Genomic DNA, 107027 nt, shown 5'->3' on the forward strand with positions numbered 1-107027 from the left:
AGAACCGCAAATTACAATTCCTAAATCGGCATTTTTCATTTGAACATCATATGCTACTGCATGCCCAAAATCGGGATAATCAACACTGTCAAAAGTATCTGTTCCGTGATTAAGAATGGTATAACCTTTTTCTTTTAAAAATTGAACAATTGCTTTTTTATAATCTGGACCTGCGTGATCGTTTCCAATTGAAATTTTCATAATGTAGTTGTATGTTGGTTTTTTACAAAAAAAGGAATAAAAATTCGAGATAAAAGTTAATGATTTAATTAATGTAAATTGTTTTTAAAGTTCGATTCCAACTCAAAAATATCATCTTGAATGTGTACTTTATCATTTATTATTTCTGAAATATACATTGGGTTAACTGCGGTGTTTTTATTAATTTTTTTCACGCTGCCACTTGGTAATAATGTCAATAAATTATTTAATGAAGTTTCTAATAACAAAGCATCATTTTTAAAAACTAAAACTACATTTTCTTCATTTTTATACTTCACATATTTTAAATCAGATAAATTAATATTGAATTGTTTGTTATTAAGTATAAAAATAAAAGGTGTCTTATTGTTGAATTTTATATTATTACATACTATTTCAATAGTTGTTATAAGGTTAATGGAATTAATTGGTTTGGATAAATAAGCCATGGGTAAAGTCTCTTTTAAAAGCTTTAATGTTGCGTCATCTGAATAAGATGTTAAATACACAAAAGGAATTTTGTAGCTTTTGTTTAGCTCTTTTGCAATATCAATTCCTGTTTCGTTTCCAAAAAGGTTCACGTCTAATAAAATTAAATCTATTTCTTTTTCTTTTATAATTTTAAATGCTTCATTATAGCCAATAGCAATTCCTACACACTCAAAATTTTCTTTTTCTATAATTTGTTTAATATGATGTGCTATTAAAAGCTCATCTTCAACTATAAGAATTTTATACTTACTCATTTGCTATAGTTTTATATGAATAGTGTATTTAGAATTGATTCTTTCAAAAGTACCATTTATTTGTTTTATCATATTTTCTATAATAAAAAGCCCTAATGTACTTGCTTTTTTATCTATTAAAAAGCTGTTTCCGTTGTCTTCATATTCAATAATTAAGTTGTCATTAACTTTATTTATTAAAACATTTATTATCAAAAAATTACCTTTGTATTTTGCGTGTTTAATTGAGTTTGAAAGTAATTCATTTATTAAAATTCCTAATGGAACTGCAGAATTAACATTCATGAAAATATTTTGAATTTTTGAATTAAATTGAATTTCTCTAGTGTCTAAGTTTAATTGAGCTTTTGAAACAGCATTGATAAATTCATTAAGATTATATTCTTTTAAAAGTTTGTTGTTTTCAGTTATAAGTAAGCGTTCGTGAGCTAATGAAATTGCATAAATTCTGTTTTGTAAATCATTAAATTTTGTTTTCATTTTTTCATCTTCAATTGAGTTAGATTGAAAAGTAACTAAACTTGAAATTAATGACAGATTGTTTTTAACCCTGTGGTGTAATTCTTTAAATAATATTTGTTTTTCATTAACGCTTTTTGTCAACTCATTAATAGAGTCTAATATTATTATTTTTTGACTATTTACAAGTCTGTTTTGTTTCTTTATTTTTTGGAATTGGAAAACTAAAATTGAAATTAATATGAGAAGTAGAACTATTAAAAAAAGAAGTATTCTATAGTTTTTTTTAATTCTCTCATTTTCTTCTAAAACATGTTTCTTTTTATGTTTTTCTTGCTCTATTTGAAAGTTAATTTCTTGTTCATTAATTTTTAGTTGGCTTATAAAACCACTTTTTAATTCACTATGCTCATTGAATTTTTTATAATAAAAAAGAGCAGAATCACTATTTTTTAATAACTCAAAAGCATTGCTTTTACTTAAATAGGCGTGTGAAATTGTGTTTAAAAAATTTGTTTTTTTAGCAACATTTAAGGCTGAATCGCAATAAATAAAATTCAGTTGAAGGTTGTTTTTTTCTATATAAGTACTTCCTATTGAAATATAAGCGTTTGTAACTCCGTGCCTATCGTTTGTTTTTTTCCAGTATTTAAGTGCTTTTTTTAAATAACTTATTTTTTTTTCTTTCTCATTTGGTTTACATAAAAAACCTAACAACATATTAGAAACTGCTTCAACACTTTTATAGTTATTAGCCTGAGCAAATAAATTCGACCTTTTAGCATAAATTAATGCTAAGCTATCTTGGTTTTGAACTCTATAATACGATGATTTTCGATAGAGAAAAACACCATATTCTTCATTGTTTTTGATTTTTTTATTTTCAAAAAGACGAGCGCATTCATTTAAGGTTAATTCACAATTTTTAAAATCAGACAATAACTCATAAATTAATGCAAGTTGGTTTAATAGTCTTACTTTATTATCTATAGGAATGTTTTTCTCTCTAAGTGATTTTTTAATAATAAAAAAAGATTCATCGTATAATTCTGCTTGAATTAAAGCTAGAGATTTTGACTCTTGTAAAATAAAAAAATAGTTACTATTAGGAGAAATTTTATTTTTATTAAATATTGAATCAACTTTATAAATTACAATATCTGGCTCATAACAATCTAAATAAAAAGAGATTTTTTTTAACTCATTTTCTAAATTATTTTTTTGCGAAAAAAGTTCATTAGAAGTTAAGAAAACACCTAAATATAAAATGAAATATAAAAATGAAAATGATTTATTTTTCATTATATAAGTGTTAAAATAAGTATTTTAAAGATAAGTATTTTATTAATATATTTTACATTTATAAAAAATTATAAAAAGAACTATTGTTTTATATAAAGTACTTGCAAAAATATTTTGATAATAGAATTTTTAAGAGTTAGATTTCTATTTATCAATACTTTATATAGTTTTAAATACAGGTTATTTAACATTGTTAATTAAAAAAGCTAATTACTTGATATTCAGTTCACCTTAAACTGACTAAATATGTTGATAACTAAATATAGAAAATAAGAAGTATTTTTAGATTGTTATATAATTTTTTATAAGCAAAAAAAGGAATGAATAAATCACTAAAAGTTCTTGAAATTTATTTTAAAGTTATGAGTTCTTTTTAATAGTTTATCAACAAGAATTGAATTCTAAACTTTTCTACAAAAGGAATAGAAAACTAAAATTAACAGTTGTTAATAACTAAAAAAATAGAAAAGTTTAGAAGATAAAAATCAGCTATTTAACCTAAAAATGTGTTGTTAATAGTTTTGTATAACTAAGTTAAAGTTAAAAATTATACTAAAAAAGGAAAAGTTTTAACAGCTATTAACAAGCCATAATAACCATCATTTTTTTTAAATTTAATTAAATCTTTTTTTGTTGTATTTAATATATGTTGAAAACTTTCATTTTTCATTTTCGTTATATTTAGGTTAATTCTGAATTCTAATTTCTGAATTCTAATTTCTTATTCGTAACTTTCAACTTTAATTATAAAATAATACATGAGTAAACAACCAAAAAAATTTGGTAAAAAAACAAAAGATTTTACCGCACAAATATTTAAAATCCTTTCAAAAGATCCATCAAAGTCTTTTAACTATAAACAAATTGCAGCTTCATTAGAACTTAATGATACTAAAAGTAGAAACGAAATCATTCGCGATTTAAAACTTTTAAAAGCTCAAGATAAAATTCACGAAACAGAAATAGGTAAATACCAAGTAGTTTCTAAAGCAGAATATTACGAAGGTAAATTAGACATGACTTCTCGTAAAACAGGGTATTTTGTTTGCGATGAGTTAGAAGATGATGTTTTTGTACCAAAACAAAATTTAAACCACGCTTTAGATAAAGATAAAGTTCGTGTATATATTTACAACAGAAGAAGTTCTCGTAAACCAGAAGCAGAAGTTTTAGAAATATTAGAAAGAGCTAAAACAGAATTTGTTGGGGTAATAGATATTCAAAAGAATTTTGCTTTTGTAACCACTACAAATGCTAAAATGTATACCGATATTTTTATTCCAAAAAATAATTTAGGAGATGCACAAAATGGTGATGTAGTTTTAGTTGAAATGGAAGATTGGCCTAAAAAAGCCGATTCGCCTTTTGGAAGAGTTATAAAAGTACTTGGAAAACCAGGCGAACATGACACTGAAATTCATGCAATTTTAGCAGAATACGGTTTACCTTATGATTTTCCTATAGAAGTTGAAGCCTATGCAAATAAAATAGATACTTCAATTACAGCAGAAGAAATTGCAAAAAGGAGAGATATGAGAGATGTTTTAACATTTACCATAGATCCAAAAGATGCTAAAGATTTTGATGATGCTTTATCGTTTCAAGTTTTAGAAAATGGAAATTATGAAATAGGAATTCATATTGCTGATGTTTCTCATTATTTACAAGAAGGAACAATTTTAGATGATGAAGCATATAATAGAGCAACATCTGTTTATTTAGTTGATAGAGTGGTTCCAATGCTTCCTGAAGTACTTTCAAACTTTGCTTGTTCACTTCGTCCTAATGAAGAAAAATATACGTTTTCAGCTGTTTTTCAGTTGAATAATAAAGCAGAGATTCTAGATTCTTGGTTTGGAAGAACGGTAATTTATTCAGATCAGCGTTTTGCGTATGAAGAAGCACAAGTTATTATTGAAACAAAAAGTGATGTAATTCCAGCTGAAATTTCAATTACAGGAAAAGAATATAAAGCGCCACAAGTTATTGTAGATGCAACATTAAAATTAGATGAATTATCTAAAATTCTTCGTAAAAAACGAATGGCAAATGGTGCTATTTCTTTTGATAAAGTAGAAGTAAAATTCAATTTAAATGAAAATTCCGAACCTATCGGTGTGTATTTCAAACAAAGTAAAGATGCTAATCATCTTATTGAAGAATTCATGCTTTTAGCGAATAGAAAAGTAGCTGAATTTATTGGTAAACAAAAGAAAACCTTTATTTATAGAGTGCATGATGAACCTAATGATGATAAACTTTTTGGTTTACAAAATTTAATTTCAAAATTTGGTTACAAATTAGATTTACGAAATAAAAAAGATATTTCTAAATCGTTAAACCAATTAATGCAAGATGTTAACGGTAAAAAAGAGCAAAATTTAGTAGATACACTTGCAATTAGAACCATGAGTAAAGCAATTTATTCTACCGAAAACATTGGTCATTATGGATTAGCTTTCGATTACTATAGTCATTTTACATCACCTATTAGACGTTATCCAGATGTTATGGTACATCGATTACTTCAATATTATTTAGACGGTGGAAAAAGCGCTGATGAAGAAGTATATGAAGTAAAATGTAATCATTCTTCAAACATGGAAGGTTTAGCTACACATGCTGAAAGAGATTCTATCAAATATATGCAAGTTAAATACATGCAAGATCATAAAGATGAAGAATTTTTAGGTGTAATTTCTGGAGTTACCGAATGGGGAATTTATGTAGAAATCATAGAAAATAAATGTGAAGGAATGTGTCGTATTCGTGAAATTAGAGACGATTATTATACGTTTGATGACAAACAATATGCTTTAGTTGGTGAAGTTTCTAAAAATATTTTACAATTAGGAGACGAAGTGTATGTTAAAGTTAAAAACGCCGATTTAGTTAAAAAACAATTAGATTTTAGTTATTTAAGAAAAAAGGAATAGTTTTTGAAATTCAAAACTATTATAAATCTTAAAATTTAAAATAATGAAAAAAATACTTATTACTTTATTATTAATCAGTACAATAGCTTTTTCTCAGGTAGAAAGAAATTTAGGTGAATTCAATAAAGTAACTTCTTTTGATAAAATAGATGTTACTTTAATTCAAGGAAATGAAAATAAAATAATACTTCATGGTTCAAGTGCAAATGAAGTTGAAGTGGTAAATAAAAATGGCGAATTAAAAATAAAAATGCCATTAACTAAAATGTTAAGTGGCGATGCAATTTCTGCAACCGTTTATTTTACAAAATTAGATGCTGTAGAAGCAAATGAAGGTAGTAGAATTGCAACAAAAGATGTAATTTCAGTAATTAGTTTTGATATCATTTGTAAAGAAGGTTCAGAAGTAAAACTATTAAACTTACAAGCCGATAGATTACAAGTAAGAACTACTCAAGGAAGTATAGTAACTGTTCAAGGAAAAGTTAAAAATCAAGAGATTTTATCAAATTCAGGAGGAAAATATGATGGTCAAGATTGTATTACTCAACAAACAGTAGTTACAGTGAATGCTGGCGGAATTGCAAATGTATTTGCAACAGACTTAGTTGATGCTAAAACAAGAGCTGGTGGAGAAATTAAAATTTACGGTAAACCAAAACAAATCAATCAAAAAATAATTGCTGGAGGAAGCATAGAACAAGTTAAATAAATTATTTTTTTTAACTTCGTGTTTCAAACATTTTAAATCACAACTTTTAATGCTGCATGATATTTTAACAGCAATTCCATTAGGAATTTTATTAGCTTTTACTATTGGTCCTGTATTTTTTGTTTTACTTGAAACTAGTATTACAAAAGGATTTAGAGCTGCAATTATTTTTGATGTTGGTGTTATTTTTGCAGATTTAATTTTTATTTTAATTGCTTATTTTAGTACCAATCAGCTTTTAGAAAAATTAAAAGACGACCCTAGTTTGTTTTTTATAGGTGGAGTCATAATGTTAAGTTATGGTATTATCTCTTTTATAAAACAAAAGAAAACTTATAAAGGGCAAGTTGAAGAAGATGTAAAAGAAGATGTAAACCAACCTAATAATTACTTAAATCTTTTTTTTAAGGGTTTTTTATTAAATTTTATAAATATTGGTGTATTAGCATTTTGGATGATGATGATCATTTCATTTGGACCAAAATTAAACATGGATTCAGATAGAATTATTGTTTTTATAGCTACTATCTTATTAGTTTATTTAATAATAGACAGTATTAAAATTGTAATTGCTAAACAATTAAAAACCAAATTAACACCTTATATTATTTATAAAGTTAAAAGTGTTATAAGTGTTATTCTTATCATTTTTGGAGTCTTTTTAATGATACAATGCTTTTTCCCTGATGAGAAAAAAATGATTGAGAAGAAATTTGAATTACTTAACAAGTAAAATAAAAAAGAGCTACATATTGTAGCTCTTTTTATTTTGAGGCATCGTCCGGATTCGAACCGGAGTAGACGGTTTTGCAGACCGGTGCCTAGCCGCTCGGCCACGACGCCCTCTTAATTCGAAAGCAAATTTACATATATTTTATAGTAACACAAGAAATATTTAGTAAATTTTAAGTATTAAATAGAATTAGCTCTTTTTTTTTTAAGTAGTTTTGACACAAAATAGTAATATTCAACCTCATGAAAAAGCTTCAATATTTAAAACCTTTATTAAATTTTGTCTTAATTGCTTTAATAATCAACTCAATAAGTAGAATATTTCTGTTTTTCTGTTTTAAAGAACGTGTTGTTGAAACTGAACATTACTACCAAATATTTATTATTGGTTTACGTTTCGATTTAATAATGATTGCTTATTTATCTCTCTTACCCGCTGTCTTATTAACTTTATTACCAGATTCTGTTCTTCAAAAAATGAAAGGTTTCTTTAAAATATATTTCATTTTATTTTTATTTATTTTTCTATTGATGGAGTTATCTACTTTAGACTTCATACATCAATATGATACCAGACCTAATAGATTGTTTTTAGATTATTTAATTTACCCTAAAGAAGTAGTAGGAACATTACTTAAAAGTTATTTACCTTCTTTAATTATTTCTACAATTCTATTAGGATTAGCACTTTTTGTAGCATTTAAATATGCTAAAAAATTATTTTATCCAGTTTCAGGAACACCATATAAGGTTAAGTTAATTTTATTACCATTAGTTGCTTTTATAATTTTTTTAGGCGCACGTTCTAGTTTAACATCTAAACGCCCTATTAACGCTAGTAATGCTATATTTTGTTCTGATCAAATGACAAATTCATTAGGGTTAAACTCAACTTATACTGTAGCTTTTGCATTATATTCATTAAAAAATGAAGGTGATGTGAAAAAATACGGAAGAATGGATGAAATAGAAGCGTATACAAGAGTAAAAAAATACATGGACGCTACAGAATTTATTGATGATAAAATTCCATTTTTACACATTCAAAAGCCTGATTCAATTACTAAACAATACAATGTAGTTTTCTTTTTACAAGAAAGTTTAGGAGCTGAGTATGTAGGAAGCTTAGGTGGTTTACCATTAACTCCTGAGTTTGATAAACTTACAAAAGAAGGTTTATTATTTACTAATCTATATTGTACAGGTACACGAAGTGTAAGAGGTATTGAAGCCGTTGTTACAGGTTTTGTTCCTAATCCTTCTGAAAGTGTTGTAAAGTTAAGTAATGCTCAACAAGGCTTTTTTAGTTTAGCAGATGTTTATGGAAGATTAAACTATGATACTAGTTTTATTTATGGCGGAATGGCCAATTTTGACAATATGGCTTCTTTCTTTAACGGAAATGGTTTTAAGAATATTATTGATGAGACAGACTTTGATAATGACGGTAAAAAACACGCTTTTAAGGGAACTTGGGGTTATTCAGATGAAGATTTAGCAGTTAAAGCTAATGATTACTTTAAATCGCTTGGCAATAAGCCATTTTACTCTTTAATGTTTTCGACTTCTAATCATGAACCATTTGAGTTTCCTGACGGAAGAATTGAATTGTATGACAAAACAAAAAATACGGTAAATAATGCAATGAAATATGCCGATTTTTCAATTGGTAAATTCTTTGAATTAGCTAAAAAAGAAGCATACTTTAAGAATACTATTTTCATTGTAATTGCTGATCACAATACAAGAACATATGGAAAAAATTTAGTTCCTATTCATAAATTTCATATTCCAGGTTTGATTATTGCTCCAAATGTTGAAAAAGGAAGTGTTTACAGTAAGCTTTCAAGTCAAATGGATATTCCTTCAACGGTTTTAGCTTTATCTGGAGTGACTTCTCAAACAACTATGGTGGGAAGAGATTTATTAAAATTACCAGAATCTACTAAAGGAAGAACTATTATGTTATTTCACGAAACATACTCTTTTAGAGTTGGTGATGATGTCGTAATCATCAACCCAAATGCTGAACCATTACAATTCAAAATAAGTAATAAAGATCAAACTTTAACGCCAGTAACATTAGATAAAGAATTAGCTAAAGACGCATTAGCTCATATTATAACATCGAGTAATCTGTATAAAGGAAGAAAATATAAGCTAAAAGATTAAAAAAAAAGACCTGAATATTCAGGTCTTTTTTTTATCTATTTTCTTCCATTTCAATAGTAACCATTTCAACATCGCCACCTATAGGAGGGTTTATTTTTGAAACCGAAACTTTTACATTACTTACCGTTTTACTTTCTTTTAAAACTTTATCAATAATACGTTTTGCTACATGTTCTAGTAAATGAGAACGTACAGCCATTTCTGTTACAACAATCTTATTTAATAAAACATAATCAACAGTATCGTTTAAATCATCTGTTTTTGCAGATAGTTTTAAATCTGTTTTTATTTCTAAATCAACTCTATAATCACTACCTATTTTTCCTTCTTCAACCAAACAACCATGATAGGAAAAGGTACGAATGTTTTTTAATTTTATAGTTCCCATTTATTTCGTTTTATTAAATATTATATTTTCTATCTTTGTCAAAATTAATAATTCTTATGTCAACTGAAGAGAAATCATTGAATTTTATAGAGCAAATCATTGAAGAAGATTTAAAAAATGGTTTGTCAAAAGATAAATTACGTTTTCGTTTTCCACCAGAACCAAATGGTTATTTACATTTAGGTCACGCAAGTGCTATTTGTTTAAATTTTGGATTAGGAAACGATTATAATGCTCCGGTAAACTTACGTTTTGACGATACAAATCCATCAAAAGAAGAACAAGAATTTGTAGATGCAATTAAAAAAGATGTTGAATGGCTTGGTTTTTCTTGGGAAAAAGAGTGTTATGCGTCTGATTATTTCCAGCAATTATACGATTGGGCTGTAGAGCTAATTAAAAAAGATAAAGCTTATGTGGATAGTATTTCTTCTGAAGAAATGGCTATTCAAAAAGGAACTCCTACTCAAAAAGGAACAGATTCTCCTTATAGAAATCGTTCTATTGAAGAGAATTTAGATTTATTTGAACGCATGAAAAAAGGTGAATTCGAAAAAGGAACTCATGTTTTACGTGCTAAAATAAGTATGGGAGCAACCAATATGTTAATGCGCGATCCTATTATTTATAGAATTATGCATGCACACCATCATAGAACTGGTAATGATTGGTGTATTTATCCAATGTACGATTGGGCACATGGTGAAAGTGATTATTTAGAACAAATTTCGCATTCATTTTGTACACTAGAATTTTTGCCTCATAGAGAATTATACGATTGGTTTTTAAATCAAATTTATGATGAAACTAAAGTAAGACCAAAGCAACGTGAATTTGCTCGTAGAAACTTATCTCATACTGTTGTTTCTAAAAGAAAATTAGCACAATTAGTGGAAGAAAAACACGTTACAGGCTGGGATGATCCTCGTATGAGTACGATTTCTGGTATGCGTAGAAGAGGAATTACAGCAACTGCAATCCGTAATTTTGCGAACACTATTGGTATTGCAAAACGTGATAATTTAATTGATGTTTCCTTATTGGATTTCTGTATTCGTGAAGATTTAAATAAAGTTGCACCTCGTGTAATGGCTGTTTTAAATCCTGTGAAATTGGTAATTACTAATTATCCAGAAGGTCAAGAAGAATGGTTAGAAGCTGAGAATAATCCTGAAGATGAAGTAATGACGTATCGTCAATTACCATTTTCTAAAGAATTATATATTGAAAGAGAAGACTTTCAAGAAGAAGCACACAAGAAATTTTTCAGACTTACTTTAGGAACAGAAGTACGTTTAAAAAACGCTTATTTCATTAAAGGTGAGTCAGTTGTAAAGGATGCAGATGGTAATATTACGGAAATTCATTGTACATACGATGTAGATACAAAATCCGGAAGTGGTACTGAAGCAAGTCAAAGAAAAGTAAAAGGAACCATTCACTGGGTTTCTGTAAAACATGCTGTTGAAGCCGAAGTAAGAGTTTACGATAGATTATTTACAATTGAAAACCCTGATGGAAATAAAGAAGTAGATTTTAAAGAATATATTAATCCAAATTCATTGGAAGTAATTACTGGTTTTGTAGAACCAAGCTTACAATCTTCAAAGGAATTAGATCATTTTCAATTTCAACGTTTAGGTTATTTTTGTGTAGATAGAGATTCGTCTGCAGAAAAATTAGTTTTTAATAAAACAGTTGGATTAAGAGATACTTGGTCAAAAATTAGTGTTCGATAATTTTAATTAGTTTTAAAATAAATAATTTGTCACACTGAGCTTGTCGAAGCGTCAGCATCTAGATATTTAAAACCTGCAAGATATTTTTCTTGCAGGTTTTTTTATAAAGTCTAAACTTCATTGGAATATCTTATTGAATTTAGACTTTTGATCGGAATTTATAATTATTATCTAAATCTATTAAATTTACTTTTTTAATAAATTTTTCCTTTCAAAAACAACTTTCATATTTTAATTTTCTTCGCTTTTTAAAATTTGGTAATATGATTTTAAGCCCACTAGAATAATAGTGTCAGAAAAAGCTTTATTTTAAGTTTGGTTTAAAAAACACTTAACTCATGTAAAATTATTTAAGCATAAAAAAACCACCAATTAAAAATTGATGGTTTTCATTTTGTCTTACTGAACTTGTTTACTTCGTCAGTTCGCAAGCTCGGGTCAGTATCTAAATATTATTCTTCAGAATTTTCTTCATCCTGTTTCTTTCTTCTAGTACTGTTTGCTTTTTTCATTGATTCACCAACTTGATTACTTGCAGTAAAACTAGCTACCATGTTGTTTAACATTTCACTACCTGCTTGAGGTGAATTTGGCAATAAAATTAAGTTCGAGTTACTATCTGCACCAATTGCCTGAAGTGTATCATAATGTTGTGTAACTACAATTAAAGCTGAAGCTTCTTGTGAGTTAATTCCAACTCTATTCAATACATCTACCGACTCTACTAAACCACGAGCAATTTCTCTACGTTGGTCAGCAATACCTTGTCCTTGTAATCTTTTGCTTTCAGCTTCCGCTTTTGCTTTAGCTACAATTCTAATTCTTCCAGCTTCCGCTTCATATTCTGCAGCAGTTTTTTCACGGTCAGCGGCATTAATACGGTTCATTGCGTTTTTAACTTGAATATCTGGATCAATATCTGTAATCAGTGTATTAATAATATCATATCCATAACCAGACATTGCTCCGTTTAACTCACGTTTTACAGCAATAGCAACATCATCTTTACGTTCAAAAACGTCATCTAATTTTAATTTTGGAACTTCAGCACGTACAACATCAAACACATATGATGTAATTTGATCGTGCGGATATTCTAATTTGTAAAAAGCATCATAAACACTTTCTTGTAGTACTTTAAATTGAACAGAAACTTTCAACTTCACGAATACGTTATCCTTCGTTTTGGTTTCAATCATTACATCTAATTGTTGAATACGTAAGTTTACTCTTCCAGCAATTCTATCTACAATAGGAATTTTCAATTGTAAACCTGATGTTCTTGTACTTGCATATTTACCAAAACGCTCTATAACTGCAGCTGTTTGCTGTTTAACAGTAAAGAATGAACTTAATAAAATGAATAATCCTAATACTAGGAAAACAATAAAAAATGGACTCATAATTGTTTGTTTATAATTGGTTATACTTATTATACGCTTTTTTAAGAGAAATGTTACATTTTTTAAATAATAAACTTATTTTTGCCTCCCAAATAGGATAGTATGAATAAGGTTTTAGTAGTATTAGTGACTTTAGTTGCTTTTTCAGTAAATGCTCAAAGTGGTTATAGAGATAGTAATAGAATAGGTATTGGTGCGGGTTTAACCCAAATGGATATATATACTGACAATTTAACTGTTACACCTGGAAACGGTTGGATTGGTGGATTTAGTGTTAGAGGAAATTATTATAACAATTGGCAAATGAGTTTTGGTATGTTTTTTACCGATAGTAATTTTTCTGTTCCTACTTTAGGTACATCTGGAATTGAGGATTTAAACTTAAAACTTTCAGCTGTTCAAATATATATTGTGCCAAGTTATGTTTTGGTTGAAGACCATGTTAATTTAGAATTTGGGCCTGTTTTACAAGTAAACGGGAAACTTGGAGTAGATAAAAAGAAAGAAACAAACATATTATTAGACCAGCCATCCTTAATTGCTAAAGATATTTTAGACGTTTCTAAGTTTAATGCTAACTTTTATGTTGGTCTTAATGCAGGAGCTAAAAATTTTAGAGCAAGAATTGGTTACCAATATGGTTTAACAAATATGTTTGGAAACTTAAACAGTAAAGACAATATTAAAGCTTCTGGTGAAAATTTTAAAGGACACTTAGGTTTAATCAGCGGACAACTTACAATTTATTTGTAATAGCCTTATTATATAAAAAAACCCTCAACAATGTTGAGGGTTTTCTTTTTTATAATGTTGCTATCGCTTTTTCAATTCGCTTAACACTTTCTTCTTTTCCTATCATTTCTATGATATCAAATAAATGAGGACCTTTTAAAGCGCCTACTAAGCTCAATCGAAGCGGTTGCATTACTTTACCCATTCCTATTTCATTAGTAGTCATCCACTCTTTTAAAAGCGTTTCAATGTTTAGTGAAGTGAAATCTTCTATTTTATTGAATTCAGTAATTACTTGTTGCATTAAAGCTGGCGTTTCTTCTTTCCAGTTTTTAGACGCTTTTTCATCGTAGCTTGTTGGAGCCACAAAAAAGTAATCGGCTAAGTCATATAATTCAGTTACAAAATTAGCACGTTCTTTTACTAAAGAAACTATTCTTGTGATGTCTAATGAAGTTGAGATGCCTTTTTTATCCAATTCAACTTTAAATAATTCTGCCAATTCAGTATCTTCTTTTGTAATTAAATATTGGTGATTGAACCATTTATTCTTTTCAGGATCAAACTTCGCTCCTGATTTGTTTACTCTGTTCAAGTCAAATTTTGCAACCAATTCTTCTAGTGAAAATAATTCTTGCTCTGTTCCATCGTTCCAACCTAATAAAGCTAAAAAGTTCACAACAGCTTCAGGGAAAAATCCGTTTTCTCTATAACCCATTGAAGTTCCTTCCTCTGTTTTCCATTCTAGCGGAAATACTGGGAAACCTAATTTATCACCATCACGTTTAGAAAGTTTTCCGTTTCCAACTGGTTTTAATATTAAAGGTAAATGTGCAAATTCTGGTGCATTCCAACCAAAAGCCCTGTACATTGATATATGTAAAGGTAAAGATGGTAGCCATTCTTCACCACGAATAACATGTGAAGTTTCCATTAAATGGTCATCCACAATATTCGCTAAATGATAGGTTGGCATTCCATCACTTTTAAACAAAACTTTGTCGTCAAGTAACTCTTTTTTGAAAGAAACATGTCCTCTTATCAAATCAGTTGTTGAGATTGTTCCATGTGAACCTTCTGAAGGATCATGAATTTTAAATCTAATTACATAATCTTCTCCATTATTTATTTTATTTTCAACCTCTTCTTTTGACAAAGTAAGTGAGTTAGATAATTTTGTTCTAGTCTCCCAATTATAAATAAACGTTTCTTTGTTTGCTTCTTTCTCTTTTCGTAAAGCGTCTAAAGCTTCAGCAGTATCAAATGCATAATATGCCCAACCAGAATTGATTAGTTGATCTGCATATTGCTTGTATATTTCTTTACGTTCACTTTGTTTGTAAGGTCCAAATTTTTCATTCTTCCCTATAGTTTCATCAGGAGCAATTCCTAACCATTCTAAAGCTTCCATTATATAAGCTTCAGCTCCAGGAACAAAGCGCGTTTGATCGGTATCTTCTATTCGTAAATAAAAAGTTCCGTTATTTTTCTTAGCAAATAAGTAATTAAATAAGGCAGTTCTTACTCCACCTATATGTAAAGCTCCTGTAGGACTTGGAGCAAATCGTACTCTAACCGGTTTTGACATTTTTTTTGTAATTTGATGCAAAGATACAATTTGAAGTTAATGTTTTGCTAATCACTATTTACTTTTGACTAATTACTTTTTATATCGTAGCTTTATCAGTTATTAACAGGTTATCGACAATTGGAAGCAAAAAACGAAATTTACAACAAGCTAGAAGACTTTATTAAGAAGTTTTACTATAACGAACTTATAAAAGGAAGCATTCTTTTTCTAGGAATAGGTTTGTTATATTTCATTGCTACGCTTTTAATGGAACATTTTCTTTGGCTTTCTACTTTTGGAAGAAGTTTGCTTTTGGTAATTTTCATCATCTTTCAATTGTTTCTATTTTTCCGATTTATTCTTTTTCCCATCTTTAAATTGATAAAGCTTCAAAAAGGACTTAATTATTTAGAAGCTTCTCAAATCATTGGAACACATTTTACCGAAGTAAAGGACAAACTTTTAAACTTTCTACAATTAGCTAATCAAGATAACCCATCAGAATTATTATTGGCTTCTATAGATCAAAAAGCAAATACATTACAACCTGTTCCTTTTTCTAACGCTATTAATTATGCTAAAAACAAAAAGTTCTTACCTTATTTAATAGCTCCAATAGTTTTAGTTTTCCTTTTCCTTTTTTCTGGAAATCTAAATATTTTATCGAACAGTTTAGATAGAGTTGTTCACTTTACAAAACAATATGAAGCTCCTGCTCCATTTAAATTTGTGGTTGTCAATAAAGAGTTAAATGTAAAACAAAATCAGAATTATACTTTACAAGTTACGACTGTTGGAAATGTGGTTCCAGAAAACATTAGTGTTATAGTCAATGATGCCGCTTTTTTTTTAGAAGAAGTGAAACCGGGTTTGTTTCAATATACTTTTGAAAATGTAAATAAAAACATTTCTTTTTCTTTGGAAGCTAACGATGTAAATTCTCAAGCTTATATTTTAAATGTTGTGGATGTTCCAACCATTCAATCGTTTAAAATGCTTTTGAATTTCCCAAAGTATTTAAATCGCAAGCAAGAAGTTGTTAGTGGTTTAGGAAATGCAATTGTTCCAGAAGGAACTGTTGTAAATTGGCAAATTGAAACGATTGCTACAAATCGCATTGATTTTATTTCTCCAGAAGTAACTTCTTTTACTAAGAACGAAAACATTTTTTCTTTACAACGAAAAATCAATTCTAATTTAAATTACGCCATTATTACTTCAAATGAAAGCATTAAAAATTACGAAAAACTTGAATATCAAATTACAGTAAGTAAAGATCAATTTCCAACAATTACAACGCAATTCGCTCCCGATTCTTTGAAATTGAAAAGTAAAATAATTGTGGGTCAAGTTGCAGATGATTTTGGTTTGACCAAATTGTATGTTGTTTATTACCCTAAAGGAAATGCAACTAAAAATAAAAAAGGAGTTTTGCCTTTAAAAAACGGAACCGTTGACCAATTTATTTATAGTTTCCCAAATGGCTTAACTCTTGAGAAAGGTTTAGAGTATGAATATTATTTTGAAGTGTTTGATAATGACGCAGTTAATGGTTTAAAGAGTTCAAAATCAAGTGTTTATTTACATTATGAGCTTACAAATTCTCAAAAAGAAGATAAATTATTAAAAGACCAACAAGAAAACATTAATAGTCTTGAAAAATCACTCAAAAATCAAGACAAGCAATTCTCAGAATTAGATAAGTTAGAAAAATTAAATAAAGAGAAATCTCAACTTGATTTTAAAGACCAAAAGAAAATAGATCAGTTTTTGGAACGTCAAAAACAACAAGATCAAATGATGAAAGAGTTTACCAAAAACCTTTCTAAAAATTTGGAAGAATTTAAATCTACCGATAAAGAAAAAGAAGAGTTAATTCGTCGTTTAGAAGAAACACAAAAACAATCTGAAAAGAATGAAAAATTGCTGAAGGAATTGGAAGAGCTTTCTAAGAAGTTACAAAAAGACGAACTATTTGAGAAGGCAGATAAGTTAAAACAGAACAGTAAAAGTCAAACTAAAAACTTAGAACAATTGGTTGAACTTACCAAGCGTTTTTACGTAGAAAAGAAAGCAGAACAAATTGCGGATAAATTAAATGACTTAGCAAAAAAAGAAGATAAACTTTCGGAAGAAAAAGAAAAAAACACTTCTGAAAAGCAATCAGAAATTAATAAAGAGTTTAAAGAATTGTATAAAGAACTTGAAGAATTAAACAAACAAAACGATGAACTAAAAAGTCCTTTAGATATTCCAGATACAAAACCTGAAGAAAAATCTATTGAGGAAGATTTGAATAATGCCAAAGAGAAACTTGACAACAAGAATACAGAAGGTGCAAAGCCAAAACAAAAATCAGCTGCAAAAAAAATGGAGCAAATGAGTCAGTCAATGTCTTCTTCTATGCAAGTTGGTGAAATGGAGCAAATGGAAGAAGATGCAAAAGCACTTCGTCAAATCTTAGATAATTTATTAACCTTTTCGTTTGATGAAGAAACCTTAATTACAACTACCAAAGAAACTCAATCTCGTTCTTTACAGTTCAATAGAATCCTAAAAAAACAACAAGAATTAAAGAATCAGTTCAAACACATTGATGATAGTTTGTTCGCTGTCTCTTTACGTAATCCTATGATTAGCGAAATTGTTTTAAATGAAATAGGAGAAATCCATTATAATTTAGATAAAACACTTGAAACATTAGCGGATAATAATGTTTCAAAAGGCGCTTCTCATCAACAATATGTTTTATCTTCTGCAAATAAGTTGGCTGATTTTTTAAGCAATGTTCAAAACCAAATGCAAATGCAAATGTCGGGTCAAGGAAAAGGGAAGCCTAAAAAAGGTAAAGGCCAAGGAATGCAGCTACCAGATATTATAAAAAAACAAGATGGTTTGGGTGAGAAAATGAAAGACGGAATGAAGCCTGGTGACAAAGAAGGTCAGGGAAAAAAACCGGGTGAAAAAGGCAAAGAAGGTGAATCTGGAAAAGGTTCAGAAGAAGGTGAAGGGGAAACTGGCTCGGAAGGTAATGCAGGTAAAGTGCTTCAAATTTTAAAAGAGCAGCAACAACTTCGTGAATCATTACAAAATGAATTAAACAAGCAAGGAATGTCTGGTGTTGGTCAAAGTGCTTTAGATAAAATGAAAGAGATTGAAAAGCAATTGATCAATAAAGGTTTTAAAAACGAAACACTTCAAAAGATGTTGAATTTAAAACATGAATTATTGAAACTTGAGAAAGCTATTCAGCAACAAGGAGAAGATACAAAACGAAAATCTAACTCTAATAAAGACGATTTTAACGGAACCACTACTCCACTTTCTGAGGAGCTAAAAGAATATTTAAATAGTATTGAAATTTTAAATAGACAAAGCATACCTTTGCAGCCAAGTTTTAATAACAAAGTACAACACTATTTTAAGCAAAATGATTAGTTTTAATTACGAAACCGATTTTGAATTAGAGAACGAAGAAGCTTTCGAAAGTTGGATTATTGATATTGTAGATTCTGAAGCATCTGCTGTTGGTGAAATTAGTTATGTTTTTTGTGATGATGAATTTCTGCATAAAATTAACATGGAATATCTAAATCACGATACTTTAACCGATATTATTAGCTTCGATTACACGGTAGGAAATTTAATACAGGGCGATATTTTCATATCAATAGAACGTGTTAAGGATAATGCTGCTGATTTTAATGTTTCTTTTGAAGAAGAATTAAAGAGAGTTATGGCTCACGGTATTTTACATTACTGTGGTTATAAAGATAAGTCAGATGATGACGCTAAATTAATGCGCCAAAAAGAAGAAGAGAAAATTAAGCTGTTCCACGTGGAACAGTAATTCTCAAATATTAATCTAATGTTTCACGTGGAACAATGAGTTTATTTCAAGAAAAATACGATGTAATTGTAGTAGGTGGAGGTCATGCTGGTTCCGAAGCGGCAGCTTCGGCGGCTAATTTAGGCTGCTCTACTCTATTGGTTACAATGAATATACAAAATATCGCGCAAATGTCTTGTAATCCTGCCATGGGTGGTATTGCAAAAGGACAAATTGTGAGAGAGATTGATGCGCTTGGTGGTTATTCTGGAATTGTTTCAGATGCTTCAGCAATTCAATTCAAGATGCTGAATAAATCAAAAGGACCTGCAATGTGGTCTCCAAGAGTGCAAAGTGATCGAATGATGTTTGCGGAAGAATGGAGATTGATGTTGGAGGGAACTCCTAATTTAGACTTTTACCAAGAAATGGTTTCTGGTCTCTTAACTGAAGACGGAAAAATAGTTGGGGTAAAAACTTCACTGGGACAAATTATAAAGGCAAAGACGGTTGTTCTTACAAACGGAACTTTTTTGAACGGCTTAATTCATATTGGTGAAAAACAATTGGGTGGTGGACGTGCTGGAGAAGGAGCTGCATACGGTATAACGGAAGATTTAGTAAATCTTGGTTTTGAATCTGGAAGAATGAAAACAGGAACGCCTCCACGTGTGGATGGTCGCTCTTTAGATTATTCTAAAATGATTGAACAACCGGGTGATGTAATTCCTGAAAAGTTTTCTTATTTAGAAAGTTCAAAAGCTTTGACCGAACAACGTTCTTGTTGGATGACGTATACTTCTCCAGAAGTGCATGATTTATTACGTGAAGGTTTTGATCGTAGTCCAATGTTTAACGGAAGAATAAAAAGTGTCGGCCCAAGATATTGTCCGTCTATTGAGGATAAGATTAATCGTTTTGCAGATAAAGACAGGCATCAACTTTTTGTTGAGCCAGAAGGTTGGAAAACATGTGAAATGTATGTGAACGGATTTTCAACTTCTCTTCCAGAAGAAGTTCAGTTTAAAGCAATGCGTTCAGTCGCTGGTTTTGAAAAAGTAAAATTTTTTAGACCTGGTTATGCAATTGAATACGATTATTTTCCACCTACTCAATTAAAACATACTTTAGAGACTAAGTTAGTTGAAGGTTTGTTTTTTGCAGGACAAATTAATGGAACAACAGGATATGAAGAAGCAGCTTCTCAAGGTTTAATGGCCGGAATAAATGCGGCTTTAAAAGTTCAAGATAAAGAACCGTTTATATTAAAACGTAATGAGGCTTATATAGGTGTTCTCATAGATGATTTAATTACGAAAGGAACAGAAGAGCCTTATCGAATGTTTACTTCTCGTGCAGAATACAGAACATTATTACGCCAAGATAATGCTGATTTCAGATTAACACCAAAAGGTCATGCATTAGGTCTTGCTTCTGACGTGCGTTTAATTCGTATGGAAAAGAAACTATCTCAATCAAATGAGATGGTTAATTTTTTTAGAGAAACAAGTTTAAAACCAGAAGAAGCGAATCCTGTTTTGGAAGAAAAAGGATCTTCTCCAATGGCACAACCCGATAAAATGTTTAAAGTGCTTTCTCGTCCACAAATTGATTTAGAAGATTTCTTAAAGTTTAAAAAAGTGGCGGCTTATGTGTCAGAAAGAGATTTGGACAGAGAAGTAATTGAACAAGCAGAAATACAAGTAAAATATTCTGGTTATATTGAAAAAGAAAAAAACCACGCAGATAAATTGAATCGTTTAGAAGATGCAATTATTCCTGATAATTTCGATTTCGATAAAATTAAATCAATTTCAATTGAAGCAAAGCAAAAGCTAAATAAAATTAGACCTAAAACAATTGCACAAGCTTCAAGAATAAGCGGGGTTTCTCCAAGTGACATTTCGGTACTATTAATTTATATGGGTAGATAATGTTTCACGTGAAACAATTTCGTTAAGCACTACTCTACTTATACTTTTTAAAAATAGTTAACAGTGAATTTTACAAATAGTAATACATATATAAAAGTTTCAGATCATTCGGTTTCAAAAGAACCGTTTGATTTGCTTTTTAATGAGGAATACCAATTGTTAAAAACAAACCCTCAGCCTAGTTTAGAAAAACTTCCTTCTTATTACGAAAGTGAAGATTATATTTCACACACAGATGCTAAAAGAACGCTGTTTGAAAAAGCATATCATTTCGTAAAAAGCAACGCTTTAAAAAATAAAGTAAATTTAATTTCTAAATTGATTCCGCAAAAAGGAACTGTTTTAGACATTGGTTCTGGAACAGGAGATTTTTTAATCACAGCTAAAAATAACGGCTGGGAAATAAAAGGTTTAGAACCAAATCCAAAAGCTAAACAAATTGCAGTTTCAAAAGGAGTTGTTTTTGTAGATGCTTTAGAGAATATTGCTGATGATTCAATTGACGTAATTACAATGTGGCACGTTCTGGAACATGTGCCTAATTTAGAAGAACAGTTTACGCAATTGAAACGAATACTAAAACCAAATGGATATATTCTTATCGCAGTTCCAAACTATAAATCTTTCGACGCAAAGCATTATAAAGAATTTTGGGCAGCTTATGATGTGCCAAGACATTTATGGCATTTTTCAAAAACTGCGATTCAAAAGTTAGCATCAAATTATGGTTTAGAATTAAAAAACACAAAACCAATGTGGTTTGATAGTTTTTATGTGAGCTTACTTTCTGAAAAATACAAAACTGGCAAAATGAATTTTATCAAAGGGTTTTTAATCGGTTTTGCTTCAAATGTTGTTGGAATTTTCAAAAAAGAGTTTTCTTCGCACATTTATATCATAAAAAACGAGTAAAAATTATTTTAAGGCCGTTTTTTGGAACTTATTACAAACAATCTTTATGAAATATTGTCAATTTTTAGAAAGTTCTTTAAAACCACCTTTATTTAATTCAATTTTAATAGTTAAAAACAATCAAAAAATATTTTATCAATAAATTTTATCTATATGTGTAATTTTATTGAAAACTTTATAACTAATTACTATTTTTACCAAAATTTAAATTAAAAATGAAAAGAGCCTTATTGATTTTAGGAATTGCATTTGCAATGATTTCTTGTAACAAGAACGAACAAAAAACAGAAAACTTTAAAACAGCATATATTGATACTGCCGAATTATTGAAAGAGTATGAAAAGTTTAAAGTAGAAGACGAAAAATTCAAAGTAAAATCTGAAGAAATGAGTCGTCCTTTAGAATCTAAATTCAGAGCTTTTGAAAATGAAGCTAAAGGTTTTCAAACAAACGCCAGAGTTAAAGGTCAAGCTTGGGCTCAACAAAAAGGAGCTGAATTACAACAAAGAGAGCAGCAATTAGGCATTGAGCAAAATGCTTTAATCCAACAATTACAATTAGAAGGTGCTCAATTAAGAGACTCTATTATTAAAGAAGTAAGAGAATACATTAAAGATTACGGTAAAAAAGAAGGTTACGATTATATTTATGGTACAGGTGATGCTGCAACTGTTTTATATTCAAAGGATTCTTATAACATTACTAAAGAAGTTTTAGAGAAATTAAATAAAGATTATTCTTCTAAATCAGGTAATGAGTCTAAGAAAGCTGAAGCTACTAAAGAAGAAGAAGAGAAAAAATAATTTTCTTTTATAACATATAAAAATCCAGCTTTTTGCTGGATTTTTTTTTGAAACCAATTCTCTATATTTGCAGAGTAAACTATACGCCTTATGGAATTTTTATCTGCCGAAGCTAATTATACACTACGATTTATTAATCAAACCAATAAATCTATCTTTTTAACAGGTAAAGCCGGTACCGGAAAAACCACTTTACTTAAAGAAATTATTGCAACAACACACAAAAATACTGTAGTTGTTGCTCCTACAGGTATTGCCGCACTTAATGCTGGTGGTGTTACCATTCATTCTATGTTTCAGCTTCCTTTTGCTGCTTTTATTCCTGACAATAAACAAGTTGCACAGTTTTCTGGTGTTATAAAATTCGAAAATAGAGATACATTGGGTCGTCATTTTAAAATGAACGCTACCAAAAGATCCATTATTCGAAACATGGAACTGCTTATTATTGATGAAGTTTCAATGCTTCGAGCAGATGTTTTAGATGCAATTGATTTCATGTTGAAGAAAGTACGACGAAACGAACGTGCTTTTGGCGGCGTTCAAGTTTTATTTATAGGAGATTTACTACAATTACCACCTGTTGTTAAAAATGAAGAATGGCAAATGTTGCGTAATTATTACAACGGAATGTTCTTTTTTCATTCGCATATTGTTCAGCAATATCCGCCATTGTATATTGAATTAGATAAAATTTTTCGTCAAACAGATACTGAATTTATTGATGTATTAAATAATTTACGTCATAATAAAATTACGACTTCAGATATTGCAATACTAAATCAATTTGTACAGCCTAATTTCGATTTAAAAAAGAACAAAGGGTATATTACGCTAACCACTCACAATGCAAAAGCAGATGCAATAAATGCCCAATCATTAGAAGATTTAAAAGAAAAGAAATTCACCTATTTACCAGAAGTTGTGGGCGATTTCCCCGATAAAATTTTTCCGCTCGATGAAAAATTGCATTTAAAAGTCGGCGCTCAGGTTATGTTTGTCAAAAACGATCTTAATTTTGATAAGCAGTTTTACAACGGAAAAATGGGTGTAATTAAATCGCTTTCGAGCAACGAAATTAGGGTTCATTTTCCAGAAGAAAAGAAAACCATTGAGGTTGAACGTTACGAATGGCAAAACATCAAATACAAACTTAACGAGAATACCAAAGAAGTTGAAGAAGAAGTGGTGGGAACTTTTGTGCACTACCCTATTAAATTGGCTTGGGCAATTACGGTTCATAAAAGTCAAGGTTTAACCTTTGACAAAGCTGCGCTTGATGTTTCGCAGGTTTTCGCGCCCGGACAAGCATATGTTGCTCTTTCTCGTTTACGTTCCTTAAAAGGGCTTATTTTATTATCTCCGTTGAACATGAACGGTGTTTCTAGCGATGAAGATGTGTTGAGTTATGCTGAAAACAAAGCTTCTGAAGACATTCTACAAGATGCATTGGTACAAGAAACCAATACGTTCTTGCTTCACACCTTGCTTAAAACGTTCGATTTCAAAGAGTTAATACAAGAATGGCGCAACCATCAATTCAGTTTTAAGGCGGAAGCCGAAAAATCGCCAAAATCAAAGCACCTCAATTGGGCCAAACAGCAATATGAAACGATTTCAAAAATAGAAGCGCCTTCGAGTAAATTTATGTCGCAATTGCATAAAATTTTTCATGAAAAAGAATTGAATGCTCCTTTTTTGCAAGAACGATGTGAAGCCGCATATGACTATTTTTTCAAAACCTTAGATCAAGTTGCCGAAGAATTATTGTTAAAGATTGAAGAAATAAAACGCACCAAAAAAGTAAAAGCGTTTTACGACGAATTAATGGTTTTAGAAGAAATGCAAATCAAAGCCATTTTACAATTGAAAAAGGCCAGATTACTGACACAAATCATCACGGAAGGAAAAGAAATTTCGAAGAAGAATCTGGTTTCAGATGAAATGAATGTCTATAAAATTAATAAATTGGTTGCTGTTGCCGAACGCTTTAGAACCGAACATGCCACTTTAATGGAAGATGACGACGATGATGTTTCGTATTATGAAGATCCAAAAAAGAAAAAGAAAAAAGAACCCAAAAAAGCAACTATTGAAATTACGTTAGAACTTTGGATGCAAGGGAATTCTATTTATGACATTGCGAAACAACGAAAATTAACGCCATCTACAATTTTTAGTCATTTTACTAAACTAATTCAAATGGAAACAGTTGAATTATCCGACATTTTACCAGAAGATAAAATCCTAGCTCTAGCAGCTGCTTTTAAAGATTTTAATGGCGAAAGTTTAGGCGAATTAAAAGAAAAACACGGCGATGCATTTTCTTGGGACGAACTTCGTTTGTTTAAAGCGAGTTTGGGGAGTTAAGGTTTAATAAAATATTCATCAAACCATTTAGTAATTACTCCAAATTCATTTATCAGGAAATAGTAAATACGTTTCTCCTTTTTGCTGTTATCAATAATTGTTACAATATTTTTATCATAAAAACACGTAGCAAATGAGACGTAAACAAATGATTTGTTTTTTTTCCACTTTTTTAAAATATCGAAAGTATTAGAATCAATATTTTTAATCTCATTTATACCACAATTATGAATACTAGCAGCTGTATCGTTTAATTTAAAATTAAGTTCGCTTAATGCGTTTTTACTCCATAAAGAGTAATTATTTTCTTTTAATTTTTTTAAAATTAAAACTTTACCATCATGTTTTTCTAATTTTAAAATAGAATCTTTATAAAAGTCAAAAACAATTTGTTCGTGACAAGTTTTGTTTTGTCCAAATAAGGAAAAAGAAAGAATTAAAAGTAATATCTTCATTATTAACTCAACATATAAACTGCTAAAACAGCAGGTACAAAGTAAATTACAATAGTACGTGCACCATCGTAATCTTTCGCAATACGTTGTCCAAATAATAAAAAGATAAGTGTTAAACACGATAAGTTAGCACCATAAAGCGCCATAACTGTAGAGTCTTTAGTTACTAAATTTATAATTCCAGAAATACACAATACACCAGAAAGTATTTCTAAAACTAAAATAATTAATAGCGACATAGGCACTTGGTTGGCAAAAATAGTTCCTGCAAAATGTTCTTTAAGCCAAGAAATATTTCCTTTCCAGTCTTTTATTTTATCATATCCAGATTGTAAAAAAGTTACGGAAAGTAACAACAAAATTAAAATTGAAGCTGCGTGTGTCATAATTATTGTTTTTTGTGAATTAATCGGGTTAGTTTTATCGATAAATCGGTTAAAATAATTTTACTATTTCCATTTCTTTCAATATGGTAAATAGCGGTTTCAAGTTCTTTAAAGATATCATTTATATTGCTTCCATCTACAAAAGGAGCAAATTTTTCTAAATCAAAATTGGAAACGGTTGGTTCAAAAAACACCAACTCTTTCGCTTGGTAATTCGCCATTAAAGCTTGTCTGAAAAAGTAAATGCAATAATTTAAAAACTGTTTTTGCACTTCTCTACCTAGACCTGATATTTTTTCGCTCCATTTTATTAAATCTAAAATAGCAGCTGCATTTCCTTTGGCTTTAAACGCACTTCGTATCCATTCAATAAACCATTCTTCAAACGGGTATTCGTCGGCATCTTTTTTTAAGATGTGCAATGCTTTATTATAATTCCCTTCGCTTTGGTGTGCGATTTTCAACGCTAAATTTTGGTCGCAGTTTTCACGTGAAACTAAATTTTCAGCAATAACACTTTCACTTATTCCTATAAAATCTAATACTTGGCAACGCGAAATAATGGTTTGCAATAAATCGTCTAAATGTTCGGTAATTAAAATGAAAACCGTTTTGTTTGGCGGTTCTTCTAATAATTTCAGCAACTTGTTTGAAGCGGCAGTATTCATTTTATCAGCCATCCAAATGATCATTACTTTGTAACCGCCTTCGTATGCTTTTAAAGAAAGTGCTTTGTTAATTTCACTTGCTTCATCTACTCCTATTTGACCTTGCTTTTTTTCGACTCCAATTTTCTTGTACCAATCAAATAAACTTCCGTACGGATTTTCATGTAAAAACTCTCTCCAAGGTGTTAAGAAATAAGCACTAACCGGATGTTTTTTTACATCTTCATTAGTTGCAACTGGAAAAACAAAATGCAAATCAGGATGTGAAAAATGTTCGAACTTTATATTACAAGTTTCGTTTCCATTGGTGTTTTCAAGATCAATGTTTCCGCACAAAATATATTGCGCATAAGCAATTGCCATCGATAACGTTCCGCTACCTTCCGGACCTACAAAGAGTTGCGCATGCGGAATTCGTCCAGCAGTTGCACTTTTTGTCAAATGATTTTTTATATGGTCTTGTCCTAGAATGTCTTTAAAAAGCATAGCACAAACCTAATTGAAATAATTATTTTTCACTTCATAAAAGTAAAAAAATATTAATTTAAATAGAAACACATTCGGTAACTTCTGCAGAAAAAGAATTATAACATAATTTTATACCAATTTAAAACTCAAAATTTTATATTTGTCTACTTCAAAACGAAAATCAAATTATGAAAACACTAAACGATTTTAATTTTAATAATAAAAAAGCAATAATTAGAGTAGATTTTAATGTGCCTTTAGACGAAAATTTTAAGGTAACAGATAATACTAGAATTGAAGCGGCTAAGCCAACTATTGATAAAATTATTAACGAAGGCGGAAGTGTTATTTTAATGAGTCACCTGGGAAGACCAAAAGGTGTTGAAGGCAACTATTCGTTAAAGCACATTCTTGCAGAAACTGAAAAAGTTTTAGGAAGAAATGTAAAATTTGCAAATGATTGTATTGGAAATGAAGCGGTTGAATTAGCTGCAAATTTAAAAGCAGGTGAAATTTTATTGCTTGAAAACTTACGTTTCTATGCAGAAGAAGAAAAAGGAGATGTAGCATTTGCACAAAAATTAGCTAATTTAGGTGATATTTATGTAAACGATGCATTTGGAACAGCACATAGAGCGCATGCTTCAACAACCATTATTGCTCAGTTTTTTACAGGCAAAAAATGTTTTGGAAATTTATTAGCGAAGGAAATCTTAAGCATTGAAAAAGTACTTAAAGATTCTGAAAAACCAGTAACAGCAATTCTAGGAGGTTCTAAAGTATCTTCAAAAATCACGGTAATTGAAAACATATTAGACAAAGTAAACCACATGATTATTGGAGGTGGAATGACGTTTACGTTCATCAAAGCTTTAGGTGGAAAAATTGGAAATTCTATTTGTGAAGACGATAAATTAGAATTAGCAATTGAAATTCTTAAAAAAGCGAAAGAAAAAGGAGTTCAAATTCATTTACCAGTTGATGTTGTTGCTGCAGATGCTTTTTCAAACGATGCAAATACACAAATTGTCGATGTAAAACAAATTCCTGACGGTTGGCAAGGATTAGATTCTGGACCAAAATCGTTAGAAATCATAAAACGCATCATTTTAGATTCAAAAACAATTCTTTGGAACGGTCCATTAGGTGTTTTTGAAATGGAATCTTTTGCAAACGGAACAATCTCTTTAGGAGATTATATTGCTGAATCTACTCAAAACGGAGCTTTCTCGCTTGTAGGTGGAGGCGACAGCGTTGCAGCGGTTAAACAATTTGGTTTTGAATCAAAAATGAGTTACGTTTCAACTGGTGGTGGAGCTATGTTGGAAATGTTAGAAGGAAAAACTTTGCCTGGAATAGCGGCAATTTTAAATGATTAAATACTAAAAAAAGTATTCTGTTATGTTTAATGCCCCAAACCTAAAAAGAATAAAATGAAAAAAATTAAAATAGTTACGCTAACACTTTTACTTACTTTTATGGGTTTTGCCCAAGAAAGTGCACAAAGTGAAGTTTCTCTAGAATTACCCAAAGTATCTTATATAGATTCTCTAAAAGCAACTTTTATCAACCACAGCACAAGCAATTGTATTGATGAACGTTGGTTAGAAGAACTTTCAAATGACGATTTATACGAAACAATGTTTTCTGACATTAATGATGTAGATATTGATTTGGCTGTAGATTATGAATTATCAACAGATTTATTGAAGAAAAGACTGAAAAAACTTGACGCTAAAACACCTTTTGTTATCGATTATAATCCAGCATTAGAAAATGTAATTAAATCGTATTTAAAAAACAGAAAAGGAAGTTTTGAACGTTTAATGGCAATTTCAGAATATTATTTTCCAATGTTTGAAGAGCATTTGTCAAAATACGATGTTCCATTAGAAATTAAATATTTAGCCATTGTAGAATCGGCATTGAACCCAAAAGCAAAATCAAGAGTTGGAGCTTCAGGTTTATGGCAATTTATGTATCCTACAGGAAAACAATTTAATCTTGAGGTTACTTCTTATGTAGATGAGCGCTTCGATCCTTTACAAGCTACAGATGCAGCGTGTCAATATTTGTCAAGTTTGTATCAAATTTTTGGCGACTGGAGTTTGGTTTTAGCGTCTTATAATGCAGGACCAGGAAATGTTTCTAAAGCTATTCGTCGTTCGGGCGGAAGCCAAAACTATTGGAACATTAGAAGAAATCTTCCACGTGAAACAGCCAATTACGTTCCAGCATTTTTAGCAACACTTTACATTTACGAATTTCAAAAAGAACACGGTTTACAACCTAAAAAAGCACCTGTAACTTATTTTGAAACCGATACAATAAGAGTAAAAAAGCAACTTAATTTCCAACAAGTTTCTGATTTGTTAGATATTTCAGTAGAACAAATTAAATTTTTAAACCCTATTTATAAGTTAGATATTATTCCATATAACGAAGATAAACCACGTTTTTTAAGGCTTCCAAAAAATAAATTAGGCGTTTTTGTTTCTAATGAAGAGAAAATTTATGCATATGTAGATTATATCGACGCAAAGAAAGAACAACCTAGTTATGTTACTGCATCAAGAACATCTTCTAGTAGTTCAAATGATTCTAACACTAGTGTTCAATATCATAAAATAAGACGTGGTGAAAGCCTTGGACTTATTGCAGATAAATACAATGTTTCAATTAGTTCATTGAGAAAATGGAACCACATAAGAGGAAATAACATTCAAGCAGGAAAAAATTTAAAAATTTATTCTTCAACAAAAGCTACAAGTTCTTCATCAAGAAACACTAGTAATAGTGGGGCTTATACAGTTAAATCGGGAGACTCACTTTATACAATTGCTAAAAAATTTCCAGGTGTTTCTGCAGACAACTTAAAAGAATGGAACGATATTAGTGGTAATAGTATTCGACCAGGAATGAAATTAAAAATTAAAGGTTAAAAAACAATAAATATCTCCATATGAAAAAGATTTTATTATTAATTGTAAGTGTTGTGTTTTTTGGTTCTTGTAAAGAATCAGATGCAGATAAAAATGCGATTTTACCAGAATCAAACGCAAAAATTAATAACGTTTCTATTATTGTAGATGAAAGCTTATGGGCTGGAGAATTAGGCGATACCATTCGTAAAAAATTTGCAGCACCAGTTGATGGTTTACCTCAAGAAGAACCATTATTCACATTGAACCAATATCCTTCTAAAATTTTTGAAGGTTTTGTAAGAAAGAGCAGAAACATAGTAATTGTACAAAAATCTGATAAAACAGGATACAGCCATCAAGTAAATCAATTTGCAAAACCACAACAAGTATTTTATGTTTTTGGGAAAAGCAATGAAGATATTTTAAAAATTTTAGAACAAAAATCAGCTGAAATAATTTCAAAAATTAAAGCGGGAGACATTATTGAAAACCAAATTCGATTAAAGAAATCGATAGTTAGCGATAAGAAAGTTCGTAATAAATTTGGTGTTGGGCTAACTCTTGGTTATGGTTATAAATACGATATGATTGAAGAAAATTTTCTTTGGATAAGAAAACAATTCAATAATGGAGCTAGTTATAACAGTATTTTGGTTTATGAAGTTCCATTTGAAACTATTGAAAAAGACAATAACATTGTAAATAACATTGTCCAAATGCGCGATTCTATTGGAAAAGAATTCATCCACGGAGTATTGCCAAATACATGGATGATTACAGAACCGGCATATGCACCCTATTTGTTTGAAACGACAGTTGCAGGAAAAAAAGCATATTTAACAAAAGGAACTTGGGATTTGAAAAATGATTTCATGGCCGGACCATTTGTTAACTACGCAATAAAAGACGAAAAGAATAACCGTTATTTAATTCTAGAAGGCTTTACCTTTCACCCTTCAAAATCGAAAAGAGATTTAGTATTTGAATTGGAAGCAATCATACAATCGGTTAAGTTTTTAAAATAATTTAATTTCAATATGCTTCAATTTAAAATAAAGCGATTTAACAAACTTTCTACACAAGAGCTATATGAATTACTTCAGTTGCGCTCTGAGGTGTTTGTAGTAGAGCAAGATTGCGTATATCAAGATGTTGATGGTAAAGATCAGAAAGCTTTACATGTTTTAGGGTATTACCAAGATAACTTGGCAGCTTACACACGTATTTTTAACAAAGGCTATTATTTTGACGAAGCTTCTATAGGAAGAGTTGTAGTAAGTGGAAAATACCGTGATTTAAAATTTGGACACGATTTAATGCGTGTTTCAATTGAAGCCGTTAAAGAACACTATAATGAAACAGCAATCACCATTTCGGCACAAGAATATTTAAAGAAGTTTTATGAAAGCCATGGTTTTGTACAAACCAGCGAAATGTATTTAGAAGACGATATTCCGCATATTCAAATGAAGAGGAATTAAGGTTTTTTGGCTTGAATTCAAGACAATGGATGTGTAATTAGAACTCTTTATTAAGTTTTTAGAGTCTCGAGTACAAAGTGCGAACTTGGGGTATAAATTGAGGCTAAACTCTGTTGCAAGTAGTTATTTTTATCTTTTTCTATTTTTCAATTCTATATATTTTTCTCTGTTGAATTGATTATAATCTTCAATTTCTATATTCCCATTTTTTAAATAAAAATAAATTGAGTCAGAATTTTTTGATTTTGAAATAGAATCTCCAACTGTTATTTTTGTATATAGTTCATTTGATATAATTACTTTAAAATAATTTTTTAAAAACACATATCGAGATGCTCTTGGGTAATTCCCATCTTTTTTCTTTTCAATAACAAGACCTGTAATTTCTTTATTTCGTATTCTTTCGTATTCTTTTTTTACAATATTAATATCATTGTTTTGATGATTAACATAAAGAAAAGCAAAGACTAGTAATGGAAGTGTTATGATAAAAAAGATTTTATAAATTATATTACTTGTTTCTTTCAATTCTATTTTCTTAAATCTTAGTAATCACAAGCTCTACTCTACGGTCTAATAAAGGTCCTTTTCCAAGCGGCTGCACATTTCCATAGCCTTTATAAGTCATTCTTTTTTTGCTGATTTTTCTAAAACCTAAATAGGTATAAACCGAAAGCGCCCTGTTAGTAGATAGTTCTCTTTTTCTTGTTTCTCTATCTATTGCTTCTTTATGATATGTAGGCGTACAACACACATGTCCTTGAACTTCAAACTCAATGTTTTTATAACGGTACAGTAATTTAGCAACGCGTTCTAATTCTTTTTTAGCTTTATAAGTAAGTTTGCTGCTTCCTCTTTCAAATAATAACTTGTCTAAGTAAATTCTATCACCTACTACTGGGTTTTTAGGAACAGTACTGTAAACACCAGGAATTTTTAAATCTTCAATAATAACAGCTTTGTAGTTTACCACAACATCAACTCTTCTGTTTTTTGAACGGGCTTCAGGGATGTTGGTTTCTAAATCGTCGTCAATTAAAATTTTCCCTTTTCCTTCAAGGGTAATAATAATTTTACTTTTTATGCCTTTGCTTACTAATTTATCTTTAACTGTATTGGCTCTTTTTGTTGATAAATCAAAATTATAAGCGTCTTTTCCTCTGTCATCACAATATCCAAAAATTTCAATGGTTTCAACATTTGAAGTGTCAATTTTTTGGACAAACTTGATAACAGCATCCGCTTGTTCGTTTTTTAAATTGTATTTGTCAAATTGAAAATATATTGAGTGTACTTCTTCTTCTTGTGCAAATGCACCAAAGAAAAATAGACTAAATAATAGGGCTAAAATTCTATGCATGTTATTTTTTTAATATTTTTTTATATTCTAATTCGTTATTTAAAATGTTTTTTGCTTTATTAATTTCGGTGTTGTTTTGTGTGTAATTTAAGTACAAACCATCACGGTATTGAAAACGAATAATCAGCTCATCGTAAAGTAATTTAATAATTTCTTTTTTATGGGCAATAATTTCTTCGTTCATGCTTTTTTCTATTGCAGCCTGTAAAAGAGCGTATTCTTTACTTATTCCACTTTCTATTTTCTCTTTTATAGCTGTTTCTAACACCTTTTTCAAAGCCAAACTGGTTTCTGTAGCGAAATTATATTTGTCTTGTTTTAAAAACTGTTTAAATGCATTAAAATCGTTTTCGCTAATGCTATTTGGTAATCCAGTATTTGAATAATTATAATATAATTGGGTTGCAAAGTCAAAAACAGCATCGTTTTTAATCAAATCTTCTGTTATGGCACTAAGTTTTGTTTCTTCAATAATAACATCAGGTAAAATTCCTCCTCCATCGTAAACCGTTCTTCCGCCTTTGGTTTTAAACTCATTAAAATCGCCTTGCTTGATTTTTATAGCTTTTCCGTTGGCATCTTTTCTAGTATAATCTAACGCTTGAATGCATCTGCCAGAAGGAGTAAAATACCTTGAAATAGTTACTTTTACTTGCGTTCCGTATGAAAGATTTAGTGGTCGTTGCACTAATCCTTTTCCAAAGCTTCTATTTCCTACTACAACTGCTCTGTCTAGATCTTGCAAAGCGCCAGCAACAATTTCAGAAGCAGAAGCACTTTTTCCATCTACTAAAATAGTTAACGGAATTTCTAAATCTACAGGTTCGTAGTTGGTTTTATAAGTGTTATTGTGTTTTACGTTTTTAGACTTTGTAGTAACAATAACTTCATTTTTAGGCACAAAAAGGTTGCAAATGTTTACAGCTTCGTGTAACAATCCGCCCGGATTTGCTCTTAAATCTAAAATAATTTTAGTTGCTCCTTTACTTTTTAAATCTAAAAGAGCTGCTTTGGTTTCTTTACTAGCAGTTTCGGTAAACTTACTTAAAACAATATAACCCGTTGAGTTGTCAATTAATGAAAAATAAGGAACTGCTTTAATATCAACTTCATCTAAAATAATCGCAATCGCTTGTTTTTTATTTTGACGAATAATTTCTAAATTTACTTTTGTGTTTTTTGCTCCTCTTAAAAGTTGTGAAGCGTCTTCTTTATAATCTTTAAGGTTAATGTCGCCAATTTGTACAATTTCATCACCTGCTTTTAAGCCCGCTTTATCTGCCGGGAAACCTTTGTAAATTTCTTTTATAAAAACGCGACCTTCTTTTCGGTTAACCATTGCGCCAATTCCTGTGTATTCTCCCGTGGTGTTTATTTTAAACTTTAAAACATCTTGTTCATTAAAAAAAACAGTGTAAGGATCAAGCTCAATCAACATGTTTTTAATGGCATTATCCATTAATTCACCCGGATTGGTTTCGTCTACATAGTTTTGATTTACGGTTTTAAACAAATTGGTAAAAATTTCAATTTGTTTAGCAATTTCAAAAAAGTCGTTTCTAAAACTTACCCCTACAAATAGAAATGTTAAGGCAAAAATGGGAATCAATATTTTTTTATGAAGAATAGATTTCATTTCTTTTGGATAAGTTTAGTTCACGAATTTAATTATAAAACGTCAAAAATTAAACCAAAAATGATTATTCTTTTATTTTTTTAGTAAATTTTTCAAAAAGCTGAATGCTTTTCTCATTAATTTCTTGATACGAAAGCACTTCTTTTGATTGATAGAAAAACATAAAAGCCATTGGTTTATCTACACATTCCGAAATAATATTTTTGTTTAATCGATAACATTCTCTAAGCACTCTTTTTAAGCGATTTCTATCGACTGCATTTTTGAAATATTTTTTAGAAACGGAAACACCAAACTTTACAAGTTCTTCATTTTCTAATGAATTTTCAACATATACTAAACGCAATGGATATTTAGAAACAGATTGCCCTTCAGAAAAAAGAAGTTCAATCGATTTTTTGCTTTTTAATTTTTCGTTTTTAGGATAAGTATATGCCATAGGGCAAAGATATAGTAAAGTTTAACTTATCGAAACCTCATTTTCTCTTTCTTCGTCAGAAATCATGAATTTATAAAAAGTAAAATTTGAAATTCCAAACAGAATAATGGTTAGTGTTCTTAATTCTAGAGCTTCTAAATAATATTGATGCAAGAAGAATATTCCTATTTGAATAACAAATAAAATAGATGAAATTAACAACCAAAAATTTTTGTTTTCATCTTCAAAAAGGTAGTTGTAAAGAGCAATGCCACCTATAAATGAAGTTAACAGCCCATTTAATATCCAAAGATAAATTTCGGCATTTAAAAATTCGTTTATTAGTAAAATAAAATAAGAATATATGAACAAAAACGGGATTGATGCTAATGATAATGCAAACCAATTTTTATTTTTAACACTTTTATAAACGAGTAAGAAGATTAAAAACCTGTATATAAGTGAAACAATAGAGCCGTATAACGATCGTTCGGGCGTGCTTTCTAAAAACATGATATAAGCAAAAAAGAATAAAACTAGAGCGCTTAAATAAATAATGTTTTTCGTGTGTGAATGAAGCCAGTAAATAAATATTAATAGGGGTATTCTTGAACCTCCAACTATACGGTTTAATATAGGGTGTTCAGCAAAGTCGAAAATAGAAAATACTACAATTACTATGAAGTAAATAATAGTAAGAATTAAAACAGAGTTAGGGCTGTTTAATGTTTTCATTTATACTTGGTTAGCAGCAAAAATATTGTTCAAAAATAAAAAAACGAACCATATAATGATTCGTTTTTTTGTTTTATTTTAAAGAAGGTTATTTTTTTTCAAAAACATTGTTTGTTAAATCAACATCAGCCATTAAACCACTTGGGTCAATTACAATTGCTTTTATTGATGCTTTTGCTTTAGAAATATCAAAACTAAACGTTGGGCTTGACCAATCCCAACCTTTTAAAACCGTTCTGTTTATAGAATATGAATTTGGTTTTTCCCAACGCATTAAAGTATTAGGAATGTAAAATATTTCATTTGTTCCGTCTTCATAAACAACAAGAAGATCTATTGGCATTGGCATTCTTCCAATTCTTTCTAGTGTTACTTTTGTGTTTTTATCAGCTTCAGCAACATCTTTAACAGCATAGTCAATTGTGTTAGTGGTTTGGGTCCAATCTACTAAATACCAATCTAAATTTGCTCCAGATACTTTTTCTGCCGAACGCTTGATATCATTAGGCGTTGGATGCGTTAATTTATAATCTGAATAATAACGTTTTAACGTTTTCATTAAATTTTCAGTTCCAATAACATAGCCTAATTGTGCTAAAAATATTTCTCCTTTACTATAAGCAGAAATTCCATACGCCATGTTAATATCATATCTATCAGCATGTGTTGATAGCGGCTGCTCTTTCCCTGTTTTTACTAAATACCTATAATTGTTATAAGCACTTTCAAACGGATTGTCAACTTTTTCTTTTCCAGGTAAAACAGTTTCCATTGCTAAATCTGAAATGAATGAAGTAAATCCTTCGTCCATCCATTCGTGTTTAGATTCATTTGAGGCTAAAACAAACTGAAACCATGAATGTGCAAATTCATGAGCTGTAACACCTACTAAACTTCCGAAGCTCCTATTTCCAGTAATTAGCGTACACATTCCGTATTCCATTCCACCATCTCCTCCTTGAATAATTGAATATTGTTTGTATGGATATTCGCCAACATTTTTGTTGAAAAAATCTAATAATTCAGCTGTTTTAGGTTGAAGTTTCTTCCAATTTTCTAAGTTTTCAGCTTTATTTTTATATAAGAAATGAAGCTCAACATTGTTTGGGCCTATAATCATATCATGAATGTACTCGTTGTCTGCACCCCAAGTAAAATCGTGTACATTTGGAGCAACAAAATGCCAAGTTAGTGTTTTGGTTCTCCTATTATGTTTAACCTCAACACCTTTGTCTTCATAACCATGTCCAATTTCATTTTTGTTTTGTAAATATCCAGTTCCACCAACTGTATAATTTTTATCGATTGTTAGTTTTACGTCAAAATTTCCCCAAACACCATGAAATTCTCTTCCAATATAGGGATCAGCATGCCAACCTTCAAAATCATATTCAGCTAATTTTGGATACCATTGTGTCATTGAAAGTGCAACACCTTCTTCTGAATTTCTACCAGATCTTCTTACTTGTAATGGAACTTGCCCTTCAAAATCAAGCGTAAAAGTTGTTTTTTGTTGAGGTAAAATGGGTTCGTTTAAAGTTACCTCTAAAACGGTTCCAACTACTTTTGTCTTTGCTACTGCACCATTTTGTTTGAAGTTTTTAATTTTTAAAAAACCAATTTCATCAGGCTTTAAAGTACTAATTCTACTTTCTTTAACGTCTTTCCCCCCTTGTTTAAATGATCTTACCATTCGTTTATCTGGATCTGAAATTGTTTGTAAACGAACATCCATTTCACTACCAGGCTGAAAAGCGTTGTTGTAAAGGTGATAAAACACTTTGTTTAATGTGTCAGAAGAATTATTGGTGTAAACCAACTCTTGACTTCCGTTGTATTGATAATTTTTCACATCCATTTTCACATCCATTTTATAATCGACGTGTTGTTGCCAATAACCTGGATTAGGATTGTTTTGAGCAAACCCAATAAATGTAAAAAGAGATAAAATAAATATTTTTTTCATGTGTAGGTATTTGTTTAAAAAAACCACAAAGTCATTTTAAAAAACGGCTTTGTGGTTTAGAATATTAAATATTGAAAACTTTATTATTTCGACATTTTTTCTGCCATTAATAATGCATTATAAGCATTTACAATTTTACCGGTTTTAGAAGCATCAGCAAAGTTTACTTTGTGTTTGTCTTCTCCTACAGTAACTGTATTTTTTAACGGCGTTCCGCTTTCCATAATAATTTGTTTCACTTGTGAAGCACTTAATTTTGGATAGTAAGAACGAATTAATGCAGCAACACCTGCAACATTTGGCGAAGCCATTGATGTTCCTCCTAAGTATTCATAAGTTTGGTCTGGAGTTGTAGCATAAATTTGAACTCCTGGAGCATAAATATCTACATTTTTCTTACCGTAGTTAGAAAAACCTGCAACCATTTTAGTACCATATTCTGGAGCCAATGCACCAATGATTAATACGTTATTTGAAACTTCAGGAGCTCCATCATAAGAATCAGAAGGATATTTGTTTTCAACATCTAAATCTTTAGAGTCGTTTCCTGCAGCAAAAATTACCAAAACATCTTTTGATGCAGCATATTTTAATGCTTCTATAACCCATTCTTTATTTGGAGAATAATACTTTCCAAAAGAACCATTAATCACTTTTGCTCCATTATCTACAGCATAACGAATTCCTAAAGCAATATCTTTGTCGTATTCATCTCCGTTTGGAACAGCTCTTACAGCCATAATTTTTACATTAGTAGCAACACCGTCTCCACCTTTTCCATTTCCTCTTACTTGAGCAACAATACCTGCAACATGTGTTCCATGTTTAGCATCTTTCGCTACTGGACCAATTACGTTATTGTTTCCGTATTTTGTATCGTTAATATCATTTGGGTTATCTCCTACAATTTTACGACCGTCAAAATCAACATTTAAGTTGTAGTTTAATTGACCGTAAACATAATCAACCCCACCTTGAATTCTCTTGTCGAAAGCTTCTTTAGACTGCCCCGAAAGAATTTGAGTAAACATTCCTTTGTGTTGAAGTATTGTTTCGTCAGTTGTTTCAATTCCTTTAACATCGTCTAAATTGAAATTATCTTTTTTCAAATATGCTTTTAATGCTTTGTCCGCATTAACAATCATGTCAATTTGCTGTTTTGTTTGCATGATTCCAGCTAACTCTTCTTCTAATTGAGCTTTTGCTTTATCATAGTTTGGTGTTCCAGGACCTTTTTTAACAATACGAGTCATTTCTAACTGCTCATCATTACTATCTCCTAAGAAGTTCCAACCATTAATGTCGTCAATGTAACCATTGTTATCATCGTCTTTACCATTGTTAGCTATTTCTTTTGGGTTGCTCCAAATTACACCTTGTAAATCTTCATGTCTAATATCTACTCCAGAATCTACAATACCAACAACAACTGTTGATCCTTTTTTCCCCTTTAATAATTCAGTATAAGCTTTATCAACACTCATTCCAGGAACAGTGTCCTTAACTAAATCTAAATGACTCCATCTTTTAAGGTCATTCTCAACTAAAGGAGTTATTTTTAATGATAAATTGTCGATGTTTTCTACTGGTGTAGAAACCATGGTTTTAGCACCACCACAACTTGCTAAAGCGAACGCTAAAGCAGCAGTTAAGTACAAAGGTTTAAAAGTTCTCATTTGTATAATTTTATGGTTATAAATATTTATATATGTCAAAAATCTGCTTATTTTGTTACAAAATAGCTTTTCTTAACTTTATTTTAAGATTTCATTACAATGAAATACATCTTTTAATCGAACACCTTTTTCGGTATGTTGTACGGTTATTATTTGGTTGTGTGCATCGTGCTCTAACCATAAATAATAGTTATTGTCTGCAGCAGCTTTTAAAAAAATATCTTTTTCATCCATTGATAATAAAGGCCTAGTGTCGTATCCTGTCACATAAGGAATCGGTATATGGCCTGCAGTTGGCAACATGTCAGCACAAAAAACTATAGTCTTCCCATTATATTCAATATGAGGCAACATTTGTTTTTCGGTATGTCCATCTGCGTAAAAGATACTAAAGCCTAATTCTTTTAAAAAACCAAAATTCCCATTAGGTTTTTCAATAAAATTCAATTGGCCACTTTCTTGCATTGGAATAATGTTTTCGCGTAAAAAAGAAGCTTTTTCTCTTACGTTTGGTTTGGTTGCCCATTCCCAATGATTTTTATTGGTCCAAAATTTAGCATTTTTAAAAGCAACTTCGTATCCTGTTCTGTCCTTGTTCCAAATTACACTTCCTCCACAATGGTCAAAATGCAAATGCGTCATAAAAACATCGGTTATATCATCTCTATGAAAACCAGCATTTTTTAAAGATTGGTCTATATTAAAACCTCCAAATTGGTAATAATAGCCAAAAAACTTTTCAGATTGTTTATTCCCCATTCCATTATCGATTAATATTAATCGATTACCATCTTCAATAAGTAAACAGCGAGCAGCTATATCTATTAAGTTGTTATTGTCTGCCGGGTTAGTTCTATTCCAAATAGCTTTTGGTACAACACCAAACATTGCACCTCCGTCTAATTTAAAATTTCCCGCTTCAATAGAATGTAAGTTCATTTTACAAATTTGGATGCAAAATACAATTTTTTGATGATTTTCGAATGAAAAAAGGCATAAACTAAAACTATAGAGCCATAAGTTATAAAAATGTTATTCTTTGAGGAAAAAAGCATATTATACCTTATATTTGCAGTTAATTTAGACAAAATCAAAATAACAAATGATTAAAGTTTCTGATGATGCAAGTAAAAGAATCGTTGCAATGATGCAAGATGACGGTTTTGATGCAACTAAAGATTACGTTAGAGTTGGCGTAAAAAGTGGTGGTTGTTCAGGCTTGTCTTACGATTTAAAGTTTGACAAGGAGTTAGGGGAGAACGATAAGATTTTTGAAGATAATGGAGTTATAATTGCAGTTGAAAAGAAAAGTTTTCTTTATCTGGCAGGAACTATTTTAGAGTTTTCTGGAGGATTAAATGGAAAAGGATTTGTATTTAATAATCCAAACGCACAAAGAACTTGTGGTTGTGGAGAAAGTTTTTCACTTTAAAACAAAGAAATGTCAAAATATACCGAAGACGACTTAAAAGTCGAATTAGAAAATAAAGAATACGAATACGGATTTTATACTGAATTAGAGTCTGAGACTTTCCCTATTGGTTTAAATGAAGAAATAGTAAGAGCCATTTCATTGAAGAAAGAAGAACCAGAATGGATGACAGAATGGAGGCTTGAATCTTTTAAAATTTGGAAAGAAATGGTGGAGCCAGAATGGGCAAATGTTCATTATACAAAACCAGATTTTCAGGCAATATCTTATTATTCTGCGCCTAAGGCGGTTGACCCAAATAAAACGTTGGACGATGTTGACCCAGAGCTTTTAGAAATGTACAAAAAGTTAGGAATTTCTGTTGATGAACAAAAGAAAATGAATAATGTAGCAATGGATATTGTGGTCGATTCAGTTTCTGTAGCTACTACATTTAAAAAAACCTTAGGAGAAAAAGGAATTATTTTCATGAGTATTTCCGAAGCAATAAAAGAACATCCAGAGTTAGTTCGTAAATATTTAGGAACAATTGTCCCGCAAAAAGATAATTTTTACGCAGCTTTAAACTCTGCTGTTTTCTCTGATGGAAGTTTCTGTTATATTCCAAAAGGTGTTCGTTGCCCAATGGAACTTTCTACTTATTTTAGAATTAACCAAGGAGGAACGGGTCAGTTCGAAAGAACATTACTAATTGCTGATGAAGACAGTTATGTTTCTTATTTAGAAGGATGTACCGCTCCAAGTCGTGATGAAAATCAATTACACGCTGCTGTTGTAGAATTAATTGCATTAGACGGAGCTGAAATTAAATATTCAACTGTTCAAAACTGGTACCCTGGAAGTAAAGAAGGTAAAGGTGGTGTTTTTAACTTTGTAACAAAAAGAGGATTGTGCGAGAAAAACGCAAAAATTTCTTGGACACAAGTAGAAACAGGTTCAGCAGTAACTTGGAAATATCCATCTTGTATATTAAAAGGAGATAATTCAATTGGAGAATTTTATTCAATTGCAGTAACTAATAATTACCAACAAGCAGATACTGGAACAAAAATGATTCACTTAGGAAAAAACACTAGGTCAACCATTATTTCTAAAGGAATTTCTGCAGGTAAATCTCAAAACAGTTATAGAGGATTAGTGCAAATTTCTGCAAGAGCAGAAAATGCAAGAAACTTTTCACAATGTGATTCTTTGTTAATGGGTAACAATTGTGGAGCACATACTTTTCCATACATTGAAAGTAAAAACACATCCGCAATAATTGAACATGAAGCTACAACTTCAAAAATTGGTGAAGACCAAGTTTTTTATTGTAACCAACGTGGAATACCAACAGAGAAAGCAATTGCATTAATTGTAAATGGTTTCAGTAAAGAGGTATTGAATAAGTTACCAATGGAATTTGCAGTCGAAGCACAAAAATTATTAGAAATCTCATTAGAAGGTTCAGTAGGATAGTCAATTATAAAACAAATACATTCATAAAATGTTAAGCATTAAGAATTTACACGCATCAGTAGAAGATAAAGAAATATTAAAAGGAATCAACCTTGAAGTTAAAGCAGGAGAAGTACATGCGATTATGGGGCCAAACGGTGCCGGAAAATCAACATTAGCTTCTATTGTTGCAGGGAATGAATACTATGAAGTTTCAAAAGGAGAAATTTTATTAGAAGGAGAAGATTTATCTGAATTAGCTCCAGAAGAAAGAGCACATAAAGGTGTATTCTTGTCGTTTCAATATCCAGTTGAAATTCCAGGTGTTTCTGTAACTAACTTCATCAAAACAGCAATTAACGAAAGCAGAAAAGCTAAAGGTTTAGGCGATATGCCAGCTAATGAAATGCTGAAATTAATTCGTGAAAAAGCTGAATTGCTTGAAATTGATCGTAAATTTTTATCTCGTTCGTTAAACGAAGGTTTTTCGGGCGGAGAAAAAAAACGTAACGAAATCTTTCAAATGGCAATGTTAGAACCAAAACTTGCAATTTTAGACGAAACCGATTCTGGTTTAGATATCGATGCGCTTAGAATTGTTGCTAATGGAGTTAATAAATTAAAAAGTAAAGATAATGCAGTTGTAGTAATTACACATTATCAAAGACTTTTAGAATATATCGTTCCAGATTTTGTTCATGTATTAATGGATGGAAAAATTGTAAAATCAGGAGGAAAAGAATTAGCACTTGAGCTTGAAGAAAGAGGTTACGATTGGATAAAAGCAGAGATGAAGTAAACAAATTTGTCCTTTTGAAAAAGTTGGTATTTCACTCAGAAATTTACCGCTTATCAGAATGATAATAAGTCAAAAAAAATGGAATTAAAAGAAAAATTGATATCGTCTTTCATGGCATTTGAAGAAAAAATTGATACTTCTTCATCGCTACATGATGTGCGATCTGCAGCTATAAAAAACTTCGAAGACAAAGGTTTTCCTACTAAAAAAGAAGAAGCTTGGAAATACACTTCTTTAAATGCAATTTTAAAGAATGATTTTTCAGTTTTCCCCAAAAAAGAAAATGCAATTGAATTTGCAACAGTAAAAAAATACTTTTTACACGATGTAGACACTTATAAAGTAGTGTTTGTAGATGGTATTTTTTCATCTTTCTTATCTTCAACAACGCATGATGGATTAGATGTATGCTTAATGTCATCGGCATTGAATAAGCCAAAATATAAGATGGTTATTGATGAATATTTCAATAATATTGCAAGCAAAGACGAAAGCTTAACAACATTAAATACTGCTTTTGCAAAAGAAGGCGCTTACATAAACGTTCCTAAAAGTAAAGTGGTTGAAAAACCAATTGAAATTATTTATTTTTCAACAGGAAATGAAGCTGCTTTAATGGTTCAACCAAGAAATTTAGTTATTGTGGGTGAAAATGCACATGTACAAATTATTGAACGTCATCAAAGTTTAAATAGCAATCCAGTTTTAACCAATTCGGTAACTGAGATTTTTGCTCAAAAAAGAGCGATTGTAGATTACTATAAAATTCAAAATGATGCGCAAACTGCTAATTTAATAGACAATACTTACATTGCTCAAAAGCAAGAAAGTAGAGTAGCGGTACATACTTTTTCATTTGGTGGAAATATTACGCGTAATAATTTAAATTTCTACCATCAAGGTGAACGAATAGATTCTACATTAAAAGGAATTACTATTATTGGCGACAAGCAACATGTGGATCATCATACATTAGTGCAACACGCAACACCAAATTGCGAAAGTCACCAAAACTATAAAACTATTTTAAGCGACAGTTCTACAGGGGTTTTTAATGGAAAAATCTATGTAGAAAGAGAAGCGCAAAAAACAAACGCTTTTCAGCAAAACAACAATATTCTTTTAAGTGACAAAGCATCTATTAATGCAAAACCTCAATTGGAAATTTTTGCTGATGATGTTAAATGTTCGCACGGATGTACAATTGGTCAGTTAGATGAAAGCGCAATGTTTTATATGCAACAACGTGGAATTCCTAAAAAAGAAGCACGTGCATTACTAATGTACGCTTTTTCAAATGAAGTAATTGAAAGTATTAAAATACCGGAACTTAAACAACGTATTACAAAAATTATTGCAACCAAATTAGGCGTAAACCTTGGTTTCGATTTGTAATAGTTAAGTTACATAAAAATATAAAAACCGCTTTTTGAGCGGTTTTTTGTTTTTAAAAACATAATCCATAAACTTTTAGTATTTTTGAGCATAATACTTTCGTTTTATGATAGATAAACCCAGTTTCCTAACTTCAAAATTATTTGAGAAAGATTTTATTTCCAAAGAACAATTTGACGACTTTAAAGAATATAAAGCAAAGAATATTTTTTCTTTAAATACCGAGTTATTGTTCTTAATGTATGCTTCGGTTTTGCTTTTTACTTCTGGAATAGGGGTTTTAGTCTATCAAAATATTGATAGCATTGGCCACATTGCAATTTTAGCATTTGTTCTACTATTGACAGTTTTGTGCTTTTATTTCAGTTTTAAAAACGCACCATTATTTAGTAAACTAGAAACCAAATTTAAGAATCCGATTTACGACTATGTGATTTTAACCGGTAGTATTTTGACTTGTGTTTTTTTAGGTTATATCCAATTTCAATATGCTGTTTTTGGATTGGATTACAAATGGGTTTCTCTTTCTTCGGCTCTAATTTGCTTTGTAATTGCGTATTATTTTGACAGCAGAATGGTTTTGTCAATAGCTTTAACTGCACTTACTACTTTTATAGGCATTACATTAACCCCACAAAAGGTTTTTGAAAATGAGTTTATGTCAAATCCTATATTATTGTTTTCAGGAATTGCATTAGGTGTTTTACTTGTCGTTTGGACAATTTATTCAGAAAAAGACGGACTTAAAAAGCATTTTCATTTTGTGTTTTACACATTTGCCCAACACTTAATTGGTATATGCTGTTTATCTGGTTTGTTTCAAGAGCAATGGTATTTGTTCTTACCTGTATTTATAGGTTTTATTTACTATTTTTATAAACTCAGTTATACTTATTTTGCAACTTCATTTTTTGTTTTTACGTTTTTATACGGATTCATTGGGTTTAATACACTTTTGATAAAGTTCATCGATAATTCATCTCTATTTGAGTTTTTAATAATGTTTTCGCCTTTTTATATTATTGGAAGTATTGTATTGTTCATAAGTTTGGTTAAGAAATTTAATAAAGAGAAACATGCTAGCATATCATAAAGACTTATTAGAAAATGAAGCAATGGTTTCAAATGCAAAATCATTGTATGAGGAAAAGTTTATTTCTAAAGAACAATTTAACGAAATTACTTCTAAGTTGGTTTCTTTGGATACAAACTCTAATCTGTTAATTCGATTTGGTTTTTTCTTATTAGGTTGTTTTTTGTTTTCTTCAATTATAGGTTCTGTTTCATTACTGTTTATGCCTTTATTAAGTTCAAATTATGAAATTATGCCTTTTTTTTATTTTGGTGTTGGAATAATTGTACTTGAAATTTTAGTACGTAAAAACTACTTTAAACACGGATTAGACGATGCGTTTATTGTTTGTTCACAATTCGCTCTTTATTTAGGCGTTGGCTTGTCTTTCGAATCTTCATTAATGGTTTGCTTAACTATGTTTATTTTTGGAGCAATTTTTTGCTTAAGATATGTAAATGCACTTTCTATGTTTGTATGTTGTATTGGTTTAATGGCATTTACTTTCTTGGTAATTACAGAACATTCGGTTATCCCAAAAGCATTATTGCCTTTTATTGCTTTTAGTATTGCTATTTTATTGTATATAATTTATTTAAAACTAAATTCAATTGATGATTTTTATTTTTACGAATTTGCATTTCAAAATCTAAAAGTATTTAGCCTTGTATTGGGTTATTTTTCATTAAATTATATGGTAGTTAGAGAATTATCTGAATCGTTACTAAACGTTGAGGTTTTGCCTGGAAAAGATATTCCATTGGCTTTTATTTTTTATGCAACAACTTTTATAATTCCTGCTTTTTATATCGGCTATTCATTATTTAAAAAAGATAGAATCATTCTTTTTGTTGGAATTTTAACTTTTGCTTATTCCATATTTACGATTCGATATTACCATCAATTATTGCCTATAGAAGTTGCGTTGGTAATTGGAGGAATTGTTTTGTTTATTGTAGCTTATTTAAGCATTAAACGCTTACAGTTTCGTGAAACCGGATTGACTTTTAAAGCTTACAGAGGTTCAGATTCTAGTTTGTTAAAAAATGCGCAAGCATTAATTATTTCTACTCAAGTTCCAAATGCTCCTGCACCAAACCAAAGCGATATGCCTTTTGGTGGCGGTGGTTTTAGTGGCGGAGGAGCTGGATCAAAATTTTAGTTTTTAACAAACCCTATTTCTTTTACAGAACCATCACACGATAATAACATACTTGAAATTTGATTTTTATCATTTCGAGTAAAATGGTATAATGTTCTATCGTTATTCCCGAATTCATCTTTTTGAACTGTAGATAAAGGTACATTTTCATGATTTCTGTAAGACAAATACAAGGTTCCTTCTTTTTCGTAGAAGTTGTAGGTAACATCCAATTCGTTTGAGTAAAATTTTCCAACAAATTCTTTTGTGTAAACTGTTTCTGAAGCAACAAAAACGGCTCTTTTAAAATAAAAAGGTGTGCCTCCAAAAGTGATAACTAAATCATGCTTTTCGTTTTTAGTAAAATCATACTTAACATTTTCACTATTTATCCTGTGGAATTTATTCTTTTCAAATCCTTTCAAAGCAATTGGGTTTTTAGCTCTTGCTCCTTTAGATTTTAAAGTGTCATTTTCAACTAGAATTTCCATTTTCATATCACTGTTAATTTCTTTGTATTGCCCAGCAAATGATTTAATATCTTTTGGTCTAGTTTTAAACTTCTTGGTTGCTATTTCTTTTTTCGCTTCTGTTTTAGGAATAAAAAGATCTAATATATCGTAAGAAATAGGAGTTGGATTAATAGATTCTAAATTAGTCATTAGTATTACGCCTAATTTTTTTTCTGGAATTGTTATTAATTGTGATTGACCTCCCCAACCATATCCACTATGACTAACAGTTTTTAATCCTTTATAGTCATCAACCATTACACCGCGTGCATATTTTGCTTTTTCGCCAGACGGAAGTGTTTCTAAAGTTGTTAGAAAGTGTGATAATTCAATAAACTCTGGATTATCTTCATTTACCATATTTATCCACAGTGCCATGTCCTTTATAGTTGAGCCCATACTTCCAGCGCCATAACTTATTTGTGTTCTTGGTAATTGAATGTAGCTGTCTTTTGTTTTTTGATACCCAACAGCTTTGTTTTTAATAATTGAATTGTTTTCTATTCGAACTAAAGTATTGTGCATTCCTAAAGGAATAAATAGCTTTTCCTTTGCGAATTCGTGTAAATTTTTATTGGAAATTCTTTCAATAATTAACGTAAGTAAATTGTAAGAAGTGTTTCCATAAAGTACTTTTTCGCCAGGAAGGTTGGTCATGTTTTTCTGCTTACACGCAATATCATATACCGTTTGATTATCATAATATTCCTTGTCGTAATCAAAACCAGCTAAATACATAGAGGAATTGTAATCTCTAAAACCACTTGTGTGATTAAGTAAGTGTCTAATCTTAATTATATCTTTTTTTTCTGGTAATTCAGGAAGAAAAGTTCTAATATCATCATCTAAACTTAATTTGTTGTCTTTTATCAGTACCCAAGCGCAAGCTGCAGTAAATTGTTTTGCAATAGAGGCAATGCTAAATACTGTAGAGTCTGAATTTTTTATATTGTATTCTAAAGTGGCTAACCCAATGCCTTTCGAATAAATTATTTTACCCTCTTTTATTATTCCAATTCCTAATCCAGGTGCATTTTGTTGCTCGTATTTCTGTAAAATAGAATCAACTTTCGAATTAATATCTTGCCCAAAAGTTACAAACGAACTTATAAATAGTACACTAATTATCGTTAATCTAAGCATGCTTTTGTAGTTTTATATTTCTGATAAAAGTAAGTTGGTATCAACCCGAAGTTTAAAAGCAGAAAACCTGCAAACACAATCATTCCTCTATAAGGCCAATGAAGAAATTCAAACATTGCGACAATTCCCAATATAAATGAGGTTAAAAAACCTAGAATATAAAATGATTTTGTCATGATTATCTATTTGTTAAGATTGTTTTTTGATAAGAGCGTTTGTATTTGTTATAGGTTGCGAATGGAATCGTTATGAATATTAAAATAGCAAATCCAGTGGCTAACAATATACTTGAATAAGGCCATTGGTTAAGTTTGAATAAAAAACCTAAAGCTAAAATCATTATGTTAAAAGAAGAAACTATGTAAAAAGCTCGTTTTCTTGCTAGGAAAGATTGTATTAATTTTTTCTCATCCTTTTCTTTTTGAATAATTTGCATAGTAGCATATCCGCCAAGCTTTTCAATTGCTTCTTTAAAAGCCAATTCAAAAGTTTCGTGAGTAGAATTTTCTATATGCGTACAAATATGGTCTAACAAATCTTCTTTTAAAATATCATTTGTTATTCCATAAAAAGACAAAGTAGTTTCAATGTATTCTATATTTCTATCTGTAATTATCATGATGTAACTGTTTTAGCATTAAAAATAAGACTCAATGTGTTAATGAAATCGTTAAGTTCTGCGGTCATCTCTACAATTGCAAGTTTCCCTGAGGTAGTAATTTGATAATATTTCCTAACACGTTTTCCAAAATAAATTTTTTCAGTTTCTAATATACCATCCGCTTCCAGTTTATGAAGAATAGGATATAGTGCGCCTTCGGAAATGTCAATCTTTCCTTTGGTGAGTTCTTTTACTCTTTGCGTAATTTCATAGCCATACATTTTGTCGTTTTCACTTATCAACTTTAAAATGATTGGTAATAATGTTCCTTTGGTTAGTTCTTTGCTATACATTTTACAAATATACATTTTATTCCAATGTATTGTAAAAAAATGTAATTTATTTTTTTGAGCTTATTTCCTGTTGATTTTAACTTTTATTTATTCCAATTTTAAATAATCAAATTGTAAATTTGTATCCAAATAATTTTATCATGTTTGATGTTCAAAAAATAAGAGCCGATTTTCCTATTCTTTCACAAAAAGTGAACGGAAAACCGTTGGTATATTTTGATAATGGAGCTACATCTCAAAAACCACAAGTGGTCATCGATGCTATTTCTAAATACTATAGTGAAATTAACGCCAATATTCATCGTGGAGTCCATACACTAAGCCAATTGGCTACGGATGCTTATGAGGCTTCAAGAAATACAATACAAGCACATTTAAATGCAAAACACAATCACGAAATTATTTTTACATCGGGAACTACTTTTGGAATCAATTTAGTTACTAATGGTTTTGCAAGTTTATTAAAGCCAGATGATGAGGTTATGGTTTCTGCATTAGAGCACCATAGTAATATTGTGCCTTGGCAATTTTTGTGTGAAAAAACAGGAGCAAAGTTAGTGGTTATTCCAATGAATGATGATGGAGAATTGGTAATGTCTGATTTTGATAAATTACTTTCAGCTAAAACAAAAATTGTTGCTGTTAATCAGATCTCAAATGCACTAGGAACAGTAAATCCTATTGAATATATTATAGAAAAAGCGCATGGAGTAGGATCAGCAGTTTTAATTGATGGAGCTCAAGCAACACCACATTTACGTCCAGATGTTCAAGATTTAGATTGTGATTTTTATGTGTTTTCTGGCCATAAAGTTTGCGGACCTACTGGGGTTGGAATTCTTTATGGAAAAGAGGCTTGGCTTAATAAGTTGCCGCCATTTATCGGTGGTGGAGAAATGATTAAAGAAGTGAGTTTTGAGAAAACTACTTATGCTGAATTACCTCATAAATTTGAAGCAGGAACTCCAAATATCGCTGCAGGAATTGTATTAGGAACAGCAATTGATTATATGAATACTATTGGTTTCGATGCTATTGCCAAATATGAACAAGAATTATTGGACTATGGAACCAAGAGATTATTGGAAATTGAAGGTTTAAAAATTTATGGAACGGGTATAAATAAAGCGTCGGTAATTTCATTTAATATTGAAGGAATTCATCCTTATGACATTGGCACGATTATCGATAAATTAGGTATAGCGGTTAGAACTGGCCATCATTGTGCACAACCTATTATGAGTTATTTCAACATTCCAGGAACCATAAGAGCAAGTTTTGCTTTTTATAATACCAAAGAAGAAATTGATATATTTGTAGAAGCGGTTAAAAAAGCAAACATGATGTTATCTTAAAAATCTAAAACATGAAACTATTTACATTTATAACAGCCATTTTAATTACAATAACGAGTTGTAATTGTCAAAAAGCGACAACAGATAAATCAGATTTGGTTGCGCTAAACGAAAACAGTTCTAAAATGAATCAAGAATCAAAAGTTCCAACAATGATTTATGAAGCTAATTCAAGAGGTTACTTTATAAAATTAAAAGTAGAAAATAAAAAAATATATGTTTCAAGTGATAGAGAAGCAAATGATTTTAAAACTGTAAATGAAATCTCAGATAAAGATTGGGAAGAAATTTCTAAGTTAGCCTTAGCCGTAGATTTAAATACAGTTAAAGGCTTGAAATGGCCTACTGAAAAGCGTTTTTATGATGGAGCAGCTCATGCCAATATAACATTTGTTAATAATGGAGTAGAATATCCAGCAAATGGTTTTGACGGCGGTTTCCCTCCAAAAGAAATTGAACAGCTTGTTAATAAAATTGTAGAATTAGGAACGAAATAATAATATGTTAATAAAAGAAATACAAGAAGAAATAGTTGATGAGTTTTCGATGTTTGATGATTGGATGGAACGCTATGAATACATTATTGAACTCGGAAAAACATTACCATTAATTAATGAAGAGTTCAAAATAGAAGATAATATTATTAAAGGATGTCAATCTAAAGTTTGGGTAAATGGTGAAGAAAATGACGGAAAAATTGTTTTCACAGCAGATAGTGATGCAATTTTAACAAAAGGAATAATTGCAATTTTAATTCGTGTTTTTTCAAACCAATCGCCACAGGCTATTTTAGATGCAAACACTGATTTTATAGATGAAATTGGTTTAAAAGAACACTTGTCGCCAACTCGTGCAAACGGATTGGTGTCTATGATAAAAAAAATAAAAATGTATGCTTTGGCTTTTCAAGCTAAGCAATAATTAAATATAAAATGGAAGAGTTCAACGATACAGTCAATTTAGGAGAAAGCGTAGTAAAAGTTTTAAAAAGTATTTACGATCCAGAAATCCCTGTAGACATCTACGAATTAGGGTTAATTTATGATGTAATGATTAACGAAGATAATGATGTAAAGGTTTTAATGACGCTTACTTCACCAAACTGTCCGGTTGCAGAAACATTGCCGTTGGAAGTAGAAGAAAAAGTAAAATCATTAGACCCAGTAAAATCTTGTGAAGTTGAAATTACATTTGACCCACCATGGACAAAAGATTTAATGAGTGAAGAAGCAAAGCTTGAATTAGGCATGCTTTAATTTTTAGGAATACATGGATGAAATAGAAAACAAAGTAGCAAATAGTAAACTTGTAGTTTTTGATTTGGAAGATTATTTTCCAAAAGAAGAAGTGCGTAGTTTAGATATTTCTCAGTTTTTATTTGAAGGATTTATTCTAAAGGAAAAAGATTTTAGAGAGCAATTAAAAAGCTTTAATTGGGAACAGTTTGAAAATAAATATGTTGCAATATATTGCGGTACTGATGCTATTTTGCCAGCTTGGACTTTTGCATTAGTTTCATCTTATCTATTCGCAAATTCAATTGCTTCAATTCAAGGAACTGTTAAAGATATGATTGTTTCAATTTATTCAAACAAACTACAATCCCTCGATTTTTCTATTTACAATAACGTTCCAGTTATTTTAAAAGGTTGTTCAGCCAAACCTGTTCCGCAAGAAATATATGTTTTAGCTACCCAAAAATTAATTCCATTTGCAAAGAGTATAATGTTTGGTGAAGCCTGTTCTGCTGTACCTCTTTTTAAAAGAAAATAGCCTTTGAAGCTGCCCCTTATTTTGAATTTTTATTCATTATGAGTACTTTTGCGTTTTAAAATTTTAAAACAAAAAGATGAAAAAATTAGTACTTGCATTTTTATTTGTATCAACAAGTATCTTTGCTCAAACAGCAGAAGGTGAATTAATTAATGTAACTTCTGGAGCAGAAGAAAAAGTAAAAGACACTACAAATATAGGCTGGAAAAGAGGAGGAAACTTTGTTTTTCTTTTCAATCAATCTGCTTTTAATAATGAATGGTTAGGTGGTGGAACGTCTAACATGGCTGGAAATATTGGAATCAATTATGATTTCAATTATAAAACACAAAATTTTATTTGGGATAACAAAATCATCATTGCTTATGGTCTTACTAAGTTAAAAGATCAAGACATGACAAAATCAGATGACCGAATTGAATTTACATCTCTATTAGGTAAAAAAGCAAAAGGTTATTGGTTTTATTCTGGTTTTTTAAACTTCAAAACACAAATGGATTCTGGTTTTGATCCAGCTACTCAAACTGTAAAAATTTCTCATTTCTTTTCTCCAGCATACTTACAGGCTGGTCCTGGTATGTTATGGAAGAAAAGTGATAATTTAAAAATAAATATTGCTCCTGCAACTTCACGTTTAATTTTTGTTCATAAACATTTTACAGAGTTTGGTTCTGCTTTTGGAGTTGAACAAGGAGATTCTTCTAGATTTGAATTTGGTGCAGCTTTAAATGCATATTATAAGTTTTCTATTATGGAAAATGTAACTATGGAAAACATAGCGAACTTATATTCTAATTATTTAGACAAACCTGGAAATGTAGATATTGATTATCAAATGAATTTAGTAATGAAAATTAATAAGTATCTTTCTGCTAATGTTTCTTTCCAAGCTATTTATGATGATAACGCTATTGGAGCATTCCAAATTAGAGAGGTTTTTGGTCTAGGACTTAATTATAGTTTTTAATTTTAATATATTATATATTAAAAAAAGACCTCAATTGAGGTCTTTTTTTAATTCTTTTTATTCTTCTTCTAACTCTTCAAGTGTGTCCTTATATTCTGGATATAAGAAGTTGTTATAAGGAAAACGTGCAATGTGAATATCTCTCACTGCATCATAAACTTTTTCTTTAAACACCTCAAAATTTTCTTTATTGGTTGCCGAAATAAATAAGGCATTATCTTCACCTACATTATGCATCCAAGTGTTTTTCCATTCCTCAAGTGAATAATGTTTAGGTTCTCTATCGGTCATTAAATCATCTTCAGCTAAAAACACAGGTTTGTATGCGTCAATTTTATTAAAAACCATTATTATTGGTTTGTCGTCAGCTTTAATCTCCTTTAATGTCGCATTTACTGAGGCTATATGATCTTCAAACTCTGGATGAGAAATATCAACCACATGAAGTAATAAATCAGCCTCTCTAACCTCGTCTAAGGTGCTTTTAAACGAATCAACTAGTTGTGTTGGTAGCTTTCTAATAAAACCAACCGTGTCGCTTAAAAGAAAGGGTAAATTTCTAATAACTGTTTTTCGTACAGTGGTGTCTAATGTGGCAAATAGTTTATTCTCTACAAAAACATCACTTTTTCCTATAGCATTCATTAATGTTGATTTACCAACATTGGTATAACCTACAAGAGCAACTCTTACCATTGAACCACGATTACCGCGTTGAGTTGCCATTTGTTTATCAATTGCTTTTATTTTGTCTTTTAAGAGCGCTATTCTATCTCTTACTATACGTCTATCGGTTTCAATTTCTGTTTCTCCAGGCCCACGCATTCCAATACCACCTTTTTGGCGCTCAAGATGCGTCCACATTCCAGATAACCTAGGAAGTAAATACTGACATTGTGCTAGTTCAACTTGTGTTCTAGCATACGAAGTCTCGGCACGCTGTGCAAAAATATCCAGTATAAGATGTGTTCTGTCTAATATTTTACAATCGATAATTTTAGAAATATTCTTTTGCTGAGAAGGCGTAAGTTCATCATCAAATATGACTGTAGAAATATTATTATCTATTACATAATAGTTTATCTCTTCAATTTTACCAGTTCCTACAAAGGTTTTAGGATTTGGTTTTTCCATTTTTTGAGAAAAGCGTTTTACTACTTCTCCACCAGCCGTGTAAGTTAAAAACTCTAGTTCATCTAGATATTCTTTTAACTTTTCTTCATCTTGGTTTTGAGTAACAATTCCTATAATAACTGTTTTTTCAAAGTTGTGCTCTATTTTTTCTAACATTGTCTTTCTATTTCTATTACAAAGGTATGACTATTTGTATAAAAAAAACGTCCTGCATTGCAGGACGTTTTTAAAATATAAATTATGTTATAATTAATTTATAACTATATCATCAATTTGCATTGTAGTTGTTGGTCCACCTGAACCGTTTCCAACATATTCAAATACGAAGAATCCGTTTCCAGTAACTCCAACAGGAATATTATACACTCCACTATTTGTAAATGTTGTTGGATAACCTGAAGGTAACCCTGGAGAAATAGTAAAGCTTGATGTAATATCTACTAATGTTGCACTAGTAATTTGACTTCCTGGAACATAATTAGTTGTATAATAAACTTTTAAAACATTACCATTATGAAAACCAGCTTTAGTTTTAAATGACATTGTATTAGCAGCAGTCATATTTGCTGGGACAATAAATAAAGATCTGTTAGCCTCAGCAGTTCCTCCAAATGAAGACATTTGAATATAAGTATTACCACCAAATGCTTTTCTTTGCCAATATCTACTTCCTATTGCTGCATCGTTAATATATGCAGGGAAATTTTGTTGGTTTGTTGTTGTATAAGAAGTAAAAGGCTCATTCAAAGTACCGTTATAAACAATACTTCCACCTACTAAAGGAGGGTAAAAGTCAATAACCATTCTAGTATCAGTTAAATTGATATCATTTAATGTTCTCACCATAAACTGATAATCACTTCCAAACTTTGTCAAAACACCTCTAATCTTACCACTTTCGCTAGGTACATTTCCTGATGCAAAAGTTGCATACTCACTAACTCTTACAATGATTTTGTTTCCAAACTCATCAGTAATTTCATGATTTGTTGCTCCACCAAGATTGTTAACAGACTCGTCAAAATACATTTTACCTAAAGAGGCATCTGTAAATTGAACAGCATCAAACTCAATAAGCATATTTAAATTTGCATTATTTTTTGCTTGAGTAATAGTCAAATTTTTAACAATATCGTCTTCATTTACCTTTGTACATGAACGAGTAATTATTGATTCATATTCAACACTAGAAATTCTTCCTACTTCATCATCTGAAGGATCTGCTGGAGTATCATTATCATATAATGAACCAATTACAGTTGAACTATTTTCAGTAACAAAATATCTGTCTTTCATGTTAACAAATACTTTTCTTCCCGGTTCATATTTTGTGTACATGTTATAAGCATCAATAGGCATACTAAAACCTACTAATCCATCAACAGATATAAATGAAATTGATTTATAAAAATTACCACCTTCATCACTTGAAGTTACATATGCTTCAATTACATCGTCACCCATATATTGTTGGTAAACTGAAGTTGATGTGCTTGTAATGTCTTGTACGGTTTTAGTTATAGTTAAATCTGTACAATTATCTGATAAGTCAGGAGTTCCGTAGTCATCACTATTAACACAGCTTACAATAGAAGCAGCAATAGCAAGACCAAAAATTAGTTTTATTTTTTTCATAGCTTATTATTAATTAGATGAATAAATTACAATCTTATCAACTTGGAATAACCCGTCTAAAGATGTACCGTTTCCAGTCACTTTAAACGCTACATGTAAAGTTCCAGTATAACTAGATAAATCAATATTTCCTGAAGAAACATACGTATATCCATTTGTTGTTTCATCAGCAACGACAGCGTCAACTTGTGTCCAAGTAGCTGCTAATACATTTGTTCCGTCATAATCTGAAGAAACAAATACTTCTAATTTGTTTGCTGGATTATCTACAAAGTTTGTTGCAGATTTAAAAGTTAAAACTTCTCCAGTATATGCATCCATATCCATCGCAGGTGATATTGCCCATCCAATGTTAGAAGCTTCTCCACTTCCAAATGAACTAAATTGTATATAGCCATCATCACGAAATTCTCTTTCTATCCATTTTTTAGTACCTGCTTCTGCAAAATTTGTCCAATCTGCATAATCAAAAGTCATGTTGTAATCAATTTCATTGAAATTTTCTGAATAAATGATAGGCCTTAAAGCTGGAATATCAAAATCATCATCATTTACACAACTTGAAGCAACACCTAAAAATAATGTTGCAAGCAAAACTGTTTTTAAAAATTTATTTTTCATAGTGCAATTTTTAGAAGTTAATATAGAAGTTTACGAAATATGTTCTTCCGTATCCGTAAAAATATTTAGGACCAAAAGCAGGAGTTCCGTTAACATTATCTTGTTGAGCATCTACGAAAGTTGCTTTTCTTGATTGTTCAAAACCACCAGTTTTATATTCAATATCTAATAAGTTGTTTATTGAAGCAAAGAATCCCAAAGTATTTCTGTTTTTGTTGCTAATTCTCCAAGATTTACCACCTATTAAGTTGAACAACATAAAGTTATCAAATTTTTCTTGTTTTAACAACTCTCTTACAGACTCTTCAGTAGCCCCTGGATAAGAAACACCAGTTGTTCTATCAATTGTAAAGTTGTCTGTTCTTAAAATATTAGAAATATCTAAGTAACTATCTGCTAAATAATTCATATTACCACTAATCCACCAGAAGTGAGGGTCTCTATACTCTAAGCCAAATGAATATGCTTGTTGAGGCATACCAGGTAATTTATAATCCTTAAGGTAGTTAGTTCCAAAATTTCTGATTGGGTTTAAGCCAGCTATTGTTCTAGCGTCATCATTAGTAACTAATTTAGCATTGTCAGCATATATGTACTGTCCATAAGAAGCAGCTGCTGTAGCTTTAATTGTAGAAGTAATTTGATATTCTAGACCTAACTCCAATCCTAAGTTTCTTTTGTCTACAGAAGTAACAATTTCACTTACGAATGAATCTTCATCTCCTTCAGTATCTCCAATGTTTTCAGCATAGAAAAAAGAAATTTCAGTACTGTTTTTAATTTGAGAAGCAAAAGCAGTTAATCTTGCTTTTAATTTAGGCGCTCTAATGATATAACTAGCATCAGCACTTGAAATAGCTTCGCTTTCTAAATTAGGAGTAAAGTTATTGTTTAAACGCGCATTTGAAAATGAGTTTCTCATTGTTGGCGCTGCTGTCATATACATAGCATTAAAATCTAATAAATGACGCCCTGTAATTTTATAAGTTAAACCCCCTTTAAATCCGAAGTTTTCAAAAATTACTTTATCTCCTTTACCATAAGAATTATTTGCATAAATTCCGTTTCTATACAAACCTTCTCTTTGGTATTGAGTTCTTGTAAATGATTGTGCTAAATAGAAATCAACTTTGTTGTAAGTAAATTTAAATTGCGTAAATGCATCTATTGTAGTTGCAAATAAGTTATAATTGTAACCATACGTGTCACCTTCTCCTACAATTCTATCAGGATTGTTTAAATCAGATTGTGTTGCATCACCTGTAAAGAATGGATCAACATCTAAAAAGTAAGAACCTCCCATTAAGTCTAATAAGTTTTGGTGATTATGGGATTTTAATTTTTGGAAATTTACAGCAGCATTCATCGAAATATTATCTGAAATACCAGCATTTAAAATTGAGTTTGCACTCCAAATTTTATCATCTGTTCTGTCTTCATATAAAACATATACGCTTTTTCCTGCATCAGAACTATTTTGGTTAGCAATATACATTGCATCCCAGTTAATTTGACTATTGCTTAAAAAATATTGCTCAGCACTTGCTGCTTGAGTATAATTTGGAACCCAGTTACCCGCATTATCATGATTGTTTAAATAATAACTTGGTAAGTTTTTATAATAAGTTGGATCAGGATTGTTTGATAATTGATTGTCAATTCTTGAGTTTCCAATTGTACCTGTTTGAAAAGCTACATTAGTATTTAATGTAGTTTTTTCATTTATCTTCCAATAGTGAGAAAGCATATTGATTGGCTCTTCTATGTCTTTATCTCTAGAGTTTCTCTTTTTACCATCTTGCCAACCCCAATATGAGTTGTATCTAACGCCCATTAAATCTGCAACTTCTTGAGTATTTGGTGAACTTTTCCCTCTACTGTTTTGAGCATAAATAGAAGTAAAGTTTAAACTATGACTATCGTTTATTTTCTTTTCAACACTTGCAAACATTGAATTTGCGCCATAATCAGTTCCTTCAAACTGTCCTTCGTCTGCCCATCTTCTTGAAGCAGAAACTACAAATGCCCAACCTTTATCATCTAAACCAGATACGTGAGTTGCCATTGCTCTCCAGCTATAGTTTGTATTGGTTCCAGAAAAAGTAATTCTATTACCTGGTCTATAATGAGAAGCTCTAGTGTTTATTTCTTGAGTTCCTAATGCGCTTCCAAATGTAAAATCTGAAGCAGCAGAACCCATTGTGAATTCTTGATTTCTAGTAGCGTCATTTAAACCACCCCAATTACTCCATTGTGGTCTACCGTCATAAATTTTGTTCATAGAAACACCATTAATCATTGTTCTACTGTAAGCATTATCTAGTCCTCTTACTCTAAAACGAGCTTGACCCCAGTTAAATGCGGCAGCCTGTTGATAAGTGTCTCTTGAAGCTTGTAATAATCCAGAAGTACTTTCTGAACCAGAATTATCATCACCTAAATCGTTTTCAGTAATGGTAACTAAACTCAACTGTTGTTCGGTAGTGATATCTTCTTCAAGAACAACATTTCCTAATTCTAACGTTTCACCTTTAGTTAACTCTAACAATAAAGTTTGAGAAAGATACCCATTAAAGCGAACTACTAAAGTTTGTTCCCCATGAGGTAAATTTTGAAAAACAAAATTTCCTTCAAAGTCAGTTAAAACAGTTTGGTTTGTGCTTTGAATTGTGGTAACCACATTTTTTAACGGTCCTTGACTTTTAGCATCAATCACTTTCCCTGTTAAAGCAGGTTTTTCTTGTGCAAAAACAAAAACAGCTTGTAATACAAATAATGTACTTAATACAAGTTTTTTCATAAACGAAATTATAATTAATATTTTTTTTAAATCCCTAATTCAAAAAAACTTAGGGGCGTCAAATGTACAACTTTTAATAATATTATTTACAATTGATGTGTAAATTATAATTGAATTGACAATAAGATAATAAGAGTTAACATTTAATTAATGTTCAACATTTAATAATATTATTTACCTTTGGCATCCATTTTGTACTAGAATAGACATTAACATAAGATAAGATATGAAAATTAAACAATTATTTACTGCCTTAATTATCCTTTTTACACTAAGCAACGTTTACTCTCAAGAGAAAAAATTTAAAATTCATACCGTTGCATTTTATAACATGGAAAATTTATTTGACACTATTAATGACCCTAAAACTAATGATGAAGAATATACTCCATCAAATGGTTGGACTTCAAAGAATTATAATAAGAAGCTTGATAATTTAGCAAGAGTTTTAAATGAAGTAGGGACTGGAGATAATCCAATAAATTCACCTGTTGTTATTGGTGTTTGTGAAGTTGAAAATAGAGGTGTTTTGGAAGATTTAGTAAAACATCCAAAATTAGCCGCTAGAGGATATAATATCATCCATTTTGACTCACCAGACAAAAGAGGAATTGACGTAGGTTTACTTTATCAAGGAAAATATTTTACACCTACTAGTTATACGAATGTTCCATTATACATTTATAAGGATGATTCAAAAAACGGAAAGAAAACAAAAGAAGACGAAGAAAACACCGACGATAAAGGTTCTGTAGACACTAAAACAAAAAGAATTTACACACGTGACCAGTTATTAGTTACAGGTATTTTAGATGGTGAAGAAATTAGTTTTATTGTAAATCACTGGCCTTCTCGTTCAGGAGGAGAAAAGAAAAGTAGCCCAAATAGAGAAGCTGCAGGTAGATTAAATAGAAAAATTATAGATTCATTATACAAAATCAACCCTAACGCAAAAATTATTACAATGGGCGATTTAAATGATGGTCCTTATAATAAGAGTGTTAAGAAAGAGCTTGGTGCAAAAGCATCTAAAGATGAGGTAAAGCAATTTGGAATTTATAACCCAATGGAAAAAATGTCTGAAGACGGAATAGGTACTTTAGCTTACCGTGATTCATGGGATTTATTTGACCAAATGTTGTTATCTGAACCATTCATTAGAAAAGACTTTAGCACATGGACATTTTGGAAAGCAGGAGTTTATAATAAACCTTTTTTAATTAATAAAGAAGGACCTTGGAAAGGTTATCCTTTAAGAAACTCAAATGGAGTTCCAGGATTTAGTGATCACTTCCCAGTTTATTTATACTTAGCGAAAGAAGTAAAATAGAAAAAATATAAAATCTTTAAAAGGTTAGTTGTGAATTATCATAGCTAACCTTTTTTATTTTTAGTAACTTTACTTTTTATTTATTAGAATATGGCAATAGCAAAACCTTTTAATTTAACAAAGTGGATTGAAGACAACAGGCATTTACTTAAACCTCCAGTTGGAAATAAAAACTTATATATCGAGTCAGGTGACTATATTGTAATGATAGTTGCTGGGCCAAAGGCGCGTAAAGATTATCATTATAATGAAACCGAAGAATTATTCTATCAACTTGAGGGAGAAATAACAGTTTTCATACAAGAAGAAGGAAAAAAAAGAGCAATGAATTTAAAAGCAGGCGATATGTATTTACATCCTGCTAAAGTGCCACATTCTCCAGCTAGAACTAAAAACTCTATTGGTTTAGTAATTGAAAGAAAACGAAACCATTTAAATATAAAAGACGGTTTGCTTTGGTATTGCGACAATTGCAACGAAAAACTACACGAAGTTTATTTTGAATTAAACGATATTGAAAAAGATTTTTTAGGCCATTTTAAAGATTTTTATAGTTCTAAAACAAAGAGAACTTGTAAAAAATGCGGAACAATTATGGAAACAGATACCCGATTTGTTTCTAAAGAAACTTAGGTTTTAGGCCTCTTTTTCAAATGTCATTAATATTCAATACATTTGCATAAATATAACAAAAACAAGAAATAAAGTTAAATATGTCTACAATAGCACAGCAATTTGGAATGCAAGAAGCTTTAGCACAATTAGGTGTAAAAGCAATAAATGAAGGAACATCTACAGGTAATGAATGGTTCTCTAATGGAGAATTAATCGAAAGTTATTCGCCAGTTGACGGTCAATTAATTGGAAAAGTAAAAGCAACTACTGCTGCAGATTACGAAAGAGTAATGCAAAGCGCAACAGCTGCATTTAAAACATTTAGAGCAATGCCAGCTCCACAAAGAGGAGAGATTGTTCGTCAGTTTGGAAACAAGTTAAGAGAATTAAAAGAACCATTAGGTAAATTAGTTTCTTACGAAATGGGGAAATCTTTACAAGAGGGTTACGGAGAAGTTCAAGAAATGATCGATATCTGTGATTTTGCTGTAGGTTTATCTCGTCAATTAAACGGACAAACTATTCCTTCTGAGCGTCCAGGTCATGTAATGAGAGAACAATGGCATTCAATTGGAGTTGTTGGTATTATTTCTGCATTTAATTTCCCAGTAGCTGTTTGGGCTTGGAATACTGCTTTAGCATGGATTTGTGGAGATGTTTGTGTGTGGAAAGGTTCTGAAAAAGCACCTTTATGTACAATTGCTTGTCAAAATATTATTGCTGAGGTTTTAAAAGCTAACAATTTACCAGAAGGTATTTCATGTATCATCAATGGAGATTACAAAGTAGGTGAAATGATGACTACAGATGTAAGAATTCCATTAGTATCTGCTACAGGTTCTACAAGAATGGGAAGAATCGTTGGTGCAAAAGTTGCTGAGCGTTTCGGAAAATCATTATTAGAGTTAGGTGGAAACAATGCCATTATAATTACTCCAACAGCTGACTTAAAAGTAGTTGTTCCAGGAGCGGTATTTGGTGCTGTAGGAACTGCTGGTCAAAGATGTACTTCTACAAGAAGATTAATTATTCACGAATCGGTTTACGATAAAGTAAGAGATGCAATCGTTGGTGCTTATGGTCAATTGACTATTGGGAACCCATTAGATCAAAAAAATCATATTGGACCGCTTATCGATAAAGATTCGGTAAATACATATTTAGCTGCAATTGAATCAGCTAAAGCAGAAGGCGGTAAAGTATTAGTTGAAGGTGGCGTTCTTTCAGGTGAAGGATACGAATCTGGATGTTATGTGAAACCAGCTATTATTGAGGCAGAAAATTCATTTAAAATTGTACAGCATGAAACATTTGCTCCGGTTTTATATTTAATGAAATATTCTGGTGAAGTTGAAAACGCTATTGAAGTTCAAAATGGTGTTGCTCAAGGTTTATCATCAGCAATTATGACAAACGAAATGAAAGAAGCTGAAAAGTTCTTATCATTTGCAGGTTCTGATTGTGGAATTGCTAACGTAAACATCGGAACTTCTGGTGCTGAAATTGGTGGTGCATTTGGTGGTGAAAAAGAAACTGGCGGTGGACGTGAGTCGGGCTCTGATGCATGGAAAGTATACATGAGAAGACAAACTAATACAGTTAATTATTCGGATGAATTGCCTTTAGCGCAAGGAATTAAATTTGATTTGTAAGAATAATCCTGTCGGGTTTTCAAAACCTGTCAGGATTGAATACGAGAAAACCCTGCAAAATTTAATTTTGCAGGGTTTTGTTTTTTGTAAAAAAAAACTTACCTTTGCAAAAAGTTTAAAATTAATTAAAATGAAAAAAAATTTATTTAGAGTGTCTTTATTTGTTGTTTTAGCAACTTTAATCTCCTGTTCAGGAGATAATGATGTTGAAAAAACAACTGAATTTAACCAAACATTATCAAACAATGAGATCAATTATGAAACTTTAAGCGAGAATCAAGATTTTGTATCTTTAATTGAAGAAATGGCTTTGTATAGTACAGAATTAAAAACTGTTATATTAAAAAATAATCTTGTACAAGAGGAGTTAACAAGTAGAATTAATGACATTCAAAACAATAATTTAAGCCCAGAGCAACAACTGAAAGAAATTAACAAAGTATTTAATTTTGACGTTACAAAATTTACATTAAATCATGAACATAAATATAAATTTTATTTGAATAGATTAAATATTAAGATTGAAGAAGTTCCTTTTGATGTTTTGGAACATGAAATTAATCAAGTTTTATCTAATAAGACAGATGGTTCTTCAATAGGTTCAGGTGGTGATTGTGATTATAGATATTATTTATGTATGGGAGGGGTTTATGCTGTAGCAATAACATGCCACGCTACGTGCGACTCTGCAGCTGTATTAGGGACTGCAGGTACGGCATTGCCAGTTTGTTTTCTTGCGTGTGGCACAGCTGCTGCATATGGGTCTGTATTATGTTCTGATAATCATTGTAAATAAATAATCATGAAGAAAAAGATAATTTCAAAAACGGAGATTAGAATTCATTTTTTAATGTCTATAATGTTTTTTTTATTAATGTTTGTTTTATTTCCTAAGCAACTATTAAATAGTGATTTCTTTTTATGTTCCTATATATTATATAGTATAATAGTTATTTATAGAGTTTACTTGTTCAAAAAACAGACACAATAAATAAAAATATCATAAAAAAAGAAGTCCCTGCAAAATCAAATTTGCAGGGATTTTTGTTTATTCTGTTAAGCTGTTTTGTTTCAACTTCTATTGGTAGAATGAGATTTTGAAACAAGTTCAGAATGACAAAAAACTACTTCGTCTTCTTTACATACTGAGTAATAATAAAAATAGTTTGGTTTTCAACACGACCTTCAATTAAATTTGGATCATCCCAAACCAACTTAATGTTATGTACAGCAGCACCGCGTTTTGCAGTAAAAGTTGCGCCTTTAACATCTAAGTCTTTCACTAAAACTACAGAATCTCCATCTTGTAATATAACGCCATTACTGTCTTTATGAATAATTTTGTTTTCATCTTCTTCAGCGCCTTCTCCAGTTGCTTTTGCCCATTCTAACGCTTCTTCATCTAAATACATCATTTCTAATAGATCTATTTTTTTTAAGCGAGCAAGCATTCTCCAAGAAACAATTTGTACCGGTAAATTTTCGTTCCACATGCTGTCGTTTAAACAATGCCAATGTGTAGCATCTATGTTTTCAGGATTTTCAATTTGGTCAACACAAGTTTTACAAGCCAGAATTGAATGGTCAACACTTTCTTCTGTATTTGGAGCAACATTGAACACAACTAAATCATGTTCGTTACCACATAATTCACATTTAGAACCGCTTCTGTCTTTTAATCTTTTTTCAATTACACTCATGTTTATAAATTAAATGACGCACCAATATTAAATGTAAACTGATTATTTAAATAATCATATTCAGTAATTTTATTTTCATATTTTGCTATAGGAAACGAAGCTTCTGTAAAAACACCAAACGAATCAGTAAAAAAGTAACGAGCACCTAAATGGCCACCAAAATTTTTTAAACCAATATTTAAGCCCGGATAAATATCTAAGTTGTCGTCAATATTTAGAACATTACCAATATTTGCATTAAATCGACCCTTTATGTCAAAACGATCTACAAATTTTGGAGTTCCTAAATAAGTAGCCGTGTTAAGTAAATATGAACTGATAAGTCCTACAGACATGTTTTCGCTTAGACCAAAATCCATTGAAGCAGCAATACCTGTTCCGTCTTTTTGAAGATTTGCTCCTATCTGAAGTTTAACATCTCCTTTTCCGTTAAATACTTGTGCATTTGCAAAACTTGCTATTAATAGCATTAAAAGTATAATTTTTTTCATATAATTCTTTATTTATTTAAATACAAAGATAAAACATCCTATTTAATTTCGTCCAATTTCATTAGGATATAATAGATCTAGCGTGGTACTTTGCCAATATTCTTTAGTTTCAACATCTAAAATAGTTAAAGGGCCTTTAAATCCAGCGCCAGTATCTAAATTCCAAACACAAGCTTTGTTTACAGGAATTGTTTCGTTAATTCTTGAAACAGGAGTGTGTCCTATGTATACTTCTTTATATAATTTAAGTCTGTTTGGATATAAATCATCTTCTATAGATAATTTTGGATTTAAAGAAAGTGCCATTTCCCATAGTGTTCTGTCCCAATAAAAAAGCGCCTTAAAGTATTCAAATTCAACACCTTTTAAATTAGTAAATCCTGCATGTATAAAAAGACGATTTTCTTCATCTATATAATAGTCTTTTAAATTCTCTAAAAACACAATGTGTTGTGAAAGTTGATTTTTAGTTAATTGTTTATAAGCAATAACTGTAGATTCGCCACCATGTTTAAACCATTCATTATTGTAGGTGTTCGTTTTTAAGTAGTTTAGAAGTAAATCATCGTGATTACCTCTTATGAAAACACAATTAAATTGTTTGTCAAGCACTAATAAATAATCTATTACTTGAGGAGACTCACTCCAGCCATCTACATAATCGCCTAAAAATATTAATTGGTCTGTTGAACGAAGGTTTACTTTTTTAAGTATTTCTTGTAATGCTTTTAAGCCTCCATGTATATCTCCTATTACATACGTTCTCATATAGTACTTGGTGTTTTTTCAAAAATAGTCAAAAAATTAAGTAAATACACCCGAAAAGTTTAACAAAATAGGCAGAAAACCTGTAAAACCAATCTTTTATAACACCTTATTTTTGGTATAACAAAAATAAGGTGTTATAAGTCTGAATTTATCACATCAAAAACAATAACCAAAAAATTCAAGAATTAAAAATAACCATTAAAAATTATAATTATGAAAAAATCAATTTTATTTTTAGGAGTAGTAGTAAGTTTTTTATCATTAACTTCTTGTACTACAGATGATTTAGACCAAAACTTCAATAATTCAAACATTCAGTTTGAGGAAGAAATGAATCAAAATTTTTATCAAAGAGACGGTGACTCTATAGTTCCACAACCAACAAATAATGCTTCTGGCACAAACGACGGAGATCCAATACTAAAACCTAAGAATGGTTAATTAAACAAGAAAAATCCTATATTTGTTTTAACATAGATTAAAACAAAAAAATTGAGTAAACTAATTAGGCTTTTTTTAATTCTGTTACTTGTAGGGTGTTCTAAAAAAAAGAATACCGTTAATCGTGATTTTATAGAAATTGACAAATTAATAAGTTTATCTCAAGATCAAAAACTGGCTAAAAATGCTAAAAAAATTTATGCAGATTCTGTTTACCAAAAACTACTCAAGAAGAAAACAGATTCTTTGTCAAGGTCAAGGTATTTTAGTTTAGCAAATAGTTATTTTACGCTATATGAGTTAGAAAAGTATAAAAAGGTTTCGGAATTAATATTAGAATCCAGTAAAGATGAAAATGACACTATTAATATTGCTAAAGCACAGTTATATATAGGGGATTATTATTTTGAAAAAACCCAAAACGATAGTGCGTTTATTTTTTATAGAAATGCTGAGGAATTATTTTCAAAGCTTAAAGACAATAAAAATTTAGCAAAAGTAATTCTTTACAAAGCCTATATTTTATTATATGAAAAAGACTATTTAGGTAGTGAAACCGAAACAATTAAGGCTTTAAATTTATCTGAGGATGATAAAACTTTTAAGTATGAATGTTATGTAAATCTTGGAAGTTCTTTGTCCGGCCTTGAAAATTATGATAAAGCATTAGAATATCATAAAAAATCTTTAATTCAATGTGAAGAGTTAAAAGATAAGTCTTTTTATGAGGCCTCAAAAGCGCAGTCATTCAACAATATCGGGATGATTTATTTAAAACAAGAAAACTTTAAAGATGCGGAGCTTAATTTTAGAAAAGGATTAGGGATTAAAAATATTGATAAGATACATTCATTAATTTATGCTTCTTTGTTAGATAACTTAGCATACGCAATGTTTAATTTAAAAGACAATTCCTCTTTTAAATTATTTTCAGAAGCTTTAAAGGTTAGAGATAGTTTAGAAAACACTTCAGGAATTATTAAAAGTAAAATTCACTTGGCTGAATATTATTTAGCAGAAAATAATACTGTAAAAGCATTAATACTAAACAAAGAGGCCTATAGTCTTGCTAAGAAATCTAAATTCCATGGAGATGTATTAAAATCCCTTAAGTTATTTAGTAAGTTAGACCCATTAAATGGATTGACTTATTCAAAAGAATACATACAACTTAGCGACAGTCTTTATAAAGTTGAAAGAGAATCAAGGAATAAGCTTGCTCGAATTGAATACGAAACCGATGAAATTATTCAGGAAAAGGAAGTTTTAACTGAAGAAAAAAAGTTAATTTTTTGGAGTTCTTTAATAATAATTTCTTTTAGTGTGTTGTTGTATATTATTTTATACCAAAGAAGTAAGCAAAAGGAGTTGGTTTTTGCCCAAGAGCAACAGTCAGCAAATGAAGAAATTTACAAGCTAATGATCAATCAACAACTTAAAGTTGACGAAGTTAGAACTGCCGAAAAAAACAGAATTGCAAAAGATTTGCATGATGGCATTATGAATAAGTTAACCAGTACAAGGTTAAATTTATTTGTACTATCAAGAAGAAGAGACGAAGAGACAATTCAAAATTGTATCAATTACATTAATGATATTCAAAATATTGAAAAAGAAATTCGTTCAATAGCGCATGAATTAAGCGATGATAAATTTACACAAAAAAATAGTTTTAGAAGTATACTAAAAGAGCTTATAGATGATCAAAATAAGTTGTTTTCTGCCAAAACAGAATTTGACTTAGACAAAAAAATAAAATGGGATAAAATAGATGCGTCGATAAAAATGAATATTTTTAGAATTATTCAAGAAGCACTTAATAATTGTAATAAATATGCACAGGCAAGCAAAATAGAGATACTAATATATAAAGATGATTTAGAAAACTTCGTCTTGTCGATAAAGGATAATGGCGTTGGTTTTAACACTAATAAAAAGAAAAACGGCATTGGAATGAAAAACATGTCTGAAAGGTCTGAATCAATCCGTGGAAAGTTTAAAATTCATTCTGAAGTAAATAAAGGCACAACAATATTAATCGAATTCCCCGTTATCTAAAACAAATGTATTATGACTAAAAAGAAGGTTTCTATTTTTATGGTTGATGATCATCCATCAATGATTGAAGGGTACAAGAGTATTCTGTCTTATAACGATTTAGGTTGCGAAATAGAAGTTTTTCCTGCTTATAATTGTGAATCTGCATATAAAAGAATGGCAGAATCTGAGGATATTTATGAATTTGACATGATATTCTTAGATTTAAGCCTCCCTCCTTATGAAGAAAAAGGAATTTATTCAGGAGAAGATTTAGCTGTTTATGCAAAGAAGAAATTTCCGCTTGCAAAAATTGTGATTTTAACTTCACATGCAGAAGCTTTTATTTTGTACAAACTTCAAAAGAAAATTGCACCTCACGGATTGTTAGTTAAAAGCGATTTTACAGCAGACGAATTCTTAAAAGCTTTCGAAATGTTGCTTAATGGCGATGTTTACATAAGTAAAACGGTAAACGAAAGCATACAAGAATTACTTTCAAACGACATGTTTTTAGATGATTTTAACAGGCAAATAATTACGCTTTTAGCAAGTGGAATTCAATCTAAAAATTTACCAAACCACATTAACCTTTCGATGAGCGCTATTGATAAAAGAAAGGCTCAAATAAAAGATTTCTTCTGTGTTCAAAAAGGCACTGACGAAGATATAATAAGAGAGGCAAAAAAGCATGGTTTTGTGTAAATTCTCAAATATTTAACAAAATATCTAGATTTATTGCAAACTAAATTATAATTTGTTGTGTATCTTCATATTACAAAAAAAACATAACTTTTTGTAATATGAAAATATATTCTAAAATAGTTGTTTCTCTACTTGTGTTAAGTTTAATATGGCTCTATCTAATATTAAACTTAGCCTATTTTACGTTTTTTCAAGAAGCTTATTTTTTCATGCCCAAAATTGATACTTCAATCCAATTTAAAATTGTTTATGTTTTAGGAATACTTATTAGCCTTGGTTACTTAAGGTTAATTTTCATTAACACTCCTAATAATTATTAATTATTATATTTCATTTTTCTAATAACTCTCATTACTTCTTTAAATGATGTGTATGAATTGTTGTCAAATTCTTTTAAGTAGGGTTTTGATTCTATTAATAATTCTTTTGCTTCATCAAAACCATTTAAAAAGCAAATCATAAAAACAGAAGGTAAGCTATCCAAATCTTTTAGTTCATTTGAATTTAAAGCAATCCCTTTTTTTAATTTATTTAGAATTGACAAATTTGAATTGTAAATATGATGAAGCATTTTTTTATTGAATTGTGGAGGTTTAAATAACAATTCGGTGTTTATTTTATAATAACCATTATCAAAAAAAGTAATCGTAACTTGTTCTAAAGGATAATAACTTGTTTTGTCGTTAATTCCCAAAGCTACATATTCGGTAATTGTAAAAGAATCGTTATCAAAACTAATATTTACATCATCTTGTGCAGAGTAAAAAAGTTTAACTTGTTCATTGATAAGCTCTATGTCAACCCTTGAATAAAAAATTTCATCCCGCACTTTCTTTTTGACTCCACTCCAGCACACCACAAATAATTCTTTAAAAACATTATACTCGGAATGTAAGTCTTTGTGTTTTATATTTACAAATTCTAAAACGCCGTCGAGAGTGTTTTTAATACTATTCCTTGAATTATTCTCGATACTAATAACAGTTTCAGTATTGATTTTTGAAAATGGAATTTTTTCTTCTGTTGGAATTGAATTACTACCTCTTCTCACAAAAACAGTATTTGCAGGTATGGTATGAATGCCCTTTTTAAAGTAAGAAACAGTGCTTTTTGGTTTAATAGTAACTAACCCTAAAACCTTTTCATTGCTTAGAACAGGAAAGTGAACATTTTCATATTGAATTTTTGGTGGATTTTCTAGAAAAGCATTTACTAAGTTTTGAATTCTACTATCATCATAAAAATCAACACCGGTAATTATATTTGCCTCATCTTCAACACCTACAACAATATAAGAGTTATTTACAGGGTTTGAATTTGAAAGAGCGCATATGTGTTTTAAAAATTTTGATTTTCCTTCACGAGAATGAAGGTTCAGTTGGCGTTTTTTATCATAGAAACTATTCTCATCATTGTGAGTAAGTAAATTCTTTATTAATAAACGTTTGTTAATCATTAAAAAACAGATTATTTCTTAAAAATATAAAACAAAATCATAAAACACTGCTAAATTAAGCAATAGTTTGTTTTTTTTAACGGTATATTAACAATGAAGTTATAAATAAATTTACAATTTTGAAATGTTAAATTTTTTTACAAAATTTGATCCCTAAATTTAATGAAAATGGAAGAAAATACAACTACAATTGATATTCGTGCGATAAATGAAAAGATAGAAAGAGAAAGCGCATTTGTTGATTTATTGACTATGGAAATGAGTAAAGTAATCATAGGTCAAAAATACATGATTGAAAGGTTGCTTATTGGACTTTTAGGACAAGGACATATTTTATTAGAAGGTGTTCCTGGATTAGCAAAAACATTAGCAATTAACACTCTTTCACAGGCTGTTCACGGTTCTTTTAGTAGAATTCAGTTTACACCAGATCTTTTACCTGCCGATGTTGTTGGAACTATGATTTACAGTGTAAAAGAGAATGACTTTACTATTAAAAAAGGACCAATTTTTGCAAACTTCGTTTTAGCCGATGAGATTAATCGTGCTCCTGCAAAAGTGCAATCGGCTCTTTTAGAGGCGATGCAAGAAAAGCAAGTTACCATTGGAGACACTACATTTAAATTAGATAAACCATTTTTAGTAATGGCAACACAAAACCCAGTTGAGCAAGAAGGAACTTATCCTTTGCCAGAAGCTCAAATGGACCGTTTTATGTTGAAGACAGTAATTGACTACCCAAAAATGGAAGACGAGCGCTTAGTTATCCGTCAAAATTTAAGTGGGGAGTATACAAAAGTAAATCCGGTTGTTTCTGTAGAGCAAATTCTTAGAGCACAACAAGCCGTTCGTGAAGTTTACATGGATGAAAAAATTGAAAAATATATTTTAGATATTGTTTTCGCAACTCGTTATCCGGAAAAGTACAATTTAGAGAGTTTAAAACCATTAATTAGTTTTGGTTCTTCTCCTCGTGGAAGTATTAATTTGGCTGTAGCGGCTAAATGTTATGCATTCATTAAAAGAAGAGGTTATGTGATACCAGAAGACGTTCGCGCAGTTGTTCACGATGTATTACGTCACAGAATAGGAATTACATATGAAGCTGAGGCTGAAAATGTAACTTCGGTAGACATTATCAACAAAATTGTAAATGAAGTTGAAGTACCATAGTAGTAAATAGTAATCTGTGATTATAACCAGAATTAACTCTAGGCTAATCACGAACTACTAATCACTAATTACTAAAAAAATGGATACTAAAGAAATTCTTAAAAAAGTTCGAAAAATTGAAATCAAAACCCGAAGATTGAGCGATCATATCTTTTCGGGAGAATATCATACGTCTTTTAAAGGTCGTGGAATGACGTTTTCTGAAGTGCGCCAATACCAATACGGGGACGATGTAAAAGCTATTGATTGGAACGTTACCGCAAGAACAAACGAGCCTTATGTAAAGGTTTTTGAAGAAGAACGTGAATTAACCATGATGCTAATGGTAGACTGTAGTGGTTCGGAAATTTTTGGAACTAAAAACCAATTCAAAAACGAAATTATTACTGAAATTGCTGCAACTTTAGCTTTTTCATCTACACAAAATAATGATAAAGTGGGTTTGATTTTATTTTCAGACCAAATAGAATTGTTTATTCCACCTAAAAAAGGAAAACATCACGTGTTACGCATTATTAGAGAATTAATAGAGTTCCAACCAAAAAGCAGAAAAACCGATTTAGCACAAGCCTTAAAGTTTTTATCGAGCATAATGAAAAAGAAAGCCATTGTGTTTTTAATTTCAGATTTTATGGTGAACGATTATGAAAAAACTTTAAAAATTGCTGCTAGAAAACATGATTTAACCGGAATTAGAGTCTATGATAATCGAGAAGAGTCTATTCCAAATTTAGGAATTGTTAATATGCTCGATGCAGAATCTGGAGAAACAATGTTGGTCGATACAAGTTCAAGAAGCGTTCGTGCTGCTTATGCAAAAGAATATGCTGAAGATGTAAAACACTTTGCAGATGTGTTTTCAAAATCAGGCGCAGGTGTATTAAGTTTAAGGGTTGATGAAAGTTACGTGACCAAATTATTAGGTTATTTTAAAGCAAGGAATTAAAATGTTAAAAAGAATACTTCTATATTTTTTATTTATTTCATCGTTTGTAAATGCACAATCGATTACTTCTTCTGTCGATTCAACTCAAATAAAAATAGGATCACAGTTTAATCTAACTATTAAAGCTAATGTCTCTAAAACAGATAAAGTTACTTTCCCTGACGGAAAATTTCTGGGTGCATTAGAGGTATTAGAATCATATCCTGTAGATTCAATAAAATCAAACGATAAATTACAATTAATAAAAAAATACGGCTTAACACAATTTGATTCTGGCCGCTATGTGCTTCCTAAATTAGCAGTGTTAATCAATAGTAAAACATTTAGAACCGATTCTTTTGCTGTAATAGTAAACGATGTTGTTGTAGATACTATTAAGCAACAAATGTTTGATATTAAACCGATTATTAAAGTAGAAAAACCTGCAATTTATTGGTGGTTATATCTTATTTTGATTTTAATTTTTTTGGCAGTAATAGGTTATGGAGCTTATTATTTTATAAAGAAAAAACAAAATAAAAAGAACGAAGAAGAAGCTATTTTATTTGCATCGCCAATTGAAAAAGCAATTGCTCAATTAGAGGCTTTAGAAAAGAAAACACTTTGGCAAAATGGTGAAACAAAAGGCTATTATTCTGAACTTACAGATATTACTCGAAATTACATTGAAGAAGTAATTGAAATTCCAGCAATGGAAAGCACTTCGAGTGAATTATTTGAGGCATTAAAAATTGTAGTTCGTCAAAGAAATATAAAAATTAGCAGAGATACTTTAGATAAATTTAAAAATGTAATGGCAACATCTGACTTGGTGAAATTCGCAAAGTCAAAACCATTAGATTTCGAAATTGAGAATGATAAAAACACCATTAATACTTTTTTAATTTCTTTAGATAAAGCGATTCCAAGAACAGAAGAGGAAACAGAAAACTTATTTACAGAAGAATTAAAACGTAAAAAAGAACGCTCTCAAAAGTTACAACGTATTTTCATTCCTTTAACATTAGTAGGTATAATATTAACTATGATATTGGTGTTCTTGGGTGTAACCAAAGGAATGGACTTCTTAAGAGAAAATATAATTGGTCACAGCACAAAATCAATGTTAAAGGACGAATGGGTAACATCAGATTATGGTGATCCTGCAATAATTATTTCAACTCCAAAATCTTTGACAAGAAATAACGATGCTCGTATTCAAAACAATTTACCAGAAAACATAAAGGCTACAAGCACATTCTTTTACGGAAGTTTGTTAGACAATTTTTCAGTTGTTTTAAGTACCACATCTTTTAAAGACTCAGTTCAAGGTTCTTTGGATATGGTATTAGAACAGAAATTAAAACAATTAGAATCTTTTGGAGCACAAAACGTAATTGTAAACACAGGCGATTATGACGATCCAAAAGGGTTGACAGGTAAAAAATCTGAAGGAACATTTACAGTTCTTGATCCTATTTCTAAAGAAGACATAAAAATGTACTATTCTATTTTAGTCTTTTCACAAGGAACAGGTATTCAAGAGTTAACATTAGTTCACAAACTTGAAGATGAGAATGCAGCAGAAATAATGAAACGAATTGTAGAATCAATTGAGTTAAGAAAAGCAGTACAGTAATGAAGAACATAACATTTTTACATCCTGAATTTTTTTGGTTGTTTTTGGCTCTTCCAATTGCAATGGCTTGGTATTGGTTTACACATAAAAAACAGCGCGCAACTCTTAAAATAAGTTCAACAAAATCATTCAAAGGAAGCACAACATTAATTGCTAAAATGCAACCTTTATTATTCGTTTTACGATTATTAGCTTTAAGTGCCATAATAGTTGCTTTGGCAAGACCAAGAAGCGTAGATGTTTCTTCAAAATCGAGAACTACAAAAGGAATTGATATTGTTATGGCAATTGACGTTTCAGGAAGTATGTTGGCCAAAGATTTAAAACCAAATCGCTTAGAAGCTTTAAAAAGAGTAGCTGCCGAATTTGTAGAAGACAGAAGTAACGACCGAATTGGTTTAGTAGTTTATGCAGGAGAAAGTTATACCAGAACACCAGTTACTTCTGATAAAACAGTAATTCTTCAGTCGTTAAAAACGATTGATTATGATGATTCTATAATTGCTGATGGAACAGGAATTGGCGTGGGTTTAGCTACTGCAATTAATAGAATAAAAGACAGTAAAGCGAAAAGCAGAATTATTATTTTATTGACCGATGGAGTAAACAATTCAGGAACGATTGATCCAAGAATGGCCGCTGATATTGCTAAAGAATACGGAATTAAAGTGTACACCATTGGAATTGGAACTAACGGAATGGCTCCTTTTCCTTATGCGAAAGCGCCAAATGGTAAGTTTTTGTACCAAAACATGAAAGTAGAAATTGACGAAAAGTTAATGAAAGAAATCGCAAAAACTACCGACGGGAAGTACTTTAGAGCAACAAGTAATGCTAAATTAAAAGAAATTTATACCGAAATTAATAAACTAGAAAAAACAGAAGTTGAAGAAAAAAAATACTTCAACTATGATGAAAAATACCAACCACTTGTTTGGCTTGCATTAATCTTATTATTTGTTGAGGTGCTTTTAAAAAACACCCTTTTCAAAGGTTTAGTTTAAATTAGAAATTGAAACAATGTATCACCAATTAGAAAATCCACAATATTTATACCTTTTATTAATAATTCCATTATTAGTAGTGGTTTTCTTGTTTCAATTATTTTGGAGAAGAAAAAAAAGAGCAGAATTTGGCGATTTAGAATTGGTTAAAAGATTAAGCCCAGAAACTTCTGGTTTTAAGCCTGTTTTAAAATTTGTAACCTTATCACTTGCTTTAGTTGCTATAATTATTGCTTTGGTTAACCCAAAAATTGGAACTAAAATGGAAACAGTAAAACGTCAAGGAATTGATATTGTTTTCGCTTTGGATATTTCCAAAAGTATGTTGGCCGAAGATATTGCCCCTAATCGTTTAGAAAAATCAAAACAATTAATTTCTAATATCATTAGTACATTAGGAAATGATAGAGTAGGAATTGTTGGCTATGCTGGCAGCGCATATCCTGTGTTGCCAATGACAACCGATTATAGTATTGCAAAAATGTATTTGCAAAACATGAATACTAATATGGTTTCTTCTCAAGGAACTGCATTAAACGATGCTATCCGATTATCAGAAACTTATTTTGACGCTATCGATACGAGTAAATTAATTATTTTAGTTTCAGATGGAGAAGATCATGGCGCTGATTCTCAAGTGGGAAGTGAATTAGCCAAAGAAAAAGGAATAAAGATTATAACTATTGGGGTAGGTACTGAAAATGGTGGGCCAATTCCAATTAAAAACAAAAGTGGTTCACTTTCAGAATATAAAAAAGACAGCAAAGGGGAAACGGTAATTACCAAATTAAATACAGAAATTTTAGAAAATATAGCTAAAAGCACAAATGGAGGTTATATTGCAGGTAATAATACTAAAGAAGCATTAGAAAGATTGAAAAATGCAATGGATAATATTGAAAAAACGGAATTTGAAACAGAACAAATTGCCGAATATCAAACGCAATATCAATGGTTTTTAGCATTTGCTTTTTTCTTAATCATGATTGATGTTTTCTTCTTTGAGAAGAAAACAGCTTGGGTTCAAAAACTAAATTTATTCAACAAGAAGTAAGATGGAAAAGATAACAGTAGCTTTAGTTTTATTTATTACATCATTAATTTTTGGTCAAAATAAAGATCAAAATTTATACGAAGGTACAACTGCTTTTGAAGGAAAGGAATACGTAAAATCCGAATCTAATTTAAGAGTTTCACAATCTAATAACGCAGACAAAAAAGCAGTTGCAAACTATAATTTAGGAAATAGTATTTACCGTCAAAATCAGCCTTCAGAAGCAAAATATAAATTTGCTTCAGCTGTTGAGGTTGCAAAAACGAAAGAAGAAAAACATAAAGCATACCATAATTTGGGAAACACATTTATGTTGGAAAAAAATTATCAAGGAGCAGTTGATGCTTATAAAAACGCATTACGCAACAATCCACTTGATGACGAAACACGATATAATTATGCTTTAGCAAAGAAAAAACAAAAAGAAAACCCGCCAAAAGACGATAAGAAAAAAGACAAAGACAAGGATAAAGATAAAAAAGACAAAGACCAAAAAGATAAGGATAAGAAAGATCAAGATAAAAAGGACGAAGGCAAAGACAAGAAAGACGATAAAAAAAACGGTGACGATAAAAAGGATAAAGGTGACAAAGGTGATGATGATAAAAAAGAGCAACCAAATCCAAAACCTTCTGGAGCTAACAAGCAACAAATAGAAAATTTACTGAATGCAGTAAACAACTCTGAACAAAAAATTCAGGATAAAATAAATGCTAAAAAAGTAAAAACGAGTCCCGCAACAAACGAGAAAGATTGGTAAAATGAAAAAAATATTAGCCTTATTGTTTTTTCCATTAATGTGTTTAGCTCAAGAAGTAAAATTTGAAGCTGCAACACAAAAAGATTCCTATTCTCTAAACGAACGATTTGTTATTTCTTTCACTATTAATAATGAAGCAGATAATTTTGTTCCTCCAAATTTTTCTGATTTCAATGTTCAAGGCCCAATGATGAATAAAGGAGGTGCTTCTTCAATTGAGTTCGTTAATGGTAGGCTCATTACAAAAAGAATACTTCAAACACAATTTGTCTATTATTTAGTAGCTAAGAAAAAAGGTAAATTTTTTATAAACCCAGCAGAGTTTGAGTTTGAGGATAAAATATATAAATCAAACCCACTAACAATTAATATAACTGATGCTGTTGAAGTACCTAAAGACACAAACGACCCGAGTTATTTAGCTGAAAACGGAGTTCATTTAATTGCAGAGGTTTCTAATTCTAACCCTTACTTAAACGAACCTTTAACTGTTGTTTATAAAATACTCGTTAACCCTGCTTTTGGTGTTGCAAACATGCGAGAAGTTAAAACTCCAAAATACAATGGATTTTGGAATCAAGAACTTGAACTTCAACAGCTTCAGCCACAAACTGTCAATTACCAAGGAAAAGAATATAAAATGTTGATTTTAAAGAAAGTTGTTTTATACCCTTTAGAAAAAGGTACCCAATTAATAGAGCCGCTTTCATTGAGTATGGATATTGAAATGCAAATGCGAAAAAGGTTTGGGCCTCTTTCAAGAATTGTAATTGAATCGGTTCCTAAAACAGTTACTGCTGGTTCAAAAACAATAAATGTAAAACCACTTCCTGAAAATGGTAAGCCAGCTGACTTTACAGGTGCGGTTGGCAACTTTTTGTTTAAAGTAAAACCATCAAAAACAAAGTTAAAAACAGGCGAATCTTTTGACTTAGAAATTGCAGTTTCGGGTAATGGAAATCTAAAATTATTTGATTTACCAAAAACAGAATTCCCAAGTGCTTTTGAAGTTTTTGACCCACAACATAAAGAAGAAGTAAAAACACCTTTATCTGGAATGAACGGAAAAATCTCAGATACATATACAATTGTCCCTCAGTTTAAAGGAAAATATACAATTCAACCTATACAATTCAGTTATTTTGATTTAGGTTCAAAGACTTATAAAACAATTACTTCTGAAGAAATTACCATTGATGTTTTAGATAATCCAAATTTTACAGCAACTTCAAGCCCTATTGCGTCAAATAAAAAAGAAGTCATTAAAAATAACGTGTTCCAGTTTATCAAACTGAATTCTAATTTTGAATCGGTTACTAAAAAAGATTTCTTAGGATCTAATTTGTTTTACACATTGTTATTTGCGCCTTTGCTTTTAATACCAATTGTCATTTTGGCGAAGAAGAAAAAAGAAGCTATTGATGCAGATGTTTTTGGTAACAGGGTAAAAAGAAACAATCGTTTGGCTAAAAAATTCTTATCAGATGCTAAAAAACAAATGGGTAATAAAGTGCCGTTTTATATGGCAATGGAAAAAGCGTTACACAATTTTTTGAAGGCAAAATTATACATTGAAACTTCAGAAATGAGTAAAGAAAACATTCAAGAAATGCTGCGCGAAAAACAAGCAAATGAAAATGATGTAGAACAATTTATGCAATTAATGAACGATTGTGAGTTTGCTCGTTATACGCCTTCATCTGATGTAGCAATGCAAAAAGATTATGACAAAGCCGTTGAAATAATTTCTGAACTTTCAAAACAACTTTAATATGAAGACTATACTAAAAAGCATTGTTTTTATTTTACTTTCAACAGTTGTTTTTGCAAACGAATCTGACGAAGTAAGCAAAGCATTTGCAAATGCCAATGAATTGTATAAAAAAGAAAATTACGAAGCAGCTGCAACTAAATATGAGTTCATAAATACGAGTTTAAAAGTAGAATCTGCTGAATTGTATTTCAATTTAGGAAACTGTTATTACAAACTAGATAAAGTAGCTCCAGCGATTTATAATTTTGAAAAAGCGCTATTGTTCAACCCAAATGATGAGGTTGTGAAAACCAATTTAGAATTTGCCCAAAAAAAAGCCATTGACGACATTAAAGTTGTACCAGAAATTGGTTTTACAAAAGCTATTTATGGCTTTATAAACACATGGCATTACGATTCATGGGCTTGGGCAGCAGTTATAATGTCGATGCTGTTTTTACTGACTTTTTTAGGTTATTATTTTGGGAATACAACATTAATCAAAAGAATATTTTTTACTGCAATGTTTGTGTTTTTAGTTGGAATATGCACAGCTGTTTCAGCAGCTTTTTTACAAAAACAAAACGCTTCAAAAACAAAACCTGCAATTGTATTCAGTTCGGCTGTAAATGTAAAAGCGGAGCCTAAAAACAGCTCAGATGATGTGCTGGTTTTACACGAAGGAACAAAAGTATTTGTTTTGGAGTCGTTAGACAATTGGAAAAAAATCCAATTGACTGATAAAACGCAAGGTTGGATTGAAAAAGACGCGATTAAGGAGTTGAAATAGAAGTTATTATTAATAATTTCTATAGCTTTTCCACAAAATAAAACTTCCAATTATTGAATAAGTAATTCCACCAATAAGATTCTGAATTCCAAAATCATTTGTAAATAAGCAACCAACTTGCCTAAAAGAAAAACTAATATATTCATTTCTAAAAAACTTTAATGGGAATAAAATAAATAATAAAGTGATGGTGATAATGGTATTAAATAGATGTCTATTTTTTTTCCAGTTAATGTATCCAAAAATCAGTATACTAATTAAAAACCCATAGAAAAACCACAAATAAACATTTGCCATAAAATCACCAATATGATTTTTTAAGTTAAGTTCATTAATACATTCACATTTTGGGTTTTCAAAATACTCTATTAAACAATTAAATTTATTGTTCTGAATCGAAAAGTATATATTTTGGATTCCTTGAATTAGAAAAATAGAACCAAAAAACTGGATAAATATTATTTTAAGTTTTATTTGATGCATTTTGTTTTTTTGTAATAAGTTTTAATCTAATTACTAATTATTTTCTTCTTGCTCAACATTCTCTAATTCCTTCTCACTTAACCCTTCATACCATTCTTCAATTTGTGGATATACAAATGCAGAAATTTCTTTTGTAGGGTTGTAAAAAATAGATTCGTCAAGCGTTTCTTGTTTTGCCAACATGTTGTTTAAGTTGATTTTTTCAAACAATAAAATAACAATACTCAAAGCTAATATGGTTTTTAAAACACTAAACCCTGCGCCTGCTAAGCGGTTAATCCAGCCTAAATAGGCAAAATCTACAATTTTAGTCAGCAATTTAGCCGAAAGATGAATTACAATTACAACAGCAATAAAAGTTAAAGCAAAAGCCGTTATTTCTATGTATTTTGGATCCCAACTTACTTTTGTTTCTATAACAGCCCTTACAATGTGCGAAAATTTTATGGCTACAAAAATCCCAACTACTAAAGCAAGAAGCGAAGCAATCTCAACGAAAAGTCCGTTTTTTAACCCTTTGTAAATGGCGTAAGCTAATAATGCAGCAAAAATAATATCAATAAAACTCATCTATTTTGTCTTTGAAAAAAAACAAAGATAAAAGAATTATAGAAAGTCAAGTTTTCAGTTGTTATCTTTGCCAAAATTAAGTTAGCAGAAGAAATTTCTAACTTCTAAATTTCAATCATGTCAAGAGACGAACAACTAAAAGAACGATGGGATAAAGTAGTAAAATTACTTTCTGATAAATTTGCCGATGGCGATGTATTAGACCTAGACGCTATTATATATTTAATTGGAGTTCAAGAATTAGGAAAATTCAATAATGAGTTTAAAAAGGATGAAAAAATAAACTTAATGCATATTGCAATATGTAGAGTTTTAGAACCTTATGGCTACTATGAATTTGAATATTTCGATAACGAAGGTTGGCCTCATTATGCAGTAAAAGAAGAATTGCCACCATTAAAAGCAGGAGAACAATCTATCTTAATGAAAGACGCCATTGTAAGTTATTTTATGGAAAAAGAATTAATAGACTAATTGACTATTAATAAAACTAATTAGTAATCACTTTTAACTAATCAGTAAAAAAGATTAAATTTGCACCTTTATAAGCAAGAACGATGATTGATCAGATTAAAAAACACATTGAAGAAGTAAACGCTTTTCAAGCCGATAATAAAGAAAAAATTGAGGAGTTTAGAATTAAATTTTTAGGAAGCAAAGGTCTTTTAAAAGACTTATTTGCTGAATTTAAAAATGTTCCAAACGAAATGAAAAAGGAATTCGGACAAGTAATCAATCAGTTGAAAACTTCTGCCGAAGAAAAAGTTGCGTCTTTACAAGATCAAATAGAAAGCAAAGAAGATTCTAAAGGAATTTATGGCGACTTAACACGTCCAGGACATCCATTAAATTTAGGTTCTCGTCATCCAATTTCACTAGTAAAAAACCAAATTATCGATATCTTTTCAAATGTGGGTTTCAACGTTTCTGAAGGTCCAGAAATTGAAGACGATTGGCATAATTTTACGGCTTTAAATTTGCCAGAATATCACCCAGCGCGTGATATGCAAGATACTTTCTTTATTCAAACGAATCCAGATACGTTATTGCGTACACACACATCATCAGTTCAAGTGCGTTACATGGAAAATAACAAACCGCCTATTAGAACTATTTCTCCAGGTAGAGTTTTCCGTAATGAAGCAATTTCTGCTCGTTCACATTGTATTTTTCATCAAGTAGAAGGTTTATATATTGATAAAGACGTATCGTTTGCCGATTTAAAACAAACGTTATTACACTTTACGAAAGAAATGTTCGGAAAGTCAAAAATACGTCTAAGACCTTCTTATTTTCCATTTACAGAACCAAGTGCTGAAATTGATATTTATTGGGGTTTAAAGACAGAAACCGATTATAGAATTACAAAAGGTACAGGTTGGTTGGAAATTGGTGGTTGCGGAATGGTTGACCCAAATGTTTTAAAAAATTGCGGAATCAATCCAGAAGAATATTCAGGGTTTGCATTTGGTATGGGAGTTGAGCGTATAGCAATGCTTTTGCATCAAATAGGCGATATTAGAATGTTTTTTGAAAATGATGTGCGTTTCTTGCAACAATTTAAGTCAAGTATCTAAAATGAAAGCAGATATAGTTATCCCAAAAGTAGAAAACGTACATATTGTTGCCATACAAGAATGGAGCGATGATTTTCAAGAAAATTGTTGGTATGCATATTTGTTAAACGCTACAAATGAGCCATTAGAAATGGCTATGATTGTTTCTCGTGCTTATGGTTTAATTGATGGGGAACAAAGAAACACAATGTCTTTAAGACACGCTTTTGCAAAAGTAGAATCTCAATCAGCAGTAAGAATTGAATTTCTTGAAAACAACGTACTGCAATTAAACAACGAGTTTTTATTATCTTACTTTATAGATAATAAGATGTTTGATAAAAAATTTATTTTCAAAGCAAATGCAATAAGCGAAAAAGTAAAAATAGATCTACCAGTTGTAAATAAACAAGGTATTTTAGGAAGCTAATTAAGAAAATAGAATTGCTAAAATCATATAAATTCCTCAATTTTATAGCTTATTATAAACTATAGCATGAGGAATTTTTTTTTATCTCTACTTTTCATAGCAAGCGCATCGTTTGCACAAGATTTTGCGAAACACGTAAACCCATTTATAGGAACTGGTGGTCACGGACATACTTTTCCCGGCGCAACAACTCCATATGGAATGGTACAACTTTCACCAGATACTCGTATTGATGGAAGTTGGCACGGTTGTTCGGGTTATCATTATTCAGATAATTTAATTTATGGATTTTCGCACACGCATTTAAACGGAACCGGAGTTTCTGATTATGGTGACATTATGTTGATGCCAATAATGGGCGAATCTTCATTTGATAATAAAGTGTATTCTTCTACATTTTCGCATACTAACGAAAAAGCCTCAGTAGGTTTTTATTCTGTAAAATTAGACAAACACGATATCGATGTCCGTTTGACGACTTCAACACGCGTTGGTTTTCATGAATATACTTTTAATAAAAGTGGTTTAGCCAATATAATTTTAGATCTGAATCATCGAGATAAATTGCTGGAAGGAGAAGTTAGAATTGTTAGTCCAACCACTATTGAGGTTTTAAGAAGAAGCGAAGCTTGGGCTCAAAATCAATATGTCTATGCACGAATTGAGTTTAATGTTCCAATGAAAATTTCCAAAGAAAAAATGAATTTTAAAGGTGTAAATGGAGATTATCATGGAACGGAACTTGCTTTAAGCTTCTTCAAAGCAGTAAAAAAAGGAGAAAAAATCTTGGTAAAAGTTTCCCTTTCGCCAACAAGTTATGAAGGAGCAAAACTAAACAGTTCCGAAATTAAGCATTGGGATTTTGAAAAAGCAAAGAAAGCAGCAGAAGCACTTTGGAATAAAGAATTATCTAAAATAGAAATCACTTCTGAAGATAAAGACAAGTTGGCGATTTTCTATACCGCATTATATCATACGATGATGCAACCTAATATTGCTCAAGATTTAGACGGGAAATATCGTGGTCGAGATAATCAAATTCACACCGCGGAAGGATTTGATTATTACACCGTTTTTTCGCTTTGGGATACATTTAGAGCAGCGCATCCATTGTATACGTTGATTGATAAAAAACGAACTTCAGATTACATCAATACGTTCATAAAGCAATACGAACAAGTTGGCAGATTACCGGTTTGGGAATTAGCTTCTAATGAAACCGATTGTATGATTGGCTACCATTCGGTTTCTGTAATTGCCGATGCAATGGCAAAAGGAATTAAAGGTTTTGATTATGAAAAAGCCTTTGAAGCTAGTAAAGCTTCTGCAATGCGTGATGTTTTAGGCTTAGAAGCCTATAAGAAAAATGGATTTATTTCTATAGACGACGACCATGAAAGTGTTTCCAAAACACTAGAATATGCTTATGACGATTGGTGTATTGCGCAAATGGCTCAAATTTTAAACAAACAAGAAGATTACGACTATTTTATGAAACGTTCTCAAAGCTGGAAAAACCTTTTCGATTGGGAAACAGGGTTTATTAGACCAAAGAAAAACGGAGGTTGGGACAAACCGTTTGATGCTAAAGAAGTAAATAATAATTACACAGAAGGTAATGCTTGGCAATACACATTTTTCGTTCCTCAAGATATTGAAGGAATGATTGACGCTTATGGCGGAAAGGAAAAGTTTGAAGCCAAACTAGATGAAATGTTCAACAGTGAAAGTAAAACCACTGGTCGTGAACAAGTAGATGTTACAGGTTTAATTGGACAATATGCACACGGAAACGAGCCAAGTCATCACATGGCGTATTTGTATAATTATGTTGGGAAGCCAGAAAAAACAAAAGAAAAAGTTCATTACATCTTAAACGAATTTTATAAAAACTCACCTGATGGTTTAATAGGAAACGAAGACTGCGGACAAATGAGTGCTTGGTATGTGTTGAGTTCGATGGGAATTTATGCAGTAACGCCAGGAATAGGAGGTTATTGGGAAACTGTTAAGCCTAATTTTGATAAAATAGTTGTTAAAGGTGAAGATAAACAAAGAAAAATAAATGAACCATTTCAAAATGTTTTGACAGATTTTGGTTTTGAAATGAATTTTGAAAACGAAGCGTATAATGAAGATTATGAAATTCTTTCATATACTGAAATAATACCAGTTCCAGTAATTGAAGCGGAAAGTAAGTCGTTTAAAAACAAAATGTCTGTAGAATTAAAAGCACAAAAAGAGCAAAATATATTTTATTCTTTTACGAATGGAAATGATTTTAAGGAATATGTTTCTCCTATTGAAATTTCAGAATCAACGATGTTTTATGCTTTTTCTGAAAACAAGAATAAAGAGAAAAGCAACATCATTTCTGCCCAATTCTTCAAAAAACCTAACGACTATACCATTGAAATTAAATCAAAATACAATTCGCAATACCATGCAGGTGGAACAGAAGGTTTAATTGACGGAATTTTTGGAAATGAAAACTGGAGAAAAGGTGAATGGCAAGGGTATCAATACCAAGATTTTGAAGCAGTAATTGACCTTAAGGAAACGAAAATCATTTCTAAAATAAGTTCAAATTATTTACAAGACACACGTTCGTGGATCTTAATGCCAACTAAAGTAGAGTATTACATTTCAGATGATAACATCAAGTTTACAAAAGCGGGAACGGTTGAGAATTCAGTTGATCCAAAAGAATATGAAACTGTGATAAAATCATTTGATTTAAAGTTTAAATCACAAAAAGCAAGGTTTGTAAAAGTAATTGCAACTAATTTTGGAAAACTTCCAGAATGGCACCAAGGTTTTCCATCAAACGGAGATGCGTTTATTTTTATTGATGAGGTAACAGTTAAATAGAATGTTTTGGTTTGATTTTTGTTAGGTGTAATTAAAAATGTATTTATGAAAAGGTTTCTTTTGTTTTTGCTTTTTACGGCTACTTTAGGTAATGCACAAGTTGTCTTTGAACCTACTCTTTTTGAAGCTTTTAAAAAAGCTAAAGAACAAAACAAACCTGTTTTTATAGAGTATTATAGTTCAGAATGTTCGGTTTGTAAACGTTTAGGTGATTTGCTGAAAAATGATTCTCTTGTGTACACATACTACAATAAGAAATTCATCAATTATGCCATGAATACAAACGATTCATTGTCAGTTGAAGATAATGTTTTTATTAAAAATGCTAATCTTCATTTTGAAAGTTTACCCGTACTTTTGTATTTTGATAAAAATAAAAATTTCTTGCATCATACAGGAGTAAATACTGATGCAGCATCAATTGTTAATGAAGGAAAAAAAGCAACACTGTCTGATTATAATTCTTCGGGATTGAAAGCGAAATATGATGCTGGTGATCGTTCTGTAAGAACCTTATATGCTTATGCCGATTTTTTAGTTGTAACTGAAAACGAGAAATTATTAAATAAAGTTACTCAAGAACTTTTTGAATCTTTTAAGGAAGAAGAGCTAATAACCAAGAAAAGTTATATTGTTTTAAAACAAGTTGTACATACTACTGAAAACGGATTTTTTCAATTTTGGATAAACCATTTAGATGATTTGAAAGGTTTTGAAAGTGGCCATAAAGAAGGAATGGAAAAAGAAGCTCTAAATAAAATAGTTTTAAAAGAGCTTAGTGATCCATCAATAAAAAAATGGGACAACAAAAAGAAAACAACTTTTAAAAAGTACATTCTTGATTTAAAAATAACAGATAATCCAAACGTTTATTTTGAATAGTTTTTTATAAACCTTATTCTTTAAAAGGAATGAGTAACGACCAAACAATTGAAATAACCAAAATCCCACCTACAACTCCAAGAGAAACCATTGATGAAACATGGAAGAACGGTGCTGCAATCATTTTTACACCTATAAAGCCTAAAATAAGCGCTAATCCGTAATGTAAACGACTAAACATATACATGAAGTTGGCTAAAAGAAAATAAAGCGAACGAAGCCCTAAAATGGCAAATATATTTGAAGTGTATAAAATGAATGGATCATCTGGTGCGATAGCAAAAATAGCAGGAATACTGTCTACTGCAAAAAGCAAATCAGTAAATTCTACAATGACTACGACAACTAATAAAGGAGTTGCCATTTTTATTCCGTTTTGAAAAGTGAAAAACTTGTCACCATCAAAATTCGGACTCACTTTAAATATTTTGTGAACTAATTTTGAACCAGCACTATTAGAAAAATCTTTGTCTCCATCATCTTCACTATGACTGAACCACGATTTTAACCCAGCAACAATTAAAATAACTCCAAAAATGGTTAATAAGTAATTGATTTTTACAAGATGACCAAAAAGTTCCATTTCAGGTAAATATGTGTAATTCAAAATCCAAACACCTGTAAAAATGAAAATAGCTCTAAAAAATAATGCTCCAAGAACTCCCCAAAATAACACTTTGTGTTGGGCTGATTTGGCCACGTTAAAATAGCCAAAAACCAATATGAATACAAAAAGGTTATCTACGGAAAGTGCTTTTTCTATCCAATAAGCTCCTTGAAACTGCATGAATTGTTCAGCGCCTAAATAGTAATAGATAATTCCACTAAAACCCATTGCTAATGTAATCCAAGTTACAGACCAAATTGCTGCTTCTCTATTAGATATAACATGACTTTTTTTGTTTAAAACACCTAAATCTAGCAGCAACATTGCAATGATTATGATGCTGAAAACACCTAAAATGAAGGGATGATTTATTAAATGGTCCATGGATTACTTTTTTGCAAATTTACTACATGATTTTTTCTCCAAGAGAAACAGTTTTAACAATCTGATAATCAGAAATTTGCAGTAATGTTTTAAAATTAAAAAACAGGCTAACTTTTTGAAATTCAAATAATTAAGTCTGTTTTTGTATATGACGACAAATCTATTAAAATTTTAATCTAATTTATCTGCTAGTTTTTTAAATACAGCTTTTGGCTCTTTTCCTTCATATAGAATAGCGTAAACAGCATCTATAATTGGAGTTTTAGCTTTGTGTTTTTGATTTAGTAAATAAGCACTTTTAGTTGCATAATATCCTTCAGCAACCATGCTCATTTCCATTTGTGCAGATTTAACTGTATATCCTTTACCGATCATGTTTCCAAACATTCTATTTCTAGAAAAAACAGAATAACCAGTCACTAATAAATCGCCTAAATAGGCCGAATCATTAATGTTACGTTTCATTTTATGGACTTTTTTAATGAATTTCTTCATTTCGCGAATTCCATTACTCATTAAAACCGATTGAAAGTTATCTCCATAACCTAAACCATGTGCAATACCTGCAGAAATAGCATAAATGTTTTTTAACATTGCTGCATATTCCGTCCCTATAATATCATCAGAAGTTTTGGTTTTAATATAATCTGAACTTACATTTTTAGCCATTAACTTGGCCTTTTCTTTATCTCCACAAGCTAAAGTTAAGTACGATAATCGTTCCATGGCAACTTCCTCAGCATGACATGGACCGGTTAAAACACCAATATTTTCATAGGGTACGTTGTATTTTTGATGAAAGTGTTCACCTACAATTAAACTTGTCTCAGGAACAATTCCTTTAATTGCAGAAAAAATTACTTTTCCTTCTAAACTTTCGGTTAAACTTTCTAATTCCCCACTTAAAAAAGCAGATGGAATAGCAAAAATGATATAATCGGCATATGCAACAGCTTCATTAATATCATTTGTAAGTTTTAATTTTTTTATATCAAATTCTACTGAACTTAAGTAATTGGGATTATGGTATTGATGTTTAATATGCTCAACCGCATAAGTATTTCTCATGTACCATGCAATTTCATTTTGATTTTCACACAACATTTTCGCAATAGCAGTAGCCCAACTTCCTCCGCCAATAACTGCAAATTTCGGATTTTTTTCCATTATAGTTCCATTTTTAGGAAATTCAAAGGTAAAGAATTAGTTTCAATTTTAAAAAATGATTGAAAGCTAACTACTTAAAAGTGTTAAATTTTATAATCCAAACAATTTAATTTTTATTAGGACGTTATTGTATTAATTGTTTCAACTTCTTTTTAAATAATGTAGGTTATTATTTAAAGTTATAAAAAAAGCGTTTAAAAAATATTTTTTTAAACGCTTTTTTGTTGAAATTAATGGGTTGAATTAATAACTCATTTCTACAATTTCTCTTACTTTTTCTGGTGTAATATTTTGTTTTTCACCTAAAGCTTTCCAGCCTCTTTCTTCAAAACGATTCACGATAAAGTCAGCCGTCTTAGCAAAATCATCAGTGTTTTCAGATAGTTTTGTTTTCATTCCCATTGTGTGGAAGAATTCAACTGTTTTCTCAATTGCTTTTTCTGCAATTTCTTCTGTTGAACCTTCTTGAATATTCCAAACACGTTTTCCATATTGTGCTAATTTTTCTTTCTTCGTTTCAAACACCACTCTATACAAGTTTGGACCAATGATTGCTAATGTTCTAGCGTGATCAATTTCGTACATAGCAGTTAATTCGTGCCCAATCATATGTGTTGCCCAATCTGAAGGAACACCTTTGCTTAAAAGCCCATTTAAAGCCATTGTAGCGCACCAAACGAAATTAGAAGCCAATTTATAGTCTGTTGGGTTTTCCACTACGCTAGGTCCAATTTCTACTAAAGTCTGTAAAATGCTTTCTGCAATTCTATCTTGTAAAATAGCATCGTGCTTATAAGTCAAATACTGCTCCATTGTGTGTGTAAATGCATCCACAACACCATTTTGCAATTGTCTTTTTGGTAAAGATGTAATTACAGTTGGGTCAACAATAGAGAATTTAGGAAATAAAGCACTTCCACCTAAAGTTAATTTTTCTTGTGTAGCAGCAATAGTAACAACTGCACCTGAATTCATTTCTGAACCTGTTGCTGGTAAAGTTAATACTGTTCCAAAAGGAATAACGTTTGCGCCTTCTTTGAAAAGAATTCTATTTCTTAAAATTTCAGCGGCATCTCCTTCATAATTTACTGCTGCAGAAATAAATTTCACTCCATCAATAACACTTCCACCACCAACAGCTAAAACAAACCCGATTTTTTGTTCACGGATAATTTCAACCGCTTTCATCAACGTTTCATAACGTGGATTTGGTTCAATTCCGCCAAATTCAACAATATTATTTTCTTCAAATTGCGTTGCTAATGCAGTTTTCACTTGGTCGTAAACTCCATTTTTAAAAATACTTCCACCGCCATAAGCGATTAGAATTTTTGTGTTTGAAGGAACCAAGTCTTTTAATTGTTCAATTTGTCCTTTTCCAAAGACATAATTTACGGGGTTGTATAATTCGAAATTGTTCATTTTTTATTTTTTTAATTGTACTAATAGTTTTTGCGCTACTAATTTAGAAGAAGCTGGGTTTTGACCTGTAATCAATAAGCCATCTTCAACAGCATAAGGCGCCCAGTTTTCTCCTTTGCTATAGATTGCTCCATTTGCTTTTAATGCATCTTCTAGTAAAAACGGAACTACTTTAGTTAAACCAACAGCAGCTTCCTCATCGTTTGTGAAACCTGTTACTTTTTTACCTTTAACTAAATATTCTCCGTTCACTTTTACATCTTTTAAAACTGCTGGTGCATGACATACAAATGCAATAGGTTTGTTGTTTGTGTAAAAAGATTCGATTAAAGATATAGAATTTTTATCAGATACTAAATCCCATAATGGTCCGTGTCCACCTGGATAAAATACTGCATCATAATCTGCTTGATCTATGTTCGCTAATTTAACTGTGTTTGCTAATTTTTCTTGTAAAGCTGAATCACCGTCAAATCTCTTTGTGTCATCAGTTGCTGAACTTGGTTCAGAACTCTTAGGGTCAATTGGTGGTTGTCCACCTAATGGAGAAGCTATAGTTACTTCAATTCCTTGGTCAATTAATTCATAATATGGAGCGGCAAACTCTTCAATCCAAAATCCTGTTTTTTCTCCTGTATTTCCTAGTTTATCATGACTGGTTAAAACAAATAATACTTTTTTCATAGTTTCCGTTTTTACGGGTTCAATAACTGTTTCTGTTTCTTGTATTTTTTCTTTACAACTTAAGAAAGTTGCCATAATGGTAAATAATGCTATTTTCTTCATGATCTTTTTATTTTTTACAAATTTACGACTTAAATGATATTAGTAAAAATAATTTAAATTATGTTTGTCATAAATAAATTTATAACAATGGTAAATTTAGAATGGTATAGAACGTTTAAATCTGTTTATAAAAACGGCAATTTTTCACTTGCAGCAAAAGAATTATTCATAAGCCAACCAGCTGTTAGTCAGCAAATAGCTATGTTAGAAGCACATGTAGGTTATAAATTGTTTAATAGAAAATCTAAAGGTGTAGAACCAACAGAATACGCTAAGTTACTGAATAATCTAATTATAGAAGCTTTAGATAGATTAGAAAGTGTAGAAAATGGTTTTCGCGAGAAAGCATTTAACGCTAATAAGTTGGTTTCTGTTGGAATTTCAAAACATTTATTTGCAAGCATTGGAACAAAACTAATTTCAAAGTTTGATTTTATAGATTTTACTTACGGTGAAAGCGAGGAACTATTTAGTCTAGTAAATGACAAAAAGATAGATTTTGCAATTGTAACCAATAAATTTGAAACTTTTGATACAGTTCAAAAAGAACTAGGAGAAATCAAACAAATAGTTGTTGCGAGTAATGATTTAGATTTAAAAACAGTTAAGAAAGAAATTAAAAATCAAAACTACAATACTATTGAAACTTGGTTAAACCAGCAAAAATGGTATAATTTCGACGCTAGAATTCCGCATGTAAAACTATTTTGGTTGCATGTTTTTGATAAAAAAAGACCTTCAATGGTTTCTAATTATATTATTCCTTCTGAAACGGAAATGTTAGCTACTTTGGCTGAAAACTCTGGAGTTTCTATCGTTTGGGATATTAATGCCAAAAAATATTTAAGAGACAATAAAATTCAATTGGTTTGGAATAGTTCAAAAATGCCTTCAACAGCAGTTTATTTATTGGCTCGAAAAAATGACACAATAAATTCTATTTTAGAGGAAGTAATAGGAGATCTTAAATCTTTTATCTCGGAATAAATCATTTCTTATAAAACAAGTTATGCTCTACATATTCCCAAACTTTATTAGGAAGCATTGGCGCAACATTTTTGTCGTTTTTAATGCTTTCGCGAATAAAAGTAGATGACAATTCAATAACCGGAGCGCCAACTCTATGAATTTTAGGATGATTTACAAATTGTTCGTCTAATTCACCCGAATTCAGTCTAGGATAGACATAAATATTATGGTTATTTAAAATTACTTCGTAGTTTTTCCATTTGTGAAGCGAATTCAAATTGTCTTCTCCCATAATTAAAGAAAATTTATATTTCGGAAATTTCTCTTGTAAATGCGCTAACGTGTTTACAGTGTAATTAGGTTGGGTTAACTTAAATTCAATATCAGAAGGTTGAATTTTCGGGAAGTTTTCTGTGGCCAAATGCACCATTTCTAAACGATGGTAATCATCTAAAAGGGTGTTTTTCTTTTTGTGCGGATTATGAGGCGTTACAACCATCCAAATTTGATCTAAATCAGAATGCTCCGCCATATGATTGGCAATAATTAAATGGCCAATATGAATAGGGTTAAATGTTCCAAAATACAATCCGATTTTCATAAATTTAGTAATTACTTCTTAGCAACAAATTCTTTTACTAGTTGATATGCTTCTTCTTTAGCTGTATCTAAATCGTAGTTTTTAATAATTTTATCAAATTGTGGAGCTGTTGCTAACTCAACTGAAGCCTTTGCGATACGCATATTAATTTTGTCTTCACTTTCTGTAGAACGTAATTTTAACCTTCTTTTCAACTCATCCACACTTGGTGGTTTTACAAAAACCGCTAAAGTTTCTTCAGGAAATTTACTTTTGATTCGTAATCCACCAGCAACATCAATATCAAAAATAACATGTTTCCCTAATGCCCAAATTCGTTCTACTTCGTTTTGTAAAGTTCCATAGAAATTATCCGTATAAACCTCTTCCCATTCTACAAAATCTTCCGCTTTAATGTGTTTTTTGAATTCTTCCCACGAAATAAAATAGTAATCTGTACCATGAATTTCTTCTCCTCTAGGCTCGCGAGTTGTACAAGAAATAGAAAACTCTAAGTTTAAATCTTCTTTTCCTAATAAGTATCTTACTATGGTTGTTTTTCCTGAACCAGATGGTGCAGAGAATACTAATAATTTTCCTTTTGTTGTTGCTGAATTCATTTCAGTATAGTTGTGTTGTTGCCTAATCTTTTTATCTATGTTTTTTACAAAACATTTAAAACTTGTTCTTTAATTTTTTCTAATTCGTCCTTCATCATCACCACTAATTTTTGCATCTCTGCATGATTAGATTTAGAACCCATCGTATTGATTTCTCTACCCATTTCTTGTGTAATGAAGCCTAGTTTTCTGCCCAAACCACCTTCATTATTCATGGTTTCTATGAAATAATCTAAATGATTGGTAAGACGCACTTTTTCTTCAGTGATGTCTAATTTCTCCAAATAATAAATTAATTCTTGCTCAAATCTATTTTCATCAACAGTAACTTTCAATTCTTCAATAGCTGTAAAAAGACGGTCTTTTATGTTTTGTACTCTTTCTGGATCTAAAACCAAAGCTTGCTCCATGTAAGAACGAATATTTCCAATGCGTAATTGAAATTCTTTTTCAAGAGAAGCACCTTCGTCAGTTCTAAAATCGTCAATTTTGGTTAAAGCTTCATTAATAACTTTTTGAATATGACTCCACTCTTCTTTGTCTAATTCTTCTCTCTCCGTTTTTAATGCATCTGGCATTCTTACAGCCATTTTCATTAATTCAGTTGCATCAGCATTAGGAATAACTTCTTTCATTTGATTAATATACCCTTTTACAATAGGTACATTAATTTTAGCTGAAGTTTCTTCGCCAGTAACTTCAATATATAATGAAAAATCAATTTTACCGCGTTCTAGCTTTTGAGCAATAGTATTACGAATTTGTAATTCCATTTCTCTATAAATAGAAGGAGTTCTTACATTCAGGTCTAAACCTTTACTGTTTAATGATTTTAGCTCTACGGTAATTTTTTTATTTGGTAATTGTAAGAAGGCTTTACCAAAACCTGTCATTGATTGTATCATATATTAACTTAAAATAGAGTTCAAAGATAAGAAAAAGTGTTCAGTGTTCAGTTTTTACTACTCAGTAATCTTTTTTGATTTATGAGTAACTAAATATACGCCTGTAAAAATTAAAACAGCCGAGAATATTTTAATTAAATTCAATTCGTCCTTGCCTAAACTAATTGCAAATGTTGCTGCAAAAAGTGGTTGTAAGTAAATGAAAACTGACAACGTTGTTGGTTTAAGATGTTTCATCGCCATTAGGTTTATCAAATAAGCTAAAAAGGTTGTAAACAAAACTACAAAGCCTATTTTATAATAAATATCTGTTGGAATGCTTTCCCAATTAATGCTACAGAATTCAGAAAAACCAAAAGGTAAAACATAAAGTAATCCAAAAGTATAAATCCACTTTATAAAAGTAAATGCATGATATTTGGTGATTAATTTTTTAATAAGAATTAAATAAATAGCATATGAAAAGGCATTTATAAATACTAGGAAATTCCCCCATCCTGCATTAGTGCTGTCGCCAATAGATTTTCCGTATAGAATTAAAATAGCAGTTCCAGTTAGTCCAATAATTATTCCTATTACTTTTTTAACCTCAATTCTTTCCTTAATGATGATGGCCGAAAGTATTAAAACAATAATTGGCGCTGTAACCATTATTACTGAAGCACTAATAGGAGAAGTATAGCTTAAACCTTTAAAAAAAGTAAGTTGGTTTAACGCAACACCAAAAAAAGCAGCAGCCATTATTCGTGGAAAATCTTTCTTTTCTATTTTTTCTTTAGGTCCAAAAAAAGTAAGCATCCAAAATAAGAAAGTTCCTCCAATAGCTCGAATAAGAATAAATCCGTAGGGTTGAACATGAGTTGGCATTACATCTTTAGCTACAGTAAAAGTAGATCCGTAAATCATTGCAACAAATGTTGCTCCTATAATGGCTAATGTTCTTTTAGACATTTCCTAAAGTCTTCATTAGTTTTAAAATATTGGGTTGTGAATTTCCAATAAATATTTCATTTTTAATTATGAAAACTGGTCGACTTAAAAAGGTATAATGTTCTAAAATGTATTTTTTAAAATCGGCTTCGGTTAGGTTTTTATCTTTAAGGCCAAGTGATTTGTATAGTTGTGCTTTCTTGCTAAACAAAGCTTCATAACTTCCAGAAAGAGCGTACATTTTTGCAAGTGAATCTTCATTAATTGGATTTTCTCTTATATCTTGAAAATCTAATTCAATGCCTTTGGGTAACGTTTTAATTATTTTTCGGCAAGTATCACAAGAAGGTAAATAATATATAGTGTCCATTCTTTTTTTTACAAAAGTAATAATTTGAAACGAATATTGCTTTTTCTTATCTTCGTTAGAAAATAAATGAATATGAAAACTATTTTTAGAATAAATAAAAGCTATTTTTTTTAGGAGCATAAATAAAAATTCACATAAAATAATAAATTATGAAATTCAATACTAAAACGATACATGGTGGTCAACATCATGAAAAAGTAACAGGTTCAGTAATGCCACCTATTTTCCAAACTTCAACTTTCGCACAGACTAGCCCAGGGAAGCCTATAGGCGACTATAAATACAGTAGAGTGGGAAACCCAACAAGAGCTACTTTAGAAGAAGCTTTAGCGAGTATAGAAAACGGCACACGTGCATTGGCTTTTTCTTCTGGTTTGGCAGCTACAGATTCAGTGATGAAGATATTAAAATCAGGCGATGAGGTTATTGCTATGGACGATTTATACGGTGGGATTTATAGAATGTTTACTGAAGTTTATCAAAATTTTGGAATTAAATTTCATTTTGTAGACATGACTGATTTGGTAAAATTAGAATCATTAATCAACAAAAACACAAAATTAGTTTGGGTAGAAACACCAACAAATCCATTAATGAAAATAGCAGATATTGCTGAAGTTGCTAAAATAACTAAAAAATACAAGCTGCTTTTTGCAGTAGATAACACATTTGCAACACCTTATCTACAAAAACCTTTAGATTTAGGGGCAGATATTGTAATGCATTCTGCTACTAAATATTTAGGAGGGCATTCAGATGTTATCGCAGGCGCTTTAATTGTGAAAGATAAAGAATTAGGGGAAAAATTACATTTTGCTCAATTTGCAACTGGTGGAACTTTAGGGCCCATGGATAGTTATTTGATTTTAAGAGGAATTAAAACATTGCATTTACGTGTACAACGTCATTCTGAAAACGGAGCAACAGTTGCTAACTTTTTAGATAAGCATCCTTTGGTAAAAAGAGTATATTATCCAGGTTTAGAAAGTCACCCACATTATGAAATAGCAAACAAGCAAATGCATGGCGGTTATGGTGGAATGGTAACATTTACTTTTAACTCTGGCAAAATGGAAGATGCTGTTAAGTTTTTAGAAAAAGTTAAAATTTTTACTTTAGCTGAATCTTTAGGCGGAGTTGAGTCATTAGCAAATCATCCGGCAACAATGACGCACGCTTCGGTTCCAGCTGAAAAAAGAGCTGAAATAGGCATTACAGACGATTTAGTTCGTTTAAGCGTTGGTATAGAGGATATCGACGATTTATTACAAGATTTACAACAAGCTTTAGAAAAGTAATTGATTTATGAATACCCCATAAAAAAAGCCTTGAATATTCAAGGCTTTTTTTATGTAAAATATTTTATTTCTTAATCTAAGTAATAAATATATCCGAAATGAAACCATAAGTTCCAATCATTAGCTTTATTTTCAACATACAACTCCGGATCTTTTTTTAATCCATCAACCCAGTCAGAAAAATAATATTGCCATCTTAGTTCTACAAATAAGTCAGATAATTCAGTTAATTTGTAACGAGTACCAATACTTGAAACTACTGACCAAGTGGTACCTCCTTCTGATGAAAAGCCATCTGGTAAATATCTTGGATATGTTGTAGATGGAATTCCTAATGGTCCTAACTCAGAATAAGTATTATTTTGAAAAAAGTTGTAGTGAGCGCCTAAAGCAATAAAAGGAGCAAATGCACCATCTGTAGCTGTAAACTCTCTAATACTCAATGGGAAATACTCCAATTGCATACCTATGTCAGTAACTTTAGCCTCACCTTTCATAGCAGCTAATTTATAACCTTCAGGAGTGTCTTTTTCTGCCCATTTACCAAAATGCTCTAATTTTGTGCTGTTATACGATAATTCAGAACGCAATTTAAAGTGGTCATTGAAATATGTTTCGGGTGTATAACAGTTACACTCTGCTCTATATGCAAAATTCATGTAATGGACTAATCCAATTCCATAACCTGTATTTCCAGCATTTGTTCCAAAATCATGACGTACTCCAAAGTCAGATTGAAACGCAACACCACCTGCAAATGCACCTATTTCGTGTGAAAAACCAAATTGAGCATTCGAAAATAATGGTGTCAATAATAGTAAAAAAACGAAGTGTTTAATTTTTTTAGTCATTACTAAAAGTTTTCGATTGTCGGACAAATATATAAAAACTAAGTTCACATAAAAAAAAAATATTAAAATTCTTGTTTAAAATTTCTTAATTTTTGCTTTTTCACTCTTTTTTTTATAAAATGTTTACGAGTATTTTATAAAAATGTATATTTGTTCCTTGAAAATTAAGTCTAAACTTAATAGTAAATAAAAACAACAATATCATGAAAGAAAGTGTATCATCTTTTATTGAAGCAGTAGCTAAAAGAAACCCTAACGAGCCTGAATTTATGCAGGCAGTTAAAGAAGTAGCTGAAACAGTTATTCCTTTTATTGAAGAAAATAAAAAATACCAAAACAAAATGCTTTTGGAAAGAATGGTTGAGTCTGAGCGTATAATTATGTTTAGAGTAGTTTGGCAAGATGATGCTGGGAACACTCAAGTAAACAGAGGTTACCGTATTCAAATGAACTCTGCTATTGGACCATATAAAGGAGGAATACGTTTCCATCCTTCAGTAAATTTAAGTATTTTGAAGTTTTTAGCATTTGAGCAAACTTTTAAAAACAGTTTAACTACATTACCAATGGGTGGTGGAAAAGGTGGAGCTGATTTTGATCCAAAAGGGAAGTCTGAAAACGAAATAATGCGTTTTTGTCAAGCATTCATGACAGAATTATCTAAGCATATTGGTGCAAATACTGATGTTCCTGCAGGAGATATTGGTGTAGGTGGTAGAGAAGTAGGCTTTATGTTTGGTCAATATAAAAGATTAAGAAACGAATTTACAGGTGTTTTAACTGGTAAAGGAATTTCTTTTGGAGGATCATTAATTCGTCCTGAAGCAACTGGATACGGAGATGTTTATTTTGCACAAAGTATGTTGGCAACTAAAGGACAAAGTTTTTCTGGAAAAACTGTAGTCGTTTCTGGTTCTGGAAATGTTGCTCAATATGCTGCTGAAAAAGCAATTGAACTAGGAGGTAAAGTTGTTACTTTCTCAGATTCTGCAGGTTATATTTATGATGAAGCAGGTATTGATGCTGAAAAATTAGCTTACGTAATGGAAATTAAAAACGTAAACTATGGAAGAATAAGTGATTATATTACTAAGTATCCAAATGCTAAATATGTTGCAGGAAAACGTCCTTGGGAAGTTAAATGCGATATTGCTTTACCTTGTGCTACTCAAAATGAGTTAAACGAAGATGAGGCTAAGATGTTAGTTGCTAACGGATGTATTTGTGTAGCTGAAGGAGCAAATATGCCTTCAACTCCAGAAGCTGTTGAGGTTTTCCAACATGCAAAAATATTATTCGCTCCAGGAAAAGCATCTAATGCAGGTGGAGTTGCAACTTCAGGTTTAGAAATGTCTCAAAATTCATTGCGTTTAAGTTGGACTAGTGAAGAGGTTGATCAAAAATTAAAAGCTATTATGTCTGATATTCATGAAGCTTGTGTGAAATATGGTAAAGATTCTACTGGTTATATTGACTATGTAAAAGGCGCTAATATTGCAGGATTTGTAAAAGTTGCTGATGCTATGCTTGGACAAGGTGTAGTTTAGTTTATATATAAATTACTTAAAAAGGCTTTCGTTATTCGAAAGCCTTTTTTATTTTTTCATATACCAAATTCATATTTATACGTTTATAGTATATTTGTATAAAGTTGAAGAATATGAAACTCAAAATATTACTTTTTTTAATTATATATAATCAAATCGTTTTTTCGCAACAAAATCAGTTGTGGAAGAGCTATTATTCATATAATGAAATAGTTGATGTAGAAGCAGGTTTGAACACTGTTTTTGCTGCGACAACTAATAGTATATTTTATAAGGAATTAAGTTTAAATGATTTAAACATTTACAACTCTATTAATGGATTTAAACCAGAGTCTGTAACAGCAATACATCATTCTGATGCATTTAATAAAACAATAGCAGGAAGCAGTAATGGATTATTGTTGATTGTTAATGGAGACGGAAGCGTTACTACTAAAGTCGATATTATCGAGGAAGTTCCAGTCGCTCCAAACATTAAGAAAATTAATGACTTATACGAGTATAACGGAAAACTGTATATTTCATCTGATTACGGAGTTTCTGTGTTGAACCTTTCAAACTTAGAATTTGAGTCAACTTATTTTATAGGCCCAGCAGGAGAAGAAGTCCAAGTGCTTCAAACTACTGTTTTAAATAATGAAATTTATGCGGTTACAAGGTTTAATGGAATTAGAAAAGCAAACTTAAACAATCCTTTTATATATGATTTTTCCCAATGGCAATCTTTTGATGCTGGTTTTTGGGCTGGTATAATTACATTCAACGATGAAATAGTTGCAATGAATACAAATTCTAGGACATACAGATATTCTGGAGGATCATTTATAGAAATTTTAAATCAAGCTCAGAATGGTTTAAAACTTAAAACAAATTCAAGTGAAATAATCGTAACAACTAGAAATAATATATATGTTGTTGACAATATTTATTCATTAGCAGCACATATAACTAATATTCCTTCTTACACAGTTAACTTTACTGCAGCAACTGTTGTAGGAGATCAAATTTTTATTGGAACCGAAAGTAAGGGGCTGTTTTCGACATCCCTATCTAATCCTTCGGTTTTTGAAAACATGAGTCCAAACGGACCTGTTCGTAATTACATTTTCAGAGTAAAGAAAGCACAAAATTATCTTTGGGCAGTTTACGGAGATTACACAAGACTTTATAATCCATATCCATTAGATAGTTTTGGAATAAGTAAGTATTCAGACGATTCTGGCTGGGAACTAATTCCTTATGATGATTTGTTTCAGGCTAAATCCATTTCTGATTTAGTTGTAAATCCTAACAACAATAATGAAGTTTATGCAAGTTCGTATTTTTCAGGGTTGTTAAAAATAAACGACGACGGTATAAATTTATACAATAATACAAATACGGGCCCAAACGGGCTCGAATCATTACTTTTGTCGCCTCCAAATCCAAGTTATGTTGATATTCGTATAAATAGTCCCGCTTTTGATAAAGATGGGAATCTATGGGTAACAAATGCATTTGTAGCGAAGTCATTAAAGGTGTTAAGAACAAATGGGCAATGGCAGTCATATGACATGAGTTCTGTTTTACCAACTGTAAATATAGGAAGGTATGCCCCAATGGCAATTGATAAAAATAGAACAAAATGGGTTCCAACTATTAATGATGGACTACTGGTTTTCAATGATACTTTTAGTAATAAAATTGCAGCTATTAATGTTGAAAATGGAAATTTGCCAGACAATGATGTTAGGTGTGTTGCTATTGATAATAGAAATCAATTGTGGATTGGAACTTTTAAAGGACTTAGAATATTGTCTAGTGTAGATAGATTTGTTTCTGATACCGAGTTTACCACAACTCCAATTATAATTCAAGAAGGGGATTTGGCGCAAGAATTGTTTTATCAGCAAACTATTCTAGACATAGCTGTAGACGGAGCTAATAATAAATGGGTTTCAATTGCAGATGGAGGCGTTTTCTTAGTTTCTTCAAACGGGCAAGAAACTTTATATCAATTTACAAAATCAAATTCTCCTTTACCAAGTAACAATGTCAATGACATAGAAATTGATGGAGTATCAGGTGAAGTTTATTTTGCTACAGATATGGGAATGGTTTCCTTTTTAGGAACTTCAACAAAACCGAGTGATAACTTAGCAAATGTTTTCGTCTATCCAAATCCAGTGCGGCCTAATTACACAGGTACAATTAAAATAGCAGGCCTTACCGATAAAGCAAATATAAAAATTACCGATATTGAAGGAAATCTAGTTCATGAAACTACTTCTTCAGGCGGAACAATAGAATGGGATCAAACGGCTTTTGGCAGTCATAGAGTTGCTTCTGGAGTTTATATGATTTTTATAGCTTCTCAAGACGGATTAGATACAACGGTTAAAAAAGTGATGGTGATTCGATAATGCAAATTAAAACTAAAGCCATTGTAATCTCCACGGTAAAATTTCAAGAGAAAAGTCTTATTGTTAAGTGCTTCACACAAAGTAATGGGATAAAAAGTTATTTCGTAAACAATGCTTTTACAGGAAAAAACAACAAACAAAAAATAGCATTTTTCCAGCCTTTAATGCAGCTCGAAATTGAAGCTACAAATAAAAATAAAGGAACTTTAGAACGCTTTAAAGACATTAAAATAGCAATTCCTTATCAAACTATAAGTTACGATATTTACAAAACCACAATTGTTTTATTTTTATCAGAATTTTTAAACCACGCCATAAAAGAAGAAGAAGCTAATGAGGCTCTTTTCGAATATTTAGAAGCCGCTTTGTTATGGTTAGACAATCATAATGAAATTTCAAACTTTCATTTAATTGTTTTAATTCAAATTACTAAATACTTAGGTTTTTACCCCGAAAACCCTTCAGAAAGTATTGATTATTTTGATCAGTTAGAGGGTGTTTTTAATAACGCACCTTCGTCAAGTAGTTTGTCAGTTGATGAAACAAATTTGCTAAAAAAACTTTTGGTGCTAAAATTAGATAATATTGAAAATTCTTTTTCAGCCAATCAAAGACAAATTCTTTTAAAAATCATAATCAACTATTTCACCTTAAATGTTGAGGGATTTAAAACACCAAAATCAGTAGAAGTTTTTAAAGAAGTTTTTTCATAAAACCGTAAAAAAAACAACTTCACAATTCATAATTGACTAAAAGTCTTGTTTGTCAGTTCTTTTTTAAGTTAACTTTTCTCTCTTTTATTCAAAATTCCTTACTTTCGCAAATTCAATTTAGATTAGGATAAAATGAGTACGAAATTCACTGAATACAAAGGACTTAATTTGCCAACTGTGGCATCTGAAGTACTTGATTTTTGGAAAAAACAAAACATATTTGAACAAAGTGTAACTTCTCGTGAAGGGGCAGCACCTTTTGTGTTTTTTGAAGGTCCACCTTCTGCAAACGGATTGCCTGGAATTCACCACGTAATGGCGCGCGCTATTAAAGATATTTTTTGTCGTTATAAAACTCAAAAAGGTTTTCAAGTTAAAAGAAAAGCGGGTTGGGATACTCATGGCTTGCCTGTTGAATTAGGTACCGAAAAAGAATTAGGTATTACTAAAGAAGATATTGGTACAAAAATATCTGTTGCAGAGTATAACGAAGCGTGTAAGAAAACCGTAATGCGTTATACTGATGTTTGGAACGATCTAACTGAAAAAATGGGTTATTGGGTAGATATGGAAGATCCATATGTTACGTATAAATCCAAATACATGGAAACAGTTTGGTGGTTGTTAAAAGAAATCTATAAAAAAGATTTAATTTACAAAGGATATACAATCCAACCCTATTCTCCAAAAGCAGGAACAGGTTTGTCTTCGCATGAAGTAAACCAACCTGGTTCTTATAGAGATGTTACCGATACAACTATTGTAGCACAATTTAAAGCTATCGAAAGAACATTGCCGAGCTTTTTTCAAGGTTTTGGAACAGTACATTTCATGGCTTGGACAACTACGCCTTGGACGTTGCCATCAAATACAGCATTAACTGTTGGGCCAAAAATCGATTATGTTTTAGTAAAAACATTCAATCAATATACTTTTGAACCTATCAATGTTGTTTTAGCTAAGAATTTAGTTGGAAAACAATTTGGAAAAGGATTTTTCGCAATTGAAGAAATTGTGGATTTCGCAAATTATAAAGCAGGAGATAAAAAAATTCCATACCAAATTGTAGCCGAAGGAAAAGGAGCTGATTTAGTAGGAGTTCGTTACGAGCAATTAATGCCTTTAGCTTTGCCAAATGATAATCCGGAAAATGCTTTCAGAATAATTTCAGGAGATTTCGTTACAACTGAAGACGGAACAGGAATAGTTCATACAGCACCAACTTTTGGAGCAGATGATGCTAAAGTGGCTAAAGAAGCTACGCCAGAAGTTCCGCCAATGTTAGTTAAAGATGCTAATGATAATTTAGTGCCTTTAGTTGATTTACAAGGAAGGTTCATTCAAGGCTTGGGGGATTATTCAGGTAAATACGTTAAAAACGAATATTACAACGACGGTGAAGCTCCAGAACGTTCTGCCGATGTAGAAATAGCTATTCAATTAAAAGAAGAGAATAAGGCCTTTAAGGTGGAGAAATACGTGCACAGTTATCCACATTGTTGGAGAACCGATAAACCTATTTTATATTACCCATTAGATTCTTGGTTTGTTAAAGTTACCGAGGTTAAAGATCGTATGTTCGACTTAAACGAAACCATTAACTGGAAGCCAAAATCTACTGGTGAAGGACGTTTTGGAAATTGGTTAAAGAATGCTAACGACTGGAATTTATCTCGTTCTCGTTATTGGGGAATTCCATTGCCAATTTGGAGAACAGAAGACGGAACTGAAGAAACGTTTATAGGTTCTGTAGAAGAATTATATAATGAAATTGAAAAATCAGTTGCTGCTGGTATACAAAAAGAAAATCCGTTTAAAGGATTTGAAATTGGAAACATGAGTGAATCAAATTATGATTTGGTTGATTTACATAAAAATATTGTGGATGAAATTGTTTTGGTTTCTCCATCTGGTTTACCAATGCAACGTGAAAGCGATTTAATTGATGTTTGGTTCGATTCTGGTTCTATGCCATATGCGCAATGGCATTATCCGTTTGAAAATAAACAGAAAATAAGGCGTTTAAAGTAGAAAAATACAAGCACAGTTACCCAAATTGTTGGCGAACAGACAAGCCCATTTTATACTACCCGTTAGATTCTTGGTTTATAAAAGTAACCGATGTTAAAGACAGAATGCACCAGTTAAACAAAACCATTAACTGGAAACCAGCATCTACAGGAACTGGTCGTTTTGGAAACTGGTTGGCAAATGCAAACGATTGGAATTTATCTCGTTCTCGTTATTGGGGAATTCCGTTACCAATCTGGAGAACAGAAGATGGTAAAGAAGAAATCTGGATTGGTTCTGTTGAAGAATTAAAAGCAGAAATGCAAAAATCAGTAGCTATGGGATTCATCCCATTGGACATTTTTGAAGATTTTGAAGTTGGAAATATGTCTGACGAGAATTACGAAAAAATAGATTTACATAAAAATATTGTAGATGAAATTGTGTTAGTTTCATCAACAGGACAAAAAATGTTTCGCGAAAGCGATTTAATAGATGTTTGGTTCGATTCTGGTGCGATGCCGTATGCACAGTGGCATTATCCTTTTCAAAATAAGGAATTAGTAGATACTACCTGGAGAAAGGCAGATTTTATAGCCGAAGGTGTAGACCAAACACGTGGTTGGTTTTATACCTTACATGCCATTGCCACTATTATTTTTGATGATGTTGCCTATAAAAACGTAGTTTCTAACGGATTGGTGCTAGATAAAAACGGACAAAAAATGTCTAAACGTCTAGGCAATGCCACAGATCCGTTTACAACTTTAGCAACCTATGGTGCAGATGCAACACGTTGGTACATGATTGCAAATGCCAATCCTTGGGACAATTTAAAATTTAATTTAGAAGGAATAGAAGAGGTAAAACGCAAGTTTTTTGGCACACTGTACAACACCTATTCATTTTTCACTCTATATACAAATATTGATGGTTTTTCGTATAGCGAAAAAGATATTGCGCTAGAAAACAGACCAGAAATAGACCGATGGATTTTATCAGAATTACATACGCTAATTCAAAAAGTTGATAATTTCTATTCAGAATATGAACCCACAAGAGCTGAAAGAGCAATCTCCGATTTTACGCAAGATTATGTAAGTAACTGGTATGTGCGTTTAAGTAGAAGACGTTTTTGGAAAGGAGACTATCAAACAGATAAAATTTCTGCCTACCAAACATTGTATACCTGTATGGTTACTATTGCAAAATTAGGCGCGCCTATTGCGCCATTTTTTATGGATAAATTGTATTTAGACCTAAATGCAGTTACTAAAAAAGAGCATTTTGAAAGTATTCATTTAGCAGATTTTCCTGTTTTTGATGAACGCTTTTTAGACAAATCTTTAGAGCGCAAAATGGAAAACGCACAAACAATCTCTTCGTTAGTATTGTCTTTAAGAGCTAAAGAAAAAATAAAAGTACGTCAGCCGTTGCAAAAAATTATGATTCCTGTTGATAATCAACAACAAAAAGAAGAAATTTTAGCAGTTGCAGATTTAATAAAACACGAAGTAAATATTAAAGAAGTTCAGATTTTAGAGGATGCATCAGATATTTTAATCAAACAAATTAAGCCTAATTTTAAAGTATTAGGGCCAAAATTTGGAAAAGAGATGCGATTGATTGCCAATGAGGTACAAAAATTTACACAAGAAGATATTAACAAAATTGAAAAAGATAAAAACATTTTTATAGAAGTTAACGGAAAAAATATTACTTTAGAACTTGAAGATGTAGCAATATCATCTAAAGATATAGAAGGTTGGTTGGTTGCAAATGAAGCAGGTTTAACAGTTGCTTTAGATGTTAGCATAACCGAAGATTTACGCAAAGAAGGCGTTGCCAGAGAATTGGTAAATAGAATTCAGAATGCACGTAAAGACAGCGGTTTAGAAGTAACAGATAAAATAAAATTAACAGTTTTAAATTTTGAAAACCTTCAAAAATCAATTATTGAGAATAAAGAATATATTATGACAGAAACATTAACTGAAGAATTATTTTTTGTAGATATTTTAGAAAAAGGAATATACTTTGAGTTTGACTCGATAAAAAGTAGATTATTATTAAAAAAAATGTGAAACTATGAAAGAAGTAAAAGTAAAATATTCGGAAGAAGATTTACAAGAATTTAAAGAAATTATTACTAAAAAAATAACAAGGGCAGGAGAAGATTTAGTCTTGTTGCAAGCTGCGTATAAAAACGATGCAGATAATGGCACAAATGATACATCGCCCTCTTTTAAATCTTTTGATGAAGGCTCTGAAGTAATGAACAAAGAAGCAAATGTACAACTAGCCATACGGCAAGAAAAATTTATTAGAGATTTAAGAAATGCGCTAATGCGTATAGAAAATAAAACCTATGGAGTTTGTAGAGTTACTGGTAAATTAATACAAAAAGAACGTTTAAAATTAGTGCCGCATGCAACGTTAAGTATCGAAGCAAAGAGGAAGCAGTAATTTATAAACACAAAATATATAAAGCTTCTTTTAAAGAAGCTTTTTTTATGAAAAAAATAGTTTTAATATCGTTTTTACTTTTTTCTATGGTCAGTTTTTCACAGAAAAAAGTGATTCAAAAATTTGAAACCCAATTAGAAGAAATAGAAATTTCTACGGTTGGATTGGATGATTTTGTACTAGAAAATTCCGAGTCAGAATTTATAGAGATTTATTTATATGCAGAAAATTTAAATGTTCAGCACATTGTTTTTAACGAAACAAAAAGTAGCGCCAAAATTTCATTTAAAATAGCACAATTCTTAAAAAAAGAAATAGAAATACATAAGCCAATAACAGAAAGGTTAAAAAGAGCAAATGTACAACTAGCCATACGGCAAGAAAAATTTATTAGAGATCTTAAAAATGCGCTAATGCGTATAGAAAATAAAACCTATGGAGTTTGTAGAGTTACTGGTAAATTAATACAAAAAGAACGTTTAAAATTAGTGCCGCATGCAACATTAAGTATCGAGGCAAAACGCAAACAATATAAAAAAGTATATCTTTGAAAAAAAATTTCATTTTTTTAAATTTAAAAACCCTATATATAATGAAAAAAAAACTACTAATTATCTTATTTTTAATTGGAT

At 30.6% G+C, this 107027-nt stretch carries 95 protein-coding genes, 1 tRNA gene and 2 pseudogenes; 57 read left to right on the forward strand and 41 right to left on the reverse strand.

The window, feature by feature from the left end:
- The 3 genes from UXY25_RS01450 to UXY25_RS01460 form a co-directional block, all read right to left on the reverse strand.
- A partial coding sequence (locus UXY25_RS01450) for an RpiB/LacA/LacB family sugar-phosphate isomerase (RefSeq protein WP_320814221.1) occupies positions 1–201 on the reverse strand: 201 nt, incomplete at its 3' end.
- Between the two features lie 68 nt (positions 202–269).
- Positions 270–947, reverse strand: coding sequence for a response regulator (locus UXY25_RS01455; protein WP_320814222.1), 678 nt, complete (start codon positions 945–947; stop codon positions 270–272).
- A 3-nt stretch (positions 948–950) separates the two neighbouring features.
- Complete coding sequence (locus tag UXY25_RS01460) at positions 951–2708, reverse strand: sensor histidine kinase (RefSeq protein WP_320814223.1); 1758 nt, start codon at positions 2706–2708, stop codon at positions 951–953.
- A 758-nt stretch (positions 2709–3466) separates the two neighbouring features.
- Between UXY25_RS01460 and rnr the strand changes: the two genes are divergently transcribed.
- Genes rnr through UXY25_RS01475 form a run of 3 tightly spaced genes read left to right on the forward strand, consistent with a single transcriptional unit; the run spans position 3467 to position 7089 of the window.
- The gene (gene rnr / locus UXY25_RS01465; RefSeq protein WP_320814224.1) at positions 3467–5644 is read left to right on the forward strand and encodes a ribonuclease R; all 2178 of its coding nucleotides are present in this window, start codon (positions 3467–3469) and stop codon (positions 5642–5644) included.
- Positions 5645–5687: 43 nt separating this feature from the next.
- On the forward strand, positions 5688–6356 hold the full coding sequence (locus tag UXY25_RS01470; RefSeq protein WP_320814225.1) for a head GIN domain-containing protein: 669 nt from the start codon (positions 5688–5690) through the stop codon (positions 6354–6356).
- Between the two features lie 49 nt (positions 6357–6405).
- Entirely contained in the window at positions 6406–7089 is a 684-nt protein-coding gene (locus UXY25_RS01475) for a LysE family translocator (protein WP_320814226.1), read from the forward strand.
- Between the two features lie 39 nt (positions 7090–7128).
- Here the strand turns inward: UXY25_RS01475 and UXY25_RS01480 are convergent.
- A tRNA-Cys gene (locus tag UXY25_RS01480) sits at positions 7129–7199 on the reverse strand.
- 132 nt (positions 7200–7331) lie between these two features.
- On the opposite strand from UXY25_RS01480, the gene UXY25_RS01485 reads away from it, so the two are divergent.
- Positions 7332–9260, forward strand: a complete 1929-nt coding sequence (locus UXY25_RS01485; RefSeq protein ID WP_320814227.1) for an LTA synthase family protein — start codon at positions 7332–7334, stop codon at positions 9258–9260.
- 31 nt (positions 9261–9291) lie between these two features.
- On the opposite strand, the gene folB is transcribed toward UXY25_RS01485, so the two are convergent.
- On the reverse strand, positions 9292–9648 hold the full coding sequence (folB, locus tag UXY25_RS01490) for a dihydroneopterin aldolase (protein WP_320814228.1): 357 nt from the start codon (positions 9646–9648) through the stop codon (positions 9292–9294).
- A 56-nt stretch (positions 9649–9704) separates the two neighbouring features.
- Between folB and UXY25_RS01495 the strand changes: the two genes are divergently transcribed.
- Positions 9705–11387 (forward strand): glutamine--tRNA ligase/YqeY domain fusion protein, encoded by a 1683-nt coding sequence (locus UXY25_RS01495; protein ID WP_320814229.1) that lies wholly within the window; start codon positions 9705–9707, stop codon positions 11385–11387.
- Positions 11388–11839: 452 nt separating this feature from the next.
- Here the strand turns inward: UXY25_RS01495 and UXY25_RS01500 are convergent, their stop codons facing one another.
- The gene (locus UXY25_RS01500; protein ID WP_320814230.1) at positions 11840–12790 is read right to left on the reverse strand and encodes an SPFH domain-containing protein; all 951 of its coding nucleotides are present in this window, start codon (positions 12788–12790) and stop codon (positions 11840–11842) included.
- A 102-nt stretch (positions 12791–12892) separates the two neighbouring features.
- Here UXY25_RS01500 and UXY25_RS01505 point away from each other — a divergent pair, with 102 nt between their 5' ends.
- Positions 12893–13543: a PorT family protein gene (locus UXY25_RS01505; protein WP_320814231.1), complete on the forward strand. Its 651-nt coding sequence runs from the start codon at positions 12893–12895 to the stop codon at positions 13541–13543.
- Between the two features lie 49 nt (positions 13544–13592).
- Here the strand turns inward: UXY25_RS01505 and gltX are convergent, their stop codons facing one another.
- On the reverse strand, positions 13593–15110 hold the full coding sequence (gene gltX, locus UXY25_RS01510; protein WP_320814232.1) for a glutamate--tRNA ligase: 1518 nt from the start codon (positions 15108–15110) through the stop codon (positions 13593–13595).
- A gap of 120 nt (positions 15111–15230) precedes the next feature.
- Between gltX and UXY25_RS01515 the strand changes: the two genes are divergently transcribed.
- From UXY25_RS01515 to UXY25_RS01540, 6 genes are all read left to right on the forward strand, one after another.
- Positions 15231–18530: a hypothetical protein gene (locus UXY25_RS01515; RefSeq protein ID WP_320814233.1), complete on the forward strand. Its 3300-nt coding sequence runs from the start codon at positions 15231–15233 to the stop codon at positions 18528–18530.
- The gene (gene ybeY, locus UXY25_RS01520) at positions 18523–18942 is read left to right on the forward strand and encodes an rRNA maturation RNase YbeY (RefSeq protein ID WP_320814234.1); all 420 of its coding nucleotides are present in this window, start codon (positions 18523–18525) and stop codon (positions 18940–18942) included. Before UXY25_RS01515 ends, ybeY begins: the two co-directional genes overlap by 8 nt.
- 35 nt (positions 18943–18977) lie before the next feature.
- On the forward strand, positions 18978–20855 hold the full coding sequence (gene mnmG / locus UXY25_RS01525; RefSeq protein WP_320814235.1) for a tRNA uridine-5-carboxymethylaminomethyl(34) synthesis enzyme MnmG: 1878 nt from the start codon (positions 18978–18980) through the stop codon (positions 20853–20855).
- Between the two features lie 63 nt (positions 20856–20918).
- Positions 20919–21767, forward strand: coding sequence for a class I SAM-dependent methyltransferase (locus tag UXY25_RS01530; protein ID WP_320814236.1), 849 nt, complete (start codon positions 20919–20921; stop codon positions 21765–21767).
- Positions 21768–21982: 215 nt separating this feature from the next.
- Positions 21983–22570 (forward strand): OmpH family outer membrane protein, encoded by a 588-nt coding sequence (locus tag UXY25_RS01535; protein ID WP_320814237.1) that lies wholly within the window; start codon positions 21983–21985, stop codon positions 22568–22570.
- Between the two features lie 90 nt (positions 22571–22660).
- The gene (locus UXY25_RS01540) at positions 22661–24940 is read left to right on the forward strand and encodes a helix-turn-helix domain-containing protein (RefSeq protein ID WP_320814238.1); all 2280 of its coding nucleotides are present in this window, start codon (positions 22661–22663) and stop codon (positions 24938–24940) included.
- On the opposite strand, the gene UXY25_RS01545 is transcribed toward UXY25_RS01540, so the two are convergent.
- Genes UXY25_RS01545 through UXY25_RS01555 form a run of 3 tightly spaced genes read right to left on the reverse strand, consistent with a single transcriptional unit; the run spans position 24937 to position 26935 of the window.
- A complete protein-coding gene (locus UXY25_RS01545; RefSeq protein ID WP_320814239.1) occupies positions 24937–25395 on the reverse strand; it encodes a hypothetical protein in 459 nt (152 codons plus the stop codon). The two genes, UXY25_RS01540 and UXY25_RS01545, sit on opposite strands and share 4 nt — an antisense overlap.
- A gap of 2 nt (positions 25396–25397) precedes the next feature.
- Complete coding sequence (locus tag UXY25_RS01550; RefSeq protein ID WP_320814240.1) at positions 25398–25781, reverse strand: DoxX family protein; 384 nt, start codon at positions 25779–25781, stop codon at positions 25398–25400.
- A 2-nt stretch (positions 25782–25783) separates the two neighbouring features.
- A complete protein-coding gene (locus UXY25_RS01555; protein ID WP_320814241.1) occupies positions 25784–26935 on the reverse strand; it encodes a DNA polymerase III subunit delta' in 1152 nt (383 codons plus the stop codon).
- 170 nt (positions 26936–27105) lie between these two features.
- On the opposite strand from UXY25_RS01555, the gene UXY25_RS01560 reads away from it, so the two are divergent.
- From UXY25_RS01560 to UXY25_RS01575, 4 genes are read left to right on the forward strand one after another with little or no spacing between them, the layout of a single operon-like run.
- Positions 27106–28296: a phosphoglycerate kinase gene (locus UXY25_RS01560; protein ID WP_320814242.1), complete on the forward strand. Its 1191-nt coding sequence runs from the start codon at positions 27106–27108 to the stop codon at positions 28294–28296.
- Between the two features lie 54 nt (positions 28297–28350).
- Entirely contained in the window at positions 28351–29859 is a 1509-nt protein-coding gene (locus tag UXY25_RS01565) for a lytic transglycosylase domain-containing protein (RefSeq protein ID WP_320814243.1), read from the forward strand.
- A 20-nt stretch (positions 29860–29879) separates the two neighbouring features.
- Positions 29880–30866: a DUF4837 family protein gene (locus UXY25_RS01570; RefSeq protein ID WP_320814244.1), complete on the forward strand. Its 987-nt coding sequence runs from the start codon at positions 29880–29882 to the stop codon at positions 30864–30866.
- A 12-nt stretch (positions 30867–30878) separates the two neighbouring features.
- Positions 30879–31322, forward strand: a complete 444-nt coding sequence (locus UXY25_RS01575) for a GNAT family N-acetyltransferase (RefSeq protein WP_320814245.1) — start codon at positions 30879–30881, stop codon at positions 31320–31322.
- Positions 31323–31451: 129 nt separating this feature from the next.
- Here UXY25_RS01575 and UXY25_RS01580 read toward each other — a convergent pair whose 3' ends face one another.
- The 8 genes from UXY25_RS01580 to UXY25_RS01615 form a co-directional block, all read right to left on the reverse strand.
- Positions 31452–31850, reverse strand: coding sequence for a hypothetical protein (locus tag UXY25_RS01580; protein WP_320814246.1), 399 nt, complete (start codon positions 31848–31850; stop codon positions 31452–31454).
- A 10-nt stretch (positions 31851–31860) separates the two neighbouring features.
- On the reverse strand, positions 31861–32682 hold the full coding sequence (locus tag UXY25_RS01585; protein WP_320814247.1) for an OmpA family protein: 822 nt from the start codon (positions 32680–32682) through the stop codon (positions 31861–31863).
- 1 nt (position 32683) lies between these two features.
- The gene (locus tag UXY25_RS01590) at positions 32684–34318 is read right to left on the reverse strand and encodes a S41 family peptidase (RefSeq protein ID WP_320814248.1); all 1635 of its coding nucleotides are present in this window, start codon (positions 34316–34318) and stop codon (positions 32684–32686) included.
- Positions 34319–34382: 64 nt separating this feature from the next.
- Entirely contained in the window at positions 34383–34757 is a 375-nt protein-coding gene (rnpA, locus tag UXY25_RS01595; protein ID WP_320814249.1) for a ribonuclease P protein component, read from the reverse strand.
- A gap of 21 nt (positions 34758–34778) precedes the next feature.
- Entirely contained in the window at positions 34779–35471 is a 693-nt protein-coding gene (locus UXY25_RS01600) for a hypothetical protein (protein ID WP_320814250.1), read from the reverse strand.
- A gap of 88 nt (positions 35472–35559) precedes the next feature.
- Positions 35560–37437, reverse strand: coding sequence for a M1 family metallopeptidase (locus tag UXY25_RS01605; protein WP_320814251.1), 1878 nt, complete (start codon positions 37435–37437; stop codon positions 35560–35562).
- Positions 37438–37520: 83 nt separating this feature from the next.
- Positions 37521–39113, reverse strand: a complete 1593-nt coding sequence (locus UXY25_RS01610; RefSeq protein WP_320814252.1) for a S8 family peptidase — start codon at positions 39111–39113, stop codon at positions 37521–37523.
- Positions 39114–39191: 78 nt separating this feature from the next.
- Entirely contained in the window at positions 39192–40052 is an 861-nt protein-coding gene (locus UXY25_RS01615) for an MBL fold metallo-hydrolase (protein WP_320814253.1), read from the reverse strand.
- A gap of 163 nt (positions 40053–40215) precedes the next feature.
- On the opposite strand from UXY25_RS01615, the gene UXY25_RS01620 reads away from it, so the two are divergent.
- The 6 genes from UXY25_RS01620 (at position 40216) to UXY25_RS01645 (ending at position 46410) form a co-directional block, all read left to right on the forward strand.
- Positions 40216–40545, forward strand: a complete 330-nt coding sequence (locus UXY25_RS01620) for an iron-sulfur cluster assembly accessory protein (protein WP_320814254.1) — start codon at positions 40216–40218, stop codon at positions 40543–40545.
- Positions 40546–40554: 9 nt separating this feature from the next.
- The gene (gene sufB / locus UXY25_RS01625; protein WP_320814255.1) at positions 40555–42003 is read left to right on the forward strand and encodes a Fe-S cluster assembly protein SufB; all 1449 of its coding nucleotides are present in this window, start codon (positions 40555–40557) and stop codon (positions 42001–42003) included.
- 28 nt (positions 42004–42031) lie between these two features.
- On the forward strand, positions 42032–42781 hold the full coding sequence (gene sufC, locus UXY25_RS01630; RefSeq protein WP_320814256.1) for a Fe-S cluster assembly ATPase SufC: 750 nt from the start codon (positions 42032–42034) through the stop codon (positions 42779–42781).
- Positions 42782–42859: 78 nt separating this feature from the next.
- Positions 42860–44176 carry a Fe-S cluster assembly protein SufD gene (sufD, locus tag UXY25_RS01635; protein ID WP_320814257.1) on the forward strand — a complete coding sequence of 439 codons (1317 nt, stop codon included), beginning with the start codon at positions 42860–42862 and terminating at the stop codon, positions 44174–44176.
- Between the two features lie 106 nt (positions 44177–44282).
- The gene (locus UXY25_RS01640) at positions 44283–45269 is read left to right on the forward strand and encodes a DUF2157 domain-containing protein (protein ID WP_320814258.1); all 987 of its coding nucleotides are present in this window, start codon (positions 44283–44285) and stop codon (positions 45267–45269) included.
- The gene (locus UXY25_RS01645) at positions 45253–46410 is read left to right on the forward strand and encodes a hypothetical protein (RefSeq protein ID WP_320814259.1); all 1158 of its coding nucleotides are present in this window, start codon (positions 45253–45255) and stop codon (positions 46408–46410) included. Before UXY25_RS01640 ends, UXY25_RS01645 begins: the two co-directional genes overlap by 17 nt.
- Here the strand turns inward: UXY25_RS01645 and UXY25_RS01650 are convergent.
- From UXY25_RS01650 to UXY25_RS01660, 3 genes are all read right to left on the reverse strand, one after another.
- Positions 46407–48044 (reverse strand): serine hydrolase domain-containing protein, encoded by a 1638-nt coding sequence (locus UXY25_RS01650; RefSeq protein ID WP_320814260.1) that lies wholly within the window; start codon positions 48042–48044, stop codon positions 46407–46409. The genes UXY25_RS01645 and UXY25_RS01650 overlap by 4 nt on opposite strands.
- Before the next feature lie 178 nt (positions 48045–48222).
- Positions 48223–48663: a hypothetical protein gene (locus UXY25_RS01655; protein WP_320814261.1), complete on the reverse strand. Its 441-nt coding sequence runs from the start codon at positions 48661–48663 to the stop codon at positions 48223–48225.
- Positions 48660–48998 carry a PadR family transcriptional regulator gene (locus UXY25_RS01660; RefSeq protein WP_320814262.1) on the reverse strand — a complete coding sequence of 113 codons (339 nt, stop codon included), beginning with the start codon at positions 48996–48998 and terminating at the stop codon, positions 48660–48662. Before UXY25_RS01660 ends, UXY25_RS01655 begins: the two co-directional genes overlap by 4 nt.
- Before the next feature lie 140 nt (positions 48999–49138).
- Between UXY25_RS01660 and UXY25_RS01665 the strand changes: the two genes are divergently transcribed.
- The 6 genes from UXY25_RS01665 (at position 49139) to UXY25_RS01690 (ending at position 53093) form a co-directional block, all read left to right on the forward strand.
- The gene (locus UXY25_RS01665; protein WP_320814263.1) at positions 49139–50353 is read left to right on the forward strand and encodes a cysteine desulfurase; all 1215 of its coding nucleotides are present in this window, start codon (positions 49139–49141) and stop codon (positions 50351–50353) included.
- Between the two features lie 11 nt (positions 50354–50364).
- Entirely contained in the window at positions 50365–50850 is a 486-nt protein-coding gene (locus UXY25_RS01670) for a hypothetical protein (protein WP_320814264.1), read from the forward strand.
- Between the two features lie 4 nt (positions 50851–50854).
- Positions 50855–51274 (forward strand): SufE family protein, encoded by a 420-nt coding sequence (locus tag UXY25_RS01675; protein WP_320814265.1) that lies wholly within the window; start codon positions 50855–50857, stop codon positions 51272–51274.
- Between the two features lie 11 nt (positions 51275–51285).
- On the forward strand, positions 51286–51609 hold the full coding sequence (locus tag UXY25_RS01680) for an SUF system Fe-S cluster assembly protein (RefSeq protein WP_320814266.1): 324 nt from the start codon (positions 51286–51288) through the stop codon (positions 51607–51609).
- 13 nt (positions 51610–51622) lie between these two features.
- A complete protein-coding gene (locus UXY25_RS01685) occupies positions 51623–52126 on the forward strand; it encodes a DUF2480 family protein (protein ID WP_320814267.1) in 504 nt (167 codons plus the stop codon).
- A gap of 76 nt (positions 52127–52202) precedes the next feature.
- Complete coding sequence (locus UXY25_RS01690) at positions 52203–53093, forward strand: DUF3078 domain-containing protein (protein ID WP_320814268.1); 891 nt, start codon at positions 52203–52205, stop codon at positions 53091–53093.
- A gap of 57 nt (positions 53094–53150) precedes the next feature.
- On the opposite strand, the gene hflX is transcribed toward UXY25_RS01690, so the two are convergent.
- From hflX to UXY25_RS01710, 4 genes are all read right to left on the reverse strand, one after another.
- Complete coding sequence (hflX, locus tag UXY25_RS01695; protein WP_320814269.1) at positions 53151–54383, reverse strand: GTPase HflX; 1233 nt, start codon at positions 54381–54383, stop codon at positions 53151–53153.
- A 93-nt stretch (positions 54384–54476) separates the two neighbouring features.
- Positions 54477–55862, reverse strand: coding sequence for a DUF5689 domain-containing protein (locus UXY25_RS01700; protein WP_320814270.1), 1386 nt, complete (start codon positions 55860–55862; stop codon positions 54477–54479).
- Between the two features lie 9 nt (positions 55863–55871).
- Positions 55872–56483 carry a DUF5017 domain-containing protein gene (locus tag UXY25_RS01705; protein WP_320814271.1) on the reverse strand — a complete coding sequence of 204 codons (612 nt, stop codon included), beginning with the start codon at positions 56481–56483 and terminating at the stop codon, positions 55872–55874.
- A 10-nt stretch (positions 56484–56493) separates the two neighbouring features.
- Positions 56494–59283: a TonB-dependent receptor gene (locus UXY25_RS01710; RefSeq protein ID WP_320814272.1), complete on the reverse strand. Its 2790-nt coding sequence runs from the start codon at positions 59281–59283 to the stop codon at positions 56494–56496.
- A 226-nt stretch (positions 59284–59509) separates the two neighbouring features.
- Between UXY25_RS01710 and UXY25_RS01715 the strand changes: the two genes are divergently transcribed.
- From UXY25_RS01715 to UXY25_RS01730, 4 genes are all read left to right on the forward strand, one after another.
- Entirely contained in the window at positions 59510–60613 is a 1104-nt protein-coding gene (locus UXY25_RS01715; protein WP_320814273.1) for an endonuclease/exonuclease/phosphatase family protein, read from the forward strand.
- A 90-nt stretch (positions 60614–60703) separates the two neighbouring features.
- Positions 60704–61246, forward strand: a complete 543-nt coding sequence (locus UXY25_RS01720; RefSeq protein WP_320814274.1) for a 3-hydroxyanthranilate 3,4-dioxygenase — start codon at positions 60704–60706, stop codon at positions 61244–61246.
- Positions 61247–61326: 80 nt separating this feature from the next.
- Complete coding sequence (locus UXY25_RS01725; protein WP_320814275.1) at positions 61327–62880, forward strand: aldehyde dehydrogenase family protein; 1554 nt, start codon at positions 61327–61329, stop codon at positions 62878–62880.
- 130 nt (positions 62881–63010) lie between these two features.
- Positions 63011–63676, forward strand: coding sequence for a hypothetical protein (locus UXY25_RS01730; protein WP_320814276.1), 666 nt, complete (start codon positions 63011–63013; stop codon positions 63674–63676).
- 328 nt (positions 63677–64004) lie between these two features.
- Here UXY25_RS01730 and UXY25_RS01735 read toward each other — a convergent pair whose 3' ends face one another.
- The 3 genes from UXY25_RS01735 to UXY25_RS01745 are packed head-to-tail and all read right to left on the reverse strand — an operon-like array spanning position 64005 to position 65839.
- Positions 64005–64580, reverse strand: a complete 576-nt coding sequence (locus UXY25_RS01735; RefSeq protein WP_320814277.1) for a PhnA domain-containing protein — start codon at positions 64578–64580, stop codon at positions 64005–64007.
- 2 nt (positions 64581–64582) lie between these two features.
- Positions 64583–65071 carry a DUF6646 family protein gene (locus UXY25_RS01740; RefSeq protein ID WP_320814278.1) on the reverse strand — a complete coding sequence of 163 codons (489 nt, stop codon included), beginning with the start codon at positions 65069–65071 and terminating at the stop codon, positions 64583–64585.
- A gap of 42 nt (positions 65072–65113) precedes the next feature.
- Positions 65114–65839 (reverse strand): metallophosphoesterase family protein, encoded by a 726-nt coding sequence (locus UXY25_RS01745; RefSeq protein WP_320814279.1) that lies wholly within the window; start codon positions 65837–65839, stop codon positions 65114–65116.
- A gap of 213 nt (positions 65840–66052) precedes the next feature.
- On the opposite strand from UXY25_RS01745, the gene UXY25_RS01750 reads away from it, so the two are divergent.
- Genes UXY25_RS01750 through UXY25_RS01760 form a run of 3 tightly spaced genes read left to right on the forward strand, consistent with a single transcriptional unit; the run spans position 66053 to position 69022 of the window.
- Positions 66053–66280, forward strand: a complete 228-nt coding sequence (locus tag UXY25_RS01750) for a hypothetical protein (protein WP_320814280.1) — start codon at positions 66053–66055, stop codon at positions 66278–66280.
- Between the two features lie 51 nt (positions 66281–66331).
- Complete coding sequence (locus UXY25_RS01755; protein WP_320814281.1) at positions 66332–68338, forward strand: tetratricopeptide repeat protein; 2007 nt, start codon at positions 66332–66334, stop codon at positions 68336–68338.
- A gap of 12 nt (positions 68339–68350) precedes the next feature.
- On the forward strand, positions 68351–69022 hold the full coding sequence (locus UXY25_RS01760) for a response regulator (RefSeq protein WP_320814282.1): 672 nt from the start codon (positions 68351–68353) through the stop codon (positions 69020–69022).
- 316 nt (positions 69023–69338) lie between these two features.
- Here UXY25_RS01760 and UXY25_RS01765 read toward each other — a convergent pair whose 3' ends face one another.
- A complete protein-coding gene (locus UXY25_RS01765; RefSeq protein ID WP_320814283.1) occupies positions 69339–70478 on the reverse strand; it encodes an ATP-binding protein in 1140 nt (379 codons plus the stop codon).
- A gap of 168 nt (positions 70479–70646) precedes the next feature.
- On the opposite strand from UXY25_RS01765, the gene UXY25_RS01770 reads away from it, so the two are divergent.
- From UXY25_RS01770 to UXY25_RS01805, 8 genes are all read left to right on the forward strand, one after another.
- Positions 70647–71651, forward strand: a complete 1005-nt coding sequence (locus tag UXY25_RS01770; RefSeq protein ID WP_320814284.1) for a MoxR family ATPase — start codon at positions 70647–70649, stop codon at positions 71649–71651.
- A 79-nt stretch (positions 71652–71730) separates the two neighbouring features.
- Complete coding sequence (locus UXY25_RS01775) at positions 71731–72597, forward strand: DUF58 domain-containing protein (protein WP_320814285.1); 867 nt, start codon at positions 71731–71733, stop codon at positions 72595–72597.
- 1 nt (position 72598) lies between these two features.
- Complete coding sequence (locus UXY25_RS01780) at positions 72599–74215, forward strand: hypothetical protein (protein ID WP_320814286.1); 1617 nt, start codon at positions 72599–72601, stop codon at positions 74213–74215.
- Complete coding sequence (locus tag UXY25_RS01785) at positions 74215–75219, forward strand: VWA domain-containing protein (RefSeq protein ID WP_320814287.1); 1005 nt, start codon at positions 74215–74217, stop codon at positions 75217–75219. Before UXY25_RS01780 ends, UXY25_RS01785 begins: the two co-directional genes overlap by 1 nt.
- A gap of 16 nt (positions 75220–75235) precedes the next feature.
- Complete coding sequence (locus tag UXY25_RS01790; RefSeq protein WP_320814288.1) at positions 75236–76273, forward strand: VWA domain-containing protein; 1038 nt, start codon at positions 75236–75238, stop codon at positions 76271–76273.
- A 1-nt stretch (position 76274) separates the two neighbouring features.
- Positions 76275–77033, forward strand: coding sequence for a tetratricopeptide repeat protein (locus UXY25_RS01795; protein ID WP_320814289.1), 759 nt, complete (start codon positions 76275–76277; stop codon positions 77031–77033).
- A 1-nt stretch (position 77034) separates the two neighbouring features.
- On the forward strand, positions 77035–78804 hold the full coding sequence (locus UXY25_RS01800; protein WP_320814290.1) for a BatD family protein: 1770 nt from the start codon (positions 77035–77037) through the stop codon (positions 78802–78804).
- Position 78805: 1 nt separating this feature from the next.
- Positions 78806–79576, forward strand: coding sequence for a tetratricopeptide repeat protein (locus UXY25_RS01805; RefSeq protein ID WP_320814291.1), 771 nt, complete (start codon positions 78806–78808; stop codon positions 79574–79576).
- Positions 79577–79585: 9 nt separating this feature from the next.
- Here the strand turns inward: UXY25_RS01805 and UXY25_RS01810 are convergent, their stop codons facing one another.
- Both UXY25_RS01810 and UXY25_RS01815 read right to left on the reverse strand, forming a co-directional pair.
- Positions 79586–80059, reverse strand: a complete 474-nt coding sequence (locus UXY25_RS01810; RefSeq protein WP_320814292.1) for a hypothetical protein — start codon at positions 80057–80059, stop codon at positions 79586–79588.
- Positions 80060–80092: 33 nt separating this feature from the next.
- Complete coding sequence (locus UXY25_RS01815) at positions 80093–80629, reverse strand: CvpA family protein (protein ID WP_320814293.1); 537 nt, start codon at positions 80627–80629, stop codon at positions 80093–80095.
- Positions 80630–80746: 117 nt separating this feature from the next.
- Between UXY25_RS01815 and UXY25_RS01820 the strand changes: the two genes are divergently transcribed.
- The 5 genes from UXY25_RS01820 (at position 80747) to UXY25_RS01840 (ending at position 86368) form a co-directional block, all read left to right on the forward strand.
- Complete coding sequence (locus UXY25_RS01820; protein ID WP_320814294.1) at positions 80747–81103, forward strand: hypothetical protein; 357 nt, start codon at positions 80747–80749, stop codon at positions 81101–81103.
- Positions 81104–81186: 83 nt separating this feature from the next.
- Positions 81187–82206, forward strand: a complete 1020-nt coding sequence (gene pheS / locus UXY25_RS01825; RefSeq protein ID WP_320814295.1) for a phenylalanine--tRNA ligase subunit alpha — start codon at positions 81187–81189, stop codon at positions 82204–82206.
- Position 82207: 1 nt separating this feature from the next.
- On the forward strand, positions 82208–82615 hold the full coding sequence (locus tag UXY25_RS01830; RefSeq protein WP_320814296.1) for a hypothetical protein: 408 nt from the start codon (positions 82208–82210) through the stop codon (positions 82613–82615).
- A gap of 66 nt (positions 82616–82681) precedes the next feature.
- Positions 82682–85486, forward strand: a complete 2805-nt coding sequence (locus tag UXY25_RS01835; protein ID WP_320814297.1) for a GH92 family glycosyl hydrolase — start codon at positions 82682–82684, stop codon at positions 85484–85486.
- 45 nt (positions 85487–85531) lie between these two features.
- Positions 85532–86368, forward strand: a complete 837-nt coding sequence (locus tag UXY25_RS01840) for a thioredoxin family protein (RefSeq protein ID WP_320814298.1) — start codon at positions 85532–85534, stop codon at positions 86366–86368.
- A 13-nt stretch (positions 86369–86381) separates the two neighbouring features.
- On the opposite strand, the gene UXY25_RS01845 is transcribed toward UXY25_RS01840, so the two are convergent.
- From UXY25_RS01845 to UXY25_RS01860, 4 genes are all read right to left on the reverse strand, one after another.
- A complete protein-coding gene (locus UXY25_RS01845; RefSeq protein WP_320814299.1) occupies positions 86382–87359 on the reverse strand; it encodes a TerC/Alx family metal homeostasis membrane protein in 978 nt (325 codons plus the stop codon).
- Between the two features lie 171 nt (positions 87360–87530).
- A complete protein-coding gene (locus UXY25_RS01850; protein WP_320814300.1) occupies positions 87531–88526 on the reverse strand; it encodes an NAD(P)H-dependent glycerol-3-phosphate dehydrogenase in 996 nt (331 codons plus the stop codon).
- Between the two features lie 243 nt (positions 88527–88769).
- On the reverse strand, positions 88770–89948 hold the full coding sequence (locus UXY25_RS01855) for an iron-containing alcohol dehydrogenase (RefSeq protein WP_320814301.1): 1179 nt from the start codon (positions 89946–89948) through the stop codon (positions 88770–88772).
- A 3-nt stretch (positions 89949–89951) separates the two neighbouring features.
- A complete protein-coding gene (locus tag UXY25_RS01860; protein ID WP_320814302.1) occupies positions 89952–90734 on the reverse strand; it encodes a type 1 glutamine amidotransferase domain-containing protein in 783 nt (260 codons plus the stop codon).
- Between the two features lie 87 nt (positions 90735–90821).
- Here UXY25_RS01860 and UXY25_RS01865 point away from each other — a divergent pair, with 87 nt between their 5' ends.
- Positions 90822–91721 (forward strand): LysR family transcriptional regulator, encoded by a 900-nt coding sequence (locus UXY25_RS01865; RefSeq protein WP_320814303.1) that lies wholly within the window; start codon positions 90822–90824, stop codon positions 91719–91721.
- A gap of 1 nt (position 91722) precedes the next feature.
- On the opposite strand, the gene nadD is transcribed toward UXY25_RS01865, so the two are convergent.
- From nadD to UXY25_RS01890, 5 genes are read right to left on the reverse strand one after another with little or no spacing between them, the layout of a single operon-like run.
- The gene (nadD, locus tag UXY25_RS01870) at positions 91723–92304 is read right to left on the reverse strand and encodes a nicotinate (nicotinamide) nucleotide adenylyltransferase (protein WP_320814304.1); all 582 of its coding nucleotides are present in this window, start codon (positions 92302–92304) and stop codon (positions 91723–91725) included.
- Between the two features lie 11 nt (positions 92305–92315).
- The gene (gmk, locus tag UXY25_RS01875) at positions 92316–92903 is read right to left on the reverse strand and encodes a guanylate kinase (RefSeq protein WP_320814305.1); all 588 of its coding nucleotides are present in this window, start codon (positions 92901–92903) and stop codon (positions 92316–92318) included.
- A gap of 44 nt (positions 92904–92947) precedes the next feature.
- Positions 92948–93808 (reverse strand): YicC/YloC family endoribonuclease, encoded by an 861-nt coding sequence (locus UXY25_RS01880; RefSeq protein WP_320814306.1) that lies wholly within the window; start codon positions 93806–93808, stop codon positions 92948–92950.
- Between the two features lie 57 nt (positions 93809–93865).
- The gene (locus UXY25_RS01885; RefSeq protein WP_320814307.1) at positions 93866–94759 is read right to left on the reverse strand and encodes a DMT family transporter; all 894 of its coding nucleotides are present in this window, start codon (positions 94757–94759) and stop codon (positions 93866–93868) included.
- A complete protein-coding gene (locus tag UXY25_RS01890) occupies positions 94752–95108 on the reverse strand; it encodes an arsenate reductase family protein (RefSeq protein ID WP_320814308.1) in 357 nt (118 codons plus the stop codon). Before UXY25_RS01890 ends, UXY25_RS01885 begins: the two co-directional genes overlap by 8 nt.
- A 149-nt stretch (positions 95109–95257) precedes the next feature.
- On the opposite strand from UXY25_RS01890, the gene UXY25_RS01895 reads away from it, so the two are divergent.
- Positions 95258–96406, forward strand: a complete 1149-nt coding sequence (locus tag UXY25_RS01895) for a cystathionine gamma-synthase (protein WP_320814309.1) — start codon at positions 95258–95260, stop codon at positions 96404–96406.
- Between the two features lie 71 nt (positions 96407–96477).
- Here UXY25_RS01895 and UXY25_RS01900 read toward each other — a convergent pair whose 3' ends face one another.
- Positions 96478–97257, reverse strand: a complete 780-nt coding sequence (locus tag UXY25_RS01900; protein WP_320814310.1) for a THC0290_0291 family protein — start codon at positions 97255–97257, stop codon at positions 96478–96480.
- A 203-nt stretch (positions 97258–97460) separates the two neighbouring features.
- Here UXY25_RS01900 and gdhA point away from each other — a divergent pair, with 203 nt between their 5' ends.
- The 7 genes and pseudogenes from gdhA to UXY25_RS01935 all read left to right on the forward strand — a co-directional run bounded on the left by gdhA (position 97461) and on the right by UXY25_RS01935 (position 106946).
- On the forward strand, positions 97461–98804 hold the full coding sequence (gene gdhA / locus UXY25_RS01905; RefSeq protein WP_320814311.1) for an NADP-specific glutamate dehydrogenase: 1344 nt from the start codon (positions 97461–97463) through the stop codon (positions 98802–98804).
- A 113-nt stretch (positions 98805–98917) separates the two neighbouring features.
- Positions 98918–101206, forward strand: coding sequence for a two-component regulator propeller domain-containing protein (locus UXY25_RS01910; protein WP_320814312.1), 2289 nt, complete (start codon positions 98918–98920; stop codon positions 101204–101206).
- On the forward strand, positions 101206–101919 hold the full coding sequence (gene recO / locus UXY25_RS01915; RefSeq protein WP_320814313.1) for a DNA repair protein RecO: 714 nt from the start codon (positions 101206–101208) through the stop codon (positions 101917–101919). The genes UXY25_RS01910 and recO overlap by 1 nt, the downstream gene beginning before the upstream one ends.
- Before the next feature lie 132 nt (positions 101920–102051).
- Positions 102052–103935 (forward strand): annotated as a pseudogene (gene ileS, locus UXY25_RS01920) (isoleucine--tRNA ligase); the annotation flags it as partial.
- Positions 103929–106013 (forward strand): annotated as a pseudogene (locus tag UXY25_RS01925) (class I tRNA ligase family protein); the annotation flags it as partial. The pseudogenes ileS and UXY25_RS01925, both read left to right, overlap by 7 nt.
- Before the next feature lie 4 nt (positions 106014–106017).
- The gene (locus tag UXY25_RS01930; protein WP_320814314.1) at positions 106018–106395 is read left to right on the forward strand and encodes a TraR/DksA family transcriptional regulator; all 378 of its coding nucleotides are present in this window, start codon (positions 106018–106020) and stop codon (positions 106393–106395) included.
- A gap of 47 nt (positions 106396–106442) precedes the next feature.
- Positions 106443–106946 (forward strand): TraR/DksA family transcriptional regulator, encoded by a 504-nt coding sequence (locus UXY25_RS01935; RefSeq protein WP_320814315.1) that lies wholly within the window; start codon positions 106443–106445, stop codon positions 106944–106946.
- Positions 106947–107027 lie beyond the last annotated feature (81 nt).

The organism is Flavobacterium sp., assembly GCF_034111225.1.
Lineage (GTDB): Bacteria > Bacteroidota > Bacteroidia > Flavobacteriales > Flavobacteriaceae > Flavobacterium.

Coding starts and splice junctions, on each gene's coding strand:
- UXY25_RS01455 (WP_320814222.1), bottom strand. CDS start 947: ATGAGTAAGTATAAAATTCTTATAGTTGAAGATGAGCTTTTAATAGCA.
- UXY25_RS01460 (WP_320814223.1), bottom strand. CDS start 2,708: ATGAAAAATAAATCATTTTCATTTTTATATTTCATTTTATATTTAGGT.
- rnr (WP_320814224.1), top strand. CDS start 3,467: ATGAGTAAACAACCAAAAAAATTTGGTAAAAAAACAAAAGATTTTACC.
- UXY25_RS01470 (WP_320814225.1), top strand. CDS start 5,688: ATGAAAAAAATACTTATTACTTTATTATTAATCAGTACAATAGCTTTT.
- UXY25_RS01475 (WP_320814226.1), top strand. CDS start 6,406: ATGCTGCATGATATTTTAACAGCAATTCCATTAGGAATTTTATTAGCT.
- UXY25_RS01485 (WP_320814227.1), top strand. CDS start 7,332: ATGAAAAAGCTTCAATATTTAAAACCTTTATTAAATTTTGTCTTAATT.
- folB (WP_320814228.1), bottom strand. CDS start 9,648: ATGGGAACTATAAAATTAAAAAACATTCGTACCTTTTCCTATCATGGT.
- UXY25_RS01495 (WP_320814229.1), top strand. CDS start 9,705: ATGTCAACTGAAGAGAAATCATTGAATTTTATAGAGCAAATCATTGAA.
- UXY25_RS01500 (WP_320814230.1), bottom strand. CDS start 12,790: ATGAGTCCATTTTTTATTGTTTTCCTAGTATTAGGATTATTCATTTTA.
- UXY25_RS01505 (WP_320814231.1), top strand. CDS start 12,893: ATGAATAAGGTTTTAGTAGTATTAGTGACTTTAGTTGCTTTTTCAGTA.
- gltX (WP_320814232.1), bottom strand. CDS start 15,110: ATGTCAAAACCGGTTAGAGTACGATTTGCTCCAAGTCCTACAGGAGCT.
- ybeY (WP_320814234.1), top strand. CDS start 18,523: ATGATTAGTTTTAATTACGAAACCGATTTTGAATTAGAGAACGAAGAA.
- mnmG (WP_320814235.1), top strand. CDS start 18,978: ATGAGTTTATTTCAAGAAAAATACGATGTAATTGTAGTAGGTGGAGGT.
- UXY25_RS01535 (WP_320814237.1), top strand. CDS start 21,983: ATGAAAAGAGCCTTATTGATTTTAGGAATTGCATTTGCAATGATTTCT.
- UXY25_RS01540 (WP_320814238.1), top strand. CDS start 22,661: ATGGAATTTTTATCTGCCGAAGCTAATTATACACTACGATTTATTAAT.
- UXY25_RS01545 (WP_320814239.1), bottom strand. CDS start 25,395: ATGAAGATATTACTTTTAATTCTTTCTTTTTCCTTATTTGGACAAAAC.
- UXY25_RS01550 (WP_320814240.1), bottom strand. CDS start 25,781: ATGACACACGCAGCTTCAATTTTAATTTTGTTGTTACTTTCCGTAACT.
- UXY25_RS01555 (WP_320814241.1), bottom strand. CDS start 26,935: ATGCTTTTTAAAGACATTCTAGGACAAGACCATATAAAAAATCATTTG.
- UXY25_RS01560 (WP_320814242.1), top strand. CDS start 27,106: ATGAAAACACTAAACGATTTTAATTTTAATAATAAAAAAGCAATAATT.
- UXY25_RS01565 (WP_320814243.1), top strand. CDS start 28,351: ATGAAAAAAATTAAAATAGTTACGCTAACACTTTTACTTACTTTTATG.
- UXY25_RS01570 (WP_320814244.1), top strand. CDS start 29,880: ATGAAAAAGATTTTATTATTAATTGTAAGTGTTGTGTTTTTTGGTTCT.
- UXY25_RS01575 (WP_320814245.1), top strand. CDS start 30,879: ATGCTTCAATTTAAAATAAAGCGATTTAACAAACTTTCTACACAAGAG.
- UXY25_RS01585 (WP_320814247.1), bottom strand. CDS start 32,682: ATGCATAGAATTTTAGCCCTATTATTTAGTCTATTTTTCTTTGGTGCA.
- UXY25_RS01590 (WP_320814248.1), bottom strand. CDS start 34,318: ATGAAATCTATTCTTCATAAAAAAATATTGATTCCCATTTTTGCCTTA.
- rnpA (WP_320814249.1), bottom strand. CDS start 34,757: ATGGCATATACTTATCCTAAAAACGAAAAATTAAAAAGCAAAAAATCG.
- UXY25_RS01600 (WP_320814250.1), bottom strand. CDS start 35,471: ATGAAAACATTAAACAGCCCTAACTCTGTTTTAATTCTTACTATTATT.
- UXY25_RS01605 (WP_320814251.1), bottom strand. CDS start 37,437: ATGAAAAAAATATTTATTTTATCTCTTTTTACATTTATTGGGTTTGCT.
- UXY25_RS01610 (WP_320814252.1), bottom strand. CDS start 39,113: ATGAGAACTTTTAAACCTTTGTACTTAACTGCTGCTTTAGCGTTCGCT.
- UXY25_RS01615 (WP_320814253.1), bottom strand. CDS start 40,052: ATGAACTTACATTCTATTGAAGCGGGAAATTTTAAATTAGACGGAGGT.
- UXY25_RS01620 (WP_320814254.1), top strand. CDS start 40,216: ATGATTAAAGTTTCTGATGATGCAAGTAAAAGAATCGTTGCAATGATG.
- sufB (WP_320814255.1), top strand. CDS start 40,555: ATGTCAAAATATACCGAAGACGACTTAAAAGTCGAATTAGAAAATAAA.
- sufC (WP_320814256.1), top strand. CDS start 42,032: ATGTTAAGCATTAAGAATTTACACGCATCAGTAGAAGATAAAGAAATA.
- sufD (WP_320814257.1), top strand. CDS start 42,860: ATGGAATTAAAAGAAAAATTGATATCGTCTTTCATGGCATTTGAAGAA.
- UXY25_RS01640 (WP_320814258.1), top strand. CDS start 44,283: ATGATAGATAAACCCAGTTTCCTAACTTCAAAATTATTTGAGAAAGAT.
- UXY25_RS01645 (WP_320814259.1), top strand. CDS start 45,253: ATGCTAGCATATCATAAAGACTTATTAGAAAATGAAGCAATGGTTTCA.
- UXY25_RS01650 (WP_320814260.1), bottom strand. CDS start 48,044: ATGCTTAGATTAACGATAATTAGTGTACTATTTATAAGTTCGTTTGTA.
- UXY25_RS01655 (WP_320814261.1), bottom strand. CDS start 48,663: ATGATAATTACAGATAGAAATATAGAATACATTGAAACTACTTTGTCT.
- UXY25_RS01660 (WP_320814262.1), bottom strand. CDS start 48,998: ATGTATAGCAAAGAACTAACCAAAGGAACATTATTACCAATCATTTTA.
- UXY25_RS01665 (WP_320814263.1), top strand. CDS start 49,139: ATGTTTGATGTTCAAAAAATAAGAGCCGATTTTCCTATTCTTTCACAA.
- UXY25_RS01670 (WP_320814264.1), top strand. CDS start 50,365: ATGAAACTATTTACATTTATAACAGCCATTTTAATTACAATAACGAGT.
- UXY25_RS01675 (WP_320814265.1), top strand. CDS start 50,855: ATGTTAATAAAAGAAATACAAGAAGAAATAGTTGATGAGTTTTCGATG.
- UXY25_RS01680 (WP_320814266.1), top strand. CDS start 51,286: ATGGAAGAGTTCAACGATACAGTCAATTTAGGAGAAAGCGTAGTAAAA.
- UXY25_RS01685 (WP_320814267.1), top strand. CDS start 51,623: ATGGATGAAATAGAAAACAAAGTAGCAAATAGTAAACTTGTAGTTTTT.
- UXY25_RS01690 (WP_320814268.1), top strand. CDS start 52,203: ATGAAAAAATTAGTACTTGCATTTTTATTTGTATCAACAAGTATCTTT.
- hflX (WP_320814269.1), bottom strand. CDS start 54,383: ATGTTAGAAAAAATAGAGCACAACTTTGAAAAAACAGTTATTATAGGA.
- UXY25_RS01700 (WP_320814270.1), bottom strand. CDS start 55,862: ATGAAAAAAATAAAACTAATTTTTGGTCTTGCTATTGCTGCTTCTATT.
- UXY25_RS01705 (WP_320814271.1), bottom strand. CDS start 56,483: ATGAAAAATAAATTTTTAAAAACAGTTTTGCTTGCAACATTATTTTTA.
- UXY25_RS01710 (WP_320814272.1), bottom strand. CDS start 59,283: ATGAAAAAACTTGTATTAAGTACATTATTTGTATTACAAGCTGTTTTT.
- UXY25_RS01715 (WP_320814273.1), top strand. CDS start 59,510: ATGAAAATTAAACAATTATTTACTGCCTTAATTATCCTTTTTACACTA.
- UXY25_RS01720 (WP_320814274.1), top strand. CDS start 60,704: ATGGCAATAGCAAAACCTTTTAATTTAACAAAGTGGATTGAAGACAAC.
- UXY25_RS01725 (WP_320814275.1), top strand. CDS start 61,327: ATGTCTACAATAGCACAGCAATTTGGAATGCAAGAAGCTTTAGCACAA.
- UXY25_RS01730 (WP_320814276.1), top strand. CDS start 63,011: ATGAAAAAAAATTTATTTAGAGTGTCTTTATTTGTTGTTTTAGCAACT.
- UXY25_RS01735 (WP_320814277.1), bottom strand. CDS start 64,580: ATGAGTGTAATTGAAAAAAGATTAAAAGACAGAAGCGGTTCTAAATGT.
- UXY25_RS01740 (WP_320814278.1), bottom strand. CDS start 65,071: ATGAAAAAAATTATACTTTTAATGCTATTAATAGCAAGTTTTGCAAAT.
- UXY25_RS01745 (WP_320814279.1), bottom strand. CDS start 65,839: ATGAGAACGTATGTAATAGGAGATATACATGGAGGCTTAAAAGCATTA.
- UXY25_RS01750 (WP_320814280.1), top strand. CDS start 66,053: ATGAAAAAATCAATTTTATTTTTAGGAGTAGTAGTAAGTTTTTTATCA.
- UXY25_RS01760 (WP_320814282.1), top strand. CDS start 68,351: ATGACTAAAAAGAAGGTTTCTATTTTTATGGTTGATGATCATCCATCA.
- UXY25_RS01765 (WP_320814283.1), bottom strand. CDS start 70,478: ATGATTAACAAACGTTTATTAATAAAGAATTTACTTACTCACAATGAT.
- UXY25_RS01770 (WP_320814284.1), top strand. CDS start 70,647: ATGGAAGAAAATACAACTACAATTGATATTCGTGCGATAAATGAAAAG.
- UXY25_RS01775 (WP_320814285.1), top strand. CDS start 71,731: ATGGATACTAAAGAAATTCTTAAAAAAGTTCGAAAAATTGAAATCAAA.
- UXY25_RS01780 (WP_320814286.1), top strand. CDS start 72,599: ATGTTAAAAAGAATACTTCTATATTTTTTATTTATTTCATCGTTTGTA.
- UXY25_RS01785 (WP_320814287.1), top strand. CDS start 74,215: ATGAAGAACATAACATTTTTACATCCTGAATTTTTTTGGTTGTTTTTG.
- UXY25_RS01790 (WP_320814288.1), top strand. CDS start 75,236: ATGTATCACCAATTAGAAAATCCACAATATTTATACCTTTTATTAATA.
- UXY25_RS01795 (WP_320814289.1), top strand. CDS start 76,275: ATGGAAAAGATAACAGTAGCTTTAGTTTTATTTATTACATCATTAATT.
- UXY25_RS01800 (WP_320814290.1), top strand. CDS start 77,035: ATGAAAAAAATATTAGCCTTATTGTTTTTTCCATTAATGTGTTTAGCT.
- UXY25_RS01805 (WP_320814291.1), top strand. CDS start 78,806: ATGAAGACTATACTAAAAAGCATTGTTTTTATTTTACTTTCAACAGTT.
- UXY25_RS01810 (WP_320814292.1), bottom strand. CDS start 80,059: ATGCATCAAATAAAACTTAAAATAATATTTATCCAGTTTTTTGGTTCT.
- UXY25_RS01815 (WP_320814293.1), bottom strand. CDS start 80,629: ATGAGTTTTATTGATATTATTTTTGCTGCATTATTAGCTTACGCCATT.
- UXY25_RS01820 (WP_320814294.1), top strand. CDS start 80,747: ATGTCAAGAGACGAACAACTAAAAGAACGATGGGATAAAGTAGTAAAA.
- pheS (WP_320814295.1), top strand. CDS start 81,187: ATGATTGATCAGATTAAAAAACACATTGAAGAAGTAAACGCTTTTCAA.
- UXY25_RS01830 (WP_320814296.1), top strand. CDS start 82,208: ATGAAAGCAGATATAGTTATCCCAAAAGTAGAAAACGTACATATTGTT.
- UXY25_RS01835 (WP_320814297.1), top strand. CDS start 82,682: ATGAGGAATTTTTTTTTATCTCTACTTTTCATAGCAAGCGCATCGTTT.
- UXY25_RS01840 (WP_320814298.1), top strand. CDS start 85,532: ATGAAAAGGTTTCTTTTGTTTTTGCTTTTTACGGCTACTTTAGGTAAT.
- UXY25_RS01845 (WP_320814299.1), bottom strand. CDS start 87,359: ATGGACCATTTAATAAATCATCCCTTCATTTTAGGTGTTTTCAGCATC.
- UXY25_RS01850 (WP_320814300.1), bottom strand. CDS start 88,526: ATGGAAAAAAATCCGAAATTTGCAGTTATTGGCGGAGGAAGTTGGGCT.
- UXY25_RS01855 (WP_320814301.1), bottom strand. CDS start 89,948: ATGAACAATTTCGAATTATACAACCCCGTAAATTATGTCTTTGGAAAA.
- UXY25_RS01860 (WP_320814302.1), bottom strand. CDS start 90,734: ATGAAGAAAATAGCATTATTTACCATTATGGCAACTTTCTTAAGTTGT.
- UXY25_RS01865 (WP_320814303.1), top strand. CDS start 90,822: ATGGTAAATTTAGAATGGTATAGAACGTTTAAATCTGTTTATAAAAAC.
- nadD (WP_320814304.1), bottom strand. CDS start 92,304: ATGAAAATCGGATTGTATTTTGGAACATTTAACCCTATTCATATTGGC.
- gmk (WP_320814305.1), bottom strand. CDS start 92,903: ATGAATTCAGCAACAACAAAAGGAAAATTATTAGTATTCTCTGCACCA.
- UXY25_RS01880 (WP_320814306.1), bottom strand. CDS start 93,808: ATGATACAATCAATGACAGGTTTTGGTAAAGCCTTCTTACAATTACCA.
- UXY25_RS01885 (WP_320814307.1), bottom strand. CDS start 94,759: ATGTCTAAAAGAACATTAGCCATTATAGGAGCAACATTTGTTGCAATG.
- UXY25_RS01890 (WP_320814308.1), bottom strand. CDS start 95,108: ATGGACACTATATATTATTTACCTTCTTGTGATACTTGCCGAAAAATA.
- UXY25_RS01895 (WP_320814309.1), top strand. CDS start 95,258: ATGAAATTCAATACTAAAACGATACATGGTGGTCAACATCATGAAAAA.
- UXY25_RS01900 (WP_320814310.1), bottom strand. CDS start 97,257: ATGACTAAAAAAATTAAACACTTCGTTTTTTTACTATTATTGACACCA.
- gdhA (WP_320814311.1), top strand. CDS start 97,461: ATGAAAGAAAGTGTATCATCTTTTATTGAAGCAGTAGCTAAAAGAAAC.
- UXY25_RS01910 (WP_320814312.1), top strand. CDS start 98,918: ATGAAACTCAAAATATTACTTTTTTTAATTATATATAATCAAATCGTT.
- recO (WP_320814313.1), top strand. CDS start 101,206: ATGCAAATTAAAACTAAAGCCATTGTAATCTCCACGGTAAAATTTCAA.
- UXY25_RS01930 (WP_320814314.1), top strand. CDS start 106,018: ATGAAAGAAGTAAAAGTAAAATATTCGGAAGAAGATTTACAAGAATTT.
- UXY25_RS01935 (WP_320814315.1), top strand. CDS start 106,443: ATGAAAAAAATAGTTTTAATATCGTTTTTACTTTTTTCTATGGTCAGT.